The sequence below is a fragment of the Actinomadura sp. NPDC000600 genome, from assembly GCF_040492135.1.
Taxonomy (GTDB): Bacteria; Actinomycetota; Actinomycetes; order Streptosporangiales; family Streptosporangiaceae; genus Spirillospora.
This window is the reverse complement of sequence record NZ_JBEUPD010000003.1, coordinates 278094-390635: the sequence shown is the minus strand read 5'-3', so window position 1 is coordinate 390635 and position 112542 is coordinate 278094. Positions and strand designations below refer to the sequence as shown.

Annotated in this window: 104 protein-coding genes, 2 pseudogenes and 1 riboswitch (1 of these 107 cut by a window edge); of the genes and pseudogenes, 53 read left to right on the top strand and 53 right to left on the bottom strand. The window is 72.6% G+C overall.

The window, feature by feature from the left end:
* Positions 1 to 543, top strand: partial view of an arylamine N-acetyltransferase family protein gene (locus tag ABWI07_RS07010; protein WP_353817968.1) — the 3' portion only. Its footprint begins 333 nt before the window's first position; the window shows 543 of its 876 coding nt (coding positions 334–876); the start codon falls outside the window, past its left edge; the stop codon is at positions 541 to 543.
* Here ABWI07_RS07010 and ABWI07_RS07005 read toward each other — a convergent pair.
* Both ABWI07_RS07005 and ABWI07_RS07000 read right to left on the bottom strand, forming a co-directional pair.
* Positions 540 to 1295, bottom strand: a complete 756-nt coding sequence (locus ABWI07_RS07005; protein ID WP_353817997.1) for a helix-turn-helix transcriptional regulator — start codon at positions 1293 to 1295, stop codon at positions 540 to 542. The genes ABWI07_RS07010 and ABWI07_RS07005 overlap by 4 nt on opposite strands.
* 1118 nt (positions 1296 to 2413) lie before the next feature.
* Positions 2414 to 3250, bottom strand: a complete 837-nt coding sequence (locus tag ABWI07_RS07000) for an ATP-binding protein (protein WP_353817967.1) — start codon at positions 3248 to 3250, stop codon at positions 2414 to 2416.
* A 148-nt stretch (positions 3251 to 3398) separates the two neighbouring features.
* Here ABWI07_RS07000 and ABWI07_RS06995 point away from each other — a divergent pair, with 148 nt between their 5' ends.
* Complete coding sequence (locus tag ABWI07_RS06995; protein WP_149259992.1) at positions 3399 to 3956, top strand: hemerythrin domain-containing protein; 558 nt, start codon at positions 3399 to 3401, stop codon at positions 3954 to 3956.
* Between the two features lie 48 nt (positions 3957 to 4004).
* Positions 4005 to 4193: a hypothetical protein gene (locus tag ABWI07_RS06990; protein WP_149259993.1), complete on the top strand. Its 189-nt coding sequence runs from the start codon at positions 4005 to 4007 to the stop codon at positions 4191 to 4193.
* A 37-nt stretch (positions 4194 to 4230) separates the two neighbouring features.
* Here ABWI07_RS06990 and ABWI07_RS06985 read toward each other — a convergent pair whose 3' ends face one another.
* From ABWI07_RS06985 to ABWI07_RS06975, 3 genes are all read right to left on the bottom strand, one after another.
* On the bottom strand, positions 4231 to 5004 hold the full coding sequence (locus tag ABWI07_RS06985) for an MgtC/SapB family protein (protein WP_353817966.1): 774 nt from the start codon (positions 5002 to 5004) through the stop codon (positions 4231 to 4233).
* A 112-nt stretch (positions 5005 to 5116) separates the two neighbouring features.
* A complete protein-coding gene (locus ABWI07_RS06980; RefSeq protein ID WP_149259995.1) occupies positions 5117 to 5308 on the bottom strand; it encodes a hypothetical protein in 192 nt (63 codons plus the stop codon).
* 11 nt (positions 5309 to 5319) lie between these two features.
* A complete protein-coding gene (locus tag ABWI07_RS06975) occupies positions 5320 to 5679 on the bottom strand; it encodes a DUF3140 domain-containing protein (RefSeq protein ID WP_149259996.1) in 360 nt (119 codons plus the stop codon).
* Between the two features lie 24 nt (positions 5680 to 5703).
* Between ABWI07_RS06975 and ABWI07_RS06970 the strand changes: the two are divergent.
* The 3 genes and pseudogenes from ABWI07_RS06970 to ABWI07_RS06960 form a co-directional block, all read left to right on the top strand.
* Positions 5704 to 6282: pseudogene (locus tag ABWI07_RS06970) on the top strand (hypothetical protein); the annotation flags it as partial.
* A gap of 47 nt (positions 6283 to 6329) precedes the next feature.
* Positions 6330 to 6959, top strand: a complete 630-nt coding sequence (locus tag ABWI07_RS06965; RefSeq protein WP_353817965.1) for an Orn/Lys/Arg family decarboxylase — start codon at positions 6330 to 6332, stop codon at positions 6957 to 6959.
* Positions 6960 to 7061: 102 nt separating this feature from the next.
* Entirely contained in the window at positions 7062 to 7895 is an 834-nt protein-coding gene (locus ABWI07_RS06960) for a phosphoribosylaminoimidazolesuccinocarboxamide synthase (RefSeq protein WP_149259998.1), read from the top strand.
* A gap of 58 nt (positions 7896 to 7953) precedes the next feature.
* Here the strand turns inward: ABWI07_RS06960 and ABWI07_RS06955 are convergent, their stop codons facing one another.
* The 4 genes from ABWI07_RS06955 to ABWI07_RS06940 form a co-directional block, all read right to left on the bottom strand.
* A complete protein-coding gene (locus tag ABWI07_RS06955; protein WP_353817964.1) occupies positions 7954 to 9330 on the bottom strand; it encodes a carbohydrate-binding protein in 1377 nt (458 codons plus the stop codon).
* Between the two features lie 190 nt (positions 9331 to 9520).
* On the bottom strand, positions 9521 to 10141 hold the full coding sequence (locus tag ABWI07_RS06950) for a response regulator (protein ID WP_149259999.1): 621 nt from the start codon (positions 10139 to 10141) through the stop codon (positions 9521 to 9523).
* On the bottom strand, positions 10138 to 11304 hold the full coding sequence (locus tag ABWI07_RS06945) for a sensor histidine kinase (RefSeq protein WP_160160940.1): 1167 nt from the start codon (positions 11302 to 11304) through the stop codon (positions 10138 to 10140). Before ABWI07_RS06945 ends, ABWI07_RS06950 begins: the two co-directional genes overlap by 4 nt.
* 79 nt (positions 11305 to 11383) lie before the next feature.
* A complete protein-coding gene (locus tag ABWI07_RS06940) occupies positions 11384 to 11788 on the bottom strand; it encodes a YccF domain-containing protein (RefSeq protein WP_353817963.1) in 405 nt (134 codons plus the stop codon).
* A 157-nt stretch (positions 11789 to 11945) separates the two neighbouring features.
* On the opposite strand from ABWI07_RS06940, the gene ABWI07_RS06935 reads away from it, so the two are divergent.
* From ABWI07_RS06935 to ABWI07_RS06890, 10 genes are all read left to right on the top strand, one after another.
* Entirely contained in the window at positions 11946 to 12608 is a 663-nt protein-coding gene (locus tag ABWI07_RS06935) for a HEAT repeat domain-containing protein (protein ID WP_353817962.1), read from the top strand.
* Between the two features lie 6 nt (positions 12609 to 12614).
* A complete protein-coding gene (locus tag ABWI07_RS06930; protein ID WP_353817961.1) occupies positions 12615 to 13619 on the top strand; it encodes a HEAT repeat domain-containing protein in 1005 nt (334 codons plus the stop codon).
* Positions 13620 to 13732: 113 nt separating this feature from the next.
* Positions 13733 to 14152: a YciI family protein gene (locus ABWI07_RS06925; protein ID WP_149260004.1), complete on the top strand. Its 420-nt coding sequence runs from the start codon at positions 13733 to 13735 to the stop codon at positions 14150 to 14152.
* Entirely contained in the window at positions 14152 to 15393 is a 1242-nt protein-coding gene (locus ABWI07_RS06920) for an RNA polymerase sigma factor (protein WP_353817960.1), read from the top strand. The genes ABWI07_RS06925 and ABWI07_RS06920 overlap by 1 nt, the downstream gene beginning before the upstream one ends.
* A gap of 1173 nt (positions 15394 to 16566) precedes the next feature.
* Positions 16567 to 17928, top strand: coding sequence for an HNH endonuclease signature motif containing protein (locus ABWI07_RS06915; protein WP_353817959.1), 1362 nt, complete (start codon positions 16567 to 16569; stop codon positions 17926 to 17928).
* 320 nt (positions 17929 to 18248) lie between these two features.
* Entirely contained in the window at positions 18249 to 18836 is a 588-nt protein-coding gene (locus ABWI07_RS06910) for a choice-of-anchor C family protein (protein WP_353817958.1), read from the top strand.
* Positions 18837 to 19342: 506 nt separating this feature from the next.
* A complete protein-coding gene (locus ABWI07_RS06905; protein ID WP_353817957.1) occupies positions 19343 to 20296 on the top strand; it encodes a cyclase family protein in 954 nt (317 codons plus the stop codon).
* Between the two features lie 66 nt (positions 20297 to 20362).
* Positions 20363 to 20665 carry an ArsR/SmtB family transcription factor gene (locus tag ABWI07_RS06900; protein WP_353817956.1) on the top strand — a complete coding sequence of 101 codons (303 nt, stop codon included), beginning with the start codon at positions 20363 to 20365 and terminating at the stop codon, positions 20663 to 20665.
* Positions 20655 to 21179: a YbaK/EbsC family protein gene (locus ABWI07_RS06895; RefSeq protein ID WP_353817955.1), complete on the top strand. Its 525-nt coding sequence runs from the start codon at positions 20655 to 20657 to the stop codon at positions 21177 to 21179. Before ABWI07_RS06900 ends, ABWI07_RS06895 begins: the two co-directional genes overlap by 11 nt.
* A gap of 93 nt (positions 21180 to 21272) precedes the next feature.
* A complete protein-coding gene (locus tag ABWI07_RS06890; RefSeq protein ID WP_353817954.1) occupies positions 21273 to 22037 on the top strand; it encodes a tetratricopeptide repeat protein in 765 nt (254 codons plus the stop codon).
* A gap of 32 nt (positions 22038 to 22069) precedes the next feature.
* Here the strand turns inward: ABWI07_RS06890 and ABWI07_RS06885 are convergent, their stop codons facing one another.
* The 3 genes from ABWI07_RS06885 to ABWI07_RS06875 form a co-directional block, all read right to left on the bottom strand.
* Positions 22070 to 23347, bottom strand: coding sequence for an RNA polymerase sigma factor (locus ABWI07_RS06885; RefSeq protein WP_353817953.1), 1278 nt, complete (start codon positions 23345 to 23347; stop codon positions 22070 to 22072).
* Positions 23344 to 23760, bottom strand: a complete 417-nt coding sequence (locus ABWI07_RS06880; protein ID WP_149260010.1) for a YciI family protein — start codon at positions 23758 to 23760, stop codon at positions 23344 to 23346. The genes ABWI07_RS06885 and ABWI07_RS06880 overlap by 4 nt, the downstream gene beginning before the upstream one ends.
* A 234-nt stretch (positions 23761 to 23994) precedes the next feature.
* Positions 23995 to 24381, bottom strand: a complete 387-nt coding sequence (locus ABWI07_RS06875) for a YybH family protein (RefSeq protein WP_149260011.1) — start codon at positions 24379 to 24381, stop codon at positions 23995 to 23997.
* Between the two features lie 54 nt (positions 24382 to 24435).
* Between ABWI07_RS06875 and ABWI07_RS06870 the strand changes: the two genes are divergently transcribed.
* Positions 24436 to 24795 carry a winged helix-turn-helix transcriptional regulator gene (locus ABWI07_RS06870; RefSeq protein ID WP_353817952.1) on the top strand — a complete coding sequence of 120 codons (360 nt, stop codon included), beginning with the start codon at positions 24436 to 24438 and terminating at the stop codon, positions 24793 to 24795.
* On the opposite strand, the gene ABWI07_RS06865 is transcribed toward ABWI07_RS06870, so the two are convergent.
* Genes ABWI07_RS06865 through ABWI07_RS06855 form a run of 3 tightly spaced genes read right to left on the bottom strand, consistent with a single transcriptional unit; the run spans position 24796 to position 26997 of the window.
* Complete coding sequence (locus tag ABWI07_RS06865; protein WP_149260013.1) at positions 24796 to 25536, bottom strand: tRNA(His) guanylyltransferase Thg1 family protein; 741 nt, start codon at positions 25534 to 25536, stop codon at positions 24796 to 24798.
* A complete protein-coding gene (locus tag ABWI07_RS06860; RefSeq protein WP_353817951.1) occupies positions 25523 to 26002 on the bottom strand; it encodes an AAA family ATPase in 480 nt (159 codons plus the stop codon). The genes ABWI07_RS06865 and ABWI07_RS06860 overlap by 14 nt, the downstream gene beginning before the upstream one ends.
* Positions 26002 to 26997 (bottom strand): nitronate monooxygenase, encoded by a 996-nt coding sequence (locus ABWI07_RS06855; RefSeq protein ID WP_353817950.1) that lies wholly within the window; start codon positions 26995 to 26997, stop codon positions 26002 to 26004. Before ABWI07_RS06855 ends, ABWI07_RS06860 begins: the two co-directional genes overlap by 1 nt.
* 98 nt (positions 26998 to 27095) lie before the next feature.
* Here ABWI07_RS06855 and ABWI07_RS06850 point away from each other — a divergent pair, with 98 nt between their 5' ends.
* Positions 27096 to 28004: an NAD(P)-dependent oxidoreductase gene (locus ABWI07_RS06850; protein ID WP_353817949.1), complete on the top strand. Its 909-nt coding sequence runs from the start codon at positions 27096 to 27098 to the stop codon at positions 28002 to 28004.
* Positions 28005 to 28025: 21 nt separating this feature from the next.
* On the opposite strand, the gene ABWI07_RS06845 is transcribed toward ABWI07_RS06850, so the two are convergent.
* Positions 28026 to 28442 carry a nuclear transport factor 2 family protein gene (locus tag ABWI07_RS06845; protein WP_353817948.1) on the bottom strand — a complete coding sequence of 139 codons (417 nt, stop codon included), beginning with the start codon at positions 28440 to 28442 and terminating at the stop codon, positions 28026 to 28028.
* An 81-nt stretch (positions 28443 to 28523) separates the two neighbouring features.
* On the opposite strand from ABWI07_RS06845, the gene ABWI07_RS06840 reads away from it, so the two are divergent.
* Positions 28524 to 29315 carry a helix-turn-helix domain-containing protein gene (locus ABWI07_RS06840; protein ID WP_200841932.1) on the top strand — a complete coding sequence of 264 codons (792 nt, stop codon included), beginning with the start codon at positions 28524 to 28526 and terminating at the stop codon, positions 29313 to 29315.
* Here the strand turns inward: ABWI07_RS06840 and ABWI07_RS06835 are convergent.
* The 4 genes from ABWI07_RS06835 to ABWI07_RS06820 all read right to left on the bottom strand — a co-directional run bounded on the left by ABWI07_RS06835 (position 29293) and on the right by ABWI07_RS06820 (position 34333).
* Entirely contained in the window at positions 29293 to 30387 is a 1095-nt protein-coding gene (locus ABWI07_RS06835) for an NAD(P)-dependent alcohol dehydrogenase (protein ID WP_149260018.1), read from the bottom strand. The genes ABWI07_RS06840 and ABWI07_RS06835 overlap by 23 nt on opposite strands.
* A gap of 10 nt (positions 30388 to 30397) precedes the next feature.
* Positions 30398 to 31642, bottom strand: a complete 1245-nt coding sequence (locus ABWI07_RS06830) for a cytochrome P450 (RefSeq protein ID WP_149260019.1) — start codon at positions 31640 to 31642, stop codon at positions 30398 to 30400.
* Positions 31643 to 31794: 152 nt separating this feature from the next.
* A complete protein-coding gene (locus ABWI07_RS06825; RefSeq protein WP_200841933.1) occupies positions 31795 to 32562 on the bottom strand; it encodes a crotonase/enoyl-CoA hydratase family protein in 768 nt (255 codons plus the stop codon).
* A gap of 10 nt (positions 32563 to 32572) precedes the next feature.
* Positions 32573 to 34333 carry an acyl-CoA dehydrogenase family protein gene (locus ABWI07_RS06820; protein ID WP_353817947.1) on the bottom strand — a complete coding sequence of 587 codons (1761 nt, stop codon included), beginning with the start codon at positions 34331 to 34333 and terminating at the stop codon, positions 32573 to 32575.
* 91 nt (positions 34334 to 34424) lie between these two features.
* Between ABWI07_RS06820 and ABWI07_RS06815 the strand changes: the two genes are divergently transcribed.
* Positions 34425 to 35156 carry a PaaX family transcriptional regulator C-terminal domain-containing protein gene (locus ABWI07_RS06815; RefSeq protein ID WP_149260022.1) on the top strand — a complete coding sequence of 244 codons (732 nt, stop codon included), beginning with the start codon at positions 34425 to 34427 and terminating at the stop codon, positions 35154 to 35156.
* A gap of 9 nt (positions 35157 to 35165) precedes the next feature.
* Positions 35166 to 36356, top strand: coding sequence for a hypothetical protein (locus tag ABWI07_RS06810; protein ID WP_353817946.1), 1191 nt, complete (start codon positions 35166 to 35168; stop codon positions 36354 to 36356).
* On the opposite strand, the gene ABWI07_RS06805 is transcribed toward ABWI07_RS06810, so the two are convergent.
* The 7 genes from ABWI07_RS06805 to ABWI07_RS06775 all read right to left on the bottom strand — a co-directional run bounded on the left by ABWI07_RS06805 (position 36319) and on the right by ABWI07_RS06775 (position 43543).
* Positions 36319 to 37149: a hypothetical protein gene (locus ABWI07_RS06805; RefSeq protein ID WP_353817945.1), complete on the bottom strand. Its 831-nt coding sequence runs from the start codon at positions 37147 to 37149 to the stop codon at positions 36319 to 36321. The genes ABWI07_RS06810 and ABWI07_RS06805 overlap by 38 nt on opposite strands.
* A gap of 173 nt (positions 37150 to 37322) precedes the next feature.
* On the bottom strand, positions 37323 to 38447 hold the full coding sequence (locus ABWI07_RS06800) for a zinc-dependent alcohol dehydrogenase family protein (protein ID WP_353817944.1): 1125 nt from the start codon (positions 38445 to 38447) through the stop codon (positions 37323 to 37325).
* Complete coding sequence (locus ABWI07_RS06795; RefSeq protein WP_149260026.1) at positions 38444 to 38860, bottom strand: acyl-CoA thioesterase; 417 nt, start codon at positions 38858 to 38860, stop codon at positions 38444 to 38446. Before ABWI07_RS06795 ends, ABWI07_RS06800 begins: the two co-directional genes overlap by 4 nt.
* Before the next feature lie 234 nt (positions 38861 to 39094).
* The gene (locus ABWI07_RS06790) at positions 39095 to 39718 is read right to left on the bottom strand and encodes a superoxide dismutase (RefSeq protein WP_149260027.1); all 624 of its coding nucleotides are present in this window, start codon (positions 39716 to 39718) and stop codon (positions 39095 to 39097) included.
* Positions 39719 to 39829: 111 nt separating this feature from the next.
* Complete coding sequence (locus ABWI07_RS06785) at positions 39830 to 39988, bottom strand: hypothetical protein (protein ID WP_160160941.1); 159 nt, start codon at positions 39986 to 39988, stop codon at positions 39830 to 39832.
* A 55-nt stretch (positions 39989 to 40043) separates the two neighbouring features.
* Positions 40044 to 41066, bottom strand: a complete 1023-nt coding sequence (locus ABWI07_RS06780) for a ribonucleotide-diphosphate reductase subunit beta (RefSeq protein ID WP_235036870.1) — start codon at positions 41064 to 41066, stop codon at positions 40044 to 40046.
* On the bottom strand, positions 41063 to 43543 hold the full coding sequence (locus ABWI07_RS06775) for a ribonucleoside-diphosphate reductase subunit alpha (RefSeq protein ID WP_353817943.1): 2481 nt from the start codon (positions 43541 to 43543) through the stop codon (positions 41063 to 41065). The genes ABWI07_RS06780 and ABWI07_RS06775 overlap by 4 nt, the downstream gene beginning before the upstream one ends.
* 140 nt (positions 43544 to 43683) lie before the next feature.
* Positions 43684 to 43901, bottom strand: a riboswitch (cobalamin riboswitch).
* Positions 43902 to 44008: 107 nt separating this feature from the next.
* On the opposite strand from ABWI07_RS06775, the gene ABWI07_RS06770 reads away from it, so the two are divergent.
* The 6 genes from ABWI07_RS06770 (at position 44009) to ABWI07_RS06745 (ending at position 48242) form a co-directional block, all read left to right on the top strand.
* Positions 44009 to 44644 carry a hypothetical protein gene (locus tag ABWI07_RS06770; protein WP_149260029.1) on the top strand — a complete coding sequence of 212 codons (636 nt, stop codon included), beginning with the start codon at positions 44009 to 44011 and terminating at the stop codon, positions 44642 to 44644.
* Positions 44645 to 44719: 75 nt separating this feature from the next.
* Positions 44720 to 45430, top strand: a complete 711-nt coding sequence (locus ABWI07_RS06765; protein WP_149260030.1) for a YcnI family copper-binding membrane protein — start codon at positions 44720 to 44722, stop codon at positions 45428 to 45430.
* On the top strand, positions 45427 to 45960 hold the full coding sequence (locus tag ABWI07_RS06760) for a copper resistance CopC family protein (RefSeq protein WP_235036871.1): 534 nt from the start codon (positions 45427 to 45429) through the stop codon (positions 45958 to 45960). The genes ABWI07_RS06765 and ABWI07_RS06760 overlap by 4 nt, the downstream gene beginning before the upstream one ends.
* Positions 45961 to 46032: 72 nt before the next feature.
* Positions 46033 to 46800 carry a group II truncated hemoglobin gene (locus ABWI07_RS06755; protein WP_353817942.1) on the top strand — a complete coding sequence of 256 codons (768 nt, stop codon included), beginning with the start codon at positions 46033 to 46035 and terminating at the stop codon, positions 46798 to 46800.
* 59 nt (positions 46801 to 46859) lie between these two features.
* A complete protein-coding gene (locus tag ABWI07_RS06750) occupies positions 46860 to 47543 on the top strand; it encodes a GNAT family N-acetyltransferase (RefSeq protein ID WP_353817941.1) in 684 nt (227 codons plus the stop codon).
* Between the two features lie 162 nt (positions 47544 to 47705).
* A complete protein-coding gene (locus tag ABWI07_RS06745; protein WP_353817940.1) occupies positions 47706 to 48242 on the top strand; it encodes a GNAT family N-acetyltransferase in 537 nt (178 codons plus the stop codon).
* 471 nt (positions 48243 to 48713) lie between these two features.
* Here the strand turns inward: ABWI07_RS06745 and ABWI07_RS06740 are convergent, their stop codons facing one another.
* Entirely contained in the window at positions 48714 to 49184 is a 471-nt protein-coding gene (locus ABWI07_RS06740; protein WP_149260035.1) for a carboxymuconolactone decarboxylase family protein, read from the bottom strand.
* 173 nt (positions 49185 to 49357) lie between these two features.
* The gene (locus ABWI07_RS06735; protein WP_149260036.1) at positions 49358 to 49621 is read right to left on the bottom strand and encodes a hypothetical protein; all 264 of its coding nucleotides are present in this window, start codon (positions 49619 to 49621) and stop codon (positions 49358 to 49360) included.
* Positions 49622 to 49754: 133 nt separating this feature from the next.
* Between ABWI07_RS06735 and ABWI07_RS06730 the strand changes: the two genes are divergently transcribed.
* Genes ABWI07_RS06730 through ABWI07_RS06720 form a run of 3 tightly spaced genes read left to right on the top strand, consistent with a single transcriptional unit; the run spans position 49755 to position 53953 of the window.
* Positions 49755 to 51437 (top strand): AMP-binding protein, encoded by a 1683-nt coding sequence (locus ABWI07_RS06730; RefSeq protein WP_149260037.1) that lies wholly within the window; start codon positions 49755 to 49757, stop codon positions 51435 to 51437.
* Positions 51434 to 53077: an AMP-binding protein gene (locus tag ABWI07_RS06725; RefSeq protein WP_149260038.1), complete on the top strand. Its 1644-nt coding sequence runs from the start codon at positions 51434 to 51436 to the stop codon at positions 53075 to 53077. Before ABWI07_RS06730 ends, ABWI07_RS06725 begins: the two co-directional genes overlap by 4 nt.
* A gap of 54 nt (positions 53078 to 53131) precedes the next feature.
* Complete coding sequence (locus ABWI07_RS06720) at positions 53132 to 53953, top strand: helix-turn-helix transcriptional regulator (protein ID WP_149260039.1); 822 nt, start codon at positions 53132 to 53134, stop codon at positions 53951 to 53953.
* On the opposite strand, the gene ABWI07_RS06715 is transcribed toward ABWI07_RS06720, so the two are convergent.
* Entirely contained in the window at positions 53899 to 55350 is a 1452-nt protein-coding gene (locus ABWI07_RS06715; RefSeq protein ID WP_353817939.1) for an MFS transporter, read from the bottom strand. The genes ABWI07_RS06720 and ABWI07_RS06715 overlap by 55 nt on opposite strands.
* 540 nt (positions 55351 to 55890) lie before the next feature.
* Between ABWI07_RS06715 and ABWI07_RS06710 the strand changes: the two genes are divergently transcribed.
* Complete coding sequence (locus ABWI07_RS06710; RefSeq protein ID WP_353817996.1) at positions 55891 to 56676, top strand: polysaccharide deacetylase family protein; 786 nt, start codon at positions 55891 to 55893, stop codon at positions 56674 to 56676.
* 19 nt (positions 56677 to 56695) lie between these two features.
* On the opposite strand, the gene mca is transcribed toward ABWI07_RS06710, so the two are convergent.
* Complete coding sequence (mca, locus tag ABWI07_RS06705) at positions 56696 to 57544, bottom strand: mycothiol conjugate amidase Mca (RefSeq protein ID WP_149260042.1); 849 nt, start codon at positions 57542 to 57544, stop codon at positions 56696 to 56698.
* Positions 57541 to 58956: an MDR family MFS transporter gene (locus ABWI07_RS06700; protein WP_353817938.1), complete on the bottom strand. Its 1416-nt coding sequence runs from the start codon at positions 58954 to 58956 to the stop codon at positions 57541 to 57543. The genes mca and ABWI07_RS06700 overlap by 4 nt, the downstream gene beginning before the upstream one ends.
* 227 nt (positions 58957 to 59183) lie before the next feature.
* Between ABWI07_RS06700 and ABWI07_RS06695 the strand changes: the two genes are divergently transcribed.
* From ABWI07_RS06695 to ABWI07_RS06685, 3 genes are all read left to right on the top strand, one after another.
* Positions 59184 to 60482 carry a sensor histidine kinase gene (locus ABWI07_RS06695; RefSeq protein ID WP_235036874.1) on the top strand — a complete coding sequence of 433 codons (1299 nt, stop codon included), beginning with the start codon at positions 59184 to 59186 and terminating at the stop codon, positions 60480 to 60482.
* A complete protein-coding gene (locus tag ABWI07_RS06690; protein WP_353817936.1) occupies positions 60446 to 61090 on the top strand; it encodes a response regulator in 645 nt (214 codons plus the stop codon). The genes ABWI07_RS06695 and ABWI07_RS06690 overlap by 37 nt, the downstream gene beginning before the upstream one ends.
* Before the next feature lie 269 nt (positions 61091 to 61359).
* The gene (locus tag ABWI07_RS06685; RefSeq protein WP_353817935.1) at positions 61360 to 62247 is read left to right on the top strand and encodes a hypothetical protein; all 888 of its coding nucleotides are present in this window, start codon (positions 61360 to 61362) and stop codon (positions 62245 to 62247) included.
* Between the two features lie 17 nt (positions 62248 to 62264).
* On the opposite strand, the gene ABWI07_RS06680 is transcribed toward ABWI07_RS06685, so the two are convergent.
* Positions 62265 to 63038 carry an enoyl-CoA hydratase/isomerase family protein gene (locus ABWI07_RS06680; protein ID WP_353817934.1) on the bottom strand — a complete coding sequence of 258 codons (774 nt, stop codon included), beginning with the start codon at positions 63036 to 63038 and terminating at the stop codon, positions 62265 to 62267.
* A 587-nt stretch (positions 63039 to 63625) separates the two neighbouring features.
* Between ABWI07_RS06680 and rho the strand changes: the two are divergent.
* Positions 63626 to 64777, top strand: a pseudogene (rho, locus tag ABWI07_RS06675) (transcription termination factor Rho); the annotation flags it as partial.
* Between the two features lie 3 nt (positions 64778 to 64780).
* Here the strand turns inward: rho and ABWI07_RS06670 are convergent.
* Complete coding sequence (locus ABWI07_RS06670) at positions 64781 to 66412, bottom strand: serine/threonine-protein kinase (protein WP_149260048.1); 1632 nt, start codon at positions 66410 to 66412, stop codon at positions 64781 to 64783.
* Positions 66413 to 66539: 127 nt separating this feature from the next.
* Positions 66540 to 68114 (bottom strand): acyl-CoA synthetase, encoded by a 1575-nt coding sequence (locus tag ABWI07_RS06665; protein WP_353817933.1) that lies wholly within the window; start codon positions 68112 to 68114, stop codon positions 66540 to 66542.
* A gap of 219 nt (positions 68115 to 68333) precedes the next feature.
* On the opposite strand from ABWI07_RS06665, the gene sigE reads away from it, so the two are divergent.
* Together sigE and ABWI07_RS06655 are read left to right on the top strand one after the other, a co-directional pair.
* Positions 68334 to 68861 (top strand): RNA polymerase sigma factor SigE, encoded by a 528-nt coding sequence (sigE, locus tag ABWI07_RS06660; RefSeq protein WP_149260191.1) that lies wholly within the window; start codon positions 68334 to 68336, stop codon positions 68859 to 68861.
* Between the two features lie 109 nt (positions 68862 to 68970).
* Positions 68971 to 69801 (top strand): alpha/beta fold hydrolase, encoded by an 831-nt coding sequence (locus ABWI07_RS06655; protein WP_235036875.1) that lies wholly within the window; start codon positions 68971 to 68973, stop codon positions 69799 to 69801.
* A 43-nt stretch (positions 69802 to 69844) separates the two neighbouring features.
* Here the strand turns inward: ABWI07_RS06655 and ABWI07_RS06650 are convergent, their stop codons facing one another.
* Positions 69845 to 70414, bottom strand: coding sequence for a TetR/AcrR family transcriptional regulator (locus tag ABWI07_RS06650; RefSeq protein ID WP_353817932.1), 570 nt, complete (start codon positions 70412 to 70414; stop codon positions 69845 to 69847).
* 103 nt (positions 70415 to 70517) lie between these two features.
* On the opposite strand from ABWI07_RS06650, the gene ABWI07_RS06645 reads away from it, so the two are divergent.
* Positions 70518 to 71429, top strand: coding sequence for an alpha/beta hydrolase family protein (locus ABWI07_RS06645; protein ID WP_353817931.1), 912 nt, complete (start codon positions 70518 to 70520; stop codon positions 71427 to 71429).
* Positions 71430 to 71539: 110 nt separating this feature from the next.
* On the opposite strand, the gene ABWI07_RS06640 is transcribed toward ABWI07_RS06645, so the two are convergent.
* The gene (locus ABWI07_RS06640) at positions 71540 to 72436 is read right to left on the bottom strand and encodes a dienelactone hydrolase family protein (RefSeq protein WP_353817930.1); all 897 of its coding nucleotides are present in this window, start codon (positions 72434 to 72436) and stop codon (positions 71540 to 71542) included.
* Between the two features lie 50 nt (positions 72437 to 72486).
* On the opposite strand from ABWI07_RS06640, the gene ABWI07_RS06635 reads away from it, so the two are divergent.
* Positions 72487 to 73506 (top strand): GlxA family transcriptional regulator, encoded by a 1020-nt coding sequence (locus tag ABWI07_RS06635; RefSeq protein WP_149260052.1) that lies wholly within the window; start codon positions 72487 to 72489, stop codon positions 73504 to 73506.
* A gap of 81 nt (positions 73507 to 73587) precedes the next feature.
* Here ABWI07_RS06635 and ABWI07_RS06630 read toward each other — a convergent pair whose 3' ends face one another.
* Complete coding sequence (locus ABWI07_RS06630; protein WP_353817929.1) at positions 73588 to 74304, bottom strand: hypothetical protein; 717 nt, start codon at positions 74302 to 74304, stop codon at positions 73588 to 73590.
* A 112-nt stretch (positions 74305 to 74416) separates the two neighbouring features.
* Complete coding sequence (locus tag ABWI07_RS06625; RefSeq protein WP_353817928.1) at positions 74417 to 75211, bottom strand: L,D-transpeptidase; 795 nt, start codon at positions 75209 to 75211, stop codon at positions 74417 to 74419.
* 234 nt (positions 75212 to 75445) lie between these two features.
* On the opposite strand from ABWI07_RS06625, the gene ABWI07_RS06620 reads away from it, so the two are divergent.
* Positions 75446 to 75994 carry a YceI family protein gene (locus ABWI07_RS06620; RefSeq protein ID WP_353817927.1) on the top strand — a complete coding sequence of 183 codons (549 nt, stop codon included), beginning with the start codon at positions 75446 to 75448 and terminating at the stop codon, positions 75992 to 75994.
* Positions 75995 to 76175: 181 nt separating this feature from the next.
* Here ABWI07_RS06620 and ABWI07_RS06615 read toward each other — a convergent pair whose 3' ends face one another.
* On the bottom strand, positions 76176 to 77519 hold the full coding sequence (locus tag ABWI07_RS06615; protein ID WP_353817926.1) for a sensor histidine kinase: 1344 nt from the start codon (positions 77517 to 77519) through the stop codon (positions 76176 to 76178).
* Between the two features lie 159 nt (positions 77520 to 77678).
* Between ABWI07_RS06615 and ABWI07_RS06610 the strand changes: the two genes are divergently transcribed.
* The 4 genes from ABWI07_RS06610 to ABWI07_RS06595 all read left to right on the top strand — a co-directional run bounded on the left by ABWI07_RS06610 (position 77679) and on the right by ABWI07_RS06595 (position 83034).
* On the top strand, positions 77679 to 79148 hold the full coding sequence (locus ABWI07_RS06610) for a glutamate-cysteine ligase family protein (RefSeq protein ID WP_149260056.1): 1470 nt from the start codon (positions 77679 to 77681) through the stop codon (positions 79146 to 79148).
* 72 nt (positions 79149 to 79220) lie between these two features.
* Entirely contained in the window at positions 79221 to 79907 is a 687-nt protein-coding gene (locus tag ABWI07_RS06605) for a response regulator transcription factor (RefSeq protein ID WP_149260057.1), read from the top strand.
* Positions 79904 to 80983, top strand: coding sequence for a HAMP domain-containing sensor histidine kinase (locus ABWI07_RS06600; RefSeq protein WP_235036878.1), 1080 nt, complete (start codon positions 79904 to 79906; stop codon positions 80981 to 80983). The genes ABWI07_RS06605 and ABWI07_RS06600 overlap by 4 nt, the downstream gene beginning before the upstream one ends.
* Positions 80984 to 81459: 476 nt before the next feature.
* Positions 81460 to 83034 carry a DUF4153 domain-containing protein gene (locus tag ABWI07_RS06595; RefSeq protein WP_353817925.1) on the top strand — a complete coding sequence of 525 codons (1575 nt, stop codon included), beginning with the start codon at positions 81460 to 81462 and terminating at the stop codon, positions 83032 to 83034.
* On the opposite strand, the gene ABWI07_RS06590 is transcribed toward ABWI07_RS06595, so the two are convergent.
* Together ABWI07_RS06590 and ABWI07_RS06585 are read right to left on the bottom strand one after the other, a co-directional pair.
* Positions 83012 to 83566 (bottom strand): NUDIX domain-containing protein, encoded by a 555-nt coding sequence (locus tag ABWI07_RS06590; protein WP_149260059.1) that lies wholly within the window; start codon positions 83564 to 83566, stop codon positions 83012 to 83014. The genes ABWI07_RS06595 and ABWI07_RS06590 overlap by 23 nt on opposite strands.
* On the bottom strand, positions 83563 to 84312 hold the full coding sequence (locus ABWI07_RS06585; RefSeq protein WP_353817924.1) for a GntR family transcriptional regulator: 750 nt from the start codon (positions 84310 to 84312) through the stop codon (positions 83563 to 83565). The genes ABWI07_RS06590 and ABWI07_RS06585 overlap by 4 nt, the downstream gene beginning before the upstream one ends.
* A 153-nt stretch (positions 84313 to 84465) precedes the next feature.
* On the opposite strand from ABWI07_RS06585, the gene ABWI07_RS06580 reads away from it, so the two are divergent.
* On the top strand, positions 84466 to 84690 hold the full coding sequence (locus ABWI07_RS06580) for a hypothetical protein (protein ID WP_149260061.1): 225 nt from the start codon (positions 84466 to 84468) through the stop codon (positions 84688 to 84690).
* On the opposite strand, the gene ABWI07_RS06575 is transcribed toward ABWI07_RS06580, so the two are convergent.
* Positions 84691 to 85968, bottom strand: a complete 1278-nt coding sequence (locus tag ABWI07_RS06575; RefSeq protein WP_502912792.1) for a PucR family transcriptional regulator — start codon at positions 85966 to 85968, stop codon at positions 84691 to 84693. It abuts the gene before it with no gap.
* 394 nt (positions 85969 to 86362) lie between these two features.
* Here ABWI07_RS06575 and ABWI07_RS06570 point away from each other — a divergent pair, with 394 nt between their 5' ends.
* Complete coding sequence (locus ABWI07_RS06570) at positions 86363 to 87376, top strand: ABC transporter permease (protein WP_353817922.1); 1014 nt, start codon at positions 86363 to 86365, stop codon at positions 87374 to 87376.
* 48 nt (positions 87377 to 87424) lie between these two features.
* On the opposite strand, the gene ABWI07_RS06565 is transcribed toward ABWI07_RS06570, so the two are convergent.
* Entirely contained in the window at positions 87425 to 87652 is a 228-nt protein-coding gene (locus ABWI07_RS06565; RefSeq protein ID WP_353817921.1) for a hypothetical protein, read from the bottom strand.
* Between the two features lie 230 nt (positions 87653 to 87882).
* Between ABWI07_RS06565 and ABWI07_RS06560 the strand changes: the two genes are divergently transcribed.
* Both ABWI07_RS06560 and ABWI07_RS06555 read left to right on the top strand, forming a co-directional pair.
* A complete protein-coding gene (locus ABWI07_RS06560; protein ID WP_353817920.1) occupies positions 87883 to 88242 on the top strand; it encodes a type II toxin-antitoxin system RelE/ParE family toxin in 360 nt (119 codons plus the stop codon).
* 4 nt (positions 88243 to 88246) lie between these two features.
* Entirely contained in the window at positions 88247 to 88543 is a 297-nt protein-coding gene (locus ABWI07_RS06555; RefSeq protein ID WP_235036879.1) for a helix-turn-helix domain-containing protein, read from the top strand.
* Positions 88544 to 88552: 9 nt separating this feature from the next.
* Here ABWI07_RS06555 and ABWI07_RS06550 read toward each other — a convergent pair whose 3' ends face one another.
* Positions 88553 to 89164 (bottom strand): LysE family translocator, encoded by a 612-nt coding sequence (locus ABWI07_RS06550; RefSeq protein WP_149260067.1) that lies wholly within the window; start codon positions 89162 to 89164, stop codon positions 88553 to 88555.
* Between the two features lie 108 nt (positions 89165 to 89272).
* Here ABWI07_RS06550 and ABWI07_RS06545 point away from each other — a divergent pair, with 108 nt between their 5' ends.
* Positions 89273 to 89725, top strand: coding sequence for an Lrp/AsnC family transcriptional regulator (locus tag ABWI07_RS06545; RefSeq protein WP_149260068.1), 453 nt, complete (start codon positions 89273 to 89275; stop codon positions 89723 to 89725).
* 57 nt (positions 89726 to 89782) lie between these two features.
* Here ABWI07_RS06545 and ccrA read toward each other — a convergent pair whose 3' ends face one another.
* Both ccrA and ABWI07_RS06535 read right to left on the bottom strand, forming a co-directional pair.
* The gene (ccrA, locus tag ABWI07_RS06540) at positions 89783 to 91117 is read right to left on the bottom strand and encodes a crotonyl-CoA carboxylase/reductase (RefSeq protein WP_149260069.1); all 1335 of its coding nucleotides are present in this window, start codon (positions 91115 to 91117) and stop codon (positions 89783 to 89785) included.
* A 38-nt stretch (positions 91118 to 91155) separates the two neighbouring features.
* A complete protein-coding gene (locus ABWI07_RS06535) occupies positions 91156 to 97626 on the bottom strand; it encodes an SDR family NAD(P)-dependent oxidoreductase (protein ID WP_353817919.1) in 6471 nt (2156 codons plus the stop codon).
* A gap of 294 nt (positions 97627 to 97920) precedes the next feature.
* On the opposite strand from ABWI07_RS06535, the gene ABWI07_RS06530 reads away from it, so the two are divergent.
* Positions 97921 to 100458: a DHA2 family efflux MFS transporter permease subunit gene (locus ABWI07_RS06530; protein ID WP_353817918.1), complete on the top strand. Its 2538-nt coding sequence runs from the start codon at positions 97921 to 97923 to the stop codon at positions 100456 to 100458.
* An 8-nt stretch (positions 100459 to 100466) separates the two neighbouring features.
* The gene (locus tag ABWI07_RS06525) at positions 100467 to 101696 is read left to right on the top strand and encodes a glycosyltransferase (protein ID WP_235036880.1); all 1230 of its coding nucleotides are present in this window, start codon (positions 100467 to 100469) and stop codon (positions 101694 to 101696) included.
* A gap of 19 nt (positions 101697 to 101715) precedes the next feature.
* Here the strand turns inward: ABWI07_RS06525 and ABWI07_RS06520 are convergent, their stop codons facing one another.
* The 4 genes from ABWI07_RS06520 to ABWI07_RS06505 form a co-directional block, all read right to left on the bottom strand.
* Positions 101716 to 104538: an MMPL family transporter gene (locus ABWI07_RS06520; RefSeq protein ID WP_149260071.1), complete on the bottom strand. Its 2823-nt coding sequence runs from the start codon at positions 104536 to 104538 to the stop codon at positions 101716 to 101718.
* A 65-nt stretch (positions 104539 to 104603) separates the two neighbouring features.
* Positions 104604 to 106400, bottom strand: coding sequence for a fatty acyl-AMP ligase (locus ABWI07_RS06515; protein ID WP_353817917.1), 1797 nt, complete (start codon positions 106398 to 106400; stop codon positions 104604 to 104606).
* Between the two features lie 271 nt (positions 106401 to 106671).
* Positions 106672 to 106920 (bottom strand): TFIIB-type zinc ribbon-containing protein, encoded by a 249-nt coding sequence (locus tag ABWI07_RS06510; RefSeq protein ID WP_149260073.1) that lies wholly within the window; start codon positions 106918 to 106920, stop codon positions 106672 to 106674.
* A 156-nt stretch (positions 106921 to 107076) separates the two neighbouring features.
* Positions 107077 to 108903, bottom strand: coding sequence for a hypothetical protein (locus tag ABWI07_RS06505; RefSeq protein ID WP_353817916.1), 1827 nt, complete (start codon positions 108901 to 108903; stop codon positions 107077 to 107079).
* Between the two features lie 223 nt (positions 108904 to 109126).
* Here ABWI07_RS06505 and ABWI07_RS06500 point away from each other — a divergent pair, with 223 nt between their 5' ends.
* Positions 109127 to 109876, top strand: a complete 750-nt coding sequence (locus ABWI07_RS06500) for an IclR family transcriptional regulator (RefSeq protein ID WP_268843253.1) — start codon at positions 109127 to 109129, stop codon at positions 109874 to 109876.
* A 63-nt stretch (positions 109877 to 109939) separates the two neighbouring features.
* On the opposite strand, the gene ABWI07_RS06495 is transcribed toward ABWI07_RS06500, so the two are convergent.
* Positions 109940 to 110302 carry a YkvA family protein gene (locus ABWI07_RS06495; protein WP_149260076.1) on the bottom strand — a complete coding sequence of 121 codons (363 nt, stop codon included), beginning with the start codon at positions 110300 to 110302 and terminating at the stop codon, positions 109940 to 109942.
* Between the two features lie 341 nt (positions 110303 to 110643).
* On the opposite strand from ABWI07_RS06495, the gene ABWI07_RS06490 reads away from it, so the two are divergent.
* Positions 110644 to 111645: an alpha/beta hydrolase gene (locus ABWI07_RS06490; protein WP_353817915.1), complete on the top strand. Its 1002-nt coding sequence runs from the start codon at positions 110644 to 110646 to the stop codon at positions 111643 to 111645.
* A 53-nt stretch (positions 111646 to 111698) separates the two neighbouring features.
* Here the strand turns inward: ABWI07_RS06490 and ABWI07_RS06485 are convergent, their stop codons facing one another.
* Positions 111699 to 112316: a septal ring lytic transglycosylase RlpA family protein gene (locus ABWI07_RS06485; RefSeq protein WP_353817914.1), complete on the bottom strand. Its 618-nt coding sequence runs from the start codon at positions 112314 to 112316 to the stop codon at positions 111699 to 111701.
* Positions 112317 to 112542: the final 226 nt, after the last annotated feature.

The window sequence follows — 112542 nt, the reverse complement described above, 5'->3', positions numbered from 1 at the left end:
ATCCTTCCGGCCACGCACGCGCTCCTGCACGTCCGTCCGCCGGACGCGCCGCGGGACGAGCCGGCCTGGCTGTGCGACGTGGGGTTCGGCGCCGGCCCGCTGGAACCGCTGCGGCTCGTGGACGGCGAGGAGGCCGACCAGGACGGCTGGGGCTTCCGCCTCCGGCGAGGCCGCACCGTCACCGCGTGGACGCCGAACACGGCGGGCTGGGAGATGCACCAGCGCGGCCCGGACGGGTGGGTCCAGCGGCACACGTTCGTGCTGAGCGAGGCGTTCCGCATCGACTTCGAGGTGGGCAGCCACTTCGTCTCGACCAGCCCGCGTTCGCCGTTCACGACCCGTCCGTACGTGCAGAAGTTCTCCGCAGGCGACCTCCGCGTCCTGGACGGGACGATGGTGACCGTCACCCGCCCGGACGGGAGCGCCGAGGCCCGCACGCTCGCCCCCGAGGACGTGCCCGACGTCCTGGCCCGGGATTTCGGGATCGTCCTGGAAGGCGAGGACCCTGACCGCCTCGTCGAGTTCATCCGCACGAAGAACTAGCCCAGGTCGAGGCGGGCGAGTTCCGTCCGCGCGGTGATGCCGAGCTTGGGATAGGCGTTGTAGAGGTGGTAGCCGACGGTCCGGGGGCTGAGGAACAGCTGCGCGCCGATCTCCCGGTTGCTGAGGCCCGTCGCCGCCAGCCGGGCGACCTGGAGTTCCTGCGGGGTGAGGCGGGCGGCGAGGTCGTCCCCGCCGCCCCGCCCGTCGGCGAGGCTCTCCCCGGCGGCGCGCAGCTCGGTGCGGGTCCGCTCCGCCCACGGCGCGGCGCCGAGCCGCTCGAACGCCTCCAGCGCCGAGTGCAGCCGCGCCCGCGCGTCGTTCCTGCGCCGCGACCTGCGGAGCCATTCCCCGTACAGCAGTTCGGTGCGCGCCTGCTCGAACGGCGTCCCACCCTCGCGGTGCAGATCGAGGGCCCGCGAGTACGCCGGGCCTGGGTCATCCGTGTCGAGGAGGGCCGCGCAGCGCGCCGCTATGGCCTGCACCCACGGCTGCTGCGTCTGCGCCGCCCACTCGGCGTACCAGTCGGCGGCGTCCCGCGCGCGCTCCGGGACACCGGCTCTGACGGCCGCCTCGACCAGGTCGGGCAGGGAGGCGATGGCTCCCTGGCGGTTGGGCCCGGCGACGGTGTCCGCGAGGCGTTCCAAGGCTGCCTCGTACCGGCCCAGCCCGAGGTCGAGGAGGCTGCGCGCGGCGGCGGCATGCACGCTGCTCGGCGGGAGGCCGCGTGACAGCGCCTCCTCCGTCAGCTCCATGCAGCGCTCCTCGTCGCCCTCGATCGCGGCGAGCAGCCCCAGGCTGGTGTCGAGGTAGACGCGGATGCGGTGCTGGCCGGTGTCGGCGGCGATCCGCGCGCCCTCCGCCGCGCCGGTCAGCGCGTCGCGGTACCTGCCGAGGATCAGGTCCGTCCGGGTCCGGAGCATCAGGACGGGCGCGAGCAGCCCGACGGCACCCCGGTCGCGGACGCGCCGCTCCAGCTCCGCCGCGACCTCGGCCGCGCCGCGCACGTCCCCGACCAGCAGGTGCCACATGCCCGCGCGGATCCGGTCGCGCGGGGCGTAGCAGACGCTCATCTCGTCCATCAGCTCGCGCAGCGCCGCCACGCCGTCCGCCGGATCCGCGTCCGCGAGCGGGTTGTGCCCGGCGAACACCCGGCTCAGCGCCCGCAGGTGCGGCGCGTTCGGAACGCCGCGGCGCACGCCCTCGGCGGCGATGCGGTCCATCGCGGCGAAGTCCCCGGCGTTGGCGGCGGCGGCCGCGGCCTGGAAGAACAGGTAGCCGGACGTGCGGGGCTCGAGATCGGCGACCGACGCCGCCGTCTCGGCGAACAGCCGGTGCGCGTCGTGCGCCCGGTCCTGCTCGTCGGCGAGGGACGCCCTGATCAGCGTCAGCTCCGCCCGGGACAGCGGGTCCGGCAGGTCGGCCTCCGCCCGGACCGCCAGCTCGACCGCGCGCTCGGGCAGCCCCGCGTCGGCCGACGCCCGCGCCGCCGCCGCCAGCCGCCGGCCGCGCTCGGCCCGGTCCGGCGTGAGCTCGGCGGCGGCCTCGTACATGGCGGCGACGGCCGCGTTGCCGCCCGCGTTCCGCTCGGTCTCGGCGGTCTTCTCCAGGACGGCCGCGACGCGCTCGTCCGGTTCCGTCACCGAGCGGGCCAGGTGCCAAGCGTGGTGGCAGACGTCGCCGCGGTCGAGGTACGCCTGTGCCAGCGCCTGGTGGGCGGCCAGTCGCCGGCCGAGCGTCGCGTCGCGTGCGGCGGCGGTGCGGATCAGCGGATGCCGCACCTCCAGCCGCCCATCGCGGGTGCTGCGCAGCAGGCCCGCGCGCTCGGCGGGCTCCAGGTCGCCGACGGACGCGCCGAACCGCTCCGCCGCCTTCACCACCACGCCCGCGTCGCCGAGGTCGTCCACCGCCACCAGCAGCACGAGCCGCCGCGCCGGCTCCGGCAGCGCGGCGATCCGCTCGGCGAACGACCGCAGGATCCGCTCGTAGGCCGACCCGTGCCCGCCGCTCCCCGGGAGTTCGAGCAGCGCCAGCGGGTTGCCCATCGCCCCGGCGAGGATCTCCCGCCGGACATGGCCGGGCAGGTGGGGGCGCGCTCGGCCAGCAGGGCGGCGGCCGCGTCCCCGTCGAGGCCGTGCAGGCGCAGCTCCGGCAGCCCCTCCGCGACGAACTCCGGCGGGGCGGACTCCGGGGAGGCGGGTTCGGGCGCGTCCGCGTCGCGGGCCGCGAAGACGATCGCGATGGGCTCGGCGTCGAGGCGGCGGGCGGCGAACAGCAGCGCCTCGGCGGACGAGCCGTCGATCCAGTGCGCGTCGTCGACCAGGCAGAGCAGCGGCCGCTCCTCCGCCAGGTCGGACAGCAGGGTCAGCACCGCGAGCCCCACGAGGAACCGGTCGCTCTCGGCCTCCGGACCGCCCATGTTGAGGGCCGCTCGCAGGGCCTCGGCCTGCCCCTCCGGGAGGCCCGCGATCCTGTCGAGATGGCGGCCGAGCAGCAGGTGCAGGCCCGCGTAGGGCATGCCGCTCTCGCTCTCGAAGCCCGTCCCGCGCAGGACGCGCATGCCGTCCGCGGCGCCGGCGGCGTGGTCGAGCAGGGCCGACTTGCCGATCCCGGCCTCGCCGCGCAGCACGAGGACCCCGCTGCGCCCGGCGCGGGCCCGGCCGAGGAGCTCGTCGATCGCGGCCAGTTCCCCGTCCCGCCCGTACAGCATGCGCTCACCCTACTCAGCCCGCCGGGCGGGGAAACGGCCGCGCACCCCCGCCCGCCCGTCGCGGCGCCCTGATGGTTGAAGCCCTCACCTCGGGTATCGCCACGAGTCGGACCACCACGGGAGTCGAGCACTCACAGGAGGTTGTGTCATGGCCGACCAGGCCACCAAGGAGAACGTCGTCGACCTGCTGCTCGCGCAGCACCAGGAGATCCGCCACCTCGCCTCGACCGTGGAGAAGAACCACGGCAAGGTGCGCAAGGACGCCTTCGACCGGCTGCGCAGGCTCCTCGCCGTGCACGAGACCGCCGAGGAGGAGGTCGTCCACCCGTTCGCCCGGCGCGCCGCCGCCGACGGCTCCCAGGTGGTGGACGCGCGGCTGGAGGAGGAGAACAAGGCCAAGGGCGTCCTGTCCGACCTGGAGAAGATGGACCCCGAGTCCGCCGACTTCGAGGAGACGTTCGCCAAGTTCCACAAGGACATCGAGGCGCACGCCTCGCACGAGGAGAAGGAAGAGTTTCCGCGCATCGCCCGCGAGGCCACGCCCGAGCAGATGCGCGGCATGGCCAAGGCCGTGAAGGCCGCCGAGGCCGTCGCCCCGACCCACCCCCACCAGGGGACGGAGTCGCCCACCAAGAACCTCGCGGTCGGCCCCATGGCGGCCGTCGCCGACCGCGTCCGCGACGCCATCGGCAAGGCGCGCGGCTGAACGTCAAGGGGCGGCCCGGCGGGCCGCCCCTCTCCCGAGGAGGATGCGATGACCGACCGCAGGAACGACCAGGACAAGCCGCTCGCCGACCGGCGCGCCGAGGCCGGGGCGCCTCAGGAGGACGACGCCGACGTGGGGGCCGAGCACACGCCCGGCCCCACCGACCCGCCGAACGCCGAGGCCGACACCCCCGGCGGCGAGGACGAGGGCTACAGCCCGCAGACCGAGATCCCCTAGGTCCCCGTTCGCCCGGCCGGACACCGCGGGACGCCGGTCATTCGCTGTCGTCGTCCTGATCGGCGCCGAGCGTGACGCCGACGACGTCCTCCACTTCGCTCAGGACCGCGGCGAACTCCGGGACCGAGCCCGTGCCCTCCAGCGTGAGCGTCACCACGGCGTTGCCGGGGCGGCGCCGGTCCGGTTCGCGTCGGTCCCGGCGCTCGTCGCGGCCGCGGTCGGAGTCGTCGGGCAGGTAGTCGCGGTCGACGTCGACCTCCAGGATCACGAAGTTGCGCTGGGTGGCCTCCATCAGGACCTGCCGCAGGACGCCCCGCCCGTCCCGGTAGACGATCCGCATCCGGGCGACCCCGGCGCGGCGGTAGCGCTCCAGCGGCAGCCTCCGCGTGATCCCGCTCAGCCCGTAGACGACGAGGAAGTGGATCGCGGTGACCGCCACCGCGAGGACCGGCAGGCCGCCGCCCGCCGCCATGCCGACGGCCGCCGTCACCCACACGACGGCGGCGGTCGTGAGGCCGCGCACCGCGTCCCGGCGGACGAAGATCAGCCCGCCGCCGATGAAGCCGATGCCGGACACGATCTGCGCCGCCACCCGGGAGGGGTCCAGCGAGACGTTCCCCGGGACGTTCTCGAACCCGTACTTGCTGACAAGCATGAACAGGGCCGCGCCGACGCCGACGAGGGTGTGCGTGCGCAGCCCTGCGCTCTTGTTGCGCAGCCCCCGTTCCAGCCCGATCGCGGCCGACAGCACCATGGCGAGCAGCAGCTCGCCGATCTCCACCCAACCCTGCCCGGGGGACAATTCGAACACCCTGGTACCACCCCTCCCTCTTCCGTTGTCAATCGGCCGCGTGCGGACCAGGCCGCGAGCAGCAGACGGGAGGCCGCCCCGGACTCTCTCCGGGGCGGCCTCCGGCCTGCTGCTAGGCGGGGTGCGGGGGCTGCTGGTCCGGCGGGGTGCCGCCGCCCTTGCCGCCTCCCCTGTTCCCCTTGTCGGTGCCGTGCGCGTGGCCCTTGGACCTCGTCGACCTGGGGTCGGTGGCCTCGGGCGCCGGCTCGTCCGTCACCGCGGTCTTCCCGGACCGCCGGATCTCGGGCTGCTGCGGGTTCGGCATGCTCTCGCCTCCTATGCGCTGGACGGTTCGGGACGCAGGGGGTCGTGGCCCACGCTCATCAGCGCGTGCCGCCACTCCTCGTCCCGTTCCGCGTTCGGCGGTCGGTTCTCCAGTCGGTCCTCCACGAAGTCGACGACCTCCTGCATCACCTCCCCGTCGCTTTCGGTCAGGTCGACCTTCCGTTTGCGCAGCACGTCCACGACCCGGGCGCCCAGTTCCGACACCCCGGGGCCCCGGCCGTCCGCCGGGAACGCCTCCTCGCCGGACGCGTCCGTGAGCAGCCAGGTGCGCAGCTCGTCGGAGGTCATGTTCACGACCCGGTGGAAGTCCTCCCAGGCCAGCTCCACCTCGGGCGATACGCGGTTGTTCATCGGCAAAACTCCCTGTACGCGTTCATGCCCGCCGTACCCGACAACTGCTGCCCCATTCGCCCCAGCTTGTGGTTACTTGGCGTTGAACCGCCCGTGTTACGGCCCGACCCGCACGGGAACACGTCGGCCATGGACCGTTCGGAAGCCCCCGTTCTGGACGCCCTTGCCGCCTACCACCGCGAGGAGCAGCTTCCCTTCACCCCGCCCGGCCACAAGCAGGGCCGCGGCGCGGACCCGCGCGCCCGCGAGGTGCTGGGCGACGCGGTCTACCGCTCCGACGTGCTCGCCATCTCCGGCCTGGACGACCGGACCTCGAGCAACGAGGTGCTCGAACGCGCCCAGGAGCTGATGGCGGACGCCGTCCACGCCGAGCAGGCGTTCTTCTCGACGTGCGGCAGCTCCCTCTCGGTCAAGAGCGCGATGCTGTCGGTCGCGGGCCCGGGCGAGAAGCTCCTCGTCGGACGGGACGCCCACAAGTCGGTCGTCTCCGGGCTGATCCTCTCCGGCGTCCGCCCCATCTGGGTCGAGCCGCAGTGGGACCCGGACCGGCATCTCGCCCATCCGCCCTCGCCCGCCGCGTTCGCCGCGCGGTTCCGGGAGCACCCCGACGCGCGCGGCGCCCTCGTCACCAGCCCGACGCCCTACGGGACGTGCGCCGACCTCTGCAGGACGCGCTGGACCTCGCCTCCGACGTCCGCGCGCAGATCGCGGCCATCGACGGCTTCGACGTCCAGGGCCGCGACGAGTTCACCGGCCCCGGCCGCTCCCACGACCTCGACCCGCTGCCCCTCGTCGTCGACATCGCCGGCCTCGGCGTCACCGGCTACCGGGCCGCCGACCGGCTGCGCGAGCACCACCGCGTCAACATGCACCTGGCCGACCACCGGCGGATCAGCGCGCAGATCACCTTCGCCGACGACAAGGAGACGACCGGCACGCTGCTCGCCGCCCTGCGCGGCCTCCGCGCCCACATCGACGACCTGCGCGGGTCGCCGACCGTCCAGGTGCCGCCGCCCGAGGAGCTGCGGCTCGAACTCGTCGTGCTGCCCCGGGACGCGTTCTTCGGCCCGGCCGAGCAGGTCTCCGCGTCCGACGCCGTCGGTCGCGTCTGCGCGGAGATGCTGACCCCGTACCCGCCCGGCATCCCGGCCGTCCTGCCGGGCGAGCGGATCACCGCACCGGTCATGGAGTACCTGCGCTCCGGCGTCGCCGCCGGGATGGTCGTCCCGGACGCCGCGGACAGCACCCTCGACAGCGTGCGGATCTTCATCGAGGAGTGACGTTCGAGGGCCGCCGGGCCTGACGGCGGGCGGAGCCGCCGCAGGTCGCGGGGCGGCGCTGTGGAAGACTCCTACCGGCAGGACGGTGAGGTGAGGAGCGTCATGGAGCTGGTCCACTCCGGCAAGGTCAGGGACGTCTACGCGGACGGCGACGAGCTGATCCTCGTCGCGTCCGACCGGGTGAGCGTCTACGACGTCGTCCTGCCGACGCCGATCCCCGACAAGGGGAAGATCCTCACGCAGCTGTCGCTGTGGTGGTTCGAGCGGCTCGCCGACATCATCCCGAACCACGTCGTGTCGGCCACCGACGTGCCGGAGGAGTGGGCCGGGCGGGCCATCCGCTGCCGCCGCCTCTCGATGCTCCCCGTCGAGTGGATCGCGCGCGGGCACCTCGCCGGCCTCGGTCTCAAGGAGTACCAGAAGTCGGGGACGGTCTCGGGCGTCCCGCTGCCGGAGGGCCTGGTGGAGGCGTCCCGGCTGCCCGAGCCGATCTTCACCCCGACCACCAAGGCCACCGAGGGCCACGACGAGTTCATCACCTACGACGACGTGGTCCGCGAGATCGGCGACGACACCGCCGCGCGGCTCAGGGACACCACCCTGGAGATCTACCGGCGCGGCGCCGCCCTCGCCGCCGAGCGGGGCATCATCATCGCCGACACCAAGCTGGAGTTCGGCCGGGCCGCCGACGGCACCCTCGTCCTCGGCGACGAGGTGCTCACGCCCGACTCGTCCCGCTTCTGGCCCGCCGACCAGTGGGTGCCCGGCCGCCCGCAGCACTCCCTCGACAAGCAGTTCGTGCGCGACTGGAGCAGCACGCTCGACTGGGACCGCACCCCGCCCGGGCCCGCCATCCCCGACGAGGTCGTGGAGGCCACGCGCGCCCGCTACGCGGAGGTCTACGAGCGCCTGACCGGCACCGCCTGGAGCTCCTGACCGGACGGACATGGGGAGGGGCCCGGCGGAGGTCCCACCGGGCCCCTGAGTCAGGGCGTCAGCGGCCCTGGAGGCCGCGGACGTTGTCGCCGAACGTCCAGCCCTTCGACCCGTCCCAGTTGAGGGACCAGGTCATCAGGCCCTTCAACTGGCCGTTGAAGTGGTTCCACGCCTGGCCGACCAGGCTCGGCGACATGTAACCGCCGCCCGCACCGGGCTGTGCGGGAAGGCCCGGGGCCTGCTTGTCGTACGGGACCCTGATGGTGGTGCCCTGGACGGTCAGGCCGTTGTTCAGGCACTCGGTCTGCTTGACGAAGCCCTCCACCGTCCCGGCGGAGTAGGAGTCGCCCGAGCAGCCGTACATGCTGCCGTTGTAGTACTGCATGTTCAGCCACCACAGCCGGCCGTTGTCCGCGTACTTCTTGACGATCGGCAGGTAGGCGCCCCAGATGGAGCCGTAGGTGACGCTGCCGCCGGTCACGTACGCGGTCTCGGGGGCCATCGTGAGCCCGAAGTTCGACGGCATCTGGCCGAGGACGCCGTCGATGATGCGGATCAGGTTCGCCTGCGACGGCGACGGCTGGGTGATGTTCCCGCTGCCCGACAGGCCCGTCTCGATGTCGATGTCGATGCCGTCGAAGTTGTACTTCTTCAGGATCGGCACGATCGTCTGGACGAACCGGTCGGCGACGCTGCTGGAGCTGAGGTCGATGCCCGCGGCGGCCCCGCCGATCGACATCAGGATGGTGGCGCCGGCCGCCTTCGCCGCGCACATCTGGGCGGGGGGCGCGACCTTGACCGTGGAGTCCATGCCGTCCTCCCACAGGACGGTGCCGTCCGAGCGGATGACGGGGAACGCCGCGTTGATGACGTTGTAGCCGTGCTGCCTGATCAGCGGGTCGTCGATCGGCGTCCAGCCGAACGGCGGGTGGACGCCGTTGGACGCGCCGTCCCAGTTCTCCCAGTAGCCCTGGAGGATCTTGCCGGCGGGCTTCGACTTCACCGCGCAGGTCTCGTCCCCGCCCGGCGGCGGGGTGGTGGTCGGCGGATCCGTGGTCGGCGGGGTTGTCGGAGGCGTGGTGGGCGGGGTTGTCGGAGGCTGCGACGCGTCGCAGGCGCCGATGTCGCGCCACAGCGTCGGGGTGGACGCGGGGTTCCAGCCTGCGCCCGGGTAGGCGGTGTGGGCGACGAGCGCCTCATAGCCGCGTCCGCTGTAGGCGACCTTGTCGCCGACCTTGTAGGAGGTGCCCTCCGCCCAGGCCGGATACGTGCAGGCGGTCGCGGCGGCGGGCTGGGCGGACGAGGGCGCGGAAACCGCGACGAGCGTGCCGAACGACAGGACGGCCGCCGCGGCGGCCGAGGCCAGCGCGGCTCCGGCCGCGGACCATCTCGGCTTGAACCGTCTGTGCTTGACGTGCGGGTGCTTGAGCTTCACGGGGACGACTCCTCAGCTGAGCGGGACACAGAGGAGCCGGTGCAGGAGCCGAACAAGCCCCGTGGGGACGGGACTCTCCCAGAGCAAGGCGCATACGACCGGCGTGGACGCCAAGAAGAGGGTAACCGCGCCGCCCGACCCCGGGAAGCCCCCAGAAGTCCGCCGACGCGCCCGCCCCCGCCTAACGCGGTCAGTGCAGGGGAAGGATGCCGCGCCGCATCGCCGCGGTGACCGCCGCCGTGCGGTCCGAGACGCCCAGCTTCTCGAACACCCGCAGCAGGTGCGTCTTCACCGTCGCCTCGCCGATGAACAGCTCCCGGCCGATCTCCGCGTTCGTCCGGCCCGCACCGACCAGCCGCAGCACCTCGATCTCGCGCCGGGTAAGCGCGCCCGGCGAACGCTTCCGGGACTCCAGCCGCGCCGCGACCGCCGGGGCGAGCACCGTCTCCCCGCGCGCCGCCGCGCGGATCCCCTCGGCCAGTTCCCCCTGTCCGGCGTCCTTCAGCAGGTACCCGGTGGCGCCTGCCTCCACCGCCCGCAGGATGTCCGCTTCGTTCTCGTACGTGGTGAGCACCACCACCCGGCAGGCGGGGTCCCGCGCCAGCAGGTCCCGCGTCGCCTGCACCCCGTCGCCGTCCGGCATCCGCAGGTCCATCAGCACCACGTCCGGCTCGCACGCCCGGGCCGCGACGACCGCGTCCGCCGCCGACCCGGCCTCGCCCACCACCTCGATGCCGTCCTCCAAGCCGAGGATGCCGCGCAGGCCCTCCCGCACCACCGGATGGTCGTCCACGAGCAGCACCCGGATCATGCCGGCGCCTCCACGGTGAGCACGGTGCCGGAACCCGGCGTACTGCTGATGGCCAGGCGGCCGCCGGCCTGCGCGACCCGCTCGCGCATGCCGGCCAGGCCGAAGCCCGCCAGGGCGGTCGGGTCGAAGCCGGCGCCGTCGTCCGAGACGTCCAACCGGACCCCGTCCGGCAGGTACCGCAGGCACAGCGCCGCCCGTGTCGCGCCCGCATGCCGCCGCACGTTCGCCAGCGCCTCCTGGGCGCACCGCAGCAGGACCACCTCCGTGCCGGCGGGCAGCCCGCGCGGCTCGCCGACCAGCTCCCACGAGGCCGCCGCCCCCGTCTCCTCGCCGAGTCGCTCGACCAGCCGGCGCAGCGCGTCCGGCAGCGACGAACCGGCCAGCCCCGCCGGCGGCTCCGCGCAGACCAGTGCGCGCGCCTCCGCCAGGTTCTCCCGGGCGGCGCGCGCCGCCCGCTCCCGGTGCGCCCGGGCCTGCTCCGGCGGCGCCGACTCGGCCGCGTCCAGCAGCATCAGGATGCTGGTGAAGCCCTGCGCCAGCGTGTCGTGGATCTCCATGGCCAACCGCTGCCGCTCGGCGAGCATCCCCGCCTGCCGCTCCGACTCGGCCAGCTCCGCGCGGGTGGCGGCGAGCCGCGCGATGAGGTCGGCGCGCTCCCGGCTCTGCTGGATGATCTGCTGGATCCACCGGCCGAACGTCGCCCCGAACGCCACGCCCAGCACCACCGCGCCGGCCGTCACGACGCCGCCGGAGTCCGGCGCGCTGACCGCCTCGGCCATCGGCACCGCGTTGAACGCCGCCAGCGCGAGCATGCCCCAGCCGGCCGGCAGCAGCATGAACGACTGCGGGACCAGCGCGAACAGCACCACCGAACTGGTCAGCGTGGCCAGTTGCGCGGTCACCAGCAGGGCCAGCACCCCGAGCTGGTAGCAGGCGGTCCGGGCCGGCACCGGGCTGTCCCGGCGGGCCCCGCGCCCGACCAGGAAGTACCACGGGACGAGCGCGCACAGCGCGGGGATCGACACGACGCGGCCGACGCCGGCGCCCGTGGCCCACACGGCGGCGACCGTTCCGGCCAGCACGACCCCGTAGTACGCGTCGCGCATGAGCACACCCCGTGTCCAGGCATGCTCGTCCGGCACGTGGGACAGGGTCTCCGACACGCCGACAAGCATGCCGTACGGATCACCCCGCCCGGACTTCCCGGAACGCGGCGCCCGGCGGGGCCGTCCCGGCGGGCCCTCAGAAGGGCTGTCGTTCGTAGCGTCGCATCTCGTCCGATGGCACGATCTCGACGCCCAGCGGGGCGAGCGAGATCGGGATCAGCTTGAAGTTGGCGATGCCGAACGGGATGCCGATGATCGTGAGGCAGAGCAGGAAGCCGGTGACGAGATGCCCGAGGGCCAGCCACCAGCCCGCGAATATGACCCAGATGACGTTCCCCACGAACGACCCCACTCCCGCGTCCCGCCTGGGCACGGTCGTCCGGCCGAACGGCCAGAGCACGTAGGCCGCGATGCGGAACGCGGCGATGCCGAACGGGATCGTGATGATGAGGATGAAGCAGATGATCCCGGCGAGCACGTAGCCCATCGCCATCCAGAAGCCCGCCAGGACCAGCCAGAGGATGTTCAGCACCGTGCGCACAAGAACCCCCCGAAAGTAGCCCAAAGCAGTTATTTCTCGCCGCCCCCACCCTCAAACAGGAGGCCCGCGCGAAGGAGACCCGCAGGTCGGCCCGCCCCACCCCCTCTTGACCTTGACACCGTGGCAAGCGCTTGGCTGGACCCGAGGAGGTGGCCCGATGACCATGCCGCGACAGGATGCGGATCGAGCCTTCCGGGGGCTGGAGAACAGCGATGCGTCGGTGCGGCTGCGGGCGGCGATGGCGGTCGGGACGTCCCCTGACGCGGCGTTCATCGACAAGCTCATCGAACGGTGCGCGGTCGAGCCCGAGTTCTTCGTGCGCGACATGCTCACGTGGGCGCTCACCCGCCACCCGGCGTCGCCGACCGTTCCGAAGCTCATCGATGAGCTCCGCTCGGAGCGCGCGCAGGCTCGGAGCCAGGCGCTGCACACGCTGTCCAAGATCGGGGACCGGCGCGCGTGGCCGGCGATCACCCACGGGCTTCTGCGCGACGCCGACGACGAGGTGGCGCGGAGCGCTTGGCGGACGGCGGTCGTGCTCGTGCCCGAAGGGGAAGAACCCGAGTTGGCCGCCGTCCTGGCGACCCAGCTCGGGCGCGGCGGACGCGAGACGCAGTTGAGCCTCAGCCGGGCGCTGATCGCGCTCGGGGAGGTGGTCTCTCCGGTGCTGCGGGCCGCGATGACGGATCCGGACCGTCGCGTGCGCACCCACGCGATCGCCACGGAACGGCTGCTGCGCGACCCGGACGCCGGATTCGAGTTCGCGATCGAGGAGGCGAAGCGCGTCATCGCCCTCGGCACGACCGGCCAGGAGGGATGACAGGCAGTGTTGATCGGTGAGGTGGCCCGCCGGTCCGGGGTCAGCGCCCGCATGCTCAGGCACTACGAGTCGCTCGGCCTGGTGCGGCCGACGGGCCGTACCGGCGCCGGCTACCGGGAGTACTCCAGCGAGGACATCCGGCGGATCTTCCACATCGAGAGCCTGCGGTCCTTGGGGCTTTCGCTGCGCGAGGTCGGGCGCGCGCTCGACGACCCCGGCTTCACGCCCTCCGAACTCGTCGACGACCTCATCAGCCGGACGCGAGAGCGCATCGCACGCGAGACGGAGCTGCTCACGCGCCTCCACCGCATCGATGCCGCCGAGCCCGCCGGCTGGGAGGACGTCCTCCAGACCGTCGCGCTCCTCCAGGCACTGAGGTCGGAGAGCGCGGGGAAGCGGCAGCGCGCGGCCCTCTCCTCGGTCGAGGAGGTGCCGGTCCCGGTGGAAGCACTGGTCGAAGCGGCCCTGAGCGAGACGGACCCGAACGTCGCCGGGGCGCTTCGCTGGGCTCTGGCGCAGGCGGGCGGCAGCGCGTTGGCGCCGCTGGCGGACGGCCTGGGCTCCCCGGCGGCCGAGGTGCGGAAGCGCGCCGTCCAGTCCATCGCCGAGATTCCCGGCGATGAGGCCACCGCACTGCTGCGGGACGCACTCAAGAGCCCTGACATCGTCGTCCGCAGGTATGCGGCCCTGGCGCTCGGAACACGCGGGGTGGCCGACGCCGTCCCGACACTGATCGACATGATCGTGGCGGAGGCGAACGACGTCGACGCGGCCGACGCGCTGAGCACCCTGGCGAGCCGCCCCGCACCGGCGGACCAGATCGCCGCCGCCCTCATCGACCATCTCGCCCACAGCACCACGGACCCGCCCGCACGCCGACGCCTGACCCAAGCACTCGCTGACATCCCGGGAACGACGGCCTCCCGCGCCCTCGCAGACCTCTCGCAGGACGAAGACCACGTCGTCGCCCTCACCGCGACCTACATCCTGCGGATGCGCGACGAACAATGACGGGAAAAGTGGGGCGTCCTGTTGAATCCGCCCCTTCCCATTCGACGCATAGGTGAGCCAGGGTTGCATCGGTCGATGGGACCGGTCCCGGCCGACCGCGAAGGAGCACAGCGATGAAGGTCATGGTTCTGGGCAAGGCGACGGAGCGGTCCGAGGCCGGCGAGCTCGGCACGGCCGAGGAGTTCGCGGCGATGGAGCTGTACAACGAGAAGCTCATCGAGGCGGGGATCGTGCTGGCCGGCGACGGGCTCCAGCCGAGCAGCAAGGGCAAGCGGATCGCCTTCGACGCCGACGGCGACACCACGGTGATCGACGGCCCGTTCACCGAGACGAAGGAACTGGTCGCCGGCTACGCGATCTGGGAGGTCGCCTCGATGGAGGAGGCCGTGGAGTGGGTCAAGCGCTCTCCGCTGCGCGACAGCGAGGTCGAGCTGCGGAAGATCCTCGACGCCGACGACTTCACTGAGTCCTTCGGGGACGAGATCGCGGCGGCCGAGCGGCAACTGCGCGCAGAGCCCGCCGCCGACCAGTAGTGGCCTCGGCGACCCAGCAGGCGATCGACGCGGTCTGGCGGATCGAGTCCGCCAGGCTGATCGCCGGCCTGACCCGCGCCGTCTCCGATGTCGGGCTGGCCGAAGACCTCGCGCAGGACGCGCTCGTCGCTGCGCTCGAACAGTGGCCCGAGTCAGGCGTCCCGGACAACCCGGGCGCCTGGCTCATGGCCGTGGCGCGCCGCCGCGGCGTCGACACCGTCCGGCGCGCCGCGACGCTGCAGAGCAAGGTCGAACTGCTCGGTCGCGAGCTCAACGATCACGAGACTCCGATGGACGAGATCGAGCTCGACCCCCATGTCGAGGACGACGTGCTGCGGCTGATGTTCACCGCGTGCCACCCCGTGCTGTCGGTCGAAGCCCGCGTGGCCCTCACGCTGAAGATGGTCGCCGGGCTGTCGACCGAGGAGATCGCCCGCGCGTTCCTGGTGCGGACGACCACGATGGCGGCGCGGATCACCCGGGCGAAGAAGGCGCTCACCGAGGCCGGGGTGCCCTTCGAGGTCCCGGTCGGCGCGGAACTCGCCGACCGGCTGGGCTCCGTGCTCGAAGCCGTCTACCTGGTCTTCAACGAGGGCTACACGGCCACCGCCGGCGAGCGGTGGGCACGCGCCGAGCTGTGCCAGGAGGCGATGCGCCTCGGCCGCATGCTCGCCGCCCTGGCCGCCGGCGAGTCCGAGACGCATGCCCTGGTGGCGTTGATGGAGATCCAGGCGTCCCGCCTCCGCGCCCGCACCGGGCCCGACGGCGGGATCGTCACGCTCGACAAGCAGGACCGCGCCCGCTGGGACCGGTTGCTGATCACGCACGGTCTCGCCGCGCTCGATCGGGCCGAAGAGATCGGTGCCACCGGCTCCTACGCGATCCAGGCGAAGATCGCGGCCTGCCACGCCAGAGCGCCGCGCGCCGAGGACACCGACTGGGCGCGCATCGCCTCCCTGTACGGAGACCTCGTCGCGCTGACCCGCTCGCCGATCGTCGAACTGAACCGCGCGGTCGCCGTGTCCATGGCCGACGGGCCGGCCGCCGGGCTCGCCGTGACCGACGGGCTGCTCGACGTCGCCGCGCTGCGCGAGTACCACCTGCTGCCGAGCGTGCGCGGCGACCTGCTGGCCAGGCTCGGCCGCTCCATGGAGGCACGTGCCGAGTTCGAGCGTGCCGCCGAGCTCACCTCGAACGAGGCCGAGCGCGCACATCTGCTCGCCCGGGCCCGCAACTCCTGATCAAGACCGCTGCAGCACTCCCCCTCGCCCCCGCCCGCCGAGCCTGATCGACGCGGCGATGAGAGCGGCCCGTGCTCGCGGGCCGCTTGGGCGTAGGGCCGTTTCCCTGTCTGATCATTTCTCCGACGGCATCTTTTCGGTGGTGCGCGCTTCTCAGGTGGCCAGTGGCAGTGTTCGGCCGTCCGGACGACGGGTCGGAGGGCGATGACGCCTCCCGTAAGCCACCGGTCTTAGGTCGACCAGCACGCCATCTCGACCGCCGGCTTCGCACTGTCCCGGCCGTCCACCCACTCCGGGACAGGGCTCGGGGCCTTCTCGCAGGCCTGGTCCCATTCCGAGAGCAGCCAGTCGTGGGCGTCCTCAGGATCGATGTGGAACGGCGGCGATGAGCCTCGGCGACTTGATGAGCCAGGCAACCGTCCGGACGGGCCGGCCCTTCGGGTTGGCGACATCGAGCTTGTCGGTCTTCCCGATGAGTTCCACTCCTGCCCGCTCGGCAGGCAGCACCACTCGGCAGGCAGCACCGCGCGGCCCTGACTCAGAACTCGGTGTCCGCCGGGAAGCCGGTGGTGTGCAGCGTTGGCATGGTTCTCTCGGCTTCCTCCCGACTCATGGGCACGTCAAGCACCGGTGGGACGTGGTGCAGGTGCGACCGGTGTGGGGAGTCGCGGTCATAACGGAGACCGGGTGGGGTGGCGCTGCGTACGGGGCGGTTTCGTCGGGCAGGCTCCGCCTGCCCCCGCCCGACGCGCCACCCCACTCCTCCAAGAGCCGCCCACCGCAAAGGGCGTACTGCCCGACAAGGGGGGCGCCCGCAAGTGCGCAGGACGCCCCGGCAGTCGCCCCAGGCAGTGGGACGCCCACAAGAGAACCCGGGCCCACAAGAGAACGGAGTTCGCAGGGGAACAGGGTTCGCGGGGGAACGGAGGCTATAGGGGTGGGAGATTCGAGAAAATGGGAGGACAAGGGGCTGGGCGTCTGGAATGAGCGGGTACCTATAAGGGGGGCAGTGTCCGAAAAATAGGGTTGTTGGAGGAGTTGTGCGCAGCCTTGAGATCTCGAACTTGGTTCTGATTCCCACAGGGGATGGCTTTCTTTTTGGTGACAATAGTAAGACGCTTATCCGGAGCTTATTCGGGGCTTGTTCGCTCATCAGTTCGATATACTGTGCGCATGCATTCGGTCTCGGTCGATCCGGTCTCGGCATCCACCATGGAATTGGTGAACGCCGCGGCGGTGATCGCGGCCGAGCTGGCCAAGCGCGCCGCACCTGAATCGGCCGCCGCGTGCATGGAGTTGACCGAGGCCCTCGCCGCCGCTGCCGATATGCACGAGGCCGCCCTGGCCGCATTCATCGGTGTGGTCGACAACGGCCGGGAAGTGCAGCGTTGGGGCTTCCCCTCCACGCAGTCATGGCTGCGCAACCGCCTGGGCATGCGTGACGCCTCCGCCAAGGAACGCCTCACACTGGCGCGGCAGCGGCACCGCCTCACCGAACTCACCCGCCGGTGGCAGGCCGGGACGATCTCGTTCGGATACGCCGCCACCATCGCGGGCGCGGTCGCCCGCCTGGACGACGCGGACTGCCAGGCCGCCGAAGAGATCCTGCTCGGCATGGTCGACCAGTCCTGCTCGGCCGGGAAGGTCGCCGCGTTCGGCCGCCGCATCCGCGAGGTGATCGCCGAACGCGACGGCACCGAACCCTCACCGGACGCCGACACGCGACGCGGCTACGAGCGGTCCTGGATCGATACGACCCGCTCCCTGGACGGCGGCCGCTACGTCAAAGGCTGGCTCAACGCCGAAGACGCCGCCATCTGGGACGGCACCCTGGGCCCGCTGGCCAAGCCGGCCGGACCCGACGACCGCCGCGACCTGTCCGAACGCACCGCTGCGGCGCTGTCGAGTGTGCTGTCCGGCGGACACAAGGCCACCAAGGTCACCGTCGTCTGCGACCTGGACACCCTCACCGGCGGTACTACTCCCGCCCGCCTGACCGACGGCACCCCCGTCCCCGCCGAGCAAGCCCGCCGCATCGCCCTTGCGGCCGGAGTCTCACCCCTCCTGCTCGGCACGGGCAACATCCCCCTCTACCTGGGCCGCACCCAACGCTTCGCCACCCCGGCTCAGCGCCGCGTCCTGGAAACGCTCAATCCGACCTGCGCGGTCGAGGGCTGCGAGGTCCCCGGCACCCTGTGCGAAGTCGACCACGTCACCGGATGGGCCCTGGGCAGCCCCACCGACATCGACCAGCTCACCCTCACCTGCGGATGGCACAACCGCTGGAAAGCCACCAACCCCCACCGACTCCACATCACCCGCTCCCTTGGCGGCCGTTACACCTACCACCTCCGCCCACCCGGCACAGACCTACCGGCCACCCGCCCACCGAGCACCACGCCCAGCCGCCCACCCCGCCCCTCGGCCGAACACCCCCTCAACCCCTGGATCGTGGAGCCCAAAACGATCCCCCCGGTCCGCATAACCGACCCCACCGCACAGCAACCACCTCCACAGCACCCACGCGGCCCCTGATCTAACCGACCCACCGCAGCGTCACCGTCAAGGTGCCCGGTCTCCACCCCCAGCGCCTCCGCCAGCATCCGGTCTGCGCATGCCGAGCCACAGGCGCCAGGTGGCCGCCGCCCCTCCGGTGGCGGGCTCTCGAGGAGCGATTCGGTTCTGGTCGGACGACAACCGGCCGCGACTTGGCCGCCGGCCCCACAGGAGTCGCCATCCTTTGACTCATGCTTAATTTCTGAACGCCTACAAGAGGCGCCGGCCAGGCGGAGCGCTACAGTAAAATCGACCCACGAATTATGCGATGCAGATCAAATGCAATACTTGGGGGCAACATGACGTCTATTCGCCTTTTTGTCGCATCGATTACCGCTACCTGCTTGCTGGCCAGTTGGGAGACCGGCGCCGCGAGAGCCGCCGTCAGCCATTTCGACGACGGCAGCTTCGAGACACCCGCCGTCTCGGCCAACGCGACCGTGAATGTGGTTGCCGGGGGTACGATCGGACCATGGCGGGTCACCTCCGGAAGCGTAGACATCGTCAGGCAGAACTACTGGCAGGCGGCCGAGGGCGACCAGTCCGTGGACCTCAGCGGCTGGTTGGCCGGAACTGTCGCCCAAACTTTCCTCACGGTGCCTGGGAAGAGGTACTCGGTGGCATATTCCCTCGCGGGCAACCCGATGGCCGGTCCGGTAGTGAAATCTGGAAAGGTACTGGTGAACGGCCAGAACTTCCAAGACTTCACCTTCGATGTAACCGGCAAGACCAATGCGAACATGGGCTACGTGTCCCGGGTGGTGACCTTCGTGGCACGGGAGACCTCCACGACGCTTGCGTTCGTCAGCACGACCAACAGTGTCGCTGGGCCGGTCATCGATGACGTCACAGTCTGCGCGTGCGCGCCGCGCAATTGCTGCGGCTGAGTACAGCACTCCCCAGTGCGGCGTCGGTTCCTTGCTGATCGGCACAGGCCGCATCTTGAAGGTGGGAGAACTTGGCCGCCGGTCGGGGATCTGAACCACCTCGTCCGAGCCTTCGGACGTTCAGTCTCCAGTCCCGGCACTGCCCCCCGGCGACGGCGTCCCTTGACCGATCCGGCCAATGAGCCGTCCTGACGTGCGTCACGGCATCGAATCCTGGCGAGGCGGCAAGTCCGGTAGTTGAGGAGGTAGTGCTCTGGAAAAGCCCTCGGCATACACCGCCTCGGCATACACCGCGCCGCCCTGCGCTTCTTCTGGAGCGACCGGGCCCCGCAACCTGCTGCTCGGCGTTGATCGGCTATCACCGCCACAGCCCGCCCGACGATGACAGCGTGAGCCGCCCAGAACTTTCCGGATAGCGAACCGCCTGGTCGACTGTCGGGCCGTTGATCTAGTGTCATGCCGTTCAGCGGGCCCTGGTGCCTCGGACCACGTGACCGGAGGAGTCGATGACGACAGGGCGGCCGATGCCCACGCAGGACGACGTGCTCGGGTACTTCGACACGCTGTCGAACTGGGGACGGTGGGGCGACGACGACGAGCTCGGCACCCTGAACCACATCACCGGCGACGTCCGGCTGGCGGCGGCGCGGGCCGTGCGCCACGGCAGGAGCGTGTCGTGCGCCTGGGAGGTCGCCGTACCGAAGGACATGGAGCGGTCGACGACGACGTGCCCGTGCGCCGCCGACATGCCGGGTGCCGAGAACATGCCGGCCGCCTTCCACAACGACCGGCGCTGGGGCTTCTCGTCCGAGCGGCTCGGCCTCACGTTCCACGGCAACACCCTCACCCACCTCGACTCGCCGTGCCACATCTTCTGGGACGGCCAGATGTACAACGGGCGGCCGCACTCGCTGGTCGACGCCGAGACGGGATCGGCGTGGGCGGCCGTCACGGCGGCGGCGAACGGGATCGTCACGCGTGGCGTCCTGCTGGACGTCGCGAAGGTCCGCGATGTGCCGTGGCTGGAACCGGGGCAGGGAGTGTTCCCCGACGATCTCGAGGAGGCCGAGCGTCGCCAGGGTGTCCGGGTGCGGCCCGGTGATGCGGTACTCCTGCGGACCGGCTATGGCCGCGTCCGGCACGAGGTCGGTGAGTCCGGCGGTATCCGGCAGGCCGGCTGGCACGCGTCCTGCCTGCCGTGGCTGCACGAGCGAGGCGTCGCGCTGATCGGCGCCGACACTCCCCAGGACGTCCAGCCGTCCGGGTACGAGGACGTGTTGATGCCGGTCCACGCCGTGAGCCTCGTCGCGATGGGTCTGTGGCTGCTCGACAACTGCGACCTGGAGGCGTGCGCGACGACGGCCGCCGAGCTCGGCCAGTGGGACTTCCACCTCGCGGTCGCGCCGGTCCGCTTCGCCGGCACGTCCGGCAGCCCGGTCAACCCGATCGCCACCTTCTGACCCGACGACTCGCGCCCGCCGGCGCCGGCATTGGACAGGTAATTAGCTAATTGCCATAATGGCCGGGTGCTGGATGTGGAGCTGATCAAGGCGCTGGCCAATGACAAGCGCCTGCTGATCCTGGAGTGGCTGCGGGAGCCCGAGCGGCACTTTCCGCCGCAGCGTGACGGCGACCTGGTCCGCGACGGGGTCTGTTCGTTGTTCATCGCCCAGAAGCTGGGCGTGAGCCAGCCGACCTGCGGCGAGCATCTGCGCGTGCTGTCGCAGGCGCGGCTCGTGCGCGGCAAGAAGATCAAGCAGTGGGTGTTCTACCAGCGCGACGAGGACCGCATCGCGGAGGCCAAGGAGTTGCTGAGCAGTGAGTGGTGAGCTCGACGGGACCGTCACGGCGCCCCGAGACCTTGAGCTGTACGACCGGCTCGTCCGGGACCTGGACGCCGCCGGGGCCCGGTACCGGCTGATCGACCACGCGCCCGAAGGGCGGACCGATGCGATCAGCGAGCTTCGCGGGCACGATGTCGCCCACGCCGCCAAGTGCCTGATCGTCATGGTCAAGCTCGGGAAGAAGCGGACCCGGTACGTGCTGGCCGTGGTGCCCGGCGACGCCCGCCTGGATCTGCAGGCGCTTAAGGCCCTGCTGGAGGGCACCTATGTCGCCTTCGCCGGCCGGGACAAGGCCGAGCAGCTGGCCGGCAGCGTCAGCGGCACCGTGCTGCCCTTCAGTTACCACCCCGACCTGGAGGTCATCGCCGACCCGGCCCTGCTGCGAAGTCCCGAGCTGTACTTCAACGCGGCCCGGCTGGACCGTTCGATCGCCCTGGCCACCGACGATTACCGGCGCCTGGCCTCCCCCCGGATCGCCCCCATCACCCTCACGTCCTGACCCTTGCCGCCACCGCCCGTGCAACCGGCCACAAGGCTGGAACCGTTCTGGCTCCGGGCCAGTCCGATCACGGTGATCACGGAAGGGGACGCCATGGAGACGGGTGCTGGAGAGGCTGAGTTCCAGGAGGCGAAGTCGCTCCAGAAGCAGGGCCAGGTGCGGGAAGCCGTACGGCATTTCAGGGCCGCCGCCGAGGCGGGGCACGTCGGCGCCATGCTCAAGCTCGGGGTCCTGGTCGTGGGGCGGGACGAGGCCGAGGCCGAGCGGTGGTGGCGCGCGGCGGCCGAAGCGGGCGAGCGGGTCGCGCAGCTCAACCTCGGCATCCTCTGCTCGGACCAGGGCCGGGTCGAGGAGGCCGAGAGGTGGTACCGCGAAGCGGCCGAGGCGGGAGAGCTCGGCGCCCGGCACAATCTCGGGCTGCTGCTCATCGGACGCCGGGACGTGGAGGCGGCCGCCGAGCAGTTCCGCATCGCGGCCGAGGCCGGGCACACCGACTCGGTCACCAACCTCGGTCTGGCGCTCGGTGAGATGGGCCGGGCGGAGGAGTCCGAGGAATGGCTGCGGCGCGCCGCCGGAGAGGGCGACGGCCGTGCGCTCAGCGCCCTCGCCAACCACCTCTACTCCCAGGGCCGGCGCGAGGAGGCCGACGAGTGGTGGGAGAAGGGGGCGGCAGCGGGTGACCCGGACTCCCTGTTCAACCTCGGCGTCCGTTGCGAGCACAGGAACGACATGGCAGGGGCGGAGGAGTACTTCCGCAGGGCCGGCCAGGCCGGGCATCCGCGCGGTGCGGCAAGGGCGGCGGCCGTGGCCCGCGGACTTCGCGAGAACGGCGCCCCCTACATGCCCGGCCTTTTCTGACCGGTCTCTGCTCTCGGCTCGCCCTGCCTCCGTCAGGGGAGGGCGGTGAGCTTGCGGTGGAGGAGGGTGCGTTCTTGGTCGTTGGCCGTCAGCTTCATGGCTCGTTCCAGCTCGGTGCGGGCTTCCTCCGGCCGGCCCAGGCGGATCAGCAGTTCGCCTCGGACGCTCGGGAGGAGGTGGGAGTTCGCCAGGGCGCCTGAGGCCGTGAGGTCGTCGACGATCGCGAGGGCGGCGGCCGGGCCGCCGGCCATGGAGACCGCCACGGCTCTGTTGAGGTCGACTACCGGAGACGGCGCCAGGCGGCCCAAGGCCTCGTAGAGGAGGACTATGCGGTCCCAGTCGGTCTCGCCTACAGACGAGGCCAGGGCGTGGCATTCGGCTATCGCCGCCTGGAGGCCGTAGAAGCCGAGGCCTCGGCCGGCCTGCTGCGCGTGGGCCAGGGCGGCCCGGCCCCGGCCGATCGCGGCGCGGTCCCAGCGGGTGCGGTCCTGGTCCTCCAGGAGTACCGGCTCGCCGTCCGGGCCGGTGCGGGCGGGGAAGCGCGCCGCGGTCAGCTCCAGCAGGGCCAGCAGGCCGTGGACCTCCGGCTCGTCCTGCATCAGCTGGGCCAGGACGCGGGCAAGGCGCTGCGCCTCGCCCGCGACGTCGAACCGGATCAGCTCGTCGCCGGAACTGGCCGTGGAGCCCTCGGTGAAGATCAGGTACACGACATTGAGGACGGACGGCAGGCGCTTGGCCCGGTCCTCCGCGGTGGGCACCTCGAACGGCACCCGGGCCGCGCCGAGGGTCTTCTTCGCGCGGGTGATCCGGGCCTGGACGGTCGCGGTCGGGACGAGGAACGCCCGTGCGATCTCATCGCTGGTCAGGCCGCCGACCACCCGCAGCGTCAGCGCGATCCGCGCCTCCCGCGACAGGACGGGGTGGCACGAGACGAACATGAGCGCGAGCACGTCGTCGTCGATCTGGTCGGGGTCCCAGAGCACGTCGCCGGCCTCCTCGGGCGGTCTTCCCGTGGCGGCCCCGCCCTCGCCCAGCTCGTGGGCGAGGGCGGCGTACCGCTCGTCGCGGGCGGAGCGGCGGCGGAACGCGTCGATCGCGCGCCGCCGTCCGACGGTGAGCAGCCACCCCGACGGGTTGCGGGGGACGCCGTCGCGCGGCCAGGTCACGAGCGCCTCGGCCAGCGCCTCCTGGGCGAGGTCCTCGGCCAGCGCGAAGTCGCCGGTGTAGCGCGCGAGCGCGCCGACGATCCGCGCCGACTCGATCCGCCAGACGGCGGCGACGGCCTCGCGGCCGGTGGGGTCGCCGGTCACAGCTGGCCCGTGGCCTCGCGCCAGGCCCGCTCCTTCTTGATCCACTCGTTGTCCTGCGGGAACTCGTCGATGGTGGGGACCCGGCGGATCTCGGTCTTGAAGCCGGGACCGGCCGGCGCCCGCTTGGCCCACTCGACGGCCTCCTCCTTCGAGGCCACGTTGAGGATGTAGAACCCGCCGAACAGCTCCTTCGTCTCGCCGTACGGGCCGTCGGTGACCACGGGCGGCTCGGAGGAGTGGTCGACGACCACGCTCTCGGACGGGTCGTCGAGGCCCTCAGCGGCGAGCAGCACCCCGGCCCGGATCAGCTCCTGGTTGAACCGGCCCACGGTCTCGATCATCTGGGCGTGGTCCGTCTCCGCCATGCCCGCGTAGGCCTCGTCGGTCGCCCGCATGATCAGCATGTACTTCATGTTCTCCGTCTCCCTGTTCGTCCGGCCCCCCGCGGGGCCCCTGCACCCCTAGGTCGAACGGGGGGCGGCCGGAATCAACACGCCCGCGAATTTTTTCCCGGAGACATTCTGGGCGAACGTTTCCCCCGGTCAAGCCGGGGACGTTTCACGGGCGCCAGTACAGCGCCGGGTCCGGGTGCTCGACGAAGCCGAGCTCGCGGTAGAGGGGGGCGCCCTCGCGGGAGGGACTCCGCCCTACGCGCTGGAGGCGGCGGTGCCGAAGGGGTTGTCGAGGACGTAGCGCCAGCGGCCGTCCGGGCCCCGGCGGGCGACGTCGGTGGCGGTGCCTTCGAGGCGGACCGGGCCCTCGTCCCCCTCGCCCTCGATCACCCAGTCCACGATCAGCAGGGCGAGGTCGCCGGAGGCGTAGGCGTGGCGGGGGCTGACCTTGATCGGCAGGCCGAGGGCCATGAAGCGGGCGTTGGCGGCATGGGCGTCGGAGCCGGTCAGCGGGGTGCCCGGCTCGGGGACGAACACCGCCCCCTCCTCGTACAGCTCCGCCACCGCCGCCGGGTCGCCGCTGTTGAAGCGGTCGGCGAACACGAGCATGACGTCCTCGGGGCGTTCGGCCAATGGGCGCATCGTCGTCCTTCCGGGTAGACAGGGTCGGGACGCGAAACGCTAGGAGGCGCTCTCGTGACTCACCAAACGGTCAGCCGCCCAGGGCTGCCCGACGATCCGCACGCCCGCGTGGCGGAGCCCACGCCCACCTGTCCGGTGGAGATCACCCTGACCGCGCTGCGCGGCCGCTGGACGACCCTGGTGATCCGCGAGCTCCTGCAAGGCGACCGCTCGTACAGCGAGCTGCGGCAGGCGCTCCCCGCCTTGTCCGACAAGGTGCTCACCGACCGGCTGGCGCATCTCGTCGAGACGGGCGTGATCGAAAGGGAGAGACGGGCGGGCTGGCCGCCGCGCACGCGGTACGCGCTGACTCCGCAGGGTCGCCGGTTGGGGCCGGTTCTCCAGGCGCTCTGGGACTGGGGCGCCGAGCGTTAGTCAGCCCAGGAGGCCCCGGATCATGTCGCGGTAGGCGTCCTTCATGGGGAGATCGCGCTCGGTGCGGATCCGGCGGCGAGTGGCGATCACGTCCGTGCCGCGGATCGGGTCGTGACCCGCCTTCTCGTAGGCCTCCCACCACAGTCCGACGCCGCGCCGCTGCCAGGACGGGACCTCGTTGAAGTTGACGCCGCGTGAGAAGAGCAGTTCGTTCTTGTCGGCGATGGACGTCCGTTCCAGCCTGCGGGTCGCCTGCCGCGCGGACATGCCCTCGTTGCGCAGCGTCCAGTAGCACCAGCCGTTCAGGGCGCACCGCGCCGCGTCGGCCTGGCGCCAGGACAGGTAGTCGACCACGTCCTCGGGGCAGGCGCCCATCCAGACGCGGCCGTCGAAGACGGCGGGCTCTCCGGCGGCGTGGGTGAAGGCGGCGGTGGCGATGCCCGCGGACAGCGAGACGAGCTTCTCCACCTCGCGGCCGAACAGGTCGAAGGCGGGGTCCAGGACGACGGAGATCTCGTCGCTCTCGGTGTAGGCGTACCGCCCGCCGAGCTCGGTGAGCAGGGTGGTCGCGGTGTCCGCCATGAGGGCGGAGAAGCGCGGGTCGAAGGGCTTGTCGAAGCGGCTCTCGGTGTAGCGGGAGAAGGAGCGGCCGTCCACGCGCACGACGGCCCAGGCGCCGGGGAGAAGCGTCAATGAGTGGAACCACTCGCGGGCGCGCATTCGCGCTTCAAGGTCCTTCATCCAGGGGCTCCTCGGGCCGGGTCACGACGAAGCCTCCGGCGCTGTCGTGGCCGACGGAGCAGACCTCGTCGAAGCCGTCGGACGGGCGCGGGCGGCGGAGTCGCTTGAGCGTGGCATGGATCCCGACGTCCGGCACCCGGATTACCGGCGGGCGCGCCGCGTTGCGGTCCCTCGACGCGGCGAAGTCGGGCGGGAACCAGTAGGCGGTGACGCGGGCGCCGTGGCGACGGCCCAGGGCGATGAGCGGCCCCCACTCCTCTGGGGACGGGTTCGTGTTGTCGACCGCGACGCACCGGCCTGATTCGAGGGCCTCGGCGATGAGCCTGAGCTGGCGGGCCTGCTTCCGGCGGGCGGACTTCGGGAACAGGTCCTTGCTCACGTGGACGTGTGTGGCGGCGAGTCTCTGCCGGTAGAACGTCGTCTTGCCGGACGCTTGCAGGCCGACGAGGATCACGAGTTCGGGCATCAGGCGGGGGTGAGCTCGGCTACCAGGGCGGCGGCGTCGGTTTCGGTCGTCTCGCGGAAGGACTCGCCCGCCCAGAGGTTGACGCCGTCCGGGTCGCCTTGGGCCGCGGACGCCCGGCGCAGCGGCGCCGTCACGTAGTGGACGTCCGGGTAGGCGGCGGGCGCTTCCCCCGAGTGCTCGGCGAGGAAGCGGTTGACGAGCCCCCGCGCGGGACGCCCGCTGAACGCCCTGGTCATCGCGGTGGAGGTGAAGCGGGGGTCGGTCAGGGCGGCCTTGTGGACGTCGCTGGCGCCGCTCTCCGGGCAGCGCAGGAACGCCGTCCCGAACTGGGCGGCGTCGGCGCCGAGGGACAGGACCTCGGCGACGTCGGAGGCGGTGGCGAGGCCGCCGGCGGCGATGAGGGGCTGCCGGGTGGCCTCGCGGACGGCCGGAAGCAGCGCGCGCAGGGGCTGCGCGTCGTCGAGGGTGTTGGCGAACGAGGCCCGGTGGCCTCCGGCCTCGGGGCCCTGGAGGCAGAGCACGTCGGCCTCGGACGCCCGGAGGGCCTCGTCCACGGAGGTCACGGTGACGATGACGGTGGCGCCGCGGTCCTTGAGCGCGCGGATCACGTCCGGAGTGGGGCAGCCGAACGTGAAGCTGACGAACGCGGGCGGGTCGGACACCAGGTCGGCGATCTTCCCGTCGTAGGCGTCGTCGCGGGCGCCCGGGACGCCCGGCTCGACGCCGAGGCGGGCGGCCTCGGGGGCGAGGCGGGCGCGGTAGCGGGCCACGGCCGCCGGGTCGACCTGGTCCAGGGACGGCATGAAGACGTTCATCCCGAACGGGCGGGACGTCAGCTTCCGCGTCGCGGCGATGTCGGCGCGCATCGCCTCGGGCGTCTTGTACCCGGCGGCGAGGAAGCCGAGGCCGCCCGCCTCCGAGACGGCGGCGGCCAGCTCCGGCGTCGACGGCCCGCCCGCCATCGGGGCCTGCACGATCGGCTTCTCCGGCCACATGGCGCTCACCTCGTCCGACTCCGGCTCATTATCCGCACGATAATCGCGGGGGACGCCGGGCGGTGAGGCCGGGGTCGCGGGAGGGAAAGGGGATCGGCATGCGGGTGCTGCTGCACTACGACATGGATCACGAGGAGCCCGGCCTCGACATCGTGAGCTGCTCGGAGCAGGACGACGCCCGGTTCGCCGAGCTGCTGCCCGGGACCGAGGTGCTCTGGCACGTGCTGCGCCCGGTGACGGCCGCCGACATGGACCGGGCGCCGAAGCTGCGGCTGATCCAGAAGCTCGGCACCGGCGTGAACACCATCGACCTGGACGCGGCGGCCGAGCGCGGGATCGCGGTCGCGAACATGCCGGGCCGCAACGCGCAGGCGGTGGCGGAGACGTCGCTGCTGCTGATGCTGGCGGCGCTGCGGCGGGTCGTCCCGTTCGACGCCCGGACGCGGCGCGGCGAGGGCTGGCCCGCCGACCGGGCCCTGGTGGGCGGCGAGCTGGCCGGACGGACGGTCGGGCTCCTCGGCGGCGGCGAGATCGCGACGCTGCTGCGCGGGATGCTGGAGGCGATCGGGGCGACCGTGCTCTACACGACCCGGCGGCCCAGGCGCGAGGACCCGGCCTGGCGGGAGCTGGACGACCTGCTGCGCGCCAGCGACATCGTGTCCGTGCACATCCCCTTGACCGACGAGACCCGTCATCTTCTCGACGCCGAACGGCTCGCGCTGCTCCCGGAGGGCGCGATCGTGGTGAACACGGCGCGCGGCGCGGTGATCGACGAGCAGGCGCTGGTGGCGGCGCTCAGATCGGGGCGCCTGGGCGGCGCCGGGCTGGACGTCTTCGAGAAGGAGCCCGTCGACGCCGGCAACCCGCTGCTGTCCCTCGACACCGTCGCGGTCATGCCGCACGTCGCGTGGCTGACCCGCGAGACGTGGGACCGGTACTTCGCGGTCGCCGCGGAGAACTGCCGCCGCCTCGCGCGCGGCGACGGCCTCCTCCACCGCGTCGTCTGAGACCCGGTCGGACGCGTGCGGTCAGGCTTCGGCGGTCTCCCACCAGGTGAGGTTGGCGGCCGCCCGGGCCACCGGCTCGATGATCTCCCAGGCCTCGGCGATCAGCCCGTCCTCGACCCGCCAGACGTCGACGACCGCGATCTCCGGCCCGTCCGGGAGCCGCCGCCGCGTGTGCAGGACCACGTGGTCGCCGTCGGCCAGCAGGTGGCGGATCTCGACCTGCATGCCGGCGAGCGGGGTGAGCGCCGCCTGCACGGCGGCGAGCCATTCCGTCTTGGTCGAGGAGGTCGCGTCCGGCCGGTGGTGCACGAAACCGTCGCTGAGCAGCGGGCGAAGCCCGTCGGTGCTGCCCGTCGTGATCAGTTCCGACAGTGCCCGCTGGACGATCTCCTTGTTGGCCAGGGACGCTGCGTCGTTCGGGAATGCGGTGTTGGTCATGGGCGCAGTGTTTCCGCGACCGTGGCGGATTGTCGATGAAGTCCCATTTCATGGCGTCCCGCCGCACGATGAGTACGCTCGATGACCGTGCACACGGTCGGGGAGCTCCTGCGGCAGTGGCGGCATCGCCGGCGGCTCAGCCAGCTCGACCTCGCGATCGCCGCCGACGTCTCCGCCCGGCACGTCAGCCTCGTCGAGACGGGCAGGTCCAACCCGAGCGCCGCCATGATCCTGCGGCTTGCGGAGCATCTCGACGTGCCGCTGCGCGACCGCAACCGGCTGCTGCTCGCGGCCGGATTCGCGCCCCGGTACTCCGAACGGCCGCTCGACGACGACGCGCTGTCCGCCGCCCGGAACGCGGTCGAACGCGTGCTCCGCGCGCACGAGCCGTACCCGGCGCTGGCCTTCGACCGCCGGTGGGACATCGTCATGACCAACCGCGCCATCGAGCCGTTCCTCGCCGAGGTCGACCCCGAGCTGCTCCGGCCGCCGGTCAACCTGCTGCGGCTCGGCCTGGACCCGCGCGGGCTCGCCCGCCTGGTCGTCAACCTGTCCGACGTGCGCGCGGTGTTCCGCTCCCGGGTCAGGCGCCAGCTCGCCGCCGCCCCCGACCCCGGGCTCGCCGCCCTCTACGAGGAACTGCTGGAGCCCGGAGCCGAGGAAGCGCCGGCCGGCGCCGATGTCACGATCCAGATGGTCGTCCGCTTCAGGGGGCGGGAACTGCGGATGTTCTCCACCATCACCACGTTCGGCACCCCCCTGGACATCACGCTGGACGAGGTCGCCGTCGAGTCGTACTACCCGGCGGACGCCGAGACCGCCGCCTACTTCGAGGGCCCCGGGAAGGGGCTCACGGGATCAGGACGGGCTTGACGACCTTGCCGGACGTCGTGTCCGCCTCCGCCTCGTTGATCTGGGCGAGCGGGTAGGCGGCGACGAGCCGGTCGAACGGGAACCGGCCCTGCCGCCACAGCTCGATCATCCGCGGGATGAACGTGTGCGGGACGGCGTCGCCCTCGATGATGCCCTTGACCGTCCGCCCCATGAGCAGGAGGTTGGCGTCCAGCCGGTACTCGGCGGCGCCGACGCCGACCAGGCCGCAGACGCCTGTGGTGCGCAGCGACGCGACCGCCGTCGAGACGACCTCCGGGACGGCCGTCGAGTCGAGCGCGTACTGCACGCCCTCGCCGCCGGAGATCGCCCGGATCTGTCCGGCGATGTCGTCGTCCGCCCCGTTCAGGGCGTGCGTGGCGCCGAGTTCGCGGGCCAGGTCGAGCCGGGACTCGTGCAGGTCGACCGCGACGATCACGGAGGCGCCCGCGACCCGCGCGGCCATCACCGCGGACAGCCCCACCGCGCCCGCGCCGAAGACCGCGACGCTGTCGCCGGCGCGGACGCCGAGCGAGACCAGCATGGAGGCGGCCCCGGTCTGCACGCCGCAGCCGAGCGGCCCGAGCACGTCCAGGGGGACGTCCTTGGTCACCGGGACGACGTTGCGCGCGGTTCCGAGGGCGTGGCTCGCGAACGACGACTGCCCGAACCAGCGCGTGTGGACGGGCTCGCCGCCCGGGCCGGTGGCGCGGGGCGTGCCGTCCAGCGGCATCGCGAGCATGTTGAGCGCGGTCATCTGGGGGCAGGCGCCGGGCTTGGCCGCGCGGCAGTTCTCGCACGTCCCGCACGAGTCGAACGACATGACCACGTGGTCGCCAACGGCGAGGCCGGTGACGCCGGGGCCGACCGCCTCGACCACGCCGGAGCCCTCGTGCCCGAGGACGACCGGCTTGGTGATCAGGTCACCGGGGATGCGTCCGAGCATGTCGGTGTGGCACATCCCCGCGCCCGCGACCTTGACGAGGACCTCGCCGGGGCCCGGGTCGGCGAGGTCGAGCGACTCGATCGTGTAGGGGGCGTCTGCGGCGCGCAGCACCGCGGCTTCGATCTGCACCAGGGGTTCCTTAGGCGAGGGAGTAGCGGATGGGGAGGCGCTTGAGGCCGCCGACGAAGGTGGTGGCGATGCTCTCGGGCGCTCCGGCGAGCTCGATGGAGCCGAGGCGGGGCAGCAGTTCCTCGAAGAAGGCGCGGACCTCGATGCGGGCCAGCGCCGCGCCCAGGCAGTAGTGGACGCCGAAGCCGAACGCCAGGTGCTTGTTCGGGTCGCGCCCGACATCGAAGCGGAACGGGTCGTCGAAGGCGTCCTCGTCCCGGTTCGCGGACGGGTAGGACAGCAGCACCGCCTGGCCCTCGCGGATGGTGGTGCCGCGCAGCTCGTAGTCCCGCGCGGCGGTGCGCATGAACTCCTTGACCGGGGTGACCCAGCGGATCATCTCGTCCACGGCGAGCGGCATCAGCTCCGGCTCGTCCTGGAGCCGCTTGAGCTGGTCGGGGTGCTCGACGAGGGCGTGCAGGCCGCCGGAGATCGTCGCGCTGGTCGTGTCGTGCCCGGCCGTCGCGATGATGACGTAGTAGGACGCGGTGTCGAAGTCGTTCAGCGGCTCGCCGTCGATGCGCGCGTTCGCGATGGCGGAGGCGAGGTCGTCGGTCGGGTGCTTGCGGCGCTCCTCCGTCAGGCCCTGGAAGTAGGCGAAGAAGTCGAGCAGGACCTGGAGCTTCTCCTCGTTGGTCGTGCCCCGCTGGAGCTCGTCGTCGTCGCCTCCGAACAGCTCCTGCGTCAGCTTCAGCATGCGGTCGAAGTCGCTCTCCGGCAGGCCGAGCAGCGACAGGATCACGTAGAGCGGGAAGTGGACGGCGACCTCGCGCGCGAAGTCGCACTCGCCGCCGAGGTCCACCATCCGGTCGACGTACCGCTTCGCCAGCTCGCGGACGCGCGGCTCCAGGGCCCGCATCGCGCGGGGCCGGAACCAGTCGGCGCCGATCGCCCGGACGACCCGGTGGTCGGGGTCGTCCATGTGGATGAGCGTGCGCAGCGCGATGCCCTGCTCGGCGCGCTGCCGGTTCAGCTCGTCGAACTCGGCGGTGCCGAGCAGCGGGCGCGGCGCGTTCAGGAAGATCTCGTGGTTGCGCTCGATCTCCAGGACGTCCTCGTGCCTGGTGATCCCCCAGAACGGGGTGTAGTCGGGGGCCTCCACCCAGTGCACCGGGGACTCGCGGCGCAGCAGCGCGAGGGAGTCGTGGAACCGCCGGTCATCGGCGTAGGCCTTCGGGTCGGCGAGCGCCAGGCCCGCCTCGTCCAGGGTCAGCATCAGCGCTTCACTCCTCGGTCACGGCGGCCGCCCACCAGGAACCTACGGGCCCGAATCGCATTCGGTCAACGACCTACGGGCCGATGGCGCACGGGCCCGCGGGGCGAACACGGGGTCCAAACGGGCGCGGGGCCACAGAACGGGCACGCGGCTCAGATGTCGGTGAAGTCTCCGTGGCGGCCGCGGCCGCTCGCGAACCTCCCGGCGCCCTTGACCGCGTCCTCCATGGAGCCGAGGCCGTGCCGGTACTCGGCGGCGATCGCCTCGTCCTCGGACAGGCCCTCCGCCTCCAGCGCCGACAGCCGGTCGCCCCGGAGGCAGGCCTGCGGGAACCGGGCCAGCTCGGCCGCCAGCTCCTCGGCCGCCTCCCGCGCCTTCCCCAGCGGGACGAGCCGGTTGGCGAGGCCGATCTCGAACGCCTCCCGCCCGTCCACGGGCCGTCCGGTGAGGATCAGGTCCATGGCGCGGCTCGCGCCGATCAGCCGCGGGAGCCGGACCGTCCCGCCGTCGACGAGCGGGACGCCCCAGCGCCGGCAGTAGACCCCGAACGTGGCCGTCTCCTCCACGACGCGCAGATCGCACCACAGCGCCAGCTCCAGGCCGCCGGCGACGGCATGGCCCGCGACCGCCGCGATGACCGGCTTCGACAGGCGCATCCGCGTGCAGCCGAGCGGCGCGTCGGCCGGGGGCGGGTCGAGGCGCGGGCCGCGGTCGGTGCCGACCGACGTGAGGTCGGCGCCGGAGCAGAACGTCCCGCCCTCGCCCCACAGGACGGCGACGCTCGCGCCGTCGTCCGCGTCGAACTCGCGGAACGCCGCTGCCAGCTCGCGCGCCGTCGCGCCGTCCACCGCGTTGCGCGTCGCGGGGCGCGACATCACCACCGTGGTCACCGGGCCGTCCCGCTCGATCCGTACCGCCACGCGCAGCCTCCTAGTCGCCGGTGAACGCGCCGTCCGCCAGGTCCTCGAAGCGCTCGAGATCGTCCGCCGGGGCGTCGATGCCCCGCAGCGGGCCGGGGTCGGCGAGGTGGCTCCGAGCGTAGAGGCGCGCGACCAGCGCCTTGCGGTCCGCGCCGGAATCGGCGCGCTCCCACCCGGCCTGCTCCAGCAGCAGCGCCGCCGCGTACACGTCGGCCATGTACTGGGCGAGCGGGTAGAGGCGGGCTTCGGCCACGGTCCTGTCGAGCCCGCGCCACTTCTCTATGGCCTCGCGGAGATGCCCGATGCTCTGCCCGACCAGCGCGGCCGTCTCGTCGTCCCCGCCAGGCGCCTGCTCGACGGCCTGGGCGAGCCGTTCGAGGAACGGCTCATGGGCGTTCTGCCGCTCGATCGCGCGGCGGACGTCCAGGCACAGGATGTTGTCGCCGCCCTCCCAGATGGGGTTGACCTGCGCGTCCCGGAGGATCCGCGCGACCGGCCACTGCTCGATGTAGCCGTTCCCGCCGTGGATCTCGATGGCGTCGCTCGCGGCCGTCACGCCCAGCCGGGCGGCCCGCAGCTTGATGAGCGCGGCCCCCAGGCGCAGCCGGGGGCGTCCCAGGTACCCGTCGAAGACGAGCGCCTGCACGGCCTCGGTCTCCACGATCAGCTCGGCGAGCTTGCGGCGCATGAGCGGCTGCGCCCCCAGCGGCGCGCCGAACGCCTCGCGGGCCCGCGCGTAGCAGAGCGACTCGACGAGGGCCCGCCGCGCACAGCCGAGGCCCATCATGGAGATGCCGAGCCGGGCGCCGTTCGTCAGCTCCATCATGCGGGCGAGGCCCTTGCCGTCCCCGCCCTCGCCCGCGCTCGACGCCGGGGCCAGCAGGAACGCCTCCGCGTCGGTGAACTCGATCTCGGCCGACGCCACCGAGCGCGTGCCGAGCTTGTCCTTGAGCCGCCGGATCCGGACGCCGTTGCGCGAGCCGTCCCGCCGCTCCCGCAGGACGAGGAACGGCGCGATGCCCCGGACGCCGTCCACGGCGCCTTCCGGCTTGGCCAGCACCACGAACGCCGAGCCGTTGGCGTTGGACGCGAACCACTTGAACCCGTTGAGGCGCCAGGCGTCACCCTCCCGCGACGCGGTCGACTCCAGCGCGCCGAGGTCCGAGCCGCCCGACCGCTCGGTGAGCATCTGTGCGGCCTCGCCGGACATCTCCCCGGCCGCGAACAGCTCCCGCACCCGCGCCTTGACGTCGTCCGGTGCGAACATCTCCGTCAGCCCCACGACCATGTCGCCGCCGGTGCCGAGCGCGCACGCCATGCCGATGTCGGCCTGGTCGAGCAGGTAGCTCCACGCCACGCCCATCGGCGCGGGGTCGACGCCGGCGCGCTTCGCCTCGGCGACGAAACCGGGCCGGGTGAACGACGTCGCCACGATGTCCCGGCGCGCCGCCTCGAACGAGGGCGGCATCACGACCTCGCTGATGTCGCGTCCCCACCGGTCGTACTTCTCCAGGCGGGGCGGGTTGCGGTCGGTCTCCTCGGCCCGCCCGGCGATCGGCCCGCCCATCAGCGCGCCCATGTCCCTGAGCCGGGGCTCGGCCCAGCCGAAACCCTCTCCCAGGTGCCGCCGCATGAGGAACCGAAGCGTGGGGTCGCAGTCGTACCAGTTGCGGCCGACCGCGCCTCGGTAGCGCTCGGTCGCGTACCGGCGCGCCTTCTCCGCGCCCCCGAACGGCAGCCGGTCGAACGACTCGATGAGGTAGGACGCCATGGCTCGACATTACACTTAGCTCTCACGCGACGGAAAGACTGTAATCTGAGGACGGGGCCACCCCGGGTCCCCGGTAGGGTCACGACCAGCCATGGACAGCCTGGAGATTCGCCCGCTCACCGCTCGGTCCGTCGTCCTGAGCACCCTGCTGGGCGTCCACCCGCCCCGGCTCCCGGCCCGGTACCTCGTCCGCGTCGGCGAGCTGTTCGGCATCGCGGAGGGGACGATCCGGGTGGCGCTCTCGCGCATGGTCGCCGCCGGCGACCTCGTCCAGTCCGGCGGCATGTACGCCCTCACCGAGCGCCTCCTCGCCCGCCAGGCCCGCCAGGACGAGGCCCGCCTCCCCCCGACCCGCCCCTGGGACGGCGGCTGGGAGATCGCCGTCATCACCGCCGAGCGCCGTCCCGCCGCCGACCGCGCGGCGCTGCGGCAGGCGATGTCGACCATGCGGCTGGCCGAACTGCGGGAGGGCACCTGGCTGCGCCCGGCGAACGTGACCCGCCCGCGGCCCGAGCCCGTCCTGCGCCAGTGCACCTTCCTCACCGGCCGTCCCGAGGGCGACCCCGCCGCCCTGGCCGCGTCCCTGTGGGACCTCGACGCCTGGACGGCCAAGGCCCACGCCCTGCGCACCGCCCTGGCCGAGGCCGCCTCGATCGCCGAGCGCTTCACCTACGCGGCGGCCATCCTGCGCCACCTGCTGAACGACCCGCTCCTCCCCCCGGAACTGCTGCCTCCCGACTGGCCCGGGCCCGACCTGCGCGCCCACTACGAGGCCTTCGAAGCGGACTTCGAGCAGCTCCTCACCACCCACGTCCTCGCCTGAAGCCCGGGCATGGGACGGGCCTGGAGCATCGCGGCGGCGGTCATCGCCGCAGTGTTCTTATCGATCACCCAGTGGGACACGGCCGCCCACATCCCGCCGTACCTGACCGCCTTCCGCTACGGCGACGACCCCATCGCCAGGGTCTTCTCCTTCTTCGCTCCGCTGACGCCGCACGACTCCGTCGGCCCCCATCTGCGGCCGTGGATCTGGCCGCTGCGGTTCGGCGTCTACCTGCTGACCACCGCGCTCGTCTATCTCGTCGCACGCTCCCTCACGGCGAGGACGGGTATCGCCGGGGCCGTCCTCCGCTGGACGAGCGCGGTGATGCTGGCCTTCGGAGCCGGCGAGGTGGCGGCGCTGACGATCGTGATCCTCGACGGGCTCGGCGACCCGCCGGGCGTCTCCCTGGCGATCGTGATCGACACGCGATGGGACCGCCACTTCTGGCCCTCCGACGCGCTGTTCGCCGGTGTCGGCATGGCCCTGTGGACCGGGGTCCCGCTGGCAGGACTTTACCTGGCGCACCGCGTCTGGCGGGCGAGACGGCCCGACCACGTCCCCGACGTGCTCGCGGGGGCTGTCAGCGACCTGCCGGGGCGGGCGCGCCACATCGCCACGGTCGGCATCATTCCCGCGGTGTGCCTGGCCTTCCTCGGCGGCGCCACCACATTCATCTCCTCGGACGACGGCCGGGTCTCGCTGCCGGAAGCGCTGTCGAACATCTCGCTCTATCCGAGGCTGCGACCGAAACCGCCGCCGAACGCGGTCGACGACTGGCTCGCCCCAAAGGACGGCGAGAGGTTCATGTTCTACTCCGGCCTCAAGGAGAGTTGGCCGGTGTCGACCGCCGTGGCGCTCGTCTTCATCGCGCTGTTGTGGCTGCTGCTGTGGTGGGTCGTCTCCCGGATGGAGCCAGGGGCTCGACACGGCACCCTGCAGGCGTTCCTCTTCGGATGGTCGCTCACCGTTCTCACCGGTGCCCTGACCGGGCTCTTCCATGCCGCGCTGTCCCGCGTGACCTACGGGAGCAGCATCGGTTTCGGGACGCAGGTGACGCTCATCCTGCCGTTCGCGATGCGGTTCGGCGCCGTCTGGGGGTGGCTCGTCGGCCTGGCCGTCGCGTTCTCCTACCGGAGAAGCCGATTCCTCGGCGCGGCCGGAGCTACGGACACTTCGGCGGAGCCGGAGCCGACTCCTTGAGCAGCTTCGCGTACTTGGCCGCCGGCACCTTCGTGTAGTGCTGCCTCTGGCAGTTCAGCCCGTCCATGAACACCGCCTGGTACCGCGCGACGTCGGCGAGCCTGCCGGTCAGCGCGAACAGCCGGTTCCCCGGAGCCCTGATCGACATCTGGTGGCGCCCGCCGCCCGCGATGTAGTCGACCTGCACGCTCCACTGGCAGTACGGCCCCTCCTTGGACGCGGGCCTACCTGGACGCCCGATGGTCGCCACGATCGCGAGCGTCTCCTTCTTGCCCTTCTCCAGGGTCAGCCGCTGCGCCTTGGGGCCGACGAAGAACGGGGAGAGCCTTCCGTCCTCGTTCCGCTGGAAGACCGGGCGCGGGCGCGGGCCGTCGACCACGAGGAAGAGCGCGATCTTGTCGCCCGCCCCCGCGCTCGGGTTCTCGATGAGCGCACCCGACGGCGCCGGGCCGCACCGCCCGCCGGCCATGACCGGACGGACGTCCACGATCTCCACGTCCTCGTTCCGGCGGGTCTCGACGGTGATCTCCCAGCGGGAGGTGCCGACGTCGATCGCGCCGTGCGCGGCCAGCCACTCGTCGGTCAGCGAGTCCGGCGGCGCCGCACCGCCGGGGAGCGCGTCTCCGCCGCCCTTCCGCGCCGGCACGAGGACGTCGTTGCCGGCGTCGAGGTCATGGTAGACGTCGACGACCCGGATCGCCTCGCCCGCCGAGACCGAGTCGGCCACCTCCCCGGGCGTCAGCCAGCCTTCGCCCACCGCTCGGAGCGTGTCCTGGAAATAGGCGGCGGTCACGGCCATGACGATGAGCGATAACCAGGCGAACGGCTGCTGGTACCAGCGTTTTCGCGAAGGGGGTCGATGGGCGTTCCTGGGCTGCCTGCGCCCGCTGCCATGCCGAGTGCTCATCCACGCCCGCATCGCTCGCCTTCTGGTGAATCAAGACGTTAACACGCGAGTCTGTTTCTTCAAGAAAACGTGATCAGCTGGCGGACGGCCTCGGCGGTGTGGAGGCGGTCGAAGCCCTCGTTGACGGCGTCGAGGGGAAGACGGCCGCTGAGGAGGGCGTCCACGGGGAGGGAGCCGTCGCGGTAAAGGCCGATGAAGCGGGGGACGTCGCGCCTGGGGACGCACGAGCCGAGGTAGCTGCCGCGCAGGGTCCGCTCCTCGGCGACGAGGCTGAGCGCGGGCAGGGACAGCGGCGCGCCGGGGGCGGGGAGGCCGACCGTGACGGTCGTGCCGCCGGGGCGGGTGGCGGCGTAGGCCTGTTCGAGGACGGCGACGACGCCCGTCGTCTCGATGACCTTCTCCGCGCCGCCGGACGTGAGGTCGCGGACCGCCTCGACGGCGTCCGGGCCGCCCGCGACGGGCCGGGCTCCGAGGCGCTCGGCGAGGTCGCGCTTGTGGGCGACGACGTCCAAGGCGAGGACGGTGGAGGCTCCGGCGGCCTTGGCGGCGAGGACGGCGGACAGGCCGACGCCGCCGAGGCCGAAGACGGCGACGGTGTCGCCCGGGGCGACGGCGGCGCTGTGGAGGGCGGCGCCGGCCCCGGTGAGGACGGCGCAGCCGAACAGCGCGGCGATGTCGAAGGGCAGGTCGCGGTCGACCTTCACGGCGGACCGCGCCGAGACGACGGTGTACTCGGAGAACGCCGAGACGCCGAGGTGGTGGTTCGGGCGGGTGCCGTCCGGGGCCCGGAACCGCCTGCCGCCGCCGAGCAGGGTTCCGGCGCCGTTGGCCTGGGCGCCCGGTCCGCACAGGGCGGGGCGTCCGGCGACGCAGCGCTCGCAGTGCCCGCAGGCCGGGACGAACGCGAGGACGACGTGGTCGCCTGGGGCGAACTCGGTACCGGGCCCGGTCTCGACCACCTCGCCCGCGGCCTCGTGCCCGAGGGCCATCGGGAGGGGGCGCGGCCTCGACCCGTTGATGACGGACAGGTCGGAGTGGCAGAGGCCGGCGGCGCCGATCCGGACCAGCAGCTCGCCGTGGCCGGGCGGGTCCAGGCGCAGGTCGGCGATCTCCAGGGGACGGGACGCGGCGTAGGGGGCGGGGCGTCCCGACTCGACGAGGACGGCGGCGCGGGTCGCGGTCATGAGGCGAGCAGCTTCTGCATCTCGGTGCGGACCGCTCCGGTGATCTCGACCGGGCGGCGGGTGTCCCGGTCGACGAAGACGTGCACGAAGTGGCCCTCGGCGACGAGCGCGCCGTCCGACCCGCGCAGCATGCCGATCTCCCACCGGACGCTGGAGCGGCCGAGCTTCCCGACGCGGAGCCCCACGCGGATCATGTCGGGGAACGAGACCTCGGCCTTGTACTCGCAGTGGGACTCCACGCAGAGCGCGATCGAACCGGAGGTCGCGGGGTCGAAGCCGGCGGTCCGGATCATCCACTCGTTGATGACGGTGTCCATCAGCGAGTAGTGGACGACGTTGTTGACGTGCCCGTAGACGTCGTTGTCCTTCCACCGCGTGGGGACATTCTCCCAGTACAGGTACTCGCCGGTCATGGGGAGAAGAGTAAGGGGCGGGTCCTGGGCGGCGCCGCATCGGCCGGTCATAACGGTGACCGTGCAAAATGTCAGCCGGGTGCGCGAGTGCGCGCGCCCAACGGTGCGGTGCGACCGGCAGGGTGCGTGCCCGCAAGGCGGAAGCGGCGTTCACCAGGCCGCGAGGAAAGGTTCTGAGCACGATCCCGGCCAGGTGAACGCCGCCCCTCAGCGGCGCCGCGCGGACGCCGCCGTCTATCGGGCCGCGGCGGCACCGGACGGCGTGCGGGCCGCGTCGAAGCGGGCCTTCACGTCCGTCCAGTTCACGAGCGACCAGAGCTTCTCCACGTAGTCCGGGCGGACGTTGCGGTACTGCAGGTAGTAGGCGTGCTCCCAGGCGTCGAAGACCAGCAGCGGGGTCGTGCTCATGCCGACGTTGCCGTGGTGGTCGTAGACCTGCTCGACGACGAGGCGCCCGCCGAGGGGCTCCCACGCGAGGACGCCCCAGCCGGAGCCCTGCACGGTGGAGGTCGCCGCCGTGAGCTGCTTCTGGAACGCCTCGAACGTCCCGAAGTGCTCGTCGATGGCCGCCGCGAGGTCCCCGTCCGGGCGGTCGCCGCCGTCCGGCGACAGGTTGTCCCAGAAGATCGAGTGCAGGACGTGGCCGGAGAGGTTGAACGCGAACGTCTTCTCCAGGCCGACCAGCCCGCCGAACTGCTCCTTGTCGCGCGCCTCGGCGAGCCTCTCCAGCGTGTCGTTGGCGCCCTTGACGTAGGCGGCGTGGTGCTTGGAGTGGTGCAGCTCCAGGATCTCGCCGGTGATCGCCGGCTCCAGGGCGGCGTAGTCGTAGGGCAGGTCGGGAAGCGTGTAGTCGGCCATGCGGCCACTATTGCAAACGAGTTGCAGTTACGTCCAGTGCGCAATACGAGCGGGACCCGCCCCCGGGGCGGGGACGGGTCCGGTGCTCGGTATCGGGTGGTCGGCCGGTGCTCAGTAGCGGCGGCGGCCTCCACCGCCGCGACCTCGTGACAGCAGTCCGCGGATCTTGGCCTGGGTGCGGGGGTCCCGGGCGAGCCGTTCCGCCCGCGCCCGCGCCTTGCGCCCCTGCGGGCTGCGGGCGAACCGCATGATCTTGTCCATGAGCGGCACGTTCTTCCTCCTCGGGCTGGTCTTTACCGTTCAACGACTGCCCGTTCTGGAAGGTTCAGAACGCCTCGTCGAGCGCGACCGTCCCCTCGACCCCGATCTGGTAGGCCGAAACGCGCCTTTCGAAGAAGTTCGACAGCTCCTGGACGTCCTGCAACTCCATGAACGCGAACGGGTTCGCGGTGCCGTAGCGGGCCGGCAGGCCGAGCCGGACGAGCCGCTGGTCCGCGACGTATTCGAGGTAGGCGCGCATGTCGCCGGCGCTCATGCCGGGCAGGCCGTCCCCGCACAGGTCGCGGGCGAACGCCAGCTCCGCTTGGACGGCCTCCTCCATCATCGTGGTGACCTGGGCCGTCAGCTCGGCGTCGAAAAGCGCGGGCTCCTCGGCCCGGACGGTGTCGACCACCGAGAAGGCGAAGTCCATGTGCATGCTTTCGTCCCGGAAGACCCAGTTGGTCCCGGACGCGAGGCCGTTCAGCAGGCCCCGCGACCGGAGCCAGTAGACGTAGGCGAACGCGCCGTAGAAGAACAGCCCCTCGATGCAGGCCGCGAAGCAGATGAGGTTCAGCAGGAACGCCCTGCGGTCTGCGGCGGTGCGGAGCTCGTCCAGGGAGCCGAGCGAGTCGATCCATCGGAAGCAGAACTCCGCCTTGGACCGGATGGACGGGATGTGCTCGATCGCCGCGAACGCCTTGGCGCGCTCGTCCGAATCGGGCAGATAGGTGTCCAGGAGGGTCAGGTAGAACTGTACGTGCACGGCCTCCTCATATAGCTGCCTCGACAGGTAGAGCCGGGCCTCCGGCGCGTTCACGTGCTTGTAGAGGTTGAGCACCAGGTTGTTCGCCACGATCGAGTCGCCGGTGGCGAAGAACGCGACGAGCCGGTTGACGAGGTGCAGCTCGGCGGGCGTGAGCCGGGCGAGGTCCGCCAGGTCGGAGGCGAGGTCGACCTCCTCCACCGTCCAGGTGTTGCGGATCGCGGCCCGGTACCGCTCGTAGAAGTCCGGGTAGCGCATGGGCCGCAGGGTCAGGTCCATGCCGGGGTCGAGGAGCATGCCCCGTCCCTCCGCTCGCTCGTTCACTGGCACGCCTCGCAGGTCTCGGGGTTCTCCAGGGAGCACACGGCCGCGGCGACCGTCGTCTGCGCGATCCGCGTCGCCGGACGCGACCGCAGGTAGTAGGTCGTCTTGAGCCCGGCCCGCCACGCGTAGGCGTACATCGAGGAGAGCTTGCCGATCGTCGGCGTCTCCATGAACAGGTTCAGCGACTGCGACTGGTCGATGTACGGGGTGCGGGCGGCGGCGAGGTCGATGAGCGCCTTCTGCGGCAGCTCCCAGGCCGTCCGGTAGAGCGACAGCATCTCCTCCGGCAGGTCGACGAGCCCCTGGACGGACCCGTTCGCCTTCTTGACCGCCTCGCGGACCGCCGGCGTCCACAGCCCGAGCGACTTCAGGTCCTCGACCAGGTAGCGGTTGATCTGCAGGAACTCGCCGGACAGCGTCTCGCGCTTGAACAGGTTGGACACCTGCGGCTCGATGCACTCGTAGCAGCCCGCGATGGACGCGATCGTCGCGGTCGGCGCGATCGCGACGAGCAGCGAGTTGCGCAGGCCCACCTCCGCGACCCGGGCGCGAAGGGCGTCCCAGTCGGCGGGACGGGACGGCGCCGCGTCAGGGAAGTGGTCCAGGTGGAGCTTGCCGCGCGCGGTGCGGGTCATGCCGTAGGCGGGCAGCGGCCCGTGGGCGGCGGCGAGGTCGGCGGACGCGTTGTAGGCGGCCAGCGCGATCTCCTCGGCGATGCGCGTCGACAGCTCGCGCGCCTCGTCCGAGTCGAACGGCAGGCGGAGCGTGAAGAACACGTCCGCGAGCCCCATCACGCCGAGCCCGACCGGCCGCCACTTGCGGTTCGCCTTCTCCGCCTCGGGCGTGGGGTAGAAGCCGCGGTCGATGGTGCGGTCCAGGAACCGGACGGCGGTGCGGACCGTCGAGCGGAGCCGCTCCCAGTCGACGCCGGACGGCCCCACGTGCGCGGCCAGGTTCACCGATCCGAGGTTGCAGACGGCCGCCTCGCCGTCGCCCGTCACCTCCAGGATCTCCGTGCAGAGGTTCGACAGGTGGACGACCTTGCCGGGCTCGGCGGTCTGGTTGCAGGCGCGGTTGGCGGCGTCCTTGAACGTCATCCACCCGTTGCCGGTCTCGGCGAGAGTCCTCATCATCCGCCCGTACAGCTTGCGGGCCGGGATCTGCCGGACGAACCGCCCCTCCCGCTCCGCCGCCCGGTACGCCTCGTCGAACTCGTCGCCCCACAGGTCGGTCAGCTCGGGGACCTCCTTCGGGTCGAACAGCGACCACGTCCCGTCGGCCTCGACGCGGCGCATGAACTCGTCCGGGATCCAGTTGGCCAGGTTGAGGTTGTGGGTGCGGCGCGCGTCCTCGCCGGTGTTGTCGCGCAGCTCCAGGAACTCCTCGACGTCGGCGTGCCACGGCTCCAGGTAGACGCACGCCGCGCCCTTGCGGCGGCCGCCCTGGTTGACCGCGGCCACGGACGAGTCGAGCGTGCGCAGCCACGGGACGATCCCGTTGGAGTGCCCGTTGGTGCCCCGGATCAGCGAGCCCCGCGACCGGACCCGCGTCCAGGAGATGCCGATGCCGCCCGCGTACTTGCTGAGCCGCGCGACCTGGCCGTACCGGTCGTAGATCGACTCCAGCTCGTCGCGCGGCGAGTCGAGCAGGAAGCACGAGGAGAGCTGCGGGCGGCGGGCCCCGGAGTTGAACAGCGTCGGCGAGCTGGGCAGGTACGACAGCGTGCTGAGCAGCCCGTACAGCTCGGCGGCCTCATCCACGGCCGTGTCGCCTGTGGGAGGCCGACCCCCCACACCCCCCGGCCCGACTTCGTCGGGGACTGTGTCGCCCGTGGGAGGCCGACCCCCCACACCCCCCGGCCCGACTTCGTCGGGGACTGTGTCGCCCGTGGGAGGCCGACCCCCCACACCCCCCGGCCCGACCGCGTCGGGAAATACGAGCCCGCAGGCCACCCGCAAGAAGAAGTGCTGCGGTCGCTCAAGGACGAGTCGCGACGTCGGATGCCTCAGCAGGTAACGGTCGTAGACGGTGCGAAGCCCGAAGTACTCGAACCGGTCATCGGCCCCGAACGCGCCTTCCGAGGCGGGACGTTCTCCCACGCCCCCCGAACTCTCGTCGATGAGCGCGTCGAGCCGGGCGGCGTTGGCGGCGACGAAGGCGGCCAGGTCGTCCGCCAGGAGCCCCTCGCGGTGCGCGGCGGCGACCGACTCGGCGAACGTGCGGACGCCCGCGGCCGCGGCCTCGTCCCGGATCCGGCCGCCGAGCAGGCGCGCGGCGACCCTGGAGTATCCGGGCTCGGCGGGGATGAGCGCGGCGGCCTCCCCGATCGCGAGGTCCCGCAGCGCCATCGCGTCGAGGCCGTCCGCGGACCGGACCGCGGCCAGCACCCGGCCGGCCTCGACCCCCGGTACCGCCTCGCAGGCCGCCTCGACCTCGGCCGTGATCTCCGCCGGCGGCGCGGCCAGAGCCTGTGTCACGTGCTTCTCCCCTCGCAAGCCGCCTCGCGAAGGCATGCGAACGGCGCGCGGCGGCAGGCCGCGCTCCGCCCCCGGCCCACCCGCGAGGCCTGGACGTGTCGATCCGGGACGGACCCGGACCCCCGAAAATGAGGCCGGTCGCCCGGCCTCGCGTGCGGGCAGGTCTTCGGACTCGCGGGCGCCGCCTCTCCCGAGGCGTCCTACTGGCCGTCGCTTCCCAGGCCCTTCGGCCCAGTGCTCGATGACGGCGGTCGTTCCCGCTCACCGCTGCGGGGCAGTCCCGGACTCCCACCGGGTTCCCTCTCACGCCGCCCCCGCCGCGAAACGGCGGGGGCGGACCAGCACGGGGTTGAACCCTACATCTAGTTGACGATCAACGCACAAGCCCAAGATGTTGGGCGTGTCGGCGCGGTGTCCGGGGTCGGCTGCGCATCCCGCACCGCGGGTGGGACGATGGTCAGCGTCATGATCCCCCATGCGTCGCAGCCGCTGTTCCGGGCCGCGCGCGCGGTGGTGTTCGCCACCGTGTGCGCCACGCTCGCGATCCTCGGGCACGTCCTGGCGGGCGGCGCGGCGGTGCCGCCCTGGGCGGCGATCATGGGATTCGGGGCCGTCCTGGGCGTGACGCTGATGCTGGCGGGCCACGAGCGCTCGCTCGCGACGATCCTGGGCGGGCTCCTCGGCGGGCAGTTCGCCCTGCACACGCTGTTCACGGCGGCCACCGCCCCGGCGGCCCACACCATGCCCGAGACTCACGCCGCCATGACGGGCGCCATGGAACCCGTCGCGCTCCCCACCGCGCATGGCGGGAACGGCCTGGTCATGACGCTCGCGCACTGCACGGCCGCGCTGGTGGCCGCATGGTGGCTGCGACGAGGCGAGCGGGCCGCGTGGTCACTCGCCCGGCGGGTCGCCGCCTTCGCGGACCGCCCGATCCGGCTGCTGCTGGCTCTGCTCGCCGTCGAACCGGCCGAGCCTCCAGTGAGCCCCTGCCGGACCGAGTCGGCGGCGGACACTGTCACGGCCCTGGGGCGGGTCCTGCGGCACCAGGTCGTCCGGCGGGGTCCCCCGCCGCGTTCGAGGGCGCTCGCTCACCTCTGAGCGGAGCGCCGTACGCCACCGGACGCCGACTCGCGGTGCCCGGTCGTTCCCGTACGACTCGAACGGAGTTCCGCAATGCCCTTCCTTCCGCATGCCCGGCGCGCCGGCGCGGTCGCGTCCCTCGCCGCACTGTCCGTGATCGGCCTGGCCGCGGCGGCGTCCGCGCACGTCAGCGTCAACCCCAAGACCGCCGAGCAGGGCTCGTACACCAAGGTCTCGTTCCGCGTGCCGAACGAGCGCGACGACGCGTCCACCACCAAGCTCGTGGTGAACTTGCCGGTCGACCACCCGCTGTCGTCGGTGTCGGTCCGGCCGACGCCCGGCTGGACGGTGAAGGTGGAGAAGTCCAAGCTGCCGAAGCCCGTGAAGACGGAGGGCGGCGAGCTGACCGAGGCCGTCACGAAGATCACCTGGACCGGCGGCCGGATCGAGCCGGGCCGGTTCGAGGAGTTCGACGTCTCGATGGGGCCGCTGCCGACCGACACAGACCGGCTCGTCTTCAAGGCCGACCAGACCTACTCCGGCGGCGAGGTCGTCAAGTGGGACCAGCCACCCGCCGAGGGGGCGAACGAGCCGGAGCACCCCTCGCCGGTGCTCAAGCTCCTCCCCAAGGGCTCGCTGACCGCCACCGGCCTGACCGCCCAGGTGAAGCCCGCCGCTGCGGCGTCGTCCGCGTCGCCCGACGACGGGACGGCCCGGCTGCTCGGCGGCATCGGCATCGCGGTCGGCGTGGCCGGCATCGCGGTCGGGGCCTACGGCCTGACCCGGGCGCGGAGCCGGGCATGATCCGGGCGGTGCTGCGCGGGGCCGCCGGCTCCGCGGTTCTCGCGGCGGTCCTGGCGACGACCGCGGTCCCGGCGTCGGCGCACACCGCGCTGGCGTCGGCGAGCCCGGCGAAGGGCTCGGCGGTCGCGCCCCCGTCCCAGATCGTCCTGACGTACACGGATCCGGTGCGGCTGCCGCGCGTGGTCGTGACCGACGCGTCGCGCAAGCAGTACCAGGCCGGGTCGGCGCAGGCGGTCGACAACAAGGTCACCCAGGCGGTGAACGGCAAGCTGCCCAACGGCGAGTACACGGTGGGCTGGCGCGTCGTGGCGTCGGACGGCCATCCGGTCGAGGGCACCTACACGTTCACCGTGCGGGGCTCGACAGGTGCCGCCCAGCCCGCGACACCGGCGCCGTCCCGGACGGCCGTCGCCGGCACCGGGGATTCGGGCGGCTCGTCGGGGTGGCTCTGGATCGGCCTGATCGCCCTGGTCCTCGCGGCCGCGGCCGGCACCGTCGCCTGGCTGCGCCGCTCCTCCGCCCAGGATTGATCGTTTTCGCTTCCGGTCGGGTGATTACAGGATTACAGTGATAGCCCGACCGGAAGCAGCCTGGGGGCGCCAATGATCGTCGAGTACATCCGCTACAGCATCGATCCGGGGGACGCCGAGGAGTTCGAGGCCGCCTACGCGCGGGCCGCCGTCCCCCTCGCCGCGGCGCCGCAGTGCGTCGACTACGAGCTGTCCAGGTGCGTCGACGAGCCGTCGTCCTACATCCTGCGCATCTGCTGGACGTCGGCCGACGACCACATGCGCGGCTTCCGGGGCGGCGAGCACTTCCCCGCGTTCTTCGCCGAGATCAAGCCGTACGTCCAGCGGATCGAGGAGATGCGGCACTACGAGCGGACGGCCGTGCGCGGCGCCGGGTCGTCCGTCCCGACCATGTACGACTGGGCGGGCGGGAGCGAGGCGCTGGAGCGGCTCACCGAGCACTTCTACACGAACGTCCTCAGGGACGACCTGCTCCGCCCCCTCTTCGAGCACATGGCCCCGGACCACCCGAAGTGGGTCGCGGCGTGGCTCGGCGAGGTCTTCCGCGGACCCGAGCGCTACAGCCGCGAGCGCGGCGGCTACCACTCCATGGTGCGGCACCACCTCGGCAGGTCCATCACCGAGGCGCAGCGCCGCCGCTGGGTCTCGCTCCTCATGGACGCGGCGGACGAGGTCGGCCTCCCGGACGACCCGGAGTTCCGCGCCGCGTTCGCGTCCTACATCGAGTGGGGCACGCGCATCGCCCTCGCCAACTCCCAGCCGGGCGCCGAGCCGCCCCTCGAAGCCCCCATGCCCCACTGGGGCTGGGGCGTCGCCCCGCCCTACATCCCCTCGAAGTAGCCCAAGGCAGTAGCATCCAGGGCGCTGATCTGCACGCACGTCCTGAGAGGTAATGCACGGTGGTGGACCTCGGCGACGTGGTGCTCGACGACCCTGTGGGCGAGTCGCTCCGCGGCCGCCACGCGCACCTCGCCCGCCGCCTCGGCCGGGCCGCGACCTACCTGCCGGGAGTCGCGACCTTCTCGACGGTGTCCACCGACCCGGACCCGGCGGAGTGGGCCGATCTCGCTCAACTGCTGGGCCGGGGCGAACTCGCCGACATGTTCAGCAGCCCCGCGGTCCCGCCGCCGGACTGGGAGCCGGTCTTCGTCCTCGAAGGCCGGCAGATGGTCTGGTCCGGCGGCGGCGAGGCCGGCACCGGCGTGGTGGAGCTGGGCGCGGACAGCGTGCCCGAGATGCTCGACCTCGTCGCGCGGACCCGACCGGGGCCGTTCTGGCCGCGCACCCGCGAACTCGGCGCCTATCTGGGCGTCCGCGAGAACGGCGTGCTGGTGGCGATGGCGGGCGAACGGCTCCGGCCTCCCGGCTGGACGGAGATCAGCACCGTCTGCACCGCCCCCGAGGCGCGCGGGCGCGGCCACGCCGCCCGCCTGGTCCGCGCGCTCGCGGCCCGCGTCACGGCCCGGGACGAGCGCCCGTTCCTGCACATGGCCGAGGCGAACACCCAGGCGATCGCGCTCTACGAACGGCTCGGCTTCAAGACCCGCAAGCACGTGACCTTCCGCGGCTTCCGGATTCCCTGACCGCCGAAGGCACCGCAAAGCCGTTCCGGATAGGCTTTGCGGTGTTCCTGCGACAGGGGAGGTTGATGAATATGGCCCGCGCGGCGCTTCGTCAGCATGCCCTTGTCCGGGCCGTGCGCGGTTGAGCGCGGCCCGGTCGTCCAGAACGACCAGGAGCCAGACTTGTCATCTTCCGACCTGACCGCATCGGGCCCGCACGACGCGGACCCGGCCGCCGCGGGCCTGCCGAGCGCGGATCTCACCACCGGCCGCCTCGTCCTGCGTCCGTGGCCGCGCGACGAGATCGCCGCCGTACTGTCCGGCGACAGGCGCGCCCACTGGGCGGACGACTTCCCCGCCGAAGGCGATCGCGACATCGCCGGCTTCATCGCCGAGCACCCGTCCGTGCTCGACGCGCACGGCCAGCGCCAGATCATCGAACGCGCCACCGGCCTGGTGGTCGGCACCACCGGCCTGTTCTGGCCGCCCACCGACGGGGTCGTCGAGTTCGGCTACGGCGTCGTCCCGTCCCGCCGGGGCCGCGGGTACGCCACCGAGGCCGCCCGCGCCATCGTGGCCTTCGCCCTGGCCGCACCGGAGGTGGACGCGGTGGTCGCGACCGTGGAGCCGAGCAACACGGCGTCGGTCCGCGTCCTGGAGAAGGCCGGCCTCCGCCACGCCGGCGCGACCGAGGACATCGCCACCTACACCACCGCCTGACGGCGAGCCGGGCCCGGCCGCGCGGCCGGGCCCGGCTCGGCGTCCCCATCGATCCTCTGCTCACCGGCGCGTGCCGTCCTTCACACCGAAGGGCGGCACGTTCGCGTTCCGGCCTCCCCCCTTGGCTGCGCGAGGCGGCGCACGTCCCCGGCCTGCGCGTGGAGATGAGCGGCGACGCCGTCGCTCCCCCGGAGGAGCGCGCACTGCCCCGCCGCCCGGCACGACGCTGCGGCGGGCCTACGACCTGCTCGCGGACGGGTTCGGCCCGGGGTCAACGGGCCGCTGCCGAGCGCACCGGCCGCGAGCCCGCCGAGGTCCGCGCCCCTCACGGGCGCGGCCTTCGGCGTGATGCTCGACCTGATGATCCGCTGGTCGGAGGATCCGTCCCCGGACCTTCCCGAGGCGCTGGACGAGTCCCTCGCCCTCGCCCCGATCGACCCGGGCGCGCCGTGAACCGGGCGCCGGGCCCGGTCAGCCGAACTGGCCGGGCTGGTAGCCGCCGGCGGGCTGCCGGGTGATGACGTTCATGCGGTTCCAGGTGTTGATGAGGGCGATCAGGGACACCAGCCCGGCGAGCTGCTCCTCGTCGTAGTGCTTGGCGGCGTTCGCCCAGACCTCGTCGGAGACGCCGGGGCCGTCGGCGAGCCGGGTCCCCTCCTCCGCCAGCTCCAGGGCGGCGCGCTCGGCGTCGGTGAAGACCGTGGCCTCCCGCCAGGCCGCGACGAGGTTGAGGCGCACCGAGGTCTCACCCGCGTGGGCGGCGTCCTTGCTGTGCATGTCGACGCAGAAGCCGCACCCGTTGATCTGGCTGGCCCGGAGCTCCACCAGATGCGCCGTCGCGAGCGGCAGCCCCGAGTTCGTCACGGCCTTGGACGCCGACAGGAGGTACTTCATGAACTTTCCGCCGGTCTCGGTGTCGTAGTAGGTGAATCGGGCGTCCATGGTGGTCTCCTTGCCATATGGAGGGTTACACCAGGTTGACGATTCACCCCACCGCAGTGTGACAGCGTGTCCGGAGTGACCCCCGTCACCCCGAACGCGTAGCAGCCGGACGACCGCAGGCGGGCGGTCATGTCCCCCGGCCCGCGGCCCGGATCCGCGACCGGGCCCCCGGCTCAGTTGCAGGTGACCCCCCAGACCTTGATGAGGGACTTCGGCACCTTCGGGCACGGGTTCCCGCCGGTGTCGCCGAGGTACTCCCAGTCGGTGCCGTTGGAACTGCGCCACACGTGCGGCCCGTCCTGGGACGTCATCGGCTGGTCGGTGAGGCTGATGTCGGCGAGCGCGTAGTAGACGCCGCCGGTCTTGCCGAGGTGGGCGTCCTTCGGCCCGTCCACCTTGTCCGTCGACTCCTCGGGGTACTGCGCCATCATCTTCATCAGGTAGGCGTCCTTCAGCCCACCGGCGCCGGGGTAGGAAGCCCCTACTACCCCCGTTCGGGGGTGGCGTCGGTCACCCGGATGGCCAACGATCCTTCTGACCGGGTGCCCGTGCGGCTACGAGGGAGAGACCATGCCCGCAGTCGAGTTCCGCGCGGCGCGCGACTTCCTGCTCGCGCACCGCGACGACTACGCGACGGCGTACGAGAAGTTCCGCTGGCCGGTGCTGACCGGTTTCAACTGGGCGCTGGACTGGTTCGACAAGATCGCCGAGGGCAACGACTCGCCCGCGCTGTGGATCGTCGAGGAGGACGGCGCCGAGGCCAGGTACTCGTTCTCGCAGCTGTCGCGGCGGTCGAACCAGGTGGCGAACCTGCTGCGCCGGGCGGGGGTGCGGCGCGGCGACCGGATCATCCTGATGCTCGGCAACCAGGTCGAGCTGTGGGAGACCGTGCTCGCGGCGATGAAGCTCGGCGCGATCATGATCCCGTGCACGCCGCTGCTCGGCACGGCCGACCTCCAGGACCGGCTGACGCGCGGCAGGGCCCGGCACGTGGTGACCGCCTCGTCCGAGACCGGGAAGTTCGACGGTGTCGAGGGCGAGTTCACGAAGATCGCCGTGGGCGAGCCGGTGGAGGGGTGGCTGCGGTACGCCGACGCCTACGAGGAGGGCGAGTCCTTCACCCCGTACGGCCTGACGATGTCGCGGGACACGCTGCTGCTGTACTTCACGTCCGGGACGACGGCCAAGCCGAAGCTGGTCGAGCACACCCACGCGTCCTACCCGGCCGGGCACCTGTCGACGATGTACTGGATCGGGCTGCGGCCCGGAGACGTCCATCTGAACATCTCGTCGCCGGGGTGGGCCAAGCACGCGTGGAGCAACATCTTCGCGCCGTGGGACGCCGAGGCGTGCGTGTTCATCTTCAACTACACCCGGTTCGACCCCGACCGGCTCCTCGACACCCTCGAACGGTGCGGCGTGACGAGCTTCTGCGCGCCGCCGACCGTGTGGCGGATGCTGATCCAGGCCGACCTCGGACGGCTCGGCAGGCCGCCCCGCGAGGTCGTCGCGGCCGGCGAGCCGCTGAACCCCGAGGTGATCGAGCGGGTGAAGGAGGCGTGGGGCCGCACGATCCGGGACGGCTTCGGGCAGACCGAGACGACCGTCCAGATCGCCAACACGCCCGGCCAGCCGGTCAAGCCCGGCTCGATGGGGCGTCCCGTGCCCGGCTACAAGGTGGCGCTGATCGACCCGCTGACGGGGGAGCCGGGCGACGAGGGCGAGATCTGCCTCGACCTGGAGGACCGCCCGCTCGGGCTGATGACCGGCTACCACGGCGACGAGGAGCGCACCGAGGAGGCGATGGCCGGCGGCTACTACCACACCGGCGACATCGGCTCCCGCGACGAGGACGGGTACATCACCTATGTCGGGCGCGCCGACGACGTGTTCAAGGCGTCCGACTACAAGATCTCGCCGTTCGAGCTGGAGAGCGTGCTGATCGAGCACGAGGCGGTGGCGGAGGCCGCGGTCGTGCCGTCGCCCGACCCGGTGCGGCTGGCCGTCCCCAAGGCCTACGTCACGCTCGCGGCCGGCTGGGCGCCGGACGCGGAGACGGCGAAGGCGATCTTCGCGCACTGCCGGGAGCAGCTGTCGCCCTACAAGCGGGTCCGGCTGCTGGAGTTCGCCGAGCTGCCGAAGACGATCTCCGGCAAGATCCGCCGGGTGGAGCTGCGGGCCAGCGAGATCGACAAGCATCCGGGCGAGGGCGACCGCCCGGAGGGCGAGTTCCGCGAGGAGGACCTTCGATGAACCTCTCCTACGCGTCGGGCATCTCGACCACGCCGCTGCTCGGCGACACCATCGGCGCGAACCTCGACAAGACGGTCGCGGCGCACTCGGAGCGGGACGCGCTCGTCGAGCGGTCGTCCGGCCGCCGCTGGACCTACGAGCAGTTCTCCGACGACGTGGACGCCGTCGCGCTCGGCCTCCGCGACCTCGGCGTCGTCAAGGGCGACCGGGTGGGCATCTGGGCGCCGAACTGCGCCGAGTGGATGCTCGTCCAGTACGCGACGGCCAAGCTCGGGGCGATCCTCGTCAACATCAACCCCGCCTACCGGGTGCACGAGCTGGAGTTCGTCCTCAACCAGGCGGGCATCCGGACGCTCGTCGCGGCACCGGTGTTCAAGACGTCCGACTACGCCGCGATGATCGAGCAGGTGCGGCCCAAGTGCGCCGCGCTGCGCGACGTCGTGCTCATCGGCACGCCCGGATGGGACGCGCTGCTGGAGGCGGGCCGCACCCCGGCGCCGGGCGTGCTCGAGGAGATCGGGCGGACGCTCACCGCCGACGACCCGATCAACATCCAGTACACGTCCGGGACGACGGGGTTCCCCAAGGGCGCGACGCTGTCGCACCACAACATCCTGAACAACGGCTACTTCGTCGGCGAGCTGTGCGGCTACGACGAGGAGGACCGCATCTGCGTCCCCGTCCCCTTCTACCACTGCTTCGGCATGGTGATGGGCAACCTCGCGGCGACGAGCCACGGCGCGTGCATCGTGATCCCGGCGCCCGCGTTCGACCCGAAGGCGACGCTGGAGGCGGTCGCGGCCGAGCGCTGCACCTCGCTGTACGGGGTGCCGACGATGTTCATCGCCGTCCTGAACGAGCCGTCGCTGACCGGGCTCGACCTGTCCGGCCTGCGCACCGGGATCATGGCCGGGTCGCCGTGCCCGGTCGAGGTGATGAAGCAGGTCATCGAGCGGCTCGGGATGAGCGAGGTCGCGATCTGCTACGGCATGACCGAGACGTCGCCGGTGTCCACGCAGACCCGCGCGGGCGACTCGCTGGAGCGCCGCGTGTCCACGGTCGGGACCGTGCTGCCGCACCTGGAGGTCAAGGTCGTCGACCCCGAGACGGGCGTGACCGTCCCGCGCGGCGTGCCCGGCGAGTTCTGCACGCGCGGCTACTCGGTGATGCTCGGCTACTGGAACGAGCCCGAGAAGACGGCGGAGGCCGTGGACGCCGCCCGCTGGATGCACACCGGCGACCTCGCGGTGATGGACGAGGAGGGCTACGTCAACATCACCGGCCGGATCAAGGACATGGTGATCCGGGGCGGGGAGAACATCTACCCGCGCGAGATCGAGGAGTTCCTCTACACCCATCCCGACATCGTCGACGCGCAGGTGATCGGCGTCCCGGACGAGAAGTACGGCGAGGAGCTGATGGCCTGGGTGCGGCTCCGCGAGGGCGTGCCGGGCCTGACCGCGGGCGAGCTGCGCGCGTTCTGCGAGGGCAAGCTCGCCCACTACAAGATCCCCCGCTACGTGCACGTGGTGGAGGAGTTCCCGATGACGGTCACCGGCAAGATCCGCAAGGTGCAGATGCGCGCCGAGGCGGTCGACATCCTCGGCCTGGAGGACGTCGCCGCGGCACGGCACGCCTAGGTTCGTCCATCTCCGGACTTTCGTGCCGGGGGTCCGGCAGGGCATTCTCGGAACATGGGCGATGACGTGGGAGCCGTCCGGTCGGCGGTGCTGACGCTGCAGCGCACCACCGGCCTGCCCATGGTGTTCGGCGGCGCGCTCAGCGGCCAGGACCGGCTGGTGATCACCGAGCTGGTCGGCAACACGACCGACTCGCTGAACGGCCTCGTCGTGCGGCACGGCAACGGGCTCGGCGGCAAGGCGATGGCCATGGGGCGCCCCGCCTGGGTCAGCAACTACCCGTGCTCGGCGTCGATCAGCCACGACTACGACAAGCCCGTCGGGCGCGAGGGGCTGCTGTCGATCGTCGCGGTCCCGATCGTCGTGCGGCGGCGCGTCCGCGGCGTCCTCTACGGCGCGCTGCGCGAGCCCCTCTCGCTCGCCGACCGCGTCGTGGGCGCGGCCGTGGAGGCGGCGCGCGACCTCGAGCAGGACCTCGCCGTCCAGGACCGGGCCGACGAGGCGCTGGCGCGGACGCCGCCCGGCACCTCGGCGGCGCGCTGGGAGGAGGTCCGGGCCGTGCACGCCGAGCTGCGGGCCCTCGCCGAGCAGGTCCGCGACCTGCCGACCCGCGACCGGCTCCGGGAGGCGTCGCTGCGCCTCGCGGCGGCCGGGCTGGGCGAGCCGGACGCGGCGCCGCGCCCCGTGCTGTCGCCCCGCGAGCTGGACGTCCTGTCGTACGTCGCGATCGGCTGCACCAACGCGGAGGCCGGCGAGCGCCTCGGGCTGCTGCCGGAGACGGTGAAGAGCTACCTGCGGTCGGCGATGCGCAAGCTCGACAGTCACACCCGGCTGGAGGCCGTGACCGCCGCCCGCCGCGCCGGGCTGCTCCCCTGATCCTCGCGCCGCGCCGCCCGGCGCCCCGCGAACGAGGCGCCGGTCGCGGCGAGCGCCGTCCCGCCGAAGCCGAGCATCACGGCGGTGAACGCCGGGCCGTGGCCGCCGGGGACGCCGAGGTACAGGGTCCCGAAGACGGCGACGCCCGCGACGCCCGCGAGCTGGAAGTTCATGTTGACCAGCCCGCTGAGGTCCGCCGCGTACCGGTCCGGGACGTGCGCCGTCAGCCGCCCGAGCTGCGGCGCGAACCCGAGTCCGAGGCCGAGCCCGCCGAACCCGAGGAGCACGGCGAGCACCGCCCCGTCCGCGCGGGTCAGCCCCACCGCGGCGTACACCGACGCGAGGAGCAGGTAGCCGGCGACGGGCGCGCGGGCGGCCAGGCGGGCGGGGAGGCGCGGGACGAGCGGCCCTCCGACCCCGAACGCGGCGACCCAGGGCACGAGCACCAGGCCGGAGAACAGGGCGCTGTGCCCCAGCCCGTCCTGCAGGTAGAGGGCGAGGACGAACATCATCGCGTAGTAGGTGCCGGTGGCCGCGCCGAGGGCGCCGAGGGTCCACGCCACGACCGGGCGGCCGAGCACGCCCGGGGCCAGCAGCGGGGACTCGACGCGCCGCTGCCGCCTGACGAACAGGGCGGTCACCGGCACGCAGGCCGCGAGCGACGCCCACGTCCACGGCGGCCAGCCCGCCTCGCGCCCGAACAGCAGGGGAACGACGGCCAGGAGCGCCGCCGCCGACAGCAGGGCCGCCCCGCCGAGGTCGAGGCGCGCGCCGCGGCCGCCCGCGTCCGCCGGGAGCAGCCGCGCCCCGGCCGCGAGCAGCGCGATCCCGGCCGGCACGTTGACCAGGAAGACCGGGCGCCAGCCGAGCCCGCCCACGTCGGCCGAGACCAGCACGCCGCCGAGCACCTGGCCCGCGACCGCGCCGCCGGACAGCGCCACGGCGAGCAGTCCCTGCGCCCGCGCCCGTGCCGGGCCGGTGAAGTGGAGCTGGATGCCGGACAGGACCTGAGGCACCATCAGCGCCCCGGCCGCGCCCTGCACCAGCCGCGCGGCGACGAGCGCGCCGGTGGAGGGGGCCAGCCCGCACGCGAGCGAGGCGGCGGTGAACGCGCCGAGCCCGAGCAGGAACATCCGCCGGTGGCCGCGCGCCTGCCCGAGCCGGGCACCGGTCACCAGCAGGACGGCGTACGCGAGCGTGTAGCCGGAGACGACCAGTTCGAGGCCGCCGGCGGACGGGCGCAGGTCCTCCTCGACGGCCGGACCGGCGACGTTCACGACGGCGATGTCGATGTTGACCATGAACTGCCCGGCGAGCAGGACCGCGAGCATGAACGCGGGCCGGCGGGGGCCGGTGATCGGGGGCCCGGACACGGAGGTGTGATCGATCGAGGGCATGGAGGGACAACCCCGGCCGCCGCCACCGGGTTGCGGCGGGCACGCCGACGGGGCCCGTACGGGCCGGTGAACACCGCGGGGCCGCGCGGTCTTCGGCGGATCGGGCCCGGCGACGGGGTCAGCGGCGTGGGCGTCGTCCAGTGCAGATCGGCCCCCGCGGCGCACTGCCTGGTCGACCGTCACCGCACGCCGGCTGCGCCGGGCCGTGATCGCTCGGCCGTCCCGCCTGTTCCCCGGGCTGGGACGTCCGGCCCCCGAATCGCAGTGACGACGGTAACACCTCTCCGAAGACGTTCGGCGCCCCTCGCCGCCGGCTCCAGCGCCTCGCTTACGGCCTTCCGGCAAGACGGCTGATGTCAGCGGGACGACCCCCGTCAGTGGCCCGACCTGCGGCGCTGTGCCCGGTCCCTAAAACGGACCACTCGGGTGAGCCGATTGTGATCCCATAGCATCCCCCTACCCGCCCAAAACCCCGATAGCGTGGGACTTGTGGAGGTTGAGGACTCAGGCCGGACATCACGCCGCAAAGCTCTCTGGTTGATGGGGGCAGCCGCCGGACTCACGGCCCTCGGCGCGGACAGCGCGCGCACGCCGCACGGGACCGGGAAGCCCGCGTGGGCCGTACCGACCCCCCGCGCGCGGCCGGTCATCCATCCGACGCCGACGCCCACCCCGACGCCGACGCCCCGGCCCGCCCCGTGGACGCCGGCCAAGCTCACCGCGGTGGAGAAGCCCGTCCGCGAGCTGACGCAGCTGAACCCTCCGCCGCCCCCGCAGTCGATCGCCCTCACGATCGACGACGGCCCGAGCCCCCTGTGGACGCCCCGGGTGCTCGACCTGCTGGCCGAGCACGGGATCCACGCCACGTTCTTCGTCATCGGCGAGCAGGTGAAGGAGTTCCCCAAGCTCACCCGCCGCATCGCCGACGCCGGCCACCAGATCTGCAACCACACGCAGACGCACCCGATCAGCATCGGGAGCATGGCGCGCAAGCGGGTCCGCAAGGAGATCGTCGAGGCGCACGACCGGATCGCCGACGTCACCGGCGTCGTCCCCCAGTTCTTCCGCTCCCCCGGCGGCGCGTGGTCGAAGACGATCCTGGAGCTGGTGGCCGAGCACGACATGCTCCCGATCGACTGGGCGGTCGACCCGCGCGACTGGGCCCGTCCCGGCGTCGGGCACATCCGCCGGACGCTCATGAAGGGCAAGGCCGGCAACATCATGCTGTGCCACGACGGCGGCGGCGACCGCTCGCAGACCCTCAAGGCGCTGGACACCGTCATCCCGAAGATGAAGAAGCGCGGCCTGACCTTCGTCGCGCTCTGACCGCGCTCGCGCCGGCCCCTCACCGGAGGCCCGCGAAGAGGTCGTCCTCGGGGAGTTCCGTGGCGACGCGGGAGCGGGCCAGGTGGTAGTCCTCGGTCGGCCAGACGGCGCGTTCCACGTCGCGCGGATGGGCCATGAAGCCCGCGTTCGGGTCGATCTGCGTGGCGTGCGCCCGCAGGGCCTCGTCCCGGACGGCGAAGTGGTCCGCGCAGTGGACGCGGGTGGTGATGTCGAGCTTCGGCGCGGTGTCCGGCCAGTCGGCGAGGATCGGCCCGATGCCCGACTCCAGGCCGCGCTCGGTCATGCCGTCGTGCAGCGCCTGGAACCACTCCTTCGAGAAGGCGCCCTGGTAGTAGAGCTTCTCCGGCCGCCACGGCCCGCCCGTCCCCGGGTAGCGGGACGGGTCGGCGGACGCCTCGAACGCCTCCACCGTCACCTCGTGCGTCCTGACATGGTCGGGATGCGGGTACCCGCCCGTCTCGTCGTAGGTGACGACCACGTGCGGACGGAACTCGCGGATGAGCGCCACGAGCGGGCGGGCCGCCTCGGCGAGGGGCGTGCGCGCGAAGCAGCCGTCCGGCAGGGGCTCGCCGGGGGCGGGCAGACCCGAGTCGACGAAGCCGAGGAACCGCTGCCGGACGCCGAGGATCCTGCGCGCGGCCTCCATCTCCGCCCGCCGGACCGCCGGCAGGTCCGCCCTGGTCTCGGGCCGGTCCATCGCGGGGTTGAGCACGTCGCCGCGCTCCCCGCCCGTGCAGGTCGCGACCAGGACGTCCACTCCCTCGGCCGCGTACTTGGCGAGCGTGGCGGCGCCCTTGCTCGACTCGTCGTCGGGATGCGCGTGCACGCTGAGCAGCCGGAACCTCATCGGTGCTCCTTCCGGGACGGGTAGAAGAGGGCGGGGACGAGGGTCAGGGCGGACAGGGCGACCGCCCACCAGAAGGTGTGGCCGTAGGCGGCCGCGGGGGCGTGCCCGTCCAGGGAGCGCTGCAGGACGACCGCGAGGACCGCGGTGCCCAGCGAGCCGCCGACCCGGTTGACGGTGTTGACGGCCCCGGCGGCGCGGGCCACCTCGTGGCGCTCGACGCCGGCGTAGACCGCGGCCATGCCGGGCGCCATGACGACTCCGAGTCCCGCGCCCCGGACGACCAGCGACGCGACGAGGAGCCATCCCGCCGGGGACGAGCCCAGTTGGGTGAAGGCGACCGTCCCGGCGAGGGTGAGCAGGATGCCGGTCAGGATCAGCGGCCGGGGCGCCATGCGGTCGGCCAGCCGGCTCGCGAAGAACGTGGCGGCGGCCGTCCCGAGGGCCTGCGGGGCGAGCAGCAGGCCCGCCTCCAGCGCGGACGCGTGCTCCACCTGCTGGTAGTAGAGCGGCAGCAGGAGCAGGGAGCCGTAGAGGGCGGCGCCCTGCAGGAACGAGTTCGCCGTTGCGACCGCGAAGCCACGCCGGGCGAACAGGCGCAGGTCGATCAGAGCCGCTGCGCGGCGGCGCAAGGCGTGCGCGACGTAGCCGAGCACGAGCGCCGCGCCGGCTAGCAGCGGCAAGGCGACACCGAGGGCGCCGAAGCCCTCGCCGCCGGCCTCGGAGAAGCCGTAGACGAGTGCGGCCAGGCCGGGGGACAGGAGCGCCAGGCCCAGGACGTCCAGCCTGTCGCCGCCGGTCCCGCGCCCGGTGTCGGACGGGATGTGGCGGCCCGCCAGCACCAGGGTCAGCAGGCCCAGCGGGACGTTCACCAGGAACATCCAGCGCCAGTCGAGCCGGTCGACGATCAGCCCGCCGAGGACCGGGCCGAGGACCGGCGCGAACGTCAGCGGCAGGACGGTGATGCCGAAGACGCGCCCGAGGCGGGCGGGCCCGGCGGCCCGGACGACGATCGACTGCCCGATCGGCTGGATCAGGCCCCCGCCGACGCCCTGGAGCACGCGGAAGAGAATCAGGCTCCCGGCCGACCATGCGAGGCCGCAGAGGGCGGACCCGGCGGCGAACAGGGCGACGGAGACCATCCACATCCTGCGGGCGCCGAACCGGTCGCTCGCCCAGCCCGCCAGCGGCATCACCATCGAGACGGCGAGGAGGTATCCGGCCGACACCCATTGCAGCGTGGCGGGCGGGCTGCGGAAGTCGCGGGCGATCGAGTCCAGGCCGACCGTCACGATCGTCGTGTCGAGCAGGGCGAGTACCGGGCCGAGGACCAGGACGAACGACGCCCTCAGCAGCGCCGGGTCCAGCCTCTCGGCCGGTCGGGGCGCGGCGGGGGCACGAACGGGTGCGGTCATGCGGCGTCCTCCAAGTAAGTTGAGTGGACCTAAATTTAGGCTCAACCAACTTGCTTGGTCAACACTATTTTTAGGTTCGACCTATCCGAGCGAAGACCGGGGCCGGGGGGTGTACTCAGCTACACCCCACGCTCGGGTTGCGGGCACACTGTGCTCGGGGGCCGCCGCCAGAAGACTGGACTCCAGACGGCAAGCGACCCGCGGAGGATCCGGTGGACGGTGGACTGGTGCAAGAGACACGGCTGCAACGGCATGTGCGGGCCCCCTGGCGCGGGCTGGCGCTCTGGCTGCTCGGCATCCCCGCGACCCTCGTCGGCCTGTGGTTCATCACGGTCGTCTCGATGATCACGAGCTTCGTCGGAGTGCTGCTGTTCCCGTCCTCGACGATGCTGCTGCGCGAGCGGCTCGACGCGTACCGGGTCCGCATCAACCGGTGGACCGACGTCCGGATCGCGCGGCCGTACCTGCCCGAACCGGAGCAGGAGCCCGGCCTGAGCGGCATGTTCAAGCGGTTCATCGCGCTGATCAGCGATCCGGCCACCTGGCGGGACTACCTGTGGGTCCTCACCGACCCGGTCGTCTCGGTCTTCACCGCGGCGCTGCCCGGCCTGCTGATCCTCTACGGGCTGTGGGGGTACGTGCTCGCCGCCTTCGCCGGCGACATGATCGGGCACTACGGCGGCAGCGACTGGTACGCCTACGTCCACGTCACCGAGGGGTACGGCCGCGACACCGGGCGGGTGCTGTCCACCGTGGTCGTCGCCACCGCGTGCATCGCCGCCGGGTACCTGATCGGCCCGAAGATGCTGACCGCGTACGGGCACTGGGGCCGCACCATCCTCGGCCCGACGAAGAAGTCCGAGCTCGCGCTGCGCGTCCAGCACCTCACCGAGACCCGGTCCGAGGCCGTGGACGCCTCCGCCGCCGAACTGCGCCGCATCGAGCGCGACCTGCACGACGGCGCGCAGGCCCGGCTCGTCGCTATGGGGATGAGCCTCGGCGCGATCGAGCACCTGCTCGACAAGGACCCGGAGAAGGCCCGCATCCTGCTCGCCGAGACCCGCGCCTCGTCGGCGAAGGCGCTGCACGAGCTGCGCGACCTCGTCCGCGGCATCCACCCGCCGGTGCTCGCCGACCGCGGCATCGGGGACGCGGTCCGGGCCCTCGCACTCGACCACCCGCTGGACGTCGAGGTGTCCGCCGACCTGCCGGCGCGCCCCGAGCCGCCGGTCGAGTCCGCCGCCTACTTCGCGGTCTCGGAGATCCTCACCAACGCGGCCAAGCACTCCGGCGCGTCCCGCGTCTGGGTCGACATGCGGTACGAGGACGGCATGCTGCGGATCAGCGTCACCGACGACGGCCGCGGCGGCGCGAGCCTGGAGGGCGGCTCGGGGCTGCGCGGGATCGAGCGGCGAATCGGTACATTCGACGGCGTGCTCGCCCTCAACTCCCCCGTGGGCGGCCCGACCATCGTGACCCTGGAGCTGCCTTGCGCGTTGTCCTCGCCGAAGACCTCGCTCTCCTGAGGGAGGGCCTCGTCAGCCTCCTGGAGTCGCACGACTTCGAGATCGCGGCGGCCGTCGACAACGGGCCGTCCCTGCTGAAGGCACTGCTCGACCACCGCCCGGACGTGGCGGTGGTCGACGTGCGCCTGCCCCCCTCCTTCACCGACGAGGGCCTCCAGGCGGCGCTGGAGGCGCGGCGGCAGGTCCCGGGCCTGCCCGTCCTCGTGCTGTCGCAGTACGTCGAGCAGCTCTACGCCCGCGAGCTGCTCGCCGACGGCACCGGCGCGATCGGCTACCTGCTCAAGGACCGGGTGTTCGACGCGGCGCAGTTCGTGGACGCGGTCCGCCGGGTCGCCGCGGGCGGCACCGCGATGGATCCCGAGGTCATCTCCCGGCTCGTCGCCCGCAACACCCGCGACACCCCCCTGGGGCGCCTCACCCCGCGCGAGACCGAGGTCCTGGAGCTGATGGCGCAGGGCCGCTCCAACGCGGCGATCGCGGAGCGGCTCGTCGTCACCGAGCGCGCGGTCACCAAGCACACCGCGAACATCTTCGCCAAGCTCGACCTCCCCGTCACCGGCGACGACAACCGGCGCGTCCTCGCCGTCCTGGCCTACCTGAACCGCTAAAACCGAGCGGAGCGAGCCGGGGGGCGTGGGGGGTCGCCCCCCCACAGGCTGCACAGCCGAGCGGAGCGAGCCGGGGGGCGTGGGGGGTCGCCCCCACAGACTGCACAGGCCAGCGGAGCCGGCCGGGGATGTGGGGGGTGTCCCCCACAGGGTGCACGGGAGTGTGGGGGATCGTCCCCGGCAGGCCGCATAGTCGTGGCGTCGGGTCGTTCCTTCCGGGGCGTGGCGGTGGCATAGTCTCCCCCGCGAGCAGGCCCGGGGAGGGCGTGATGACGGTGATTCTCGTTCTGCTGTGCCTGGCGATCGCCGGGCGGGAGCTGTACCTGGCGTTCGAGCGCGGGCGGACGCCGGGCGCCCCCGAGATCGCCGACATCCGCACGCAGCTCCGCGCCCTCAAGGGCACCCGCGACGAGCTGGCGGAGTTCCGCGCGTCCCAGCGCGAGCGGCTCGACGGGCTCGCCGCCGACCAGGAGCGCGACCGCGCGGCGCTGGAGGAGACCGACGCCCGGATCCGCTCGCTCGTCACGCAGATCAACGACCGGCTGGTACCGGACGTGAGCGGGCGGCTGAAGGAGCATCGGGACGCGGCCGAGGAGCAGCGCGCGGCCGTGGAGCGGCTGGCCGCCGAGACGGCCGAGCTCCGCAGGCACCTCGTCGGGCGGCTCGACCAGGCCGTCGCCGCGTCCCTCGGCGCCGACCCCGCCGACCTGGCCTCCGGGGCCCTCACCGTCGTCCCGGCCGGAGACCGGCCGGCGCTGACCGGCCCGTTCGAGCGGTTCGCCGGACACCACGGGCTGCGCGTCGAGCTGACCGACGGGGACCGCTACTACCTGTCCGGACGCAGCCCGCGCTCCCTGGAACGCGACTTCATCGACCTGGTGGCCGCGCTCCGCGAGCACTGCGTGGACTCCACCGGCCCGGCGCGGACCCTGCTGGGCGCGCTCCGCGACGTCGACCGGGGCGGCGCGCGGATCGGGCCGCTTCTCGTGGTGCGGACGCCGGAGTCGCTGGTGTGCGGGGTGCTGCCGCTCGCCGAGCTGCGCCGCCCCGACACCGCCGGGCTGCTCGACGACCCGGACGCCGCCGCCGGGCGCCTGCACCGCCTCCCCGAGGGACGGTTCTGCGACGTGTCGGCCTGGCCCGCGCTGAACGCCTAGACCTCGGTGCCCGCGCGTCACCGCAGGGGCGCCGTCCAGGGGAACTCGGGCGCGCGGCGTTCGAGGAACGCGGCGATGCCCTCCTCGACCTCGCCGCTGGCGGCGACCTCGGCGAGCCACCGCTGCGTCATCTCCTGCACCGGGCCGACGGCGACGATGGCGTCCACGATGTCCTTGGTCGCCTGCTGGGTGAGCAGGGAGCGGGACGCGAGGGTCTCGGTGAACGCGGCGACGCGGTCGTGCAGGCCGCCCGCGGGGACGACCTCGTCCAGCAGCCCGATGCGCAGGGCGTGCGCGGCGTCCACCAGGTCGGCGGAGTAGAGCAGGTACTTCGCCGCCGACGGGCCCACCAGCCGGACGAGCCGCGCCGTCGCGGCGGCCGGGTAGACGATGCCGAGCCGGGCCGGGGTGATCCCGAACCGCGCGTCCGGCTCCGCGAACCGCAGGTCGCAGGCGGCCGCGAGCTGGCAGCCGCCGCCCACGCAGTACCCCTCGATCGCGGCGAGCGTCGGCTTGCGGAACGCGGCGAGCGCCCGCTCGGCGACCGTCGACAGGTGCGAGTCGTCGTCGCGGTGGATGTCGTCCAGCTCGGAGATGTCGGCGCCCGCGCAGAAGTTCCCGCCCGCGCCCGTCAGCACCACGACCCGGACGGCGGGGTCGGCGGCGAACCCGTCCAGGATGCCGGGCAGCGCCCGCCACATGTCCGCCGACATGGCGTTCCGCTTGGCCGGCCGGTCGATCACGACCGTCCCGACGCCCCCGGCGACCTCGAACCGCAGCCCCTCGCCCATCGTCCTCCCTCACCCCTGAGCAGCGCGGCTCATCGTATTCGCCCGCCGTCCGGCACCGGCCACCGGACGGTCACCGGAACCTGGGGGCCGATCCGGTAGTCATAACCCTCGTCAGCATCGCCACGGATGAGACCGGCGGCGCGGCCGGGGGAAGCCGCGGCGCCGGACGGACGCAGGGGGACATCCGCATGAAAGCCGTCACCGAGCTCGGGGAATGCGAAAGCGCCCCCGATTGCTGTACTGTCATGGCAACGTCCTTGGATTCTCACGACTCGCGTCGAGGACGTCTCTTCCCCGCCCGGGCCATCTGAGCGCCCGGTGACTTTCCGGTCCGGCACGCACGGCGTGCGGGGCCGCCGCACAAGGGAGCCGACGTCAGCCCGGTGAACCGAGCTGCATACCTCGCATTCCTCTCGCGTACGCGCCGCGGGTTCCGCCGCCGTACGCGGACTTCGACTCCGGGCGGCGCCGACCACCGCGCGCCCGCCTGAGAAGGGACCCTCATGTCCGCCCCCACCCTCGAATCAGAACCCGCCGCGGGCCGCAAGGCCCCCGCCCGCGGCGCGCACGCGGTCTCCGCGCAGAGCGCCCGCAAGGACGGGCGCCAGCAGGGACGGCGCCCGGCCGACGACGCGCCGACCGTCCCCTTCCAGGGCCTCCTGTCCGTCCAGGACAAGCACGCGTTCGTCCGCACGTCCGGCTACCTCGCCGGCCCGGACGACGTGCACGTCTCCCTCGCCCAGGTCAAGGCGCACCACCTGCGCCCCGGCGACGTGGTCGCCGGCTTCGCCAGGGCCCCGAAGCAGGGCCGGGGCGACTCGCCCACCCTCGCCCGCGTCGAGACGGTGAACGGCCTCCCGCCCGCCGAGGCCGCCGGCCGCCCCGAGTTCGGCGCGCTGACCCCGCTGTTCCCCGAGGAGCGGCTGCGCCTCGACACCGGTCCGCTCGCGACCCGCGTCATCGACCTGGTCGCGCCGATCGGCAAGGGGCAGCGCGGGCTCATCGTGTCGCCGCCCAAGGTCGGCAAGACGATGGTGCTGCAGGCCGTCGCGAACGCGATCGCGCAGAACAACCCCGAGGTCCACCTGATGGTCGTGCTCATCGACGAGCGGCCCGAGGAGGTCACCGACCTGCAGCGGACCGTGCAGGGCGAGGTGATCCACTCGACCTTCGACCGTCCCGCGCGCGACCACACCGCGCTCGCCGAGCTCGCCGTGGAGCGGGCCAAGCGCCTCGTCGAGCAGGGCCACGACGTCGTCATGCTGCTCGACTCCATCACCCGGCTCGGCCGCGCCTACAACCTCGCGGCGCCCTCCAGCAGCCGCATCCTCGCCGGCGGCGTCGCGACGACCGCGATCTACCCGCCGAAGAAGTTCTTCGGCGCCGCCCGCAACATCGAGAACGGCGGCTCGCTCACCATCCTCGCCACCGCGCTGGTGGAGACGGGGTCCCGCATGGACGACGTCTTCTTCGAGGAGTACAAGGGCACCGGCAACATGGAGCTGAAGCTCGACCGGAGCCTCGCCGACCGCCGCGTCTTCCCCGCCGTCGACATCGAGGCGTCCGGCACGCGCCGCGACGAGCTGCTGATGTCCCCCGAGGAGCTCGCCCTCTCCTGGCGCCTGCGCCGCGCCCTCCAGGGCCTGGACAAGCAGCAGGCCGTCGAGCAGCTCCTGGAGAAGATGAAGGGCACCTCCTCCAACGCCGAGTTCCTGCTCCGCCTCCAGCAGACCACCTGACCGCTAGCCGCGCTTCTCCGGCCTGAAGGACTTGAGGATCTTGTCGTAGAGGCGCTGGCCCGGCGTCCACTCCGGGTCGGGCGCGTGGAAGCAGAACTCGTAGCCCGCCGCGCGGCCGCACAGCACGTGCCGGACGGCGTCGTGCCCTCCGTCCCGCCAGGTGAACTCCCATTCGGCGGCGCCGTCGACGACCTCGGGCACCGGCTCCAGCCGCAGCCGCCGGTAGCCGGGATAGCGGTGCTCCTTCACCGCGCCGCGCTCCTCGGCGCGCAGCCCGGCCAGCGGGTCGCCGGGAGCCGGGGCGATGCGCAGCCCCCGTCCGGTCTCGGCGTCCTTCCAGGTCATCACGCTGCCGCGCCGCTCGGCCTGCCAGCCCGCCGGCACCCGCACCGAGTACGCGCCCGCCTCGTGGTACCGCGCCGTCTTCATCGACACGCCCGCCGCCGGACGCAGCGCGACCGAGTCGCCCTTGCCGATCGACGTCCACCGGGCCGTCCAGGTGCCCGCGCCCGCCGCGAGCGCCGCGAGCAGCGCCACGCTGACGACCGCCCCCGGGCGCAGCCGGCGCGACGGCAGCGCCGGGACGCGCCACCGCGCCTGCCGCGAACCGCACGGCGGGCTGCCGGACGGACCGCCGCCGCGCAGCGTCCACGGGACGCGCGGCCCGCGCCGGACGGGCGCGCCCGACGCCTCCCTCGGCACCCGGGAGCCGCCGAGCGCCCGCGAAGCGCGCCGCGGCACGACCCGGTGCGCGGAGAAACGGCGGGAATGCGGCACCGGGGCCCTGGTGAAACCGGGTTCCGGAAGGGTTCCGATGAGCTTTTGCAGCAATTCCGCGGTGGCCTCGGCCGTCAATCTGTCCTCCGGCCGCTGCCGCAGGAGCCCTTCGATGACCGGGGTCAGCGGTCCGGCCCGGACCGGGCGCGCGTAGTCGCCCAAGAGGACCGCCACCATCGACGCCAGGGCGTGGCAGCGCAGGAACGGCGAGAAGCCCTCGACCGCCGTGTAGAGCGTCGCGCCGAGGGACCACAGGTCGGACGCCTCCACGCTCGGCAGGCCGTTCACCCGCTCCGGCGGGAGGTACGCGGGCGAGCCCTCGATGCCCGCGAGCAGCGTGTCGGCGGGCTGCGGCCCCTTGCCGGTGTGGACGGCGAGGCCGAAGTCGCCGAGGAGGACCCGCCCGTCGTCGCAGATCAGGACGTTGCTGGGCTTGACGTCGCGGTGCAGGATGCCCGCCGCGTGCGACGCGCGGAGCACCGACAGGACCGCCGCGCCGATCTCCGCCGTCCGGCGCACCCCGAGCGGGCCGTCCTCCGTGACCAGCCTGTGCAGGGAGCACGCCTCCAGGAACTCCATGACGATCCAGGGGCGGCCGTCCTCGATGATGAGGTCGTGCACGGCGACGACGCCGGGATGCCGGAGCGCGGCCGTCGCGCGGGCCTCGCAGAGCAGGCGCCTGCACATCACCCTGCGTTCGCCCTCGGTGATGCGCGGGGGAAGGTGGACCTCCTTGACCGCGACGTCCCGGTCAAGCATTTCGTCATACGCCCGCCAAACGGTGCCCATACCGCCTCTGCCGACGACAGAGAGCAGGCGATACCGTCGCGCGAGCGGTATCAGCCGATCCCCACTCATGGGCGGGTAATCGCCGGAACGTGCCCAAGGCACGCTCCCACGGCATCAATTGATTTTTGACTGGCGTCCGCCGAGGAAAATGCGCCCGAGCGTGGTAATGACCACACAGGGTAACGTTACCGGCACGCTACGCGAGCAAACTTCTGGCCCACTTGTAATCCGACTTGCCGACGGCGGTTCGCTGTACCTCGTCCACCAGGGTCATCTGCCGCGGGAGCTTGTAGCCGGCGAGGCGGCCGCGGCAGTACTCGGTCAGCTCCTCGAGCGTCACCGTCGCGCCGGGGCGCGGGGCGACGACGGCGGCGACGCGCTGCCCGAACCGCTCGTCCGGCAGGCCCACGACGACCGCGTCCTCCACGGCGGGGTGGTCCTTGAGCGCGACCTCGACCTCCTCCGGGTACACCTTCTCGCCGCCGGTGTTGATCACGAGGGAGCCGCGGCCGAGCAGGGTGATCGTCCCGTCCTCCTCCAGGATCGCGAAGTCGCCGGGGATCGACCAGCGCGTCCCGTCCGGGGCGGTGAAGAACGTCGACGCGGTCTTCTCGGGGTCGTTGTAGTAGCCGAGCGGGATGTGGCCGCTGCGCGCGAGCCTGCCGATCTCGCCGGGCCGGGCGACGTTCAGGTCGTCGTCGAGGACGGTGATGCCCGGCCTCATCATGAACCGGGCCGTCCCCTCCTTGGCGCCGACGGACGGGCCGCACGCGCCGGTCTCCGACGCGCCGTAGTTGTCGAGGAACATGATGTTCGGCAGGTGCTCCTGCAGCGCGGCCTTGGCCCCCTCGGTCAGCGGCGCGCCGCCGGACGCGATCGCCATCAGCGACGACGTGTCGTGCTCGCCGGAGGCGAGCGCCTTCGCGACCGGCCGCGCCATGACGTCGCCGACCAGCATCATCACGTTCGCCTGCTCCTCGGCGAGCAGCCGCAGGGCCTTGTCCGCGTCGAACGCGTGGTCGGTGTAGAGGACGACCTTGGCGCCGCTGAACAGGCCCATGAACGCGACCCACTGCCCCGCGCCGTGCATGACGGGCGCGCAGTCGAGCACGGCCATCGCGGGCTGGTCGGCGTTGGCGGCCAGCTCCTCGGGGCTGCCGATGGGGTCGCCGAGGACGTTCCCGCCGCCGAGCGCGCCGAAGAAGATGTCCTCGCAGCGCCACTCGACGCCCTTCGGGTAGCCCGTCGTGCCGCCCGTGTACATGATGTAGCGGTCGTCGCCGGAGCGTTCGGGGAAGTCGTCGTCCGGCGCGGCGGCCGCGAGCGCCTTCTCGTACTCGACCGCGCCGGGGATCTCGGCCTCGGAGCCGTCCTCCAGCACGAGGACGTGCCGCAGCTCCGGCAGCTCGCCGCGGATCTCCTCGACCTTCTCCAGCAGCGAGCGCTCCCCGACCAGCGCCACCGAGTCGGAGTCGGCCAGGACGTGGCGCAGCTCGGCGGCCACGTAGCGGAAGTTCACCGGGATCGGCACCGCGCGGACCTTGAACGCGCCGAGCATCGCCTCGATCCACTCGGCCCGGTTGTAGGCGAGGATCGCCACGTGCTCGCCCGGCCGGACGCCGACCTCCGCCAGATGGTGCCCGAACCGGCTCGCCCGCTCGCTGAGCTGCCGGTACGTACGCCGCTCGTCGCCGGCGACCAGGGCGGGGCGGTCCGGCCCCGCCGCGGCCAGGATCTCGAGCAGGTCGGCCAGGTTGTAGCTTCGCGCCATGCCACGTCCTCGCGTGTCGGGGTGGGGACTGCCCCTGATCCTCCATGCGGACGGGCGCCGACTCAATCCTTGTCGACATTCCGTCCAATGAGATGAGTCACATCTCACGCCGCCTGATCCGGCCACGCGGATGCTTCTTACACGGCTCTTATCTGGGTACCGGCATGCTTGGCCGTAACGATTGAATATCAGACGGGGGTAGTGGTGAGCGCAGGTGCGATGGCGTGGACCCCGCCGACGTGGGATGAGATCGTCAGCGAGCACTCGACCAGGGTGTTCCGGCTGGCGTACCGGCTGACGGGCAACCGCCACGACGCCGAGGACCTGACCCAGGACGTCTTCATCCGGGTGTTCCGCTCCCTGTCCTCCTACAGCCCCGGCACGTTCGAGGGCTGGCTGCACCGGATCACGACGAACCTGTTCCTCGACCGCGCCCGCCGCAAGCAGCGCATCCGGTTCGACTCCCTCGGCGACGAGGCCGCCGAGCGCCTGCAGGGCCGCGAGCCGGGCCCCGCGCAGGCCTACGACGAGCGGCACCTCGACCACGACATCCAGAAGGCGCTGGACGGCCTCGCCCCCGAGTACCGCGCCGCCGTCGTGCTGTGCGACATCGAGGGCCTGTCGTACGAGGAGATCGCCGCGACGCTGAACGTCAAGCTCGGCACCGTCCGCTCCCGCATCCACCGCGGCCGCGCCCAGCTGCGCGCCGCTCTGGAGCACCGCCGCCCCGCCGAGTGCACGCAGTGACGGCTGCGCACGGCGACGAGCGAGCCCGGCGAGAGCGAGCACGGCGTCCCTGTGCGCGTGACGAGCGTCACTAGTGACCGCTGAGTAACTTCCGGCCTACCCTTCGCCCGTGGACAAAGCGCGGGTGAACATCGCTTACGAGCGCCGCGGCGAGGGTCCGCCCCTCGTCCTGCTGCACGGCATCGGCCACCGCCGCCAGGGCTGGGAGCCGGTCATGGACCTGCTCGCCGCCGAGCGCGACGTCGTCGCGATCGACCTGCCCGGCTTCGGCGACTCCCCGCCGCTGCCCGCCGGGACCCCCTACACGCTGGACGCGGCCGTCGCCGCCCTCAGCGAGGCCTTCGCCGCCCTCGGGCTGGACCGCCCGCACATCGCGGGCAACTCGCTCGGCGGCCTGTTCGCCCTCGAAGCCGCCGACCGCGGCCTCGCCAGTTCGGCGACGGCCCTGTCCCCGGCCGGCTTCTTCAACGCCCTGGAACTGCGCTACGGCATGTCGGTGCTGCGCGCCTCGCGGCTCGGCGCCCGCGTCCCCGAGACGTTCCTCACCCGGCTGGCCCGCTCCCCGCGCCGCCGGAACCTCATGTTCGGCATGATCTACGGCCGTCCGGACCTGATGGACATCGAGACCCTCGCGGGGGACGCCCGCGCCATGCGCGACGCCCCTGGCTTCGAGCCCACCCTCCGCGCGGGGCGCACCACCCGCTTCCTCGGCTCCTGCGCGGACGTCCCCGTCACCATCGCGTGGGGCACGAAGGACCGCCTGCTCCTGCGCAGCCAGGCCGTCCGCGCCCAGCGCCGCCTCCCCCACGCCCGCTTCGTCTGGCTGGAGGGCTGCGGCCACGTCCCCATGGCCGACGACCCGGCCCTCGTGGCGAAGATCCTGCTGGAGGGCAGCGCGCACCCCGTCCTCGGCGCCGAGTCCGAAGCCGCCGCGTCCTAGGCCGTCCTTCGAAGGCGGAGCTGGAACAGTCGATGGTCCCGGTTCATGCCTCGCGGCGGCATCCGGCGAGGAGGATGGCGACCATGCGCCTGGCTTCGGCCTGCCCGTAGTCGGGGCCGGTGATGCAGAGGTTGCCGATGGCGCGCATGAGCGTGTAGGCGGTGACGTCGGGGCCGAGTTCGCCGGCGGCGGCGCATGCCTCGAGCAACGTCGCGCAGGCCGGGACCAGGGTGTCGAGCATCAGGGCGTGGAGGTTCTCCAGCCCTGGATCGCCGGACCCCAGGGCGGCTCCGAGGCCGTGCTTGGTCACCAGGAACTCGACGAACGCGTCCACCCAGCGGGTCAGGGCGGTGAACGGGGAGGCCGACTCCTCCAGGAGCCGGGGGGCGAGTGCGGCGGCCGTGTCGATCTGGTGCCGGTAGACGGCGGTGACGAGATCCGCCCGGGTCGGGAAGTTCCGGTAGATCGTGCCGACGCCGACGCCGGCGCGTTCGGCGATGTCGCGGACAGGGGCCTGGACGCCCTGTTTCACGAAGACCGCAGCCGCGGCCGCCAGCACGCCGCTGCGGGTGCGCTGCGCCTGTGCCCGGCGCACTCCGACCGGTTCCGGCACGGGACCCTCCTTTTGCTCGCGGAACAATGTTCCGCTACTTTGGCGGAACAACGCTCCGCCAAATTATGGCAGAGCGGTCCCACGGAGGAAGCGCAGGTCTCCCATGTCCCACCGTCAGCTCGACCAGCGGATCGTCTCGGTCAAGCCCATCACCGTCCCCGCGCCCGGCCGCGGCGTCGACCTGCAGGTGAAGGTCACCGCCCCGCTGTCGGGCCGGGACCTGCCGGTCATCGTGTTCTCCCACGGCAACGCATGGTCCCTGGACGCGTACGAGCCCCTCGTCGACCGTTGGGCCGCAGCCGGATTCATCGTGGTGCAGCCCACCCACCTGGACTCCCGCCGCAACGCCATCGGTTGGGACGACCCGCGCTTCCCCACCATCTGGCGCGTCCGGATCTCCGATCTCCACGCGGTCCTCGACGGCCTCGGCGACATCCTCCTCCAGGCCGGCGGCCTGGAGACCCGCGTCGACCGCGAGCGCATCGCGGTCGTCGGCCACTCCTGGGGCGCCCAGACCGCCGGCGCGGTCCTCGGCGCGCGCGTGCTCGACGCCGACGGCGTCGCCGGAGAGGACTTCTCCCACTCCGCGGTCTCGGCCGGCGCGCTGATCGCCGCGACCGGGACCGGCGACTCGCTCACCCCGTTCGCCGCCGAACACCTTCCGTTCATGAGGCCGGACTACTCCACCATGACCACCCCGGCCCTGGTCGTCGCGGGCGGCGAGGACCGGTCGCGGCTCTCCACCCGGGGGCCGGAGTGGTTCACCGACGCCTACCACCTCAGCCCGTCCCCGAAGAGCCTGCTCGTCGTCGCCGAGGGCGAGCACACCCTGGGCGGCATCGCCGGCGAAGCGGTCGCCGAGACCACCGACGAGGACCCCGCCCGCGTCGCCCTCGTCGCCGATGCGGTCTCCGCCTACCTCCTCGACGCCTTCAAGGTCGACGACACCGCGTGGACCGCCTTCGGCGACGCCGCCGCGGACGGCGAAGGCGCGTGGAGCATCTCCGGCAAGTGAACCGGCCGGACCGCTCCGCCGGCCGCGCCGGCAAGGACCATGGCGGCTCGCGGTGACCGGCCGCCGCGAGCGCCGTGCGTTCGAGGCCGGCGCTCTTGGGAGCACGGCCTCTAGGGCTTCAGTCGCTCGGCCAGGTAGGCGAGGATCTCGTCCCTGGCGCGGAGCGTGGGATGCCCCTCCTCGTCGACGAGGTGGGCGGTGACGACGCTGTGGGGGGTGCCGACCACGTCGCGGAAGAACGGCGGCGGGTCGGTGCTCGCGGCGCCGGCCGGGAGGACGCGGCCGTCGAAGGCGTCCCCGAGCAGGGCCCGGTAGGCGGCGAAGCGCCGGCCGGTGCACCAGCGGTCGCCCTCGAAGCGGTAGGCGAGCACCTTCAGCCCGTCGCGCGTGACGCGCTCCTTGACCGCACGGGCGTCGTCGTCGCCGAGTTCCAGGCCGGCGGGGTCGTCCAGCGGCAGTGACGGGTGGTTGACGACCGGCGCGATGACGGCCGGTTCGAGCGCCATGGTGAGCGCGAAGTTGCCGGTGAAGCAGAGCCCGATCGCGCCGACCCCCGGGCCGCCGCACTCGGCGTGGGCCTGCCGGGCGAGCCCGCGCAGCCACGCCGTGACGGGGCTGGTCCCGCCTCCGGCGAACGCCCGGAACTCGGCGCTCACGCAGGTCCGGCGGACGATCCGCTCGCCGTCCTCGACCGTGGGGTAGGCGCCGTCGCGGCCGAAGAGCGAGGGGACGTGGACGGTGAAGCCCGCGTCCCGCACCCACCGCGCCAGCCGCAGGACGTCCGGGCTGATGCCCGGCATCTCGGGCATCAGCACGACGGCGGGACCGGTACCCGCGACGTACACCGTCTTCACCACCCCGTCCACGTCCACGTACCGGCGGTCGAAATCGGTGATCGGGTCGTCGAGATGCCCGGCTTCGGGACGGTCGTCAGCGCCTGCGGCCTCGCCGACGCCCTCGTCAGGGCCGGTTGCCTCGTGCGTGCTGATGGAGTCGTTGATTTCCATGGGGACAGCGTGGCCGGGGGACGGACGGCGCGGGGAGAGGCCAGATCGCCATGTCCGGGGGTAATCTCGCCATCGGCGGCAAGCGGCGGGAGGCGAGCGTGGGCGCATTGCGGGTCGGCGTGCTGGCCTATCCGGGCTGCTTCGCGTCGGAGGTGTTCGGCGTCCCCGACCTGCTGACGATGGCCGGGCACGTCGCCGGTCCGGACCGCGCCGGGTACGAGGTGGCGGTGCTGTCGCCCCGCCGCCGCGTCGTCGCCTCCGGCGGCGTCGCGCTGGCCGTGGCCCCGCTCCGCGAGACCGACGTGCTCGTCGTCCCGGGGTTCGAGCTGCACCGGGCGCTCGACGTGGACGCGAGGCTGGCGGGGCTGGCCCCGGAGATCGCGGCGATCCGCTCGCACGCCGCGGGCGGCGGCGCCGTCGTCTCGATCTGCGTCGGGGCGTTCCTGCTCGCCGAGGCCGGGCTGCTGGACCGGCGCCGCGCCACGACGGCCTGGCTGTTCGCGGACGAGCTGGCCCGGCGCTGCCCGGACGCCGACGTCCGGTCCGACCTCCTGGTGGTCACCGATTCCGGGGTGACGACGACTGCGGCCTTCAGCGCCATGTACGACTTCGCGCTGCAACTCGTCCGGCGGCACAGCGGTGCCCGCGTGGCGCGGGCGACCGCGCGGATGGCGCTTGTGGACGACGCGCGCTCGTCCCAGGCCCCCTACGTCGACGCCCGCCTCCTTCCACAGCCCGGGCACGAGTTCTCCCGCAGGGTCATGCGGCGGCTCGACCAGAACCTCGCGGCCCGGTACGACCTCGCCGTGCTGGCGGAGGCGTTCAGCGTCAGCACCCGGACGCTGCTGCGGCGCTTCGCCCACGAGACCGGCCAGAGCCCCCTCGAGTACCTCCAGTCGGCCCGCGTCCGGCGAGCCCGCCACCTCCTGGAGACCACCGACCGGACGGTCGCCGCCATCGCCGCAGCCGTCGGGTACCGGGACCCCGGAACCTTCGCCGCCCTCTTCGCCAAGCACACCGGGCGGCGCCCGAAGGACTACCGCGTGGCCTTCGGGCGCCCCGCCGACTGACTGCGACGGGCCGGGCTCGAAAGCGAAAGGCCGGGGCCCGCGCGTCGCATCGCACGGACCCCGGCCCGGGGTTGGCTCGGCTCAGCCGGTGACGGGAAGGTCGCCGGGGACCGGGGTCGGGGCGGGGGCCTCGCCGGGCGGGGCCGGGGACGGCGTGGGCTTGCCCGGCTGCGACGGCTGGCCGGGCTGCCCGCCCCCGCCGCCGGCCTTGCCGCAGGTGGCGGACGCGATGCTGATCGTCTGGGTCTTGCCCGCCAGGGTCGCCGACACCTCGATGGCGGTGACGGTGAGGTTCCCGTCGTGCCCGCGGACCTGCTTGTTCAGCGTGACCGTGACGGCGCCGAGGCCCTTCAGGTCGGTGGTGACGGTGGTGTTGGGCGTCGCGCCGATCCGCAGCGCCCGGGTGCCGAGCGTCGCGTTCACCACGTTGGAGACGCCCTTGCCGTTCTCGCACATGGCGGTGACGGCGTGCGCGGCCAGGCCGAGCTTGGCCACCCGCACGTCGGCGACGGACGCGCGGCCGTGCCCGGCCCAGGCGGCGCCGTTCAGCAGGTGTGCCTCGATCAGCGGGTTGGCGGGCAGTTCGGCCGCGCTCTTGCGAACGGGCCGCTGCGCCGAGGACGCCACCGAGGACGTCGGCGGGACGACGACGGAGCCGGTGGCGGAGACGGCGACCGCCGAGCCGACGCCGCCGGGGGACGCGATCGGGGCGGCGGAGGCGGGGGAGGCCGACAGGCCGAACGGCAGGGCCAGCGCGCCGGCGACGGCCGCGCACTTGGTGAGTGCCTGCAAACGCACGGTTCTCTCCTTCAGGGGTTCGTATTCGCGGGGATGGTGGAAGTCGATGGGATGTCGAGGGCCGGTGGGACGGTGAGCGGTCCGGCCGCGGGGCCGGACGACCGGACGGCCGTCAGTCCGTGATCAGGACGGGCGTGCCGAGCGGAACCTTCGCGAGCCGCTTCAACGCGTCGGCGGGCACCCGGACGCAGCCGTGCGTGACGGCCCTGCCGAACACCGATCTGGTCGGCCAGCCGTGGAACGCGACCGTCCCGGGGCCGCCGCCGAAGCTGTCGAGGGTGGCGGAGTGCGCGCCGACGGGCAGGATCAGCGGGCTGTAGGTGGGCTTCTCAGGGGCGAGGGAGGCGAGCAGGAACGTCCGTCCTGTGGGCGTCGGCGTCTTCGGGGCACCGACCGCCACGGACCATGAGCCAACCTGGCGGCCGCCCTGGAACAGGGTCATCTTCCGGTCGCCGAGGTCGACGTTGACGGAGCTGGAGCTGCGCGCGGCCTTCAGGCCTGCGTCGGGGATCCAGCCGGTCACGCCGTTCGGGCGGCTCGGCAGCAGCACGCGCCGCCAGCCGGGGCGGCTCTCCACGACGGGCACCCAGGTGGGGCCCTTGAGCTGGGTGCTCGGCAGTTCGGCCACGGCGGGCGCGCCGGGTTTCGCCGACACCGGGACCGTGTCGTGCGGGTGCACCACGGTCCCGTCGCCCTTGGCGGACGGCGCGTCGTCCTTCGGCAGGTCGTCCAGCGTCGTGTACGTGGTGGCCTGGGGCAGCTTGTCCAGGCCCCCGGCGGGGGTCGCGCCGGCGGACGGCCCTTTGCCGCCTCCCCCGCATCCGGTCACGAGCAGGGCCGTCACCAGCAGGGCCGGTGCCGCCGTCAGGGCCGTCCGCCCGGCGGCGCGCGGTGGTTCGTCGCTCACGAAGACTCCAAGTGATCCCGCCGGAGATGGCTCCGGCTCGCCTCTGTGCCCGCTGTCTACGCACGAGGGGCCGCAGGGGTTGCACGGTGTGCGGGACGGATCGCACTGCGTACCGTTCGGCCGGCTTCGAAGAGGGCGACAGGACCGGGAACAAGCCGGGATTGACAGCTGTTTGAACCCTCAACTAACCTTCGACAAGTCGTTGAAGATTCAAGCATCACGGACGGAGTCACCATGAGCATCACCGCCGTTGCCCCCGGACTGACCGCAGGCACCTGGAACATCGACCCTGCCCACTCCGAGGTCACCTTCGTGATCCGGCACCTGATGACCAAGGTGCGCGGCACGTTCACCGACTTCACCGGCACCGTGCAGATCGCCGAGGAGCTTGCCGAGTCCACCGCCGTCGCGGAGATCCAGGTCGCCTCGATCGACACCCGCCACGCCGACCGCGACGCCCACATGCGCACGGCGGAGGTCCTGGACGTCGAGAAGTACCCGACCATGACGTTCGCGACCAAGGGCGTCCGCGAGGAGGGCGGCGAGTACCTCCTGGACGGCGACCTGACGATCAAGGGCGTCACCCGTCCGGTCACGCTCACGGTCGAGTTCAACGGCGTCGGCGAGGACCCCTGGGGCGGCACGCGCGCCGGCTTCTCCGCCGGGACCACCATCAGCCGCAAGGACTGGGGCATCGAGTTCAACGTCCCGCTCAAGGGCGACAAGGCCCTGCTCGGCGACAAGGTCGAGATCCAGTTGGAGATCCAGGCCGTCCGCGCCTGAGCATCCCCCCATCGCCGGAAGGGCCGCCCACCCGGGCGGCCCTTCCGCCGTTCCGGGGCGGGCCGCAAGCCAAGGCGCCTTCGCTCCGGAGCAGCCCGCCGTCCAGGGCAGCCGACCGTTTTGAGGCCCTCGCTCCGAGGGGCTGCCTCCCCAAGGAGGGCGCCGTTTCCTAAGCGGGCCGCTAGTCCAGTGGGAGGCGGAGGGCGAAGCGGGCCCCGGAGGGGTGGTCCTCGATCCGCAGCGTCCCGCCGTGGGCCTGGGCGATCTCGCGGGCGATCGCGAGGCCGAGGCCCGCGCCGCCGGCGTCGCGGCTGCGCGCGGTGTCCAGGCGGGTGAAGCGCTCGAAGACGCGCTCCCGGTCGGCGGGCGCGATGCCGATGCCGTCGTCGGTGACGACGAGCAGCGCCCGGCCGGCCCGCCTGCCCACCTCCACCGTCACGCGGGACTCGGCGTAGCGCTCGGCGTTGTCGAGCAGGTTGCCCAGCAGCCGGACGAGCTGCATGCGCACCCCCCGGACCATGACGCCGGGCGCGAGCTCGGTGACGATCTTCACCTCGAACGTGCGGCGGCCGACCTCGGCGGCGGCCAGCGCGGACAGGTCGAGCGGCTCCTGCACGGTGCTCCCGCCGGTGCCGATGCGGGCGAGCAGCAGCAGGTCGGTGACGATCGACTCCAGCCGGTCGGTGTCGCGCAGCGCCGACTCGACGACGCCCCGCAGGTCGTTGTCCTCCGGGTGCATCGAGGCGTCCTCCAGGTTGGCCCGGAGCCCGGCGATCGGGGTGCGCAGCTCGTGCGAGGCGTCCGAGGCGAACTGCCGCTGCCGCGCGACGGCCCGCTCCAGCCGGTCGAGCGTCTCGTTGGCGGTGCGGGCGAGCTGCGCGATCTCGTCCTGGCCCGGCGGCTGCGGCACCCGGCGGCTGAGGTCGGTGGCGCTGATCTCCGCGAGCTGGGCGCGGATCGCCTCGACAGGACCGAGGGTGCGCCCGACGACGTGCCAGGTGATCCACGCGGCGACGGCCGCCAGCAGCAGCACGCCCCCGCCGAGCACCGCCTCCAGCAGCCCGTTCACCAGATACGACGGCTGCCGCGCGGCCGCGTACACGACCACGGAGTCGGGCGCGGTGCTGACCCGGATCGCCTCGACCACGAGGCACTCGCGGTCCGGCCACCGGCCGCGGCACTCGGTGAAGTCCTGGACGCGCATGTTGCTCGGCGGCCAGAGTCTGCTCACCGGTGGTCTGTCCGTTCCGGGGGGTGTGGCATTCGTCACCCGCCCGCCGGGCTCCACGACCTGGATGAGGATCCGGCCGCGGGTGTCGTCGCGGATGACGCCCTCCAGCGTCCCGTCGCGGACTCCGCCGCTCACCCGCCGTGCGTCCACCTGCGTCCGGCGGAGCAGTTCCGCCTTGACGGCGCCGCGAACGGCGACGTCCGCGCCGATCGCGGTCACTCCGAGGGCCAGCGCGGCGATCACCGCGGCGACGAGCGTGTCCCTGGCCCGGATGGAGCGGGGGCGCATGCGCATGGGGCCTCCAGGACCGGCGTACCGGTTTCCCGGCGCGACGACACACGGTACCGGCCGGTCACGAAACGGGGAGCCCGAAACTTCGCGCCGTGTTTTCACCTTCGCCTACTGGGACATCCCGTTTTATGACGATTCCCTCCGGAGTACAGGGACGGACACATGGGCAGGGACGTGGCTTCGGTCGCCATCAGCGGTGAGGACCGGCGGCGGTATCGCGAGAAGGTGCGCAGGTGCCTCGACGTGCTGGCCCGCATGCTGGGCGAATCCCAGTTCGACTTCGAGCGCCCGCACATCGGCCTGGAGATCGAGCTCAACCTGATCGACTCGCTCGGCGATCCGCTGATGCGCAACGCGGACGTGCTCAAGGCGATCGCGGACCCTGCGTGGGCGACCGAACTCGGTCAGTTCAACCTTGAGATCAACATTCCGCCCCGCGAGCTCGGCGGGGAGGGCACCGGCGCCCTGGAGACGGAGGTCCGCGACCACCTCGCGCACGCCGACGACCGGGCCCGCGAGGTCGGCGGGCGGCTCGTCATGATCGGCATACTGCCCACCCTGCGGCGCACCGACATCGGCGAGGAGACCCTGTCGTCGAACGCGCGCTACAAGATGCTGAACGACGAGATCTTCGCCGCGCGCGGCGAGGAGATGCGCATCGCCATCGACGGCCCCGAGCCCCTGCGCATGCACACCGACACCATCATCCCCGAGGCCGCCTGCACCAGCGTCCAGTTCCATCTGCAGGTCAGCCCCGACGAGTTCGGCGCGTACTGGAACGCGGCCCAGGCCGTCGCGGGCGCGCAGGTCGCGATGGGCGCCAACTCCCCGTTCCTGTTCGGGCACCGGCTCTGGCACGAGACCCGCATCACCCTGTTCGAGCAGGCCACCGACACCCGTCCGGACGAGCTGAAGACGCAGGGCGTCCGGCCCCGGGTGTGGTTCGGCGAACGCTGGATCACCTCCGTCTTCGACCTCTTCGAGGAGAACACCCGCTACTTCCCGTCCCTGCTGCCGCTGTGCGACGACGAGGACCCCCGCGAGGTGCTCGACCAGGGCGGCATACCGGAACTCGGCGAGCTCACCCTCCACAACGGGACGATCTACCGCTGGAACCGGCCCATCTACGCCGTCGTGAAGGGCCGCCCGCACCTGCGCGTGGAGAACCGCGTCCTGCCCGCCGGGCCGTCCGTCGCCGACGTCGTCGCCAACGGCGCCTTCTACTACGGCGTCGTCCGGATGCTCGCCGAGGAGGACCGTCCCGTCTGGTCGCGGATGTCCTTCGCCACCGCTGAGGAGAACCTCCACCGCGCCGCCCGCGACGGCCTCGAATCGACCCTCTACTGGCCCGGCATGGGCGAGGTGCCCGCCTCCGAACTCGTCCTGCGCAAGCTGCTGCCGCTCGCCCACGAGGGCCTCGACCGCTGGGGCGTCGACCCCGCCCGCCGCGACCGCCTCCTCGGCATCATCGAGCGCCGCTGCGTCACCGGCCAGACCGGCGCCGCCTGGCAGATCAAGACCGTCCAGGCACTGGAGGAGGAGCACGGCATCGGCCGCCACGACGCCCTGCGCATGATGACCCGCGCCTACGTCGAGCACCTGCGCGACAACGAGCCCGTCCACACCTGGTAACCCGAGGATCTTCACAGCTCCCGCACAAATCACACTCGGCGCCCCCAAACCGTCCTTCTAGAGTCGGGTGCCGTGACCGAGAACGAGACGCGCGTCCTCATCGTGGAGGACGAGCCGACCATCGCGCGCGCGGTGGCCGACCGGCTGGCGGCCGAGGGGTTCGCCGTCGAGGTGGCCGCGGACGGGCCGGCGGCGGTCGAGCGCGCCCGCGCGTACGAGCCGCACATCGTCGTGCTGGACGTGATGCTCCCCGGGTTCGACGGCCTCGAGGTCTGCCGGCGCGTCCAGGCGGAGCGTCCCGTGCCGGTGCTGATGCTGACGGCGCGCGACGACGAGACCGACCTGCTCGTCGGCCTCGGCGTCGGCGCCGACGACTACGTGACCAAGCCGTTCAGCATGCGGGAGCTGGTGGCGCGCCTCCGCGCCGTGCTGCGCCGCGTCGAGCGGCCCGCGATGGACGGCGGCGACGGGCCGGTGCGCGTCGGGGACCTGGAGGTCGACCAGCGGGCCCGCCGGGTGCGCCGCGACGGCCGCGAGGTCCACCTCACGCCGACCGAGTTCGACCTGCTCGCGTGCCTGCTGCGCAACCGGGGGGCGGTGCTCACCCGCGCCGTCCTGCTGGAGCAGGTGTGGGACTGGGCGGACGCGTCCGGGACGCGGGTCGTCGACAGCCACGTCAAGGCGCTGCGCCGCAAGCTCGGGCAGGAGCTGATCCGGACCGTGCACGGCGTCGGGTACAGCCTGGAGGCCGCCCCGTGACCCGCACGGGGACCGCCCGCCCCGAGGGCGCCCGGCTCGCCCGCAGCCTGTGGGCACGGCTGCCCCGGCCGCTGGACCCGCTCCGGTCGATCAAGGTGAAGCTCGGCGTCGTGGTCGTCGTGACGGCGTGCGTCGCCGTGCTGATCGTGCTGTGGGGGTACCCGTTCGGGTTCCGCGCCCGGGAGACGATGCCCGTCGGCGTGCTGATCTCGCTTGTCGTGACCCAGCTGCTCGCCCACGGCATGACCGCGCCGCTGCGCGAGATGACGGCGGCGGCGCGGGCGATGGCGCGCGGCGACTACAGCCGCCGGGTCCGCGCCACCTCGCGCGACGAGGTCGGGGAGCTGGCGCAGGCGTTCAACCGGATGGCCGCCGACCTCGCCGAGGTCGACCGGCAGCGCCGCGAGTTCGTCGCGAACGTCTCGCACGAGCTGCGCACCCCCCTCAGCGCGCTGCGCGCCGTGCTGGAGAACGTCGCGGACGGCGTCACGCCCGCGACGCCGGACGTCCTGGAGACGGCCCTCGACCAGACCGAGCGCCTCGGACGGCTCATCACCCAGCTCCTGGACCTCTCCCGCGTCGAGGCGGGCGCGGCGGCCCTCGACGTGACCGACATCGACATCGCCGCGTTCGTGTCCGACGTCATCGCGGAGGCGCGGGCGGGCCGCCCCGACACGCTGTTCGAGGCGGACGTCCCGCCCCGCCTGCGCGCCGCCGCCGACCGCGACCGGCTCCATCAGGTCGTCGCGAACCTGCTCGACAACGCCGCCCGGCACGGCCCGGCCGGCCGCCCCGTCACCGTCACGGCCCGTTCCGCGAACCCTTCCGGTGGTCTGATCATCGAAGTAGCCGATGAGGGACCAGGCATTCCACCCGAGGAGCGCGCCCGCGTGTTCGAGCGCTTCTCCCGCGGCTCCGCGCCGGGCACCGGCACCCCCGGCGGCGGCACCGGGCTCGGCCTCGCCATCGCCAACTGGGCCACCGAACTGCACGGCGGCGACATCACCGTCATGGACACCCCCACCGGCTGCCGGATCCGCGTAGTGATCCCCCCGATCCCCGGAGACCCCCGATGACCGACCACCCCACGAACCCGTCCGACGACCCGCCGCCCGCCAACCCCCCCGAACCCGGCACCGCCCCCGCCCCGGAGCCGCCTCCCAGCACCCCACCCCCGCCCGCCACGCCGCCCGAACCCACCGCCGACACACCTTCCACACCACCCGCGGCTTCCGCACCCGGCGGGGCCTCCGCGCCCGGCGCGGCTTCCACCCCCGGCGCGGTCTCCACCCCCGGCGGGGCTTCCGCACCCGGTGCGGGTTCCGCGCCCGGCGGGGCTTCCGCGCCCGGTGCGGGTTCCGCGCCCAGCGGGGCTTCCGCGCCCAGTGCAGGTTCCGCGCCCGGCGGGGCTTCCGCGCCCGGTGCGGGTTCCGCGCCCGGCGGGGCTTCCGCGCCCGGTGCGGGTTCTTGGGACTGGCCTGCGCCTTCAGCGCCTGGGGCGGGTGGGGCGTTCGGGCCGCGTGCGGGGGGTTATCCACCGCCTCGGTATCCGGTGGGGACGGGGGGTCCGCCGCCGCGGCCCGTCGTTTACAAGCCGACCAAGCTGGAGCAGGCGATCGTCGGGTGGAAGAGGCCGGCGCGGCCGATGTCGGGGGCGCTGGCCGCGGGCGCGCTCGTCACGGCGTTGATCGGCGCGGTGACGCTCGGCCCGTCGATGGCGCACGGCCTCGGCGTGGGCGTGCTCATCACCGCGACGGCCGTCGCCTACGTGGCGGCCGCGGCGGCGTGGTCGGCCGGGCGGGGGATGCGCGCCGCGTCCGGCGGGCGGCGCGGGCTCGCGTCGGTCAACCGGACCGGGGCGGCGTTCCTCCTGCTGTCGGTGGGGCTGGCCGCGACCGCCGCCTACCGAGACGCCGACTGGGTCGTCGTCCCGGCGCTGCTGCTCGCCGTCGCCGTGGGCTCCTACGGGACGTCCGGCGGACGGTCCTGGGCGGAGGTCCTGTTCGGCGGCCTCGCCGTCATCCCGGCCGTCGGCTGCATGGTGCCGTGGACGACGCGCGGCGCGTACGGCGCGCTGACGTCGGGGCGCGGCAACGCGTGGCCGATCCTGCGGACGGGCATGATCGCGGGCGGGCTGGTCGCCGTGTTCGGCGCGCTGTTCGTCGGCGCGGACGCCGCGTTCGGCAGCCTGGCGTCCGGGCTCGTCCCGGAGATCTCGCCCGGCACCGTCGTGGTGTACGGGTTCGCGGGCGTCCTCACCCTGATCCTGGCGTGCTCCGCCGCCTTCCTCGGGCAGGCGCCGCCGCCGCTGCACCTGCTGAGGCCGGAGCCCGGCAAGCCAGCCGGGCGCTGGTCGTGGGCCGTGCCGATCGCGGCGCTCGACCTGCTCTTCCTGCTGTTCTGCGCGATCCAGGCCGGCGTCTTCCTCGCCGACGACAAGGACGAGCTGCTCCGCTCGACCGGTCTCACCTACGCCGAGTACGCCCGGCAGGGGTTCTTCCAGCTCGTCGTCGCGACGGTGCTCGTGCTGGCGGTCGTCGCCGTCGCCAAGCGGTACGCGCCGTCCGGCGGCAAGGGCGACCGCGTCACGGTCCAGACCCTGCTGGGGCTGCTGTGCGCGCTGACCCTCGTCGTCGTCGCGGTCGCGCTGCGCCGGCTGTACCTGTACGAGGAGACCTACGGCTGGACGAGGCTGCGCCTGTGGGTGCACGCGTTCGAGCTGTGGCTCGGCGTCGTCGTGGCGATGGTCGCGCTCGCCGGCGTCCTCCGGGGACGTGTCGCGTGGCTGCCCAGGGCGGTCGCCGGGAGCGGCGCCGCCGCGATGATCGTCCTCGCGCTGGTCGGCCCGGACGGGTTCATCGCCGAGCACAACGTCGCCCGGTACCGGCAGACCGGCAAGATCGACGTCGGCTACCTGCGGAACCTGTCCGCCGACGCCGTCCCGGCCCTGGACCGGCTGCCCGAGCCGCTGCGCTCCTGCGCGCTGCGCGAGATCGCCTACGACCTCGAGGACGACGAGCCCGCGATGAGCGCCAACCTCGCGCGCGACCGGGCCCGCGCCGTCCTCGGGGAGCGCCCCGCCGACGACTCGGCCGACTGCTCCACTATCCGGTCCGATCGATGGTGAGCAGGGCGTACGCGGCGAGGGTCGAGTCGTCGGTGATGCGGCCCTCGCGGATGAGCGCCTTGAACTCCTCCTCGCTCACCCACTTCTGCCGCATGTCCTGCTCCTCGGGCTCCCGGTCGGCCTCCCCGGCCTCCAGGTCGGACGCGACGAAGATGGTGAAGCCCTGACCGCTCGTCCCGTGGGAGCAGTTCAGGTAGCCGAGGCGCCGCAGCGTCCCGGCGCGCAGCCCGGTCTCCTCGGCCAGCTCGCGCCGGGCGAGCTCCTCCGGGTCGGCCTCCCGCCGGCCCGGGAGCGCGCCCTGCGGGAAGTTCCAGGTGCGCTTGCCGATCGGGTAGCGGTACTCCTCGACGAGGTGGAAGCCGTCGCCCTCCACCGGGATGACCAGCACGAAGTCGGGCTTGTCGACGACCCCGTAGATGCCGCGCGAGCCGTCCAGCCGCTCGACCTCGTCCTCCCGGACGACCATCCAGGGGTTCTCGTACACCACGCGGGACGAGACCTGCCGGACCGCGGGCCGCTCGTCCCCGCTCATGCGCCCGCCCCGTAGCGGTAGACGAGTTCGTGCCGGTCGCCGACCACCACCCGGTGGGTGGCCTCGACGACCCGGTCGTCCTGGTCGTAGGCGCGCCGCCACAGCGTCAGGACGGGCTGGTCGGACCCGATCTCCAGCGTCCGCTGCTCGTCCACGCGGGGCAGCCGGCACGTCACCGACTCCTCGAAGGTGACGCGGAAGCCCGCCTCCTCCAGCCGCGAGTAGATGCCGCCCGGGCCCGTGTCGACCTGGCGCAGCACCGGGATCCTCTCCACGATCTCCAGGATCACCCAGGTCGTCGCCGTCTGGACGGGCGGCTCCCCCTCCACGCCCTGGACGCGCGCCCGCTCCAGCACCCGCGTCCCGACCGGGACGTCGAGGCGGGGCGCGAGCCGCTCGTCGGCCTCGACCTCGGCGACGGTCGTCCGGGTGAACGGCGTGCGGCCGTCCCGCCGCGCCGACACGTGGAACCCGCGCCACTCTCCGACCTGCCGAGTGATGTCGGCCGCCGCGCGCCGCACCCGCGGAGCCGTCCGCACCTGCGCGCCCGCGCCGTGCCGCAGCTGGACGAGCCCCTGGTCGGCCAGCAGCCGCAGCGCCCGCCGGACGGTCGAGCGGTCGGCCTCGTAGGCGCGCGCCAGTTCGCGCTCGGACGGCAGCCAGGCGGCGGGGTCCAGTTCGCCCTCGACGATGCGGGCGGCGAGCGCGTTGCTGATCGCCTGTGCCTTCGTGGGGGGTCGCGGCATACCAGATCCTGCTCCAGGTCGGTGCATTGACCTCATACCGTACAGATCCCACTTGCGCCCGCACCCTCTTGGGGTTGCGGCTAACGCATTGTGGCCAGTGTTTGGTGGTTCTATGGTAGACCTACCATAAACCGACCGAGGGAGCCCCGCTTCATGTCGGCGACCATGTGCATGCCCGGCTGGCACAGTGAACGCTCGGACGGCGGCCTGCGCGCGACCCGCGTCACCCCCCTGTCGGACTACCAGCTCCTCAACGGCTGCCTGGAGGAGATCGTCGCGACCGACGAGGGCGAGCTGTGGCTGCTCTGCGACGCGCAGACCCGGCTGGCCGAGCGCGTCGCCACCGCCGAGCGGCTGCGGGCCGCCCGCCGGAGCTGATCAGCTCCGGCGGAGGCTGACGACCTCGCCCGCGTCCCCGACCGCCGCGCGGGCCGGCGGCATGAGCCGCTCCCCCGCGTTGTCGGCCAGCAGCGCCCGGGCGCGCAGCACGATCTCCAGGTCGAAGCGCAGGTCCGGGTCCAGCAGCTGGTCGCCGAACAGCTCCTCCAGCTGGCGCAGCCGGTACCGGACGGTCTGCGGGTGGACGTGCAGCCGCATCGCGACCTCGTTGGCGTTGCGGCCCGACTGCAGCCACGCCAGCAGCGTCTCGGCGAGCCGGTCCTGCTGGCTGGCCCGCAGGTGCGCGAGCGGCGCGAGCCGCAGGTCGGCGAGCGAGGTGATGAGCCCCTCGTCCTGGAAGAGGATCAGCGTGGACATGTGCTCCACGCTGCGGATCACGCCGCTGTCCGCCTCGATCACGCCGCGCTGGACGAGGCAGAGCGTCTTGCACGCCCACTGGATCGAGCGCGCCGCCTCCGTCAGCGGGACGGTCGGGCCGACCACGGCGAGCGTCCCGGACAGGGCGCGGTCGACGAGCTTGGCGCGGCCGGGGCCGTCCGGGTCGGGGATGATCAGGCTGGGGGTGCGGCGGGTCAGGTCGGCGAGCACGTCCGGCGGGAACGCGGGCTGGCGCGTGTCGGCGTGGTGGCGGCCGAGCGCGACCGCGGCGACCGTCCGCGGGACGGGCCAGTGGGCGGCGGCGGCGAGATCGGCGATCGCCTCCTGCGCGGCCGGCGGATCGGCGAACAGCAGGTCGAGCAGGCGCTTGCGGCGGCGCTGCATCTCGCCCGCGACGGCCGCCTTGGCCTGCGAGAAGCCCTCGGCGGCGGCGTGCGCCAGCTCGTCCTGGAACTGCATCAGGACCTCGCCGACGGCGCCGAGCGTGCGCGGCGGCACCTGCAGGGCCTCGGCGCCCTCGGTCATCCGGCGCCACGCCACCATGCCGCCGACCCGCATCGCCGTCTGCATCGCGTCGAGGCTGCGCCCCTCGCCCGCCTCGCCGCGGCCGATGGCGCGGAAGAAGTCGGTCACCGGAGCGGGATCATGGCCGGGATCGGACACCCGTTCCACGAAGAAGTGGAGCACGCGCTCGACGGCGAGCCGGAGGGTCCCCGAATAGGAGCCGTCCCCCGGCCGGTCGTACTCCCTGACGCGCGTCTGAATCTCCTGGATCATGTCGTCCGCCACCTCGTCGAGATGGGGTCGCATGTGATCCGCCAGTTCCCTCGGCAGATCCGCCCACGGGCGCCCGCTGGTGGTCGAACCGTCGTCCGCCACAGAACCTCCCAGCTCCGTCCCCCTGCGTTGCGCGCCGTTCACACGGGGTAATTACTTACTTATGGGACCTGTGTGGGGCAAATCATGACCCGTGACGGGCCCGGGGCGCAAAGTCTAGGTCGATTTACGACCAGCTTCGGCCGGGAGGATGAAGAGATTTCCACAGTCCCGGGCTCCTCCGGCCGAACGGAGGGAAGCGGTTCCGTGACTTCGCCGAGACACGCTTGATCAACCGGACGCGCATGCTGGGAACCGGACCCGGCGCGGGCGCGCCGGTCGAGGCGGCCGCGCCCGCCGGCGCCGGGCCGGATGGCGCGCACTCGACCCGGAAGGCAGGTGAAGGTGCCGCCCGGTGGCGTGGGCGGGTCGGCCCGGCCGGACGGGACCGGCAAACGTGTTCGCATACTTCGTCCGGCGCCTCGTCGGCGCCTTCGTCATGCTGCTGCTGATCACCCTGGTGACCTTCGGCGTCTTCTTCTGGATCCCGAAGCTGGCCGGGCAGACCAGCGACCAGATCGCCGCCGCCTACGTCGGCCGGGCCGCGACCCCCGACGCGATCGAGGCGACCAGGGAACGGCTCGGCCTCGACAAGCCGGTCGTGGTCCAGTACGGGAACTACCTGAAGTCGATTGTCGCGGGTACGGACTACGACGCCGGGCCCGTCACCGACCACTGCCCGGCGCCGTGCCTCGGCTACTCGTTCCGCAGCAGCCAGCCGGTCCTCGGCACGCTGCTGGACCGCGCGCCGGCGACCCTGTCGCTGGCCTTGGGCGCGGCGCTCCTCTGGCTCGCCGGCGGCATCGCCACCGGGGTCCTGTCGGCCCTGCGCAGGGGATCGGTATGGGACCGGACGGCCATGATCATGGCGCTGGGCGGCGTGTCGCTGCCCATCTACTTCACCGGCCTGGTCTCGCTCGCGCTGTTCTCCTACACCCTGAAGATCTTTCCCGGCGGGGGCAGCTACCGGCCCCTGACCGACGATCCCGTGACGTGGTTCGAGGCCCTGGTACTGCCCTGGGTGACGCTCGCCTTCCTCTACGCGGCCATGTACGCGCGGCTCACGAGGGCGGGCATGCTGGAGACGATGAACGAGGACTACATCCGCACCGCCCGCGCCAAGGGGCTCCCGGAGACGTTCGTCGTCACCAGGCACGCGCTCCGCGCCTGCCTGACCCCCATCATCACGGTCTTCGGCCTCGACCTCGGACTGCTCCTCGGCGGCGCGGTACTGACCGAGAACACCTTCAGCATCCCCGGCCTGGGCCAGCTCGCGCTCACCTCGGTGAAGAGCGGCGACCTACCGATGGTGCTGGGCGTAACCCTGCTGACGTCCGCCTCGATCGTCCTGCTCAACCTGATCGTCGACCTGCTCTACGCGGTAATAGACCCCCGCGTAAGACTGGGCTGACCCCACCGCCACGCGGGCCCCCGCCCGCCGACGACGCCGACTCACACGTCAGCTGAAGAGGTCTTCAGCCGTGTCGGCACTCACGGCACGCTGGATCCAGCGCTCGATCTGCTCGAGGTCGGTGCACCCCTCGACCCGCCGGCGAACGTCCTCCGGAACACGGAGCCCGCGCGCCTCCAGCATGAGCAGAAGCGCCTTGGCTTCCCCTTGGGCGCGGCCCTCGGCGCGGTGGCTGATGGCGAACTCTGACTGCCACTCGTAGTCCTCGAGCTTCACGGTCTCCTCCATGAGTTTGCGGGCGGCGTCAGAGAACCGCGACATTACGTAGTCACGATAGGCGCCTCACTCGGGCCGTGAGTTGGCTTCACCGCCACCACCAGCTCGCCACCTACCCTCCACAAAATGCGCCGGAAATTCCCGACAACCCGCACAGCGACGGAACCTCGCACGTGCCTACCTCACGAACTCGCCGCGTGATAGCGTTCGATGCATATAGCGTTCGATGCATGGAGCTGTATGACGTCGAGATCGAGCCCGAGGTCCGCAGGTGGCTGGACTCGCTCACCGACCGAGACTTCGGTCGGGTCGAGTGGTTCGTCGCGCTCCTCGCCGAGAACGCCGGGATCTTAGGCGAGCCGTGGTCAAGGCATCTCGGCGAGGGACTCAGGGAACTTCGCATCCATTTGCACCCAGCCGAGGTCCGGATCACGTATTGGCTCGCCTCCGACCGTCGGATCGTCCTGCTGACGATCTTTCACAAGACGCGGGAGCGGGAGCTCGCCGAGGTAGAGCGTGCTCTGCGCGCGCGCAAACAATGCGAAGCAGAGCACGGCCATGCACAGGAGGACTACATCAGGGAGGTGTGAGATCGTGACACAGCAGGACAGCCCGCACGACAGATGGGTGCCTGGCGCGGGCCGCGACAACGATGAGGTGCGTGCCGGGCGCGAAGAGGCACGCCTCGCCTTCGAGTTGGGCAATGCGGTCCGGCAGCGCCGTCTTGCCTTGGGGCTGACGCAAGCTGAACTCGCCAAAAGGGCCGGCCTGACTCAGCCCGCTCTCTCACGCTTGGAGTCGGGCGGCCCGACCCCCACGATCGGCGTCCTCGACCGTCTCGCGCACGCGCTTGGAGCCAGGCTCAAGGTGGAGTTCACCGACGCGGCGTGATCGCGGCGGTCAGGGCAGTAGGTGGTTTAGGAGGAGGTAGGCGCCTAGGGCGGTCATGGCGGCGCCGGAGAGGCGGGTTAGGGTTCGGGCGGCCTTGGGGTGGGCGGCCGAGGCCGTGCGGGTCAGGGTGCCCAGGCAGAGGTAGAAGGCGGCGCAGGTCGTCATGAAGGTCAGGCCCAGGACGCCGAGTTGGGCGGGGACGGGCCAGGCGTAGCGCGGGTCGGTGAACTGGGGCAGCAGCGCCAGGAAGATCAGCAGGCCCTTGGGGTTGAGGCCGCTCACGCCGATGCCGCGCAGGAAGACGGTCCAGTCGGTGCCGGCGCCCGCGCGGGGTTCCAGGGTGGACGGGTGGGCGAAGGTCGTCGCGCCGTGCCAGATGAGGTAGAGGCCGCCGACCACGGTGAGGACGGTCAGGGCGGACGGGGAGCCGGCGACCAGCGCGCCGACCCCGGCCGCGACGATCACGGTGATCGCGGCGTAGCCGGTGACCAGGCCGCCCACGGCGGGGACGACCGAGCCGCCGCGCAGGCCGGCGCCGATGGTGAAGGCCCAGTCCGCGCCCGGGACGATGATGAGCAGCGTCGCGACGGCCCAGAACGCCAGTACCGATCCCGTTGCCATCGCATCCCTCCCCTGGCGGCGGCCATTACAGGGAGAATACGGTTGAATTGGCGGAAAGTGATTCCAACTTTTGCCAGGTAAAGCCGTATTTGTGGAAGGATCTGCTTCGTGGACGCCATCGACCGGCAGATCCTTGCCGTGCTCCAGGAGGACGGCCGGCTGACGGTCACCGAGCTCGCGGCGCGCGTCGGGTTGAGCGTCTCGCCGTGCCACCGGAGGCTGCGGGAGCTCGAGCGCGACGGGACGATCCGCGGGTACCGCGCGGTGGTGGACGCCGCCGCGCTCGGTTTGACCTTCCAGGCGCTGGTGTTCGTCACCATGCGGCAGGAGGACCGCGACACGCTGCTCGGCTTCGAGGCGGCCGTCGCGCGCGTTCCCGAGGTGGTGCAGGCCCAGCGGCTCTTCGGGGACCCCGACTACCTGCTGCGCATCGTCACCGCCGACCTGAAGGCCTACCAGGAGTTGGAGGACGACGTCCTCGCCGCGTTGCCGGGCGTGCAGCGGTTGAACTCCACGCTCGTGATGAAGCACGTCGTGAACGACCGGCCGCTGCCCACCTGAGCCGGCGCGGCATGGGAAGGGACGGGCCCCGCGCCGGGCCCGTCCCGCATTCGCGCGTCAGCGGCGGTAGAGGTTCAGCTTCTCCTCGCCGATGCGCTCGCGGAGCGCCGGGTCGTCGACGCCCTGGCCCTCGGCGGTGGCGCCGCACAGGACGGCGACCTTGCCGATGTGCTGGTTCGTCTGGACGGCCCGGGTGGCGTCGCCCGCCTGCTCCAGCGGGAAGACCGTCGACAGGGTCGGGTGGATCATGCCGAGGCTGAAGAGGCGGTTCACCTCGACGGCCTCGTGGTAGTTGAAGCCGTGCGAGCCGATGATGCTCTTCAGCCGCATCCACAGGAACCGGTTGTCGTACTCGTGCCGGTAGCCGGTGGACGAGCCGCAGGTGACGATCTTGCCGCCGCGCTTGGCGACGTAGACCGACGCGCCGAACGTCTCGCGGCCGAGGTACTCGAACACGATGCCCGGGTCCTCGCCGACGAGGCGGCGGATCGCCTCGCCCAGCATCCGGCCGGCCTTCGGGTGCCGGAGGCCCTGCTCGCCGAGCTCCAGGTCGTTGCGGTTGATGACGTGCTCGCAGCCCTGCGACCGGACGATCTCCGCCTTCTCCTCGGAGGAGACCACGGCGACCGGGATGCCGCCGCCGTTCTTGACGAGCTGCGTCGCGAACGAGCCGAGCCCGCCGGTCGCGCCCCAGATCAGGACGACGTCGCCCTGCTTCATGCGGGCGCCGTGCGTCCCGACGAGCATCCGGTAGGCGGTCGCGGCGCACAGCGTGTTCGACCCGGCCTCCTCCCACGTCAGGTGGGCGGGCTTGCGGATCAGCTGGTTCGCCTTGACGATGCAGTACTCGCCGAGCGACCCGAAGTTCGTCTCGAAGCCCCAGGCGAGCTGGCTCTCCGACATCATGCCGTCGTCGTAGGAGCCGTGGTCCTCCTCGTCCACGTAGGACGGGGAGAGGACGACCTTGTCGCCGACCTTCCAGCTCTTCACGCCGCTGCCGGTGCGCACGACGACGCCCGAGCCGTCCGAGCCGAGGATGTGGTACGGCAGGTCGTGCCGGGCGCCGTACCAGCCCTGCCGGCCGAACTTCTCCAGGAACGCGAACGTCGGGACCGGCTCGAAGATCGCCGACCAGACGGTGTTGAAGTTGATCGCGGCGGCCATCACCGCGACGACGCACTCGTCGGGCGCCAGCTCGGGCATCTCGACCTCGCCGACGTGCAGGGAGCGGCGCACGTCCTTGTCGGTCTGCCCCTCGAAGATGCCCACCTCGTCCTTGCGGGTGAACGCCGCGCGGAAGCGGGTCGGCAGGTCGATCTCCTGCAGCTCGGGGCCGCTCGCGCCGGACCGGACGGCGTCGAGCAGGGGATGGGACGGGCCGGGGTGGGCCATGGGTGTGTCCTCCGTGGAACGGGTACGGGACGCGGCCCTCAGCGGGCCGTGATCGGCGCCCGGACGGCGTCGCTCTCCCGCCGTCCGGAGAGCCGGGCCTCCAGGTGCGCGGCGAGGACGCCGACACCGGGCGGATCGAGCAGGTTGAGATGGTGCGCCCCGGGGATCGTGACGATCTCCAGGTCGGCGCAGAGCCCGCCGAAACCGTTGGTCCCGTCGAGCACATAGCGCGCATCCCGGACGGCCCAGGGGGTCTCCTCGGGCGCGTAGTAGAGGATGACGTGCCCGTCGTAGGGCTCCGGCTTGTACGCCTCCAGGGAACGGGTGTCCTGGTGGGACGTGAGCTGGTGGGTGAGCGCCGCCGGGGGGATGTAGTCCACCAGCGGAGCCGCGCGCTCCATGACCAGAGCGAACTGCGACTCCTCGTCCAGCCCGGACAGCTCCTCGTAGGTGAGGGAGACCTCCAGGCCGTACGTCTCGTTGATGTAGTCGGCGAAGGCGGAGAAGCGGCGGGCGAGCGTGTCGGACTCGTCGTCCACCGCCAGCGGGAGGCCGGCGTCGAACAGCGCGACGAACTCGACCTCGCGCCCGGCCGCCTTCAGCTGCCGCGCCGTCTCGTAGGCGAGGACGCCGCCGAACGACCAGCCGCCGAGCCGGAACGCGCCCTCCGGCTGCGCCTCCAGCAGGTGCCGGACATAGCGGGCGGCGCGCTCCTCGACCGGCGGCGCGTCCTCGAACCGCTCCAGCCCGTACACCGGCTGGTCGTCCCCGAGCAGCTCGATGAGCTGGCGGTAGCAGGCGGTCGTGCCGCCGGCCGGGTGCGCGATGTAGATCGGCCGCCGGTCCCCGGACGGCTTGAGCGGACGGACCGTCTGCCGAGCCGCCTCCTCGTCGGCCGCCCTGATGTACTCGGCGACGTTCTCCGCGGTCGGCGTCTCGAACAGCTCCCCGCGGGTGACCTCGGCGCCGAGCTCCTGCGTGACGAGCGCGACGACCCGGTCGGCCTGGTGGTCCTGCCCGCCGAGGTCGGCGAAGAAGTCGGCCGTGACGCCGACGCGGTCGAGGCCGAGGACGTCCTCGAAGATGCGGACGGCGAGGCGCTCGGCGGCGTCGCGCGGCATGACGTACCCGGACTCGGCGTTCGAGACCGCGGTGGGCGCGGGGGCGTCGGCCAGGCCGAGCTCACCGGCCGCCCACTCCTCGAACACGTTCACGCTGGCGCCCTGGAGCAGCACCGACGCCGGGACGGTCAGCCCGAGGTCGTGCTCGACGCCGCTCTTGATCCGGACCGCGACGAGGGAGTCCAGGCCGAGGTCGGTGAGCGGGACGGCCGGGTCGAGGCGCTGCGGGTCGAAGCCGAGCACGGCCGCGATCCGGTACCTGACCTGCGCGGCGATCATCTTGCGGGCGGTGGCCGGGTCGAGGTCCTTGAGCGCCTCCACGCCGGGCCAGTCGCCGCCGTCGTCGGCGCCCTGTTCGTCCGCCGCCGCGGTGAGCGCGGCGAAGTACGGCATGTTGCGGATCTCGGGGAACAGCCCGACGGCCGTGGCGGGGTCGAAGCGCAGCACGCCCGTCGCCGCCCTGCCGTGCACGAGGAGCGCCTCCAGCGCCTCCGCGCCCTCCGCCGGGCTGATCGGGTCGATCACGGTGACCGACGTCTCGGCGGCCCCGCCGACCTGGGACCAGGTGCCCCAGTTGATGGTGGTTCCGGGGCGCCCGTTCGCGCGCCGGTACGCGATGAGCGCGTCGATCGCGGCGTTCGCGGCGGCGTAGGCGGCCTGCCCGGGCGAGCCGAGCAGCGCGGCGGCCGACGAGTGCGTGACGAACCAGTCGAGATCGAGGTCCCAGGTGGCCTCGCTGAGCCGCCGGGCGCCCTCGACCTTCGCAGTCCACACCCTGTGGAGATCGTCCGGGCCGAGGTCGGCGATGAGCCGGTCGTCGATCGCGCCCGCGCCGTGCACCACGCCGCACAGCCTGGCGCCGCCCTCCTGGGCGACCCGGACAAGCCGCTCGGCCGTGCCGGGCTGGGCGATGTCGCCGAGCACGACGCCGACGTCCACGCCGTCCTCGCGCAGGCGGGCGATCACCTTCTCGGCATCGGCGTCGGGGCCGCTCCGCCCGGACAGGACGATGCGCCCGGCCCCCCGGTCGGCCAGCAGCCGCGCGGTGACCAGGCCGATCCCGCCGTACCCGCCGGTGATGACGTACGCGCCGCCGCGCCGGACGACGCGCTTCCTCCTGGCCGGCGTCTCCGGAAGGGCGGCCTGCGCGAGGCGCGCCACCTGCCGGGTGCCCTCGCGCCAGGCGACCTCGCGCGCATCGTCGCCAGCGAGGAGTTCCGCGACGAGGTCCGCCGGACGGTCGACGTCCACATGGGTGGCGCGCTGGACGGTGCGTTCGAAGGCCAGCACCCTGGTGAGCGCGCTGACGAAGCCGTGGCCGGGCACGCCCTCGCCCGCCAGAGGCAGCACGGTGCGGGTGGCGACGTAGAGGCGGGGGCCGTCCGGCAGCGAGCGGCTCACCCCGGCGACGGCGAGGACCAGTTCCTCGTCCACGAGATCGGCGGACGGGACGAGCACCACGCCCTCGACCGGCTCTTCCATGGCCGGGTGGTCGTCCGGCGGCCGGTTCGTCGGCCGGTGCCGGATGACGCGCTTCCCGCGCTCCTCCAGCCCGGCGGCCGTCGCGTTGCCCAGCGCGTCGTCCTCCTCGGCCAGCACCAGCCAGGTGCCGCCCTCGGACGGCTTTGCGTCCTCCGGAAGGGGAGCCTCGTCCCAGACGAGTTCGACGAGCTTGTCGGCGAGCGGGACGGGGACGTCGTGGCGCTCGACCCGGCGGAGCACGATCCCGGTCGCCTCGGCGAGGACCTGCCCGTCGGCCGCCAGCAGCACGACAGAGCCCGTCACCCCGCCCTCGTCGCGGACGACCTTGGCCTGGACGTGGCCGCCGCGATGCGTCGGCCCGAACACGCGGAGGCTGCCGATCGTCTCGGCCCGCCAGACGCCGCCGTCGCCGCCCGCCGCCTCGTCCGACAGGACGGCCAGGCAGCGGTCGAAGACCTCCGGGTGCAGCCTGTAGTGGCGGCTGCCGCGCTCGGCGGCGGCGACCTCCGTGGCCGCGCCCGGCCCGGACGCGGCGGGGGGACGGCGGTCCTCCCCGACGTCCGCGCTGGCCAGCCGCACCCACGTGCCCGCCGGGGTCAGCGCGTGGACCTCCACCCGCTGCTCCGCCTCGGTGAACGTCGTCGTGACGGTCGTGTGGTCGGCGAGCGCGAGGGGCCGCTCTATCCACAGGCTGTTGACGCGGACGTCCTCGGTGCCGAGCGCGTCGGCCCCGGCGGCGAGGGCCATCTCCGCGAACGCCGCCACCGGCAGCGCGTGCAGCCCGTGGACGGCCGCCGCGCGCAGCCACGGCTGCGCGGCGAGCCCCACGTCGGCGCGCCAGGCGTGCCGGTCCTCGCCGGGAAGCTCCACATGCGCGCCGAGCAGCGGATGCTCGTCGTGCTTGGCCGACGTGCGGGCCGACAGGTCGACCCAGTGCCGCTCGTGGCGCCAGGGCGACTGCGGGACGTCGACGACCCGGCCGTCCGCGGGCCCGCCGATCGTGTGCCCGTGCGCGGCCAGGGTGGCGAGCTGCGCGTGGAACGTCAGCGTGTCGTCGGTCTCCTGGCCCTTCGGCGCCCGCTTGAGCGTGTGGGTGACGAGCGCGCCCGTCCCCTCCAGCGTCTCGCCGACCGCGTGGGCCAGGATCGGGTGCGCGTTGACCTCGACGAACGCCCGGAACCCGTCCTCGGCGGCGGCCGCCACCGCGTCCGTGAGCCGCACCGCGTTGCGCAGGTTCGCGGCCCAGTGGTCGACGCCGAGGCCGGCCGCGGAGTCGAGGTGGGCGCGGGGGTCGTCGAGGGCGGTGGTGTAGAGCCTGATGCCCTCGGCGAGCGGGGTGCCCGGCTCGGCGCCCACGTCGGCGAGGAGCTCGCGCAACTCGGGCAGGAGCGGGTCGACCTGGGGCGAGTGGCCGGCGCCCTCGGCCTGCACCATCCGGGCGAGCCTGCCTTCGGCCTCCGCCCGCTTGACGATCTCGGCGACCTGGTCGGCGTCGCCGGTCACGACGGTCTGCTTCGGCGAGGAGTGCACGGCCGCGTAGACCTCGGGCAGGCCGCCGGCGAGGCGGGCGACCTCCGCGGCGGACGCGCCGAGGACCGCCATCGCGCCGCCGCCGACGAGCCGCGTCAGCAGGCGGGACCGGCGGCAGATGACGCGGACGCCGTCCTCCAGGGTGAGCGCGCCCGCGACGACGGCCGCGGCGACCTCGCCCATCGAGTGGCCGACCACCGCGCCGGGCGTGACGCCGTAGGACCGCCACATGCGGGCGAGGGCGATCTGGATCGCGAACAGCACCGGCATCGTGTCGGCCGGGCCTTCCGGCTTGCGGCCCTCTTCGAGGAGCGCCCACAGGTCGGGGCCGCCCTCCTCGGCGAACAGGCCGTCCAGGTCGTCGATCGCTTCGGCGAACGCGGGCTCCTCCTCCAGGAGCCGCTGCGCCATGCCCGCGCGCTGCGCCCCGTACCCGGAGAACACCCACACGGGACGGCCCGGCGCTCCGAGCGCAGTGCCCGTCACCACACCCGGGTGGGGGCGCCCCTCGGCGAGAGCGGTCAGCCCTTCGACGAGCCCGGCGCGGTCCCTGGCGGCGACGGCGGCGCGGGCCCGTCCCCGGCCGGCGCGCCGGTGCAGGGTGCGGGCGACGTCGGCGAGCTTCACGTCCTGGTTCGGGAGCCACTCGGCCAGGAGGGCCGCATGGTCGCGGATGCGGTCGTCGCTGGTGTCGGAGAGGGGGAACGTCCTGACCACGGCCGGGTGGGCGCTCGTCTCCTGCGCGGGCGCCTCTTCCAGGACGACGTGCGCGTTCGTCCCGCCGAAGCCGAACCCGGACACGCCCGCGCGCGCGGGGCGTCCCCGCTCGGGCCACGGCGTCTCCTCCGCGACGACCTCCAGGCGGAGCTCGTCGAACGGGATGTGCGGGTTGGGCTCCTTGTAGTGCGCGCTCGGCGGGATGACCCGGTGGTGCAGCGCGAGGACGGTCTTGATGAGGCCCGCGATGCCCGCCGCGGACTCCATGTGCCCGAGGTTGGACTTCGCGGAGCCGAGCAGCAGCGGCTCGCCGGCCTCGCGGCCGGCGCCGAGGACCTCGCCGACCGCCTTGGCCTCGATCGGGTCGCCCAGGAACGTCCCCGTCCCGTGGGCCTCGACGTAGTCGACCTCACGCGTGTCGACGCCCGCGCTCGCGTACACGTCCCGCAGGAGGGCGCGCTGCGCGTCGGAGTTCGGGGCGACGAGGCCGTTCGAGCGCCCGTCGGAGTTGACGCCGGAGCCGCGGATCACGGCGAGGACGCGGTCGCCGTCGCGCACCGCGTCCGACAGCCGCTTCAGGACGACGGCGCCGCAGCCCTCCGCGCGGACCATGCCGTCGGCGGACGCGTCGAACGCCTTGCAGTGCCCGTCGGCCGCCGTCCCGCCGGCCAGGTCGAAGGTCATCGTGACCGTCGGCGACAGCAGCAGGTTCACCCCGCCGGCCAGCGCCACGTCGGCCTCGCCGCGGCGCAGCGCCTGCACGGCCAGATGCGTCGAGACCAGCGACGACGAGCACGCCGTGTCGACGATCATGCTGGGGCCGCGCAGGTCGAGCAGGTACGACAGCCGGTTGGCGATGATGCTGAGCGCCGCGCCGGTCGCCGTGAACGGTTCGAGGGACGCCAGGTCGGACGCGGTGAACGCGGCGTACTCGGGCGCGGACACGCCGACGAAGACGCCGGTGCGGCTGCCGCGCAGCGACGCCGGGCCGATGCCGGCGTGCTCGAACGCCTCCCACGCCACTTCGAGGACGAGCCGCTGCTGCGGGTCCATGACCGCGGCCTCGCGCGGGGTGATGCCGAAGAACTGCGCGTCGAACTCGGAGACGTCCCGGAGGAAGCCGCCGAGCCGCGTCGTGCTCTCCAGCAGGTCGCCGACCTCGGGGGAGCCGTCGTCGAAGGCGTCCCAGCGGCCGTCCGGCACCTCGCGGATCGCGTCGCCGCGCCCGGTCAGGAAGCGCCAGTAGTCGCCCGGCCCGGTCAGGTCGCGGTCGCCGCCGGGGAAGCGGAGGCCGACGCCGACGACGGCGATCGGCTCGTCGCCCACGTCCCGCCTCACCACCGGCTCCGGCGCCGGGGCGTCTTCCGCGGCTCCGCCCGCCAGGGCGACGGAGAGCTTGTTGATCGTCGGGTGCTCCCAGACGAGGGTGGCGGGGAGGGCCCGCCCGAGCAGCTGCTCGAGTTCGCCGGCGATCGCGACGGCGTCCCTGGAGGCGAGTCCGAACTCCTCCAGCGGCCGGTCGGGGTCGATCTCGGCGGCGGTGGTCCTGGAGCGGCGCGCGATCTGCTCGATCAGGTGCCGGCGGACCGAATCCTCGCTGATCCGTGTCTCGTCCTTCGCGTTCTCCCGCGCGGCTCCGGAACGATCATTGCTCTGCATGCGGTGGGGTCCCCCCATGAAACCGGGATCGTTCATCGAAGCGGAGGGACCACTTTGTCTTACGGTGACCGACTCGGGATGCGCACCCAGACCACTTTTCTCCCTCACGTCTTGTCACGGTGATGACAAGACTCGGCAGTAACCAATGTGGCCTGATGGGATAGTTGAGTACCACGGCCCTAAGTCAGGGCTGAGTAACGAAGCGCAAACCAATAGTAACAATAGCGACGACTGGTTTTAGGGGGAAGCGGCGGATTTCCGCGGTCGGTGCGGGAGTTCACGCCGTACGGACTGTTGACCCGCGGCCGATACCGGTGGGCGCTGGCGGTGGTGGCCGTCAGCGCATTCATGATCACCATGGACAACACGGTGGTCGCGAACGCGCTGCCCACCATCATGAGCGACCTCGACATGTCCAACTCGGCCAAGGACTGGGTCGCCACCGGCTACATCCTGATGTTCTCCTGCCTGATGGTGGCGGGCGGACGGCTCACCGACGTCTACGGCTGCCGCGTCACCTTCGTCTCCGGGATGGTCGTCTTCACCGCCGCGTCCGCCGTCTGCGGCCTCGCCCCCGACTCGGCGACCCTCATCCTGGCCCGCGTCGCGCAGGGCGCGGGCGCCGCCCTCGCCCTCCCCGCCACGCAGGTCATGGTCACCGTCGGGCGCACCGACAAGCAGCGCTCCCTCGGCACGATCGTCTGGGTCGGCGCCGGCTCCAGCGCCACCGCCCTCGGCCCGACCATCGGCGGCTTCATCGTCCAGCAGTGGAGCTGGGGCTGGATCTTCCTGATCAACATCGTGCCCGGCATCCTGGTCATCCTGCTCGGCATGGTCGTCCTCACCGGCAAGGGCGAGAACCGCGACGCCCGCGTCGACCTGCCCGGCGTCCTCATCTCCGCCACGATGCTGTTCGCCTTCACCTACGGGCTGGAGTCCGGGAACAAGCACGGCTGGGCCGACCCGTCCGTCCTCAGCGTCTTCGCGCTCGCGGTCATCGCCCTCGCCTGCTTCGTCCTGGTGGAGAGCTGGGCCCCCGACCCGATGATCAACCTGCGGTTCTTCCGCAACCGGGTCTTCGCCGGCGGCCTGCTGTCCCAGATGCTCTACGGCATCGGCTTCAACGGGATGATCTTCTACTCGGCGACGTTCCTGCAGCGCTTCCTCGGCTTCTCCCCGCCGCAGGCCGGGCTGGTGATGCTGCCGCCGTCCATCGCCATCATGGTCATGACGCCGGTCGCGTTCTGGCTGGCCGCCAAGCTCGGCCCCCGGCCCGCCATCGGCGGCGGCCTCGCCCTCATGGCCTTCGGCATGTTCCTGTTCTCCACGATCCAGCAGGGCGACGGCTACGCCGACCTCATGCCCGGCGTCATGATCGTCGGCGTCGGCGCCGCGATGGGCATGCCGCTCGTCATGTACGTCCTGAAGGCCGTGCCGGAGCAGCAGGCGGGCGTCGCGAGCGGCGTCATCAACGTCATCCGCGAGGCCTCGGGCGCCTTCGGCATCGCCATCGTCGGCCTCCTCATCCACCACGTCCCCGAGGAGGGCGCGAGCGCCGCCGAACTGGAGACGTTCCGCAGCGGCACCGCCTCCGGCCTCATCCTCGGCGCCGTCCTCGTCCTCATCGGCGGCCTGATCAGCGGCCTCACCCTCCCGAGCCGCCGCGGCTGGCTGGGCCCGAAGCACGGCAAGTCCGCGCCCCTCGTCGACCCGCCGCCCCGGCGCTCCGCCCCCTCCACACCCTCCGCCCCCTCCACACCCTCCGCCCCGGCCGCGACGCCCCGCGACCCGGTCCCCGTCCTGGCCGCCCCGATCGCCGTCGCCGCCCCGCCCAACGAGCCGCTCCCGCTCCCCCTCACCTGGGAGGACGACCCCGTGCCCGCCGCCGCACCGGGCCCCCACTGGTGGACCGACACCGACCCGAAGTCCGAGGACGACACCTACACCTGGACCACCGAGGCCCCCTGGCCGCCGCCGCCCACCGCGAACCCGTGGAAGGACTGGCCCGCTGCGGATGCCACGTCCCCCGGCCCGCCAGGCCACACTCCGCCACCGGGCAACGCCTCTGCAGGCACTCACCCCGCCCCACCACAGAGCGGCGCTCCCGACGTCTCCGGCACGCCCGCGATCGGAGAGGATTCCGGGACGCACTCGTCCCCCCTCTCCACGGGCAGCCCCTCGCAGGGGGGCGCGGCATCGTTCCAAGACTCGCGCGGCACCCGCGACGACCTCCTCGTACCGAGCCCCGACCAGGTCTCCCTCTCGGCGACCGACACCGAGACGCCCTTGGGCGAGGACGCCGCAACCCCTTGGTCGCCGACCGCCGCCAAGACCGGGGAGACCGAAGCGCCGCTCAGCGCGAATCCGCAGGACGCGCTTGAGATCGCGGAGGCCGCGCAGGCTCCGGGCGGCGCGGAGGCGGCCCTCCAGGATCACGTCCCGGAGGAACTGCACGCCCCCGACAGAGACCCGACCACCGGGGACGCTGGACGTCCTCTGGCGGCTGATGAAGTGGCGACGCTGGGCGACGGCGCGTCCGATAACGGAGGTGCTGTGGACGAGCCGGGCGAGAACGGCGACGCGTCGCTGCGCGGGCGTCCAGGGGAGGATCACGCCGCCCCCGGGCAGGTGACCGAGGATCCGCCCGCGGACGCTTCGGAAGCCGCCGAGGAGCCGGAGGCTTCACCGGGGGAATTCGGGGCGGCCGCCGAGGCCGCGGAGGGGACTCCCGATGGCCGGCCGGCGCCGCCGGAGGGCTGGTACCAGCCTTATGTGCCCGAGGAGGAGCCGGTGGAGCAGCCTCCCATCGTCCCGCGCAACGACGCCTGGTAGGAGGCAGCGTGAGCCGGATCGTGATCTTCGCGGCGGGGTCGCGCGGCGACATCCAGCCCTGCGTGGCGCTGGGGCGGGCGCTGCGGGCGCGGGGGGACGAGGTGCGCCTCGTCGCGAGTGCGCGGTACGCGCCGATGGTCGTCGCGGCGGGGCTGGAACTCGCGCCGCTGACGGCGGATCCGACCGAGATCCTCGAATCGGACGCCGGTCAGGAGTTGCTCGCCGGCGGGCGCAATCCGGTGAAGTTCCTGCGCGGCTTCCGGCGCATCCTCGGGCCGATGGCCGAGCGGCTGCTGGCGGAGTGTTCGGACGCCTGTAAGGACGCGGAACTGATCCTGGGGCCCACGCTGGGTTTCCTTCCGCAACACATTGGTGAACATCTCGGTGTTCCGTGGGCATTGATTCATTTCCAGCCGAGCGAGCCGACCGGGGCGTTCCCCCACCCGTTCGTTCCGCAGGCCCGCGTGCTCGGACCGTGGGCGAACCGGGCCAGCTTCCTGGCGGTCGACCAGATCGCGTGGCAGCTGTCGCGCCCGTTCATCAACCCGTGGCGGGACGAGGCGCTGGGACTGCCCCGGCTGCCGCTGCGGGGACGTCGGGCCGAGGGCGGTCCGGTGCTGGCGTGCTTCAGTCCGGTGGTGGTGCCGAGGCCCCGCGACTGGGCCTCCCATGTGCACCTGACGGGCTACTGGTTCCTCGACGAACCCGAGTGGGAGCCTCCCGCGGAGCTGGCGGAGTTCCTCGCCGCGGGCCCCGCCCCGGTGTACGTCGGGTTCGGGAGCATGGTGCCGAAGGACGCCGAGATGACCGCCATGGCGGTACGGGCGGCCCTGAAGCTCGCCGGAGTGCGGGGCATCGTGCAGGGCGACCCGGCGACGTCGGACGAGGACGTGTTCGCCGTCCAGGACGTACCGCACTCGTGGCTGTTCCCCCGCATGGCGGCGGTCGTGCACCACGGGGGCGCCGGCACGACGGCGGCGGGGCTGCGGGCGGGCGTGCCGACCATGGTGTGCCCGTTCTTCGGCGACCAGCCGTACTGGGGCGAGCGGGTCGCGGCGCTGGGAGCGGGGCCCGCCCCGCTGCCGTTCCGCGCGCTGACCGTGCCCCGGCTCGCCTCGAAGATCCGCCGCGCCGTCCGGGACGAGGAGATGGCCGACCGCGCGGCCGACCTGGGCCACCGCATCCGCGCCGAGGACGGCGTCGCCCGGGCCCAGGAGATCATCGACTCCCTGCTCTGAGCGGCCGCCGGAGCGGGTCTCAGTCGTCGTCGGGTTCTTCGCCCCAGTGCCAGCCTGAGCCGTCCGGGTTGGGGACGATCACGCGCCGGGTGCGCGGGGCGGGGCGCGGTGCCGGTTGGGGCGGACCGTCCGCCCAGGGCGTCCACGGCGCCCCCTTGGGCTGCGGCGCCCCGTTGGACTGCGGCGCCCCGCCGGGCTCGGCACCGTCCGGAGCCGTCCGGAAGACGAGTCCCGGGGCCTCGGGCGCGCTCGGCTGCGGAGCGGACTGGAACGCCGCGTTCGCGTCCACTCGCGGCCGGGCGGGCGGTACGTCCGCGGGCGGCGGGCCCGGACGGCTCGGCGAAGCGCCGGACGGCTCGGTGCCCCGGCGCGGGCGAGGCGGCTCTGGCATCGGCCGGACCGTGCCGGGGCGCGGTCCGCTCGGCGCCCCACCCGGGGCCCCGTCCTGGGAAGCGGCGGAGGCGGGCGAGGTCTCCGCCCAGTTGATGGCGTAGGGGTAGGGCTGCTCGTCCGGGAGGCGCGGTGGGGCCGCGGCGGCGCCGACCGGGGCCAGGGCGGCGCGTTCGCGGAGGTCCATGCGGGAGTGCAGGCCCGCGAGGAAGCCCGGCAGCCACCAGTTGGCCGCGCCCATGAAGCGCATCGTGGCGGGGACGAGGAGGGAGCGGACGAGGGCCGCGTCCACCACGACGGCCACGAACATGCCGACGCCGATGAGCTTCACGACGGTGATCCCGGCCATGCTGAACGCGGCGATGACGAGGAGGAACAGCAGCGCGGCGCTGGTGATGATGCCGCCGGTGTGCTGCATGCCGGACGCGACGGCGACCCGGTTGTCGTGCGTGAGGTCCCATTCCTCGCGGATACGGCTGAGCAGGAAGACCTCGTAGTCCATGGACAGGCCGAACACGACCGCCAGGATGAGGATCATGCTGGTGGCCTCGACGCCGCCGGTCGGGGTGAAGTCCAGCACCCCGGCGAGATGCCCGTACTGGAAGCCCCACACGATCGCGCCGAACGAGGCGCCGATCGACAGGACGTTCATGACGATGGCCTTCAGCGGCAGGACGATCGAGCCGAAGAACATGAAGAGCAGGACGAACGTGGCGACCCCGACGACGAGCGCCATCTTCGGCAGGGACCTCATCAGGCTCGACATGAGGTCCATCTGCGCGGCGGTGCTGCCGCCGACGTCGATGTGCATCGGGTAGCCGTCCTTGGACAGGCTCATCCCGCGGATCTTGGTGACGAGGTCCTGGGCGTGCTGGTCCATCGGCTCGTACTTGTGCGTCACGGAGATCCGCACGCCCCCGTACGAGCCGGAGTAGCCGGTGAACTGGGCCTCGGTGACGCCCGGGAGGGCCGCGAGCTGCTTCCTGAACTGCTCCAGGTAGGGCGGGATGGGGTCGCCCTTGCCGGACGGCGTCCAGTCGCGCGGGATGAGGTCGCCGGAGACCACCACGTCGATGGGCTCGGCGGACCCGTTCGGGAAGTCCTTCTTGACGGTCTCCACCACGGCGCGGGTGGTGCTGTCCTTGGGCAGGACCCGGGCGTCGACGCTGCCGAACTGGACGTTCAGGAACGGCACGAACATCACGCCCAGGATGACGAGCACGATCGCGAAGTACGGGAGCGGATGCTTCATCACGCTCTTGCCGAGCCGGTACCAGAAGCCGCTCTCGGGGTTTCGCCGCGCGCGCTTGGACGTGGGACGCCGCCACGGCATCTGCCCGCCCTCGACGCGCGGCCCTAGGAGCGCCAGGAGCGTCGGCAGCAGGACCGTGGCTCCGAACACGGCGACCATGACGGTGGCTATGCCGGCGAGCCCGATCGTCCGGAGGAACATCTGCGGGAAGAGCAGCAGCCCCGCGAGGGCCGCCGAGACGGTGATGCCGCTGACCATGATGGTGCGGCCGGCGGTCGCCATGGTGGCGGACAGGGCCGCCTCACGGAGCGGCTTGAGCGCCGTCCGGTACTCCTTCTTGGCGGCCTTGCGCGCCGCCTTGTCGCGTTCACGTTTCCACGGTTTGCCGGCCGGCAGCCCTTGCGCGGCCATGCCGCGCTGGAGTTCCTCACGGAAACGGCTGATGATGAACAGCGAGTAGTCGATCGCCAGGCCGACGCCCATCATCGTGACGACTTCCACGGCGAAGGACGTCACGTCGGCCGCGTACGTCACCACATGCAGGACGGCCAGTCCGCCCACCGTCGAGAAGACGGCCACGGCGAAGGGCAGGAACGAGGCCACCACAGCGCCGAACAGGATCATGAGCAGCAGGAACAGCGGCAGCGCGGTGATGGTCTCCGCGCGGACGATGTCGGACACCACCTGCTTGCCGAACTCCTCGCCCAGCGGGACGCTGCCGCCGTACCGGACGTCGAGCCCCGGCGCGGCCAAGCGGTCCTTGACGAGGTGGTAGTTCTCGGTCTTGTCCGCGCTCTCCTTGCCCTTCAGCTTGACCGCGACGAACGTCGAGTGCCGGTCGTGGGAGGCGAACGAGTGCGCGGCCTCGCCGTTGAACGACCAGTAGGAGACGATCTCCTCGACCTGGGCCTTGGGCAGCCGCGCGACGGTGGTGACGACGCTCGCCTCGAAGCGCGGGTCGTCCACCGTCATGGTGTCGCTCGAATACAGGACGAGGACGTCGGGGTTGGTGCTGCCGAAGTAGGTCGCGCCCAGCTTGGCGACGAGCGTCGAGGACGCGTCCGGGTCCTCGAAGCCGCCCTCCTTGAACTTGGCGAAGACGCCGAGCCCCCAGGCGCCCGCCACCCCGGTCATGACCAGGATCAGGACAAGGCTGGCCCAGCGTCGCCGGTGGATGAGACGCCCCAGCCCCGAAAGCATGATCCTCCTGTTTCAGCACGGCCGCCCGGGGGCTCCCTTGCCCCCGCGCGGCCGGTTGTCCGTCGTTATTTGCGAGACGCCAGGCGGGCCGCCGTGGTCGCCAGGGCGCCGTCAAGGTAGCGCTGCCGGGTCGCGGCCCGTGCGATTTTCCCGCTGGAGGTGCGCGACACGCCACCCGGTTCGATCAACACGAAGTCGTGGACGCTCATCTCGTGCTCGACGTTGACGGCCGCGCGGACCGCGGACTCCACCTCGTCCACGTCGAGGCGCCCGAGGGGGACGCGCCGGTTGCGCTCGGCGACGACCACCAGCCGCTCGGTCTCCTCCCCGGTGAGCGCGAACGCGGCCACATGGTCGGGGCGGATCGCCGGGTGCGCCTCCTGCGCGGTGACCTCGATGTCCTGCGGGTAGTGGTTGCGGCCGTCCACGATGATGAGGTCCTTGATGCGGCCGGTCACATAGAGCTCGCCCTCGTGGACGACCCCGTAGTCACCGGTCTTCATCCAGGGCCCGGACGGCAGCTCCCCGGGCTCGGCCAGCTCGCCGCCGAACGTGTCCTGGCTCCGCTCGGAGTTGCGCCAGTAGCCGGGCGCCGTGTTGGGGCCGTGGACCCAGATCTCGCCGACCCGCCCGTCCGGCTGCTCGACGCGCGCCTCGGGGTCGACGATCGCGACGATCTGCCCGCACGGGCGGCCGCAGGAGACCAGCTCGCTCGTCCCGTCCGCGCCGTCCTCGCGGAGCCGCAGGTCGCCCTGGGTGAGCGCCTCCCGGTCCACGGAGATGATCTTCGGTGGGACGTCCTCGGCGGCGGCGGTGACGAACACGGTGGCCTCGGCCAGACCGTAGCCCGGCGCCTGCGCGCCCGGCCGCAGCCCGGCCGGCGCCAGCGCGTCGGCGAACATCGACAGCGTGGAGGTGCGGATCGGCTCCGCACCGTTCAGGCAGGTCGTCAGCCCGGACAGGTCCAGGTCGGCGATCTTCTCCGGCGCGGCCATGGACGCGACGTACTCGTAGGCGAAGTTCGGCCCCGCGGTGTAGACGTTCTTCCCGGGGCGCTCCGCGATGAGCTGGAGCCACCGCATCGGGTTCATGATGAACGAGACGGGGTCGGTGTAGATGGCGTGGTCGCCGCGCACCAGCGGCAGCGCCATCGTCGCGATGAGCCCCATGTCGTGGAACAGCGGCAGCCAGCTCACCAGTTCGGGGTTCGGCTTCTCGGGCGCCCACCCGGCCCACAGCTGCGCGGCGTTCGCCGTCACGTTGCCGTGAGTGATCTCGACTCCGGCGGGACGGCGCGTCGAGCCCGACGTGTACTGGAGGTAGGCGATGTCGTCGAACGCGATCGCCTCGTCCTGCCACCGGTCCGCCAGGGAGAGGTCGACCTCCTCGGCGAACAGGATCTCCTTCGGCTGCGGGACGTCGTGGTCGGCGAGGAACTTCTCCACGTGCGGCAGCGCGTTCCGCGTCGTGACGATCACCGCGGGTTCGGCGTCGGCGTAGGCGCCGATCAGCCGGTCGGCGTGCCCCGGCAGGTCGGGCGAGAACAGCGGCACCGCGATGACGTGCGAGTACAGGGCGCCGAGCATGGTCATCATGTACTCGAGCGTCTGCGGCAGCAGCAGCGCGGCGCGCTCCCCCGGCCCGCTGACCTGGCGGAGCGTCACGGCCATGGCGCGCGCCCGCCGGTCGGTCTCGGCCCAGCTCAGCGTGCGGTGCGCGCCGGACGGGTCGGCCGAGTAGTCGACGAAGGTGTAGGCCGGGGCGTCCGGCTTCTCCCTCGCCCACCGCGCGACCCGCTCGATCAGCGGGGTGCGGCCGGAGCCGCCGGGCAGGAGTTCGGGAAGCAGCGAGCCCAATGCCATTGATCATCTCCCGAGGGGACGGGCCGGACGGGGCCGTGGACGATGCCGTGAAGGGGGTTGCACGCCGCCGGCGGAGGTGCGCCGCGCCTGCCGGACGATTCCGTCTGGAGGCCTCCGGTGACCGGCGATGATCGTCAAGCTACCGGATGGTAGTCAGTGCGCGATATTAGCTCGCGGTCACATTCGCCAAAGTCCGGTTTGTCACCCCCGTGACAAGAGGAAATCCCCTTTCACACATGGGCGTTCGCCCGGTCACCGACCGTGCCCGCGGCTACCGGTCGGCGGCGAAGATCTGCTGCATGATCCCCCGGCGGTGCCGTCCCTGGTAGGTCGTGTCCGGGTTCACCTCGTCCGGGAGCGCGGCGAGGTAGCGGCTCTCCGCGTCGATGAGCTGCTCCAGCTCGCCGCGGTCGAGAAAGACGCCCTTGCATCCCGGGCATTCCTCGATCACGACTCCGTGGCGTTCGTGGGTGTCGAGCTTCGACTCGCACTTCGGGCACTGCAGCGTCGCGTCTGACATACCGGATCCCCTGTCCGTCACGACCGCGTTTACCGTCGCCGGTCAGCTTACTGACACCTGCCCCTTTTCGGGGAGATGCCGGGACGCTCACCCACCGATTCGGATGCGCCTGCCTGGCGCGTAGCCGTTCGCTTCGTCCCGGCCGGTCCGGCGGCGTCAGCCCGTTCTGCCCTGGTCTGCCCCGGCCTCGGCGCGGCTCAGGGCGGCCCTGCGCCGGTTCAGCACGATGCAGGCGGCGCCCCACAGAAGGCCGATCTCGGCCACGAAGGCGATGCCGAGGACGACCGCCCAGTCCGTCCCGTCCCCCTCCTTCAGACCGGCGGGGGACATCAGCGCCGTATCGTCGCCGTCGGCCGCCTGCGGCTGCGCCGGCGGCTTCACCGGCGGCAGGACGACCGGCGCCGACGGCACCGGCGGAACCGGCCCGGGCAGACTCGAAGGGAACGGAGCCCCGGGGCTCGGCTGCCCGGGTCCGTACGGCGCCCCGGGGGCGCTCACGTCAGGCCCGCCGGGCAGTTCGCCCTTTCCATCCGGCTGAGAACCTGCCTTCGGCATGCCGCCGTGGCTCGGCTTGCTGCTCTCGCCCGGCTTCGCGCCAACGCTCGGCTTCACGTTGTAGGGCGGCTTCGTCCCGTAGGACGGCTTCCCGTGGTGAGGAGGCATGAGGTCGTCGGGCGGCCGCACAGCCTGAGGCGGCTCCGTGCCCTGACTCGGCGTGGTGCTTTCGCTCGGCTTCGTGCTCTGGCTCGGCTCGGTGCCCTGAGAGGGCACGAGGCTCTGAGGCGGCTGTGTGCCAGAAGACGGCATGCCATCGTGAGGCACCGCACTGTGAGGCGCCTTACCGCCGTGGTCCGGCTTGGCGCCATGACTCGGCTTGCCATGGCTCGGCTTCGCGCCGTGACTCGGCATGACGCTGTGAGGCGGCTTCATGCTGTGAGGCGGCATGACGTTGTGAGGCGGCTTAACGCCGTGGTCCGGCTTCACACCGTGGCTCGGCTTCGCGCCATGGCTCGGCTTCGTGCTGTGAGGCGGCATGACGTCGTGGGACGGCTTCATGCTTTGAGGCGGCTTGGCGCTGTGAGGCGGCTTCACGCTCTGGGGCGGGCCGGCGGGTTCGGGCTGCTCGGCTCCGAACGTCGTGGGGCACGGCCATCCGCCCACGGTCGTGTTGCCTCCCACGCACGGCGGCAGGGACGCGCCGCCCGGCCCCACGGAACGCGGCTTCACACCGGGGGTCGGCGCGGTGCCCGCCCCCGGACGTGAACCCAGGCTCGGCTTGGCGCCGTGAGCCGACTCGCCACCGGACGGCGTGCGGGTCGAACACCACTGCGCGCCGGTGCCTGCCTTGTCGGCTGCGCATGGCGAAGGCCCATCCCCGTTCGACCGGGGCGGCATCGGCTTGGTGCTGGGTGGTTGGGCCGCCGAGCAGGGCAGCATGCCGCTCTCCACGCAAGGCGACGGGATGTCCTCGCTCGGGCTCGTCTCGGATTTGGTGTTCGGCTGACCGCCAGACGTGCACGTCTCGTCTTCAGCGCAGTCGTCCTTGCCGGGGTAGTCGAAGACCACGCGGGTCGAGCGGCGCGGGGCGTTGGAGGCGTCCACCACGGCGAGGATGCTCGGCGCCTTCGCGGACGGCCCCGACACCATCGAGGCGGGGAACCGGACCGTTCCGCTGCGGTCACGCCCCACCGCCCCCACATCACCCAGAGCGCAGCGCAGGCCCACACCGGTCTCCGAGCAGGCCGGCGAGAGGCTCGTCCAAGACAGGGAGCGGTCGGCGGTGAGACTCAGACCGACCCCGCGCGCGACGCCCCCCTCGGCACGGACTCGGATGGTGAAGGTCAGCGCGTAGGCGGTTCCCTGGGCCGTGGCGCCGCCGGATGTCGTGTCCATGAGCAACCGGACTCCCGAGGGGCCTGCCTCCGGCACGGCCTGGGCGGCGGGGCTCATGAGGGTGAGCGGCGCGGCCAGCGCAGTGCTCACCGTGATCGCGCCCCAGCGGGCCCTTCGACGCTCCTCTCGCACTCGCTCCCCCTCGCGGTCTCCTCATGGCTGCCCGGGGGGCGACGCCGAGGCGTCGGGCACAGAGGGTTATTGCCCGGTCGCTCATCGGAGTAACATGCCTCATCCCGGCAACACACCCTCTTTCGCACAGCGAAATCGATCCTCCGTAGAATCGGGTGGTCGCGAGGGAGAGGAGCCGGGGGTGGCGGAGGCCGTACGGTCGCTGGAGCGCGCGTTCGATCTGCTGGAGCATCTGGCGGACGCGGGCGGCGAGATGGCGCTGTCGGAGCTGACGGAGGCCTCCGGGCTGCCGATGCCGACGATCTACCGGCTGATGCGGACGCTGGTGAACCAGGGCTACGTCCGTCAGGAGCCGTCCAAGCGCTACGCCCTCGGGCCGCGGCTCATCCGGCTGGGCGAGGGCGCGAGCCGCCTGCTCGGCACGTGGGCGCGGCCGGTGCTGTCCCGGCTGGTGGACGAGGTCGGCGAGACGGCCAACATGGCGGTGCTGGAGGGGGACGAGGCGGTGTACGTCGCGCAGGTGCCGTCCAAGCACTCGATGCGGATGTTCACCGAGGTGGGACGGCGCGTCCAGCCGCATTGCACGGGAGTGGGGAAGGCCCTCCTGGCGCAACTGTCCGACCAGCGGGTCCGCGAGATCCTCGGCAGGACGGGCATGGAGGCGCACACGCCCAACACGTTCACCGACGCGGACGCCCTGCTGAGGGAACTGGAGCAGATCCGCCGCCAGGGCTACGCGCTGGACGACGAGGAGCAGGAGATCGGTGTCCGCTGCGTCGCGGTGGCGCTGCAAGGCGCGCCGACTCTGACGGCCATCTCGGTCTCGGGCCCGTCAGGACGCATGACGCGCGAGGCCGTCCCGGACGTCGTCCCCATCATGCGCGACGCCGCCGACCGTTTCGCCAAGGATCTCGGCCCGGCCTCGTCTTGACGCCGCTCTTCACATGCGAAAGCCCCCGGACCTGTGGTCCGGGGGCCAGACGTGAGGCGGTCGTCAGTCGACGGGCTCGCCGACGATGACGGTGGGCCGCCCGCTGCGCTCCCAGGTGACGAAGTCGCCCGCCGACTTCACCAGGACGGAGGCAAGCCAGAGCGCCAGCCCGGTGTCGTCGGCGATGCCGACCACGGGGATGACGTCGGGGACGGCGTCGACCGGGGAGATGATGTAGACGAGCCCCAGGGCGAGAAGTCCGAGCGTCCCGAAGGACATCCCCTTGTACTGGCCCCGCAGGACCGACTTCAGCATCCTGGGGACGGCGCGGACGCGCTCCCAGAATCCGGGCGCGTGGGGTTCGAGCGTCTCGCGGTAGATATGCCAGGCCTGTCCGGCGGCGGCTGCACTGCGCTTCCTGTCCACCAGCACTCCTTATTTGGGGGTATGTGAGGGCGCGCCCCCGCGACGCCCACGTACGACTAGGACGCGACCGGTGCCGGTTTTGTTCCCTCGGATCGGCCATGAGGCGCGGGTCACAGGGACCTGACCTGGGCCGCCGTCGAGATGGGCGCCGGCCGCCCGACGGCCGCGCTTGATCCGGGTTACCTCAGGTGAGGCATTCATCACTCTCATGGTCGACGTACGGCGGTTCGCGGCGTGTCGGCTGGCGTCCGCTGCGAGCATGAGTCACCCGGGCGGGGCGCCGCCTCCGTCCGGCACGACCGGCATGGCCCGTCGAGCATCGCAGGAGCTGACGTACCGATATGAGCGGCGACCATACGAACCGCCCCGTCCACGGCACCGCGGCAGGCGACGCGTACGTCGCGCTGCCCCCCACCGCGGTCGACGCCGTCCCGTCCGGCGCGACCCGGCTGATCGTGGCCTGGCCCGGTTTCGACCCGCCCCGGACGGCGGGCGCGCTGGCCACGGCGATCCCGATGACGGGCGTGCCGGTGTGGCGCGTCTACCTCGACCTGCCGGGCCGCTCGCCCGGCGGCCTCGGCTCCGGCGCGATCCTGGAGACCGAGAGCATCGAGGCGTACTGCGCGGCCGTGGAGAACGCCGTCGAGCGGCTGCCGGACGCGCTCGCGCAGATCCGCCGCGACCTCGACGTCCCGGACGGTCCCGTCGGCCTCGCGGGCTTCAGCGCGGGCGGCGCCGCCGCCCTGCTCGCGGTGGCGCGCGGCGCCGTGCCGGTGAGCACCGCCGCGGTCGTGGCTCCCGTCGTCGCCCCGGCGCGGGCCGCGCGGGCGGTGGAGAAGCGGTCCGGCCGGGAGCGCGCGTGGTCGGAGCACGCCGTCGCGCTCGCCGACCGGCTCGACCTCGGTTCGCTCGCCGCCGACATCGCCGGACGGGACGCCCCGGTCCTGCTCGTCGGCGGCGCCAAGGACCGCGTCGTCCCCGCACGGGAGATCACCGCGCTCCGCGACGAGCTGCGCAGGCACGGCGGCCGGGCGGAGTCGACCACGTTCCGGATGGCCCACGCGCTCGCTGCCGAGCCGGGCACCGAGCCCCGCCCGCCGATCACTGAGGCCGTCCGGGTCGACGGCGTCCTCACCGACTGGTTCCGCGACCGTCTCGCCACCGCGGCGCCCGGGGCCGCCGCCTCGGAGACGGCACGGCCCGGGGCCGGTGCGGGGGCCGCCGAAGCGGAAGGCGACACGCAGCCGATGGCGCGCCGCCACGGTTCGTGGACGTCCGGTGCGCAGGACGCCGAGGACGCCCAGGACGAGCGGACGGGCGCCGGGCTGGGCCACGGGTTCTGACCGCCCGGCGGGCACGCCGAGGCGCCCGCCGGGCGGGTGGAGAACCAACGGGATCAGCCCTTGGACAGGACCTCGTAGCGGACGGGGATGACACCCGACCCGGTGCCGCCGACCTTCTGCATCGCGGCCTTGGACAGGTCCAGGCAGCGTCCGCCCGCGTACGGGCCGCGGTCGTTGATTCGGACGACGACCGAACGGTCGTTGTTCTTGTTGGTCACGCGGACCTTCGAACCCATCGGCAGCGTCTTGTGCGCGGCCGTCAGCTCGCTCGGGTCGAAGGCCTCGCCGCTCGCGGTCATCTGGCCCTCCCAGTAGTAGGAGGCCTCGCACGAACCCGAGTCCACGACCTTGTACTGCTTCTTCTTCTTGGGCTTCGCCACGCTCGCGGCCTCGCTGTCGGACTTCGACGACTTCTTCTTGGGAGTCTTCGAAGGTGACGGCTCCGGAGAGCGGGGCCGGCCCCGGCCGGCCCGGGTCGGCTCGCCGTGCGGACGGTCCGCCAGCGGGTCCGCGGACTGGGGCGCGGTCTGCGCCGCCGATGCCGGTTCGGCGGTGCCGCCGCCCCCGGCCAGGGCGAACGCGCCCGCGGCCAGGACGGCGACGGCGGCGCCGGAGACGATCAGGATTGTCGTGAGGCGCGCTCGAAGAAGACGCCTGACAGGGCTACCCACAGAGGAGTCCTTTGTTAGGGGACAGGACCCCGGACGCCCGGCGGATCTCACCGCCGTCTCTCTCACGCGGCGTGGTCGGGCGAACGTCGGCCGTCCCCCGGATCCCCCGCCGCCTGCGGGCTCCTCAGCCCGCTCCGCGCCGCTTTCTCAGGCGCGTCCGCTTCCTCGCGGATCGGCGTCCGGCAGGTGCGGCTGGAAAGGCATCTTCACTTTTCATTGCTGAAGA

Excerpts from the sequence above, each read along its gene's own strand:
- ABWI07_RS06935 (WP_353817962.1), top strand. The coding sequence starts at position 11,946 with ATGACCATGCCGCGACAGGATGCGGATCGAGCCTTCCGGGGGCTGGAG.
- ABWI07_RS06855 (WP_353817950.1), bottom strand. The coding sequence starts at position 26,997 with ATGTGGCCGGAGAAGCCGATCGTGCAGGCCCCGATGGCGGGCGGGCCG.
- ABWI07_RS06915 (WP_353817959.1), top strand. The coding sequence starts at position 16,567 with ATGCATTCGGTCTCGGTCGATCCGGTCTCGGCATCCACCATGGAATTG.
- ABWI07_RS06995 (WP_149259992.1), top strand. The coding sequence starts at position 3,399 with ATGGCCGACCAGGCCACCAAGGAGAACGTCGTCGACCTGCTGCTCGCG.
- ABWI07_RS06755 (WP_353817942.1), top strand. The coding sequence starts at position 46,033 with ATGATCGTCGAGTACATCCGCTACAGCATCGATCCGGGGGACGCCGAG.
- ABWI07_RS06765 (WP_149260030.1), top strand. The coding sequence starts at position 44,720 with ATGCCCTTCCTTCCGCATGCCCGGCGCGCCGGCGCGGTCGCGTCCCTC.
- ABWI07_RS06990 (WP_149259993.1), top strand. The coding sequence starts at position 4,005 with ATGACCGACCGCAGGAACGACCAGGACAAGCCGCTCGCCGACCGGCGC.
- ABWI07_RS07005 (WP_353817997.1), bottom strand. The coding sequence starts at position 1,295 with ATGGAGCTGACGGAGGAGGCGCTGTCACGCGGCCTCCCGCCGAGCAGC.
- mca (WP_149260042.1), bottom strand. The coding sequence starts at position 57,544 with ATGAGGTTCCGGCTGCTCAGCGTGCACGCGCATCCCGACGACGAGTCG.
- ABWI07_RS06800 (WP_353817944.1), bottom strand. The coding sequence starts at position 38,447 with ATGACCGCGACCCGCGCCGCCGTCCTCGTCGAGTCGGGACGCCCCGCC.
- ABWI07_RS06730 (WP_149260037.1), top strand. The coding sequence starts at position 49,755 with ATGCCCGCAGTCGAGTTCCGCGCGGCGCGCGACTTCCTGCTCGCGCAC.
- ABWI07_RS06620 (WP_353817927.1), top strand. The coding sequence starts at position 75,446 with ATGAGCATCACCGCCGTTGCCCCCGGACTGACCGCAGGCACCTGGAAC.
- ABWI07_RS06815 (WP_149260022.1), top strand. The coding sequence starts at position 34,425 with ATGGACAGCCTGGAGATTCGCCCGCTCACCGCTCGGTCCGTCGTCCTG.
- ABWI07_RS06535 (WP_353817919.1), bottom strand. The coding sequence starts at position 97,626 with ATGCAGAGCAATGATCGTTCCGGAGCCGCGCGGGAGAACGCGAAGGAC.
- ABWI07_RS06560 (WP_353817920.1), top strand. The coding sequence starts at position 87,883 with ATGGAGCTGTATGACGTCGAGATCGAGCCCGAGGTCCGCAGGTGGCTG.
- ABWI07_RS06635 (WP_149260052.1), top strand. The coding sequence starts at position 72,487 with ATGTCCGGGGGTAATCTCGCCATCGGCGGCAAGCGGCGGGAGGCGAGC.
- ABWI07_RS06925 (WP_149260004.1), top strand. The coding sequence starts at position 13,733 with ATGAAGGTCATGGTTCTGGGCAAGGCGACGGAGCGGTCCGAGGCCGGC.
- ABWI07_RS06810 (WP_353817946.1), top strand. The coding sequence starts at position 35,166 with ATGGGACGGGCCTGGAGCATCGCGGCGGCGGTCATCGCCGCAGTGTTC.
- ABWI07_RS06640 (WP_353817930.1), bottom strand. The coding sequence starts at position 72,436 with ATGGAAATCAACGACTCCATCAGCACGCACGAGGCAACCGGCCCTGAC.
- ABWI07_RS06680 (WP_353817934.1), bottom strand. The coding sequence starts at position 63,038 with ATGGGCGAGGGGCTGCGGTTCGAGGTCGCCGGGGGCGTCGGGACGGTC.
- ABWI07_RS06760 (WP_235036871.1), top strand. The coding sequence starts at position 45,427 with ATGATCCGGGCGGTGCTGCGCGGGGCCGCCGGCTCCGCGGTTCTCGCG.
- ABWI07_RS06820 (WP_353817947.1), bottom strand. The coding sequence starts at position 34,333 with ATGGCGTCCTACCTCATCGAGTCGTTCGACCGGCTGCCGTTCGGGGGC.
- ABWI07_RS06645 (WP_353817931.1), top strand. The coding sequence starts at position 70,518 with ATGTCCCACCGTCAGCTCGACCAGCGGATCGTCTCGGTCAAGCCCATC.
- ABWI07_RS06725 (WP_149260038.1), top strand. The coding sequence starts at position 51,434 with ATGAACCTCTCCTACGCGTCGGGCATCTCGACCACGCCGCTGCTCGGC.
- ABWI07_RS06685 (WP_353817935.1), top strand. The coding sequence starts at position 61,360 with ATGACGGTGATTCTCGTTCTGCTGTGCCTGGCGATCGCCGGGCGGGAG.
- ABWI07_RS06980 (WP_149259995.1), bottom strand. The coding sequence starts at position 5,308 with ATGCCGAACCCGCAGCAGCCCGAGATCCGGCGGTCCGGGAAGACCGCG.
- ABWI07_RS06875 (WP_149260011.1), bottom strand. The coding sequence starts at position 24,381 with ATGCGCCCATTGGCCGAACGCCCCGAGGACGTCATGCTCGTGTTCGCC.
- ABWI07_RS06515 (WP_353817917.1), bottom strand. The coding sequence starts at position 106,400 with ATGGCATTGGGCTCGCTGCTTCCCGAACTCCTGCCCGGCGGCTCCGGC.
- ABWI07_RS06580 (WP_149260061.1), top strand. The coding sequence starts at position 84,466 with ATGTCGGCGACCATGTGCATGCCCGGCTGGCACAGTGAACGCTCGGAC.
- ABWI07_RS06845 (WP_353817948.1), bottom strand. The coding sequence starts at position 28,442 with ATGACCAACACCGCATTCCCGAACGACGCAGCGTCCCTGGCCAACAAG.
- ABWI07_RS06880 (WP_149260010.1), bottom strand. The coding sequence starts at position 23,760 with ATGAAGTACATGCTGATCATGCGGGCGACCGACGAGGCCTACGCGGGC.
- sigE (WP_149260191.1), top strand. The coding sequence starts at position 68,334 with ATGGCGTGGACCCCGCCGACGTGGGATGAGATCGTCAGCGAGCACTCG.
- ABWI07_RS06735 (WP_149260036.1), bottom strand. The coding sequence starts at position 49,621 with ATGAAGATGATGGCGCAGTACCCCGAGGAGTCGACGGACAAGGTGGAC.
- ABWI07_RS06905 (WP_353817957.1), top strand. The coding sequence starts at position 19,343 with ATGACGACAGGGCGGCCGATGCCCACGCAGGACGACGTGCTCGGGTAC.
- ABWI07_RS06860 (WP_353817951.1), bottom strand. The coding sequence starts at position 26,002 with ATGCCCGAACTCGTGATCCTCGTCGGCCTGCAAGCGTCCGGCAAGACG.
- ABWI07_RS06830 (WP_149260019.1), bottom strand. The coding sequence starts at position 31,642 with ATGCTGACCCTGGACGAGGCGGGCCTGGCGCTCGCCGACCCGAAGGCC.
- ABWI07_RS06520 (WP_149260071.1), bottom strand. The coding sequence starts at position 104,538 with ATGCTTTCGGGGCTGGGGCGTCTCATCCACCGGCGACGCTGGGCCAGC.
- ABWI07_RS06720 (WP_149260039.1), top strand. The coding sequence starts at position 53,132 with ATGGGCGATGACGTGGGAGCCGTCCGGTCGGCGGTGCTGACGCTGCAG.
- ABWI07_RS06615 (WP_353817926.1), bottom strand. The coding sequence starts at position 77,519 with ATGCGCATGCGCCCCCGCTCCATCCGGGCCAGGGACACGCTCGTCGCC.
- ABWI07_RS06790 (WP_149260027.1), bottom strand. The coding sequence starts at position 39,718 with ATGGCCGACTACACGCTTCCCGACCTGCCCTACGACTACGCCGCCCTG.
- ABWI07_RS06670 (WP_149260048.1), bottom strand. The coding sequence starts at position 66,412 with ATGAGTGGGGATCGGCTGATACCGCTCGCGCGACGGTATCGCCTGCTC.
- ABWI07_RS06740 (WP_149260035.1), bottom strand. The coding sequence starts at position 49,184 with ATGGACGCCCGATTCACCTACTACGACACCGAGACCGGCGGAAAGTTC.
- ABWI07_RS06840 (WP_200841932.1), top strand. The coding sequence starts at position 28,524 with ATGACCGTGCACACGGTCGGGGAGCTCCTGCGGCAGTGGCGGCATCGC.
- ABWI07_RS06700 (WP_353817938.1), bottom strand. The coding sequence starts at position 58,956 with ATGACCGCACCCGTTCGTGCCCCCGCCGCGCCCCGACCGGCCGAGAGG.
- ABWI07_RS06865 (WP_149260013.1), bottom strand. The coding sequence starts at position 25,536 with ATGAAGGACCTTGAAGCGCGAATGCGCGCCCGCGAGTGGTTCCACTCA.
- ABWI07_RS06960 (WP_149259998.1), top strand. The coding sequence starts at position 7,062 with ATGGAGCTGGTCCACTCCGGCAAGGTCAGGGACGTCTACGCGGACGGC.
- ABWI07_RS06585 (WP_353817924.1), bottom strand. The coding sequence starts at position 84,312 with ATGCCGCGACCCCCCACGAAGGCACAGGCGATCAGCAACGCGCTCGCC.
- ABWI07_RS07000 (WP_353817967.1), bottom strand. The coding sequence starts at position 3,250 with ATGCTGTACGGGCGGGACGGGGAACTGGCCGCGATCGACGAGCTCCTC.
- ABWI07_RS06510 (WP_149260073.1), bottom strand. The coding sequence starts at position 106,920 with ATGTCAGACGCGACGCTGCAGTGCCCGAAGTGCGAGTCGAAGCTCGAC.
- ABWI07_RS06710 (WP_353817996.1), top strand. The coding sequence starts at position 55,891 with ATGGGGGCAGCCGCCGGACTCACGGCCCTCGGCGCGGACAGCGCGCGC.
- ABWI07_RS06490 (WP_353817915.1), top strand. The coding sequence starts at position 110,644 with ATGAGCGGCGACCATACGAACCGCCCCGTCCACGGCACCGCGGCAGGC.
- ABWI07_RS06850 (WP_353817949.1), top strand. The coding sequence starts at position 27,096 with ATGCGGGTGCTGCTGCACTACGACATGGATCACGAGGAGCCCGGCCTC.
- ccrA (WP_149260069.1), bottom strand. The coding sequence starts at position 91,117 with ATGGCCCACCCCGGCCCGTCCCATCCCCTGCTCGACGCCGTCCGGTCC.
- ABWI07_RS06910 (WP_353817958.1), top strand. The coding sequence starts at position 18,249 with ATGACGTCTATTCGCCTTTTTGTCGCATCGATTACCGCTACCTGCTTG.
- ABWI07_RS06550 (WP_149260067.1), bottom strand. The coding sequence starts at position 89,164 with ATGGCAACGGGATCGGTACTGGCGTTCTGGGCCGTCGCGACGCTGCTC.
- ABWI07_RS06715 (WP_353817939.1), bottom strand. The coding sequence starts at position 55,350 with ATGCCCTCGATCGATCACACCTCCGTGTCCGGGCCCCCGATCACCGGC.
- ABWI07_RS06795 (WP_149260026.1), bottom strand. The coding sequence starts at position 38,860 with ATGACCGGCGAGTACCTGTACTGGGAGAATGTCCCCACGCGGTGGAAG.
- ABWI07_RS06665 (WP_353817933.1), bottom strand. The coding sequence starts at position 68,114 with ATGGCGCGAAGCTACAACCTGGCCGACCTGCTCGAGATCCTGGCCGCG.
- ABWI07_RS06890 (WP_353817954.1), top strand. The coding sequence starts at position 21,273 with ATGGAGACGGGTGCTGGAGAGGCTGAGTTCCAGGAGGCGAAGTCGCTC.
- ABWI07_RS06975 (WP_149259996.1), bottom strand. The coding sequence starts at position 5,679 with ATGAACAACCGCGTATCGCCCGAGGTGGAGCTGGCCTGGGAGGACTTC.
- ABWI07_RS06950 (WP_149259999.1), bottom strand. The coding sequence starts at position 10,141 with ATGATCCGGGTGCTGCTCGTGGACGACCATCCGGTGGTGCGGGAGGGC.
- ABWI07_RS06610 (WP_149260056.1), top strand. The coding sequence starts at position 77,679 with ATGGGCAGGGACGTGGCTTCGGTCGCCATCAGCGGTGAGGACCGGCGG.
- ABWI07_RS06770 (WP_149260029.1), top strand. The coding sequence starts at position 44,009 with ATGATCCCCCATGCGTCGCAGCCGCTGTTCCGGGCCGCGCGCGCGGTG.
- ABWI07_RS06590 (WP_149260059.1), bottom strand. The coding sequence starts at position 83,566 with ATGAGCGGGGACGAGCGGCCCGCGGTCCGGCAGGTCTCGTCCCGCGTG.